The organism is Isoptericola sp. NPDC019571, from assembly GCF_044389385.1.
In the GTDB taxonomy this organism is placed as follows: domain Bacteria; phylum Actinomycetota; class Actinomycetes; order Actinomycetales; family Cellulomonadaceae; genus Isoptericola; species Isoptericola nanjingensis.
Map to the genome: position 1 here is coordinate 75933 of NZ_JBIRXZ010000010.1, position 115343 is coordinate 191275.

A 115343-nucleotide genomic window follows, 5' to 3' on the forward strand; every position below is an offset into this window, starting at 1 on the left:
GGTTCCAACCGCCCAACGCCGTCGCGGAGGTGCTGTCCTCGGTCGGGATCGTCGGCCTCGCCGGGTTCGCGGTCCTCATGCTGGGCACGCTGGTGGTCGCGTGGCGGATGGACCGCCGGTTCGGGACGCTCGCCGTCGCCCTGCTCGCGTCGCGCCTCGTGGCGAGCCAGTTCGACCAGTTCTGGGTCGCGATCATCGTGTCCCTGCCCTTCCTGCTCGTGGGGGTCTGCCTCGGCGCCGAAGGGTTCGCGAAGGCGCCTGGCGCGCCCCTCCTCGACGACCGGCCGGCGCGCGTCCGTCGGCGCGCGGCGCGAGCCGCCCTGACCCCGGTGGAGCCACCGGTCCCGGCGCAGGGCGAGGAGCTCCTGCTCCCCGGTGGCCGCTCATGAGGATCACCCACGTCGTCGTGACGGACGCGTACGCCGGGGTCGAGGCCCACGTCGCGCGCCTCGCCCGAGAGCAGGCGCGGGCAGGCCATGACGTCGCGGTGGTGGGCGGTGCGGAGGAGCCGATGCGCGCCGTCGTCGGCGACGACGTCGAGCTCAGGCCGGGTTCGACGGTCGCGCGGGCGCGCCGCTCGCTCGTGCGTGGGCCGCAGCCGGACGTCGTCCACGCCCACATGACGGCGGGCGAGATCGCGGCGTGCCTCGTCCCCCGGGTGCTCCTGCACCGCGTGCCGCTGGTCGTGACGCGGCACTTCGCCCTGGTCCGGGGGCGCAGCGCCGCCGGCCGCGTCGCCGCGCCGGTGATCCGTCGCACCGTCGCCGCCCAGATCGCGATCAGCGCCTTCGTGCAGGACCGCATCGACGGCCCGAGCCGGGTGGTGGTCGCAGGCCTCGAGGAGCGGCCGCACTCGCGCGGCGCCGCGCTCCGGTCGCCCGTGGTGCTGATCGCGTCCCGGCTCGAGCCGGAGAAACGGGTCGACTCCGGTGTCCGGGCGTTCGCGGCGTCGGGGCTCGCCGACCGCGGCTGGCGCTTGCGGGTCGCCGGCTCGGGCTCGCTCGAGGTGGTGACCAAGGAGCTCGTGAGCGAGCTCGGGCTTGACGGGGCCGTCGATCTCCTCGGCCACCGCGACGACGTGCCCGCGCTCCTGGCCGACGCGGGGCTCTTCCTCGCCCCGACCCCCGGCGACGGCTTCGGGCTGAGCGTGCTCGAGGCCATGGCGAGCGGCGTCCCGGTCGTGGCCGACGGCTCCGGCGGGCACGTCGAGTCTCTCGGCCCCGCCGGCGGCCCCGGCCTGTACGCCACCGGGGACGTCGACGACGCGGGGCGGCGGCTGCGCGCCCTCGCGGACGACCCCCGTCGGCGCGACCGCTACGGCGCCGCCCTGCAGACGCGGCAGCAGGCCGAGTTCTCCGTCGCACGCCAGGCGGCCGCCACCGAGCGCGTGTACCGGCAGGTGCTGTCGTGACGCCGGACCGCGAGACCGTCACCGGCCCCGACCTCGTCGTGATGTCGCTCGAGCCGTGGGACGACGTCTGGCGGCGCAACCAGTACCTCGTCGCCGGTCTCCTGCGCGAACGCCCGTCGGCCCGGGTGCTCTTCGTCGAGCCGGTCAGCGACCCTGTGCACGCCGTGACCCGTGGCGCCTGGCCGCGGCCCGGTCGAGGGCTGCGGCCCGCCCCGGACGTCGAGGGCGTCGGCCCGCGCCGCCTGTGGCTGCTCGAGCCGACCAAGCTGCTGCCGCGGCGGGTCGCGCCGCACGGCGACGAGCGTCGCGCGGCCGTCGTCCTGCGGGCCGCCCGGCGACTCGGGCTCGCGCGGCCGGTGCTGTGGGTCAACGACCCGTACGGCGCCACGCTCGCCCGCGTCAGCGGCTGGCCCACGCTGTACGACGTCACCGACGACTGGACGGCGGCCACGCGCGGCCCGGCCGAGTCCCGCCGCGTCGCCGAGTCGGACCGGTACCTGGTGGAGCACGCGGCGGCCGTCACCGTCTGCTCCCCCACCCTGGCGTCCCGCAAGGCCGACGCCCGGTCGGTCGTGCTGGTCACCAACGGCGTGGACGTCGAGCGGTACCGGCGCCCCGCGGCCCGGCCGGCGGACCTCCCGCACGGTGCGACGGCCGTCTACGTCGGTACTCTGCACTCCGACCGGCTCGATGTCGGGCTGTGCGAGGCCACCGCCCGCGCCCTGGCCGGCGTGGGCTCCCTGGTGCTGGTGGGCCCGGTCGCACTGGAGCGGCCCGACGTCGACCGGTTGCGCCGGGCGGGCGTGGTCGTGCTCGGTGCCCGACCGTTCGACGCGGTGCCGGCGTACCTCCAGCACGCCGACGCGCTCGTCGTCCCGCACGTCGTCGACGACTTCACGGACAGCCTCGACCCGCTCAAGCTCTACGAGTACCGGGCCGTGGGGCGCCCCGTCGTCTCGACGCCCGTCGCCGGCTTCCGGGACACCTCCGACCCGCGGGTCGCCGTCACCCCGCCGGACGGCTTCGCCGCTGCCGTCCGGGACGCGCTCGCGGAGCCGACGCGCGGGCCGGCGGGGCGACCCGGCACGGACCTCGAGCCCATCCCCACCTGGGCGCACCAGGTCGCCCTCATGTCCGACGTCGTCGACGCCGTCCGGCGACCCGCTCCCACACCCCGGTGACGGCGTCCGCGGTCCCGCGGGCGGGGAACCGCCGGGTCGCGTCGTCGTAGGCCGCCCGGGCGCGCCGGTCGGCCGCCCCCGGGTCGCCCAGCACCGCCAGGAGCCCCGCGGCGAGAGCATCCGGGTCTCCGGGCGGCACGAGCACGCCCAGCTCCTCCCCCGCCGGCCGGACGATCTCCGGCACGCCCCCGGCGTCCGTCGCGACCACGGGGACGCCGCGCACCATCGCCTCCACGACCACCTGACCGAACGGCTCCGGCACCGGCGAGGCGTGCACGCACACCGACAGCCGGTCCAGCTCGCCGGCAGGGTCGTCGCTGAACCCGACCACGTCCACCGCGCCGCGCAGCCCGAGCCGGTCGATCTCCGCGTCGACGGCGTCCGCGTAGGCCTCCGCGCCGAACAGCGCCCCTCCGACCAGGCGGAACCGCACGTCGGGGTGGTCGTCGAGCACGGTCCGCGCGGCGCGCACGAGCTCCAGCTGGCCCTTCGTCGGGCTGAGGCGGCCGACCAGGCCCACCACCGGGCGCTCCGGCGGCACCCGCGCGTCATAGGCCGGCACCGCCTGGTCGGGCGCGTAGCCCGGGTGGACGACGGTGAGGTCGTGCACCCCGGGGAGCGTCCGGGCCGTCGCCTCCGAGTTCGCGACGACCGCGCGCGGGCCCCGGCGGGCCAGCGCGCGCAGGAGCCGGACCGCCAGCGTCGGGAGGTAGTCGTCGGCGATCCGGTCGTGGACGTGCCACACCGCCGGAACCCGGCACCACCGGGCCGCGAGGAGCCCCACGACGTCGGCGCGCAGCGAGTTGGTGTGCACGACGTCGGCGTCCGCCCGCCGGAGCACGCCGGCCACCCTGACCCCGAGCCGGAGGGTCTCGCCCAGCGCGAGCACCGCGCGCCAGGATCCGCCGAGCGCGTGCCGGTCCATGCCTCGCGACCGCGCCCCGGCGCGGACCACCACCGTCCGCACTCCGGCTGCCCGCAGCCGCTCCACGAGCGGGCCCTCGTCCAGCACGATCGCGCGGAGCTCGACACGGCTCGGGTCGAGCTCCGCGGCCAGCCGGAGCAGCGCCAGCTCCCCGCCGCCCAGCGCCGCCGTGTGGTCGACGGCCACGACCCGGAGCGGCCGCTCGGCCCCGCCCGAGGGCACGGTCACGACGAGCGCGCGGTCCGCAGCAGCCGACCGATCGTGGGCGCGACCTGCGCCGGCGTCGGCGGCTCCTGCTCCGCGGCCGGCGGGGCGGCCACGGTCGCGACCCGGACCCCCGTGGGCGGGAACGCCGGGGGACGGACCGGCGTCGGCGGCGTGACGGCCCCCGCCGGGCTCGCCTCGTCGCGCGCCGGGGCCGGGGCCGCGTCGTCGCCCGAGCTGGTGGGCGCACCGTGGTCCGGCGTGCCCTGCGGACCGCTCGGGGTGCGGTCCGCCGTCTCGTCGGCCGGGTCGGGCACCGCAGCGGACGGAGCGTCGGACGGGTCCGACTCGACGGGCTCGCCGTAGGTCGACGCGTAGACCATCCGGCTGTCGCCCTTCACCCCGGCCAGCGCGACACCGGTGAGCGGTACGCCGTTGATGCGCAGCCGCTCGGCCGCCTCGGCGAGGACGCTCCGCGCGGTCCGGCCGGCGGTGGCGACGAGGACGACGCAGTCCGCGTAGGCGCCGAGGATCGTGGCGTCCGCCGCCGCCAGCACGGGTGGGGCGTCGATGACGAGCACCTCGCCGGCGTCCCGTGCCGCCTCCACGGTCGCACGGACCCGGTCCGTCGCGAGGTAGTCCGCGGGGTCCATCGTCGGGTCGTGGAGGGCGAGGAAGCGGAGGTTGGGCACCTGGGTGGGACGCAGCCCGTCCGGATCGGTGCCCGGACCGTTCGGGCGAGGCAGCAGGTCCTCCAGGTCCGGACGACGCAGGTCGCCCGACACCGCGACGGTGGCTCGGCCGCTCATGGCCCACGACGCCGCGAGGTTGGCGGCGATGAACGGCCGCGGCGCGTGCGGGTCGGTGGCCGTCACGACGACCACGGCGTGCTCGCGGTCCTGCATCGCCACGTGCAGGGCGGTGCGCAGCTCCCGGATCGACTCGGTGAACGGGGAGGCGACCCGGCTCGAGATCGGCAGCACCGGGGTGCGGCGGTACGACTTGGCGGCCCGGGTCACCCCGTAGAGCTCTGCGAGGACCGGTACGCCGGCCGCGGCCGCGGCGTCGGCACGGCCACGCAGCCGGGAGTCGAGGGCCCGTCGGGCGAGGGCGAGGCCGACCCCGATCGCGAGCCCGGCGAGCGCGCCGAGGAGGACGATGCTGGCCCGCGGCAGCCCCACCACCACGGCGGACGAGCCGGTGGCGGGAGTGAGGATCTGGGCGGGCGTCACGATCGACTCGAGCGTGCTCCTGCTGGCCGACAGGGTCTGGTACTGGTCGATGATGGTGGAGCGCTCCGCGCCCGCCAGGGGGTCCTTGGGCTTGTCCTTCACCTGCTTGTCGACCGCGTCGAGCTGGCCGCGCAGCGCGTCGCGGCGGGCGTCGATCTCGGCGATCTGGTCGTCGATGACCCCGGGCATGCTGTCGACGTAGGCGGACGCCACCGCGTTCGCCAGCCCGACCGCGTCGCCCGGGGCGCCCGCCGTGGTGGTGACCGCCATGACCTGCGTGGAGGCGTCGAACGCTCCCGAGACCTGGGCGGCGAGCGCCTTCGGGTCCGTTCCCGCGGCCACACCCTCGGCGACCACCTGGAGCACACCGGGCGCCTCGACGAGCCCAGGGTCGGTGTCGACGCTCGTGGTGGTGGCCGCCGGCGACGTGCTGTCGCCCAGCTCGACGGCGTTGATCTGGACCGTCGCGGTCGCCTCGAACACCTCGGGCTTGCGGTCGGCGTACACCCACGCGGCGGCCAGCGCGAGCACGACCGACCCGATCAGGAGGTACTTGCCCTCCCACATCACCCGCAGGAACTCCCGGACGGTCATCGGCCCCCTACCTCCCCCTGTGCCCCCGGCACCCCGGCCGCCACGGCCTCCTGCGCCACCACGGCCTGCAGCCGGGCGACGAACGCGTCCTTGGAGAACCCCTTCACGTGCACGCCGATGGCCTCCTGGTCCCAGGACCGGGCGAGCGCGGCCTCGATCCCCTCGGCGACCGGCGCCGCGTCCGGGCTGTCCACGTACAGCCCGGTCACGCCGTCGACCACGGTGTCCAGGTACCCGCCCGTGCCGAGCGTCACCGCCGGGACGCCGAACGCGGCCGCCTCCAGCGGCGTGAGCCCGTAGTCCTCGTACGACGTGGCCACCAGCAACGACGCGTGGCCGTACAGCCAGCGCAGCTGGGCGTCGTCGACCTTCCCGACGAACCGCACCCGCTCGTCCGCGAGACGCTCGAGCCGCTCGCGGTCGGGGCCGTCCCCGACGACGACGAGGGGCAGGCGGAGCCGCCGCGCGGCCGCGACGACGACGTCGACGTTCTTGTACGGCAGCAGCCGGGCCACGCAGAGCAGGTAGCCGGGGGCGATCCCCGGAATCGGGGTCACGGGGCCCTCCGGCTCCATCGCGGGCGGGGGCGCCACGACCTCGGCGTCGATGCCGTAGGCCTCGCGCACGGCGCGCCGGGCGACGGTCGAGACGGCCAGGTAGACGTCGGCGCGGGCGGCGGCCGCGGCGTCGGACTCGCGCAGCCCGGGGCCGAGCAGGTCGAGCGCGGCGCCGGCGAGGCCGGTGCGCCACCGCTCCTTCCAGGCCCGGCCCGAGGCCCCGGAGAGGTACCGGTCGCGCTGGTAGAGCCAGCGGGCGGGCGCGTAGCAGTACACGACGGTGCGCCGCGCGCCGCGATAGCGGTGCGCCCACCCGCTGGAGCTGGCGAGCAGCACGTCGGCCTCGACGGGCTCGCTCTCGACCGCACCGCGGAGCAGCGGCAGCGCCAGGCGGTGGTGGCGCCGCAGCGCGCCGACACGGTCCAGGCGCGACGGGCGCACGTCCACGTCCGCGAACTCGGGGAACGTCCCGTCGGGGTGGTACAGCGTCGTGTAGAGCGGCGCCGACGGGAAGGCCCGGGCCATCGTCAGCGCCACCCGCTCGGCGCCCCCGCGCTGCGTCAGGTAGTCGTGCGCCAGTGCCACCGTCGGGCCCATGGTTCCTCCTCGTGCGGACGGTCGAGACCGCCCGTCGAGCGTAAGGAGACCGGGGCATGGAAAGGACCCCGTGGCGGCCTTTCCACCCGGGTGAAGAGCCCGGTCAGGCCGGGATCCGCACGGCGTCAGACCCTCGTGTGGAACTTCCCCTGCGCGGCGAGGAGCCCCTCGGCGAGGACCATCTCCACGGCGTCGGCGGCGTCGTCGACGAGGATCGGCAGGTCCTTGCGCTCGGTGGCGGAGAAGTCCTTGAGCACGTGGTCGGCAGTGTCCATGCGCCCCGGGGGGCGGCCGACGCCGACGCGGACGCGGACGTAGTCCTTGGTGCCGAGGGCCTTGGTGATGTCGCGCAGGCCGTTGTGCCCGCCCTCGCCGCCGCCGGACTTGAGCTTGATGGTGTCGAACGGGATGTCGACCTCGTCGTGCACGACGACGACCTGGGCCGGGTCGACGCCGTAGTACTTCACGAGCCCGGCGACGGGCCCGCCGGACGTGTTCATGTACGTGGTGGGCTTGGCCAGCACCACGCGGGGGCCGGGGCGCCCGCCGGGCAGGACGCCGAGCCGCGTCTCGGCGACGGCCGCCTGGGTGCGGGCGTGCCGCGAGAAGCGCGCGCCGGTGCGCTCGGCGAGCAGGTCGAGCACCATCTGCCCGACGTTGTGCCGGTTGCCCGCGTACTTCGGGCCGGGGTTGCCCAGCCCGACCACCAGCCAGGGGGTCTCGGTCATCGGCGTTCTCTCTCCAGGGTTCGGCGGCGGGTGCGCACGTCACAGGGCGCGGACGCGCGAAGGGCGCCCGGAACCGAACGGTACCGGGCGCCCTGGGCGTGAGGTGGTGTCAGCCCTCGGTGGACTCGGCGGCCTCGGTGGTCTCCTCGGCGGCCTCGCCCTCCTCGGCCTCCTCGTCCTCGGCGGCGGCCTCGGCGCGCGGCTCGGCGATCTGGACGACGGCGGCCTCGGGGTCGGTGAGCAGCGTGGCGCCCTTCGGCAGCTCGACCTCGCCGGCGGTGACGTGCTGGCCGGCCTCGAGGCCCTCGATGGAGACCTCGACCGACTCGGGCAGGTGGGTGGCCTCGGCCTCGACCGACAGGGTCTGGGCCTCGACGAAGTGGATGGTGCCCGGGGCCGACTCGCCCACGACGTTCACGGTGACGTCGACGGCGATCTTCTCGCCGCGGCGCACGATCAGGAAGTCGATGTGCTCGATGGTGCTGTTCACCGGCGTGCGCTGCACGTCCTTGGCGACGGCGAGCTCGGTCTTGCCGTCCAGCTCGATCGAGAACAGGGCGTTGCTGTGACGCATCGCCAGCATCGTCTGGTGGCCCGGGAGGGTGATGTGCAGCGGGTCCGCGCCGTGCCCGTACAGGACGGCGGGGATCTTGTTCTCGCGACGGATGCGGCGGGCGGCGCCCTTGCCGAACTCGGTGCGGGCCTCGGCGGCGAGCTTGATGTCGGACACGTGGATCACTCCTGGGATGTCTGTGCGTGCCGACGGCCAGAGGGAGCCGTCGGCTGTCCACGAGGGTGTGGTCCCCGCGAACTGCGGTTGCGTCGGCGTGGGACACGTGACGGACGCGATCGAGAGCGCGCCGTGGGAGCACCCGCAGAACGCGGTGCACCGACAGCCGCCCAGTCGATCACGGAAATCCGACGGATCCTGCGCTGAGGGTGGCGGCCGGGTCGCAGGTGCGTGACCTGTACGACCTGGGTGACCGGCGCCCGTCAGACGTCCCTCGCCGAGGCAACCGGACGAGTATAGCCCCCTCGGGGCAGGGCGTGTCAGGCCCGGGCTCAGGGTTGGGCGTGCTCGCCCGTGCGCGCCCGGGCCCGCGACGCGCCGCGGGGGCGGTAGACCACCTGCGCCTGGAAGACGAACCGCACGACGAACGCGACGAGGATGAGCACCGCCTGCACCAGCTCGGGGTGCGGCACGGCGCGCTCGACGATCCACCACAGCAGCAGCGTGCGGACCGCGGCCTCCGTCCCGTTGAAGGCGAAGGACCGCACGAAACGGCCCCAGAAGCCGTGCGCGCCGTCGCGCAGGTCGGCGAAGACGAACCGCTCCTGCAGCAGGAAGTTGATGACGATCGTCACGGCGTTGGCCCAGACGACGGCCGGCAGGTAGTGCACCCCGAGCCCCTGGAGCCCTGCGAGGATCGCGAGGTTGAGCACCGCGCCGAGCGCACCGATCAGCGCGAACGGGGACAGCCGCCCGAACCGCAGGAGGGTGAGCTGCTGCACGTACCGCAGCCCGTTGGCGACGGTGGCCTTGGACCGGCCCGCGAACCGCTCCCCGAAGACGAACGGCTCCTCGACCACGACGAGCCGCTGCCGGGCGAGGATCTCGAGCAGGATCTTGAAGCCGCGCGGGCGCAGCCCGGTCAGGTCGACGGCACCGGGGCGGACGACGAAGAACCCGGTCATCGGGTCGGAGACGTCGCGCAGCTTGACGGGGAACATGGACCGGGCCAGCAGCCCGGACGCCTTGGAGACCCAGCGGCGGTACCGCCCGTCGAGGCCGCCGGCGTCGCCGCGGCCGGTGTACCGGGAGGCGACGACGACGTCGGCGCCGGTCTCGCGCGCGGTGGTGAGCAGCACGGGCACCATCTCGGGCGGGTGCTGCAGGTCGCCGTCCATCACGACGACGCGCTCGCCGGTCGCGGCGCGCAGGCCGGCGACGACGGCGCCCGAGAGCCCGCCGTCGGGCACCTCGCGGTGGATCATGCGCACGGGCAGCGCGGCGGTGGCGGCGACCCGCTCGATGACGGCGGGGGTGTCGTCCTTCGAGTCGTCGACGAACAGGATCTCGACGCCGCCGGGCGCGACGCGGCGCCCTTCGCCGTCGGGGCCGAGCACGGCGGCGAGACGACGGACCAGCTCGGCGACGTTCGGTCCCTCGTTGTAGGTGGGGACCACCACGGTCACGTCCACCGTCATGTCACCGTGCCTCCCTCGGGGACGCCGCGGCCCGGGACGGCGCGCGTCCCGGGCCTCCGGCGTCGCTCAGGCGTTGCCGTCGAACAGGCTCGTCACCGAGCCGTCGTCGAAGACCTCACGGATGGCGCGGGCCACGAGCGGGGCGACGGACAGCACGGTGAGCTTCTCGAACCGCTTGTCGGCCGTGATCGGCAGCGTGTCGGTGACGACGACCTCGGCGGCGCCGCACTCCTGCAGGCGCTGCGCGGCGGGGTCGGACAGCACGCCGTGCGTGGCGGCCACGGTGACGGAGCGGGCGCCCGCGTCCATGACCACCTTGACGGCCTCGGCGATCGTGCCGCCGGTGTCGATGAGGTCGTCGACGAGCACGCAGTCGCGCCCCTCGACCTCGCCGACCACGCGGTTGGCGACGGCCTGGTTGGGGCGGGTGACGTCGCGCGTCTTGTGGACGAAGGCCAGCGGGCAGCCGCCCAGCTTGGCGGCCCACTGCTCGGCGACGCGGATGCGGCCGGCGTCGGGCGAGACGACGGCGGCGTTGGACACGTCCACGCGGGTGCGGACGTAGTCGACCAGGACGGGCATGGCCCACAGGTGGTCGACCGGGCCGTCGAAGAAGCCCTGGATCTGCGGCGTGTGCAGGTCGATGCTGAGGATGCGGTCCGCGCCCGCCGTCCTGAGCATGTCGGCGACGAGGCGGGCCGAGATGGGCTCGCGGCCGCGGCTCTTCTTGTCCTGGCGCGCGTACGCGTAGAACGGCGCCACGGCGGTGATCGAGCGTGCGGAGCCGCGCTTGGCCGCGTCGACCATGAGCAGCTGCTCCATGAGCCACTGGTTCACCGGGGCGGTGTGGCTCTGCAGCAGGAATATGTCCGAGCCGCGCACCGACTCGCTGAACCGCACGTAGGTCTCGCTGTTCGCGAAGTCGTACGCGGACACGGGCAGCAGCTCGATGCCGAGCTCCTTCGCCACGGCCTCCGCGAGCTCCGGGTGCGCCCGACCGGTGGCGAGGACGAGCGTGCGCTCACCGGTGCCGGGGATGAAGTTGTTCATCGCTGCGTGCTTCCTTCGGTCGGGTCGGAACTGTCGGCGGGGGGCACCACCGGGATGGCGCCGGTGAGGGCATTGTGCGCGGCGAGCTGACGCTGCGCCTGGGCACCGAGCTGCCCGCCCGAGCCCTCGGCGCGGGCCCGGGCGGCCGCCTCGGCGGCCGGCGAGCCCGACCAGCGGCGCTCCACCCAGTCGTCGACGTTGCGCTGCTGGGCGCGGGCGACGCCGAGCGCGCCCGCCGGCACGTCCTTGACGATGACGGAGCCCGCGGCCGTGTACGCGCCGTCGCCCACGGTCACCGGCGCGACGAACATATTGTCGGCGCCCGTCTTCGCGTAGGAGCCGATCACGGTGCGGTGCTTCTTCTGGCCGTCGTAGTTCACCGTGACCGACGCGGCGCCGATGTTGGTGTGCTCGCCGATCGTCGCGTCGCCGACGTACGACAGGTGCGGCACCTTCGAGCCCTCGCCGATCTGCGCGTTCTTCGTCTCGACGAAGGTGCCGATCTTGCCCTTCGTGCCCAGCTCGGTGCCGGGGCGCAGGTAGGCGAACGGGCCGACGGACGCGTCCTCCCCGATGACGGACAGCGAGCCGTGCGTGCGCACGACGGTCGCGCCGGGGCCGACCTCGACGTCGGTCAGCGTGGTGTCCGGGCCGATCGTCGCGCCGGACTCCACCTTGGTGGCGCCGTGCAGCTGCGTGCCGGGCAGGAGCGTGACGTCGGGGGCGAGCTCGACGTCGACGTCCACCCAGGTGGTCGCCGGGTCGACGACGGTGACGCCGGCCTGCATCCACTCCGTGAGCACGCGGCGGTTGAGCTCGGCGCCCAGGGTCGCGAGCGCCACGCGGTCGTTGACGCCCTCGACGAGCATCGGGTCGTCGCTGAGCACGGCGCGCACGGCACCGCCCTCGGCCCGCGCGGAGGCGACGACGTCGGTGAGGTAGACCTCTCCCTGCGCGTTGTCGCGGTCCAGGCCGCCGAGCCCGCGGCGCAGCACCGCGGCGTCGAAGACGTAGACGGAGCTGTTGATCTCGCGAATCTCGCGCTGCTCGGGCGTCGCGTCCTTGTGCTCGACGATCGCCAGCACGTCGCCCGTGCCCGCCTCGCGCACGATGCGGCCGTAGCCGGTGGCGTCCGCGACCTCGGTCGTGAGGATCGTGACGGCGTTGCCGTCCTCGTGGTGCGCGGCGAGCAGCTGGCCCAGCGTGGCGCCGTCGAGGAGGGGGATGTCCCCGGCGAGGACGACGACGGCGCCGTCCAGCCCGTCGCCCAGCGGGTGGTCGCCGCCGTTGGCGTGGTCGGCGTGCAGCTCGTCGTCGACGGCGTCGTCGTGCACGAGCTGCGCGGCACGCCCGGCGTGCGCGCGGGCGTCGAGCGCGTCGAGCGCGCACTGCACGGCGCGGCCGGTGCCGGGGATCTCGTCCTGGTCGACGACGAGGGCCGCGGCGTCGATCTGCGCCGCGGCGGCGGCCACGAGGTCGCGCTCGTGGCGGACGACGACCGCCACCTGCTGCGGGTCGAGCTCGCGGGCCGCGGTTATCGCGTGGCCGAGCATGGTCCGCCCGCCCAGGGCGTGCAGCACCTTCGGCGTCGCGGACCTCATCCGCGTCCCCTGCCCCGCGGCGAGGACGACGACGGCCGCCGGACTGGGGTGGGAGGGTGCTGCGCCGGTCGAACCTGCGGCGTCCGGTCCTGTCGAGACCACGAGTGCTCCGTCTCTTCTCGGGTGTGCTCTGTCGATGGTGCCGAGCTCCGCCCCCAGGACTCGAACCTGGACCAAAGGCACCAAAAACCTCTGTGCTGCCGATTACACCAAGGCGGATCGGGCCCCCGGGCCGGGTTCACGCCCCAGCAGGCGCGGCACCGTCGGGCGTCCGTCCTCAGTCTGCCAGGTCCGCACCACCGCCCCGGCACGCGTCCCGCCCCTCGGCGTCCCCGGGCGCCGTGGCACGCGCCACACCCGGCACGCGCCGGAGCTCAGGCGCGGGCCCCGGCGGGGGCCTCGCCGCGCGGCAGCGTCACGGCGAGCTCGAAGCCGTCGGGCACGTGCGCCGCGGTGACCGACCCGCCGTGCGCCTCGACGATGCCGCGCACGATCGCGAGGCCGAGACCGGCGCCGTGGCCGCCGACCTGCCCGTCGACGGCTCCGCCCTCGGGGGCGTCGGCGGTCCGGGCGTCGTTCGCCCGCCAGCCGACGTCGAACAGGTGGCCCAGGTCCGCGACGTCCACGCCGCTGCCGTGGTCGAGCACGCTGACCACCAGGTGGTCGTCGTCCCTCGTGTGCGCGGAGACGAGGATCTCGGTGCCCGCGGGGGCGTGCCGGACGGCGTTGGCGAGCAGGTTCCCGATCGCGCGCGTCAGCTCGCGCGGGTCGGCCCACAGGAGGTGTCCCTCGATCCCGGACTGCGCGATGCGCACGCCGCGACCCGCGGCGGCGGCCTGCACGTCGACGACGGCGTCGGAGACGAGGTCGAGCAGGACGACGAGCTCGCGCTGCAGTCGCAGCGTGCCGCTCTGCAGGGTCGACAGCTCGAAGAGGTCGTCGACCATCGCGGTGACGGTGTCGACCTTGCCGCGGATGGACCGGACGTACGCGTCCCGGTCGGGCGCGACGTCGTCGTCGAGCGCCTCGGTCATGGCGCGGATCCCCGCGAGCGGGGTGCGCAGGTCGTGGGAGATCCAGGCGAAGAACTGGCGGCGGGCGACGTCGAGCCGGTCGATCTCGGCGCGCGCCTGGGCCAGCCGCTCGGAGGTGTCGACGAGCTGGGCGTGCAGGTCGTCGAACTCCTTCCAGCCGGCCGCGGCGGGCGCGACGACGTCGCCGTCCGCGATCCGCCGCGCCGACCGCGTGAGCGTCCCCACCGACCGGCGCACGGCCCGGCTCGTGGTCAGCCACGCCGCGGCAAGGCTCAGGACGGTGGCCACGACGATCACCGCCGTCAGCACGACCAGGTCGTGCGCCGAGATGAACATCTCCACCATGACCGCCACGACCGACGCGACGATCGAGGCGACCGCCGCGCCCGCGACGACGGCCATCTGGGACGCGACCGGCCCGCGCCGGTTCCAGCGCAGCACGACCAGGGCGAGGGCGGTCACCAGGGCCGTGCACACCACCGTGGTCAGGACGATCAGCCCGACGTCGGCGAGCCCGAGCATGCCGTCGAACATCAGCGCTCCCCTGGCCCGGCGGTCATCGGGCGTCCCCTCGCGGCGTGAACCGGTACCCCGCGCCCCACTCGGTGCGCAGGTACACGGGGTAGCGGGGCTCGGGCTCGATCTTCTCCCGCAGCCGCCGCACGTGCACCGTGACCGTGGACGCGTCGCCGAAGCTCCACCCCCACACCTCGCCCAGGACGTCGTCGCGCGCGAGCACCTGGTCGGGGCGCTGCACGCAGTACAGCAGGAGCTCGTACTCGCGGGTCGTGAGCGCGATCTCCTCGCCGCCCCGCCACGCCCGGCGGTGGCCGGGATCGATGCGGAAGTCCCCGACGGTGAACGCGTCCGCCGGGGCGGCCGGCGCCCGGCGCCGCAGCTGCGCGTCGACACGCAGCCGCAGCTCCTTGAGCGCGAACGGCTTGGTGACGTAGTCGTCCGCCCCGCGCTCCAGCCCGGCGATCCGCTGCTCGACGGCGCCGAGCGCGGTGAGCATGATCACCGGCAGGTCCGAGGTGCGGCGCACCTCGCGGCACAGGTCGTCGCCGGTGACCCCGGGCAGCATGCGGTCCACGACCAGCACGTCCGGGAGGTCGGCCCGCAGCGCCTCGCGCGCGCTCTCGCCCTCGCTGTACAGGTCGACGTCGTACCCACCGGCCCGCAGGTAGTCACCGACGACGGTCCGCACGGCCGCGTCGTCCTCCACGACCATCACCCGCGCCCTGCCGCTGCTCATGGACCGACCCTACGCACGGCACCGCACCGCGCGGGCTGTCCTTACACCTCTGAAAGAAACGGCCCGCGGCCGGGGTCGCGGTGCTTGTCTCGGGGTGTTCCATCCCCGAGACGACAGGACACCCTCATGCGTGCGAAGGCACTCGCGACCACCGGGCTCGTCGCCCTGGCCCTCACCCTCACCGCGTGCGGCGCCGACGACGGCGCCGGCTCCGGCGACGACATGACGCCCGCCGCCACCGACTCCATGCAGTCCGACGACATGCAGTCCGACGACATGCAGTCCGACGGCGCCATGGCGCAGCACGGGACGTTCGCCGGGATGAACGACAAGAGCGTCGAGGGCACGGTCACGGTCGAGGGCGACACGGTCACCCTCTCCGGCTTCTCCTCCGACGAGGGCCCCGACCTGCACCTCTACCTCGCGAAGGGCACGGACGAGGCGGCCGTCGAGGCCGGCACGGAGCTGGGAGAGGTCGCGTTCGACGAGGCCGACCAGACGTTCACGATCGACGGCATGGACGGCGGGGACGGCATGGACGGCTACACCGACGTCGTCGTGCACTGCGACAAGGCCAAGGCCGTGTTCGGTGCGGCGACGTTGATGTGACGGCCGCCGTGCCCCGCGAGGCGACCACCACCTCGGCGCGCGTCGCCCCGGCCCTCGGCGGGGCGGCCCGCGTGGCCCTCGGCCTGCTGTGGCTGCACGAGGGGTTCGTCAAGTACCGGGCCGGGTTCGGCGCGGCCGACATCGGGTTCGTCGTCGACGGCGCCGCGAGCAACCCCCGGGTGCCCGGCTTCTTCCAGGCCTTCACGGACCTGGTCCTGGGTGCGGCTCCCGGGCTGTTCGGGGTGGTGATGCCGCTGCTGGAGTCGCTCCTGGGCGTCGCGCTGGTCCTCGGCGTGCTCACGGTCCCTGCCGCCTGGGCGTCGGTCGTCGCGCTGGCGACGTACTGGCTCGCCGACCTGCTGGTCTGGCAGTACCCGGTGATGGTGCTGCTGTCCGCCGTCGTGCTGGCGTTCCCGGCGGCCGCCGCCGCGTGGTCGGTGCCGGCGGTGCGCGCCGTCCTCGCGTCCCGGCGGCACGCCCAGGCACAATGACCCCATGCCCACCGACTCCCGCGCGTCCAAGCGTCCGCCGCGCGCCCGGATGACGGCGAGCCAGCGGCGCGAGCAGCTGCTCGCGGTCAGCCGCGGCCTGTTCGCCGAGAAGGGCTTCGACGGCACCAGCGTCGAGGAGATCGCGGCGCGCGCGGAGGTCTCCAAGCCGGTGGTCTACGAGCACTTCGGCGGCAAGGAGGGCGTCTACGCCGTCGTCGTCGACCGCGAGGTGCGCGCCCTGACGTCCGCGCTGACCGGCGCGCTCGAGGAGGGCGGCCACCCGAAGGTCCTGGTGGAGCGCACGGCGCTGGCCCTGCTCGGCTACATCGAGGCGTCGGAGGACGGCTTCCGCATCCTGGTGCGCGACTCCCCCGTCGCCCAGGCCACCGGCACGTTCTCCAGCCTCATCGGCGACGTCGCCACCCTGGTGGAGCACATCCTCGGCGACCAGTTCAAGGCGAACGGCCTCGACCGCAAGGCCGCGCCGCTCTACGCGCAGATGCTCGTCGGCATGGTCGCCCTCACCGGGCAGTACTGGCTCGACGCACGCAGCCCCGACAAGGCCGAGGTCGCCGCACACCTGACCAACCTCGCCTGGAACGGGCTGTCCGGGATGGTGAAGAAGCCGGAGCTGACGAAGTCCCGCTGACCCCGGCCCCGCGCCGTCACCCCGTTCACGCAACAGCGCCGCGACGAGGTCGACGAGCGCCCGCGGGGCGCCACGCAGCTCCTCCGCTGGTCGACGGCTTCCTACGCGCCCACGACGACGCCTGACCGACGAGCTGTCAGGACCAGAGCCCTGGAGACGTGGCTCTGGCCCTGACAGGTCACTTGCCGTCGAGGTAGCCGTTCGCGTTGATGACGTACTTCGTCGCGGCGCCGGCGTCGAACTCGGCGTACCCCTGCGGGGCCTGGTCGAGGGTGATCGCCTTCGCGTTGACGTTCTTCGCGATCTGCACCCGGTCGTGCAGGATCGCCTGCATCAGCCCGCGGTGGTACTTCATCACCGGGCACTGGCCGGTGGTGAACGCGAGCGACTTCGCCCATCCCGTGCCCAGGCTGAGCGAGAGCGAGCCCTTCTGCGCGGCCTCGTCGATGCCCCCCGGGTCGCCGGTCACGTACAGGCCGGGGATGCCCAGCGCCCCGCCCGCGGCTGTGAGGTCCATGAGCGAGTTGAGCACGGTGGCCGGGGCCTCGTGGTCCGAGTCCGCCCCGTGCCCCTTGGCCTCGAAGCCGACGGCGTCGATGCCGCAGTCCACCTCGGGCACGCCGAGGAGCTGCTCGATCTGCTCGACCGGCCCGCCCTTCGTGAGGTCCACGGTCTCGCAGCCGAACGAGCGCGCCTGGGCCAGCCGGTCGGCGTTCATGTCGCCGACGATCACGACGGCGGCGCCCAGCAGCAGCGCCCCCGTGGCGGCGGCGAGCCCCACCGGCCCGGCCCCCGCGACGTACACGGTGGAGCCGACCTCCACGCCCGCGGTCACCGCCCCGTGGAACCCCGTCGGGAAGATGTCGGACAGCATCGTCAGGTCCATGATCTTCTCGAGCGCCTGGTCCTTGTCCGGGAACCTCAGGACGTTCCAGTCGGCGTACGGCACCAGCACGTAGTTGGCCTGCCCGCCGACCCAGCCGCCCATGTCGACGTACCCGTACGCGCTGCCCGGGCGGTCGGGGTTCACGTTGAGACAGATGCCGGTCTTGCGCTCCTTGCAGTTCTTGCAGCGTCCGCACGCGATGTTGAACGGCACGGAGACCAGGTCGCCCACCTGGACGAACTCGACGTCCCGGCCCACCTCGACGACCTCGCCGGTGATCTCGTGGCCCAGCACGAGGTCCTTCGGCGCCGTCGTGCGCCCGCGGACCATGTGCTGGTCCGAGCCGCAGATGTTCGTCGCGACGGTCTTCAGGATCACGCCGTGCGGCACCTGCCGGCCGACGTTGGCCGGGTTCACCCCGGGGCCGTCCTTGAGCTCGAACGTCGGGTAGTCGATGTCGATGACGTCGACCTCGCCGGGCCCCTTGTACGCGACCGCGCGATTCGTGTCTGCCATGGTGCTCCTCCTTGAACACGGCCGGCCCGGTCTGAGCCGGTCCCCCGACCGTAGGCGCGTCGCGCGTCCCCGGCAGGTCGAGCGCGGGCCGCGTCGCCCGGCTGCCGTTGTGCCCGGCGCGGGGGTCTGCTAGGCCTGCGGGTATGACCCGCGTCACCGTCCGACGCCGCGTCAGGCGCGTCACCATCGGCGGCCGCGCCGCGCGCCGCGAGGACCTGCTCGCCGGCGAGGAGCCGCTGGAGATCCGTGTGGGAGGGCGCTCGTACGCGGTGACGATGCGCACCCCGGGGCACGACGTCGAGCTCGCGACCGGCTTCCTCGTCTCGGAGGGTGTCGTGACCGACGGCGCGCAGGTCGCCGGCGCGCGCTACTGCGCGCCCGGCCCGGCGGCCCCGGTCGAGAACCCGTACAACGTGCTCGACGTCGCGCTGGCCGCGGGCGTCGCCCCGCCCGACCCGGCGCTCGCCCGGGAGTTCTTCACCTCCAGCGCCTGCGGCCTGTGCGGCAAGGCGTCGATCGACGCGGTGTTCACCCGCAGCGCGTTCGGCGTCGCCGACGACCCGGTCCGAGTGGACGCGGCCCTGCTGGCCGCCCTGCCCGACCGGCTGCGCGCCGCGCAGGACGTCTTCGCCCGGACGGGCGGGCTGCACGCGGCGGGGCTGTTCGACGCCGCGACCGGAGAGGCCCTGGTCGTGCGCGAGGACATCGGCCGGCACAACGCCGTCGACAAGGTGGTCGGCTGGGCCGCCGCGGCCGAGATGCTGCCGCTGCGCGGCACGGTGCTCGTGGTGTCCGGGCGGGCGAGCTTCGAGCTCACGCAGAAGGCCATCATGGCCGGGGTGCCGGTGCTCGCCGCCGTCTCGGCGCCGTCGTCGCTCGCCGCGGAGCTCGCGGACTCCGCGGGGCTGACGCTCGTCGGCTTCGTGCGCGACCCGACGCTCGTGGTCTACGCCGGCGAGCACCGCGTGGTCGAGCAGGACAGGGCCGAGCAGGACGGGGACGCAGGGAGGGCAGGGCCCGGCGACGGGCACGACGAGGCTCGCGCGCGCCGCGACCGGAGAGGGGACGCCGCATGACCACACCGCAGCCGGAGGACGTCCGGGACGGGGGCGAGCCACGGGAGCCCCAGCCCGAGGAGGTCCGCCCGCCGAAGACCTGGGCGGCCGGGGTGCCCGGCATCGTGCACGCGCTGGTCCCGGCGCTGCGCGACATGGGGCCCACGCGGACGGCGCGCCTGCTGCTGTCGATGAACCACCGCGAGGGCTTCGACTGCATGAGCTGCGCCTGGCCGGACCCGGACCGGCGCAAGCCCGCCGAGTTCTGCGAGAACGGCGCGAAGGCGGTCACGTGGGAGGCGACGCCGCTCGTCGTCGAGCCGTCGTTCTGGGCCGAGCACCCGGTCTCCGACCTGCTCACCCGCACCGAGCACTGGTTGGGCCAGCAGGGGCGGCTGGTCGAGCCGGTGCACAAGGCCGCCGGGTCCGACCACTACGTGCCCGTCTCCTGGGACGAGGCGTTCGCGATCGTCGCGGACCGGCTGAACGCCCTCGACTCCCCCGACCAGGCGTCGTTCTACACCAGCGGGCGCACGTCCAACGAGGCCGCGTTCGTCTACCAGCTGTTCGTACGCGCCTTCGGGACCAACAACCTGCCCGACTGCTCCAACATGTGCCACGAGTCCACGGGCGCCGCGCTGGGCGAGACGATCGGCGTCGGGAAGGCGACGATCACCTACGACGACTTCGCCCAGGCCGACCTCATCGTGATCATGGGGCAGAACCCCGGCACGAACCACCCGCGCATGCTCACCGCGCTGGAGGAGGCCAAGGAGAACGGCGCCGCCATCGTCGCCGTGAACCCGCTGCCCGAGGCGGGGCTCAAGCGGTACAAGAACCCGCAGACCGTGCGCGGGCTGGCGGGCCGGGGCACCGGGCTGGCCGACCAGTTCCTCCAGATCCGGCTCGGCGGCGACATGGCCCTGCTCCAGGCGGTGTCGAAGCGGGTGCTCGACGCCGAGGCCGCCGCCCCCGGCACGGTCCTGGACCACGAGTTCCTCGCCGAGCACACCTCGGGCCTCGAGGCGCTCACCGCGCACCTGGCCGACCTCGACGAGGACGCCGTGCTGGCGGCGACCGGCCTCACCGGCGCCGAGATCGACGAGCTCGCCGAGCGGTACCTCCGCGCCGAGCGCGTCATCGTCACCTGGGCGATGGGCCTGACCCAGCACACCAAGGCCGTCCCCACCATCAAGGAGATCGTCAACCTGCTGCTCCTGCGCGGGAACATCGGCCGCCCCGGCGCGGGCGCCTCCCCCATCCGCGGCCACTCCAACGTGCAGGGCGACCGCACGATGGGCATCTGGGAGCAGATGCCGGACACCTTCCTCGACTCGCTCGACTCCGAGTTCGGCATCTCGTCTCCCCGTGAGCACGGCCTCGACGCCGTCGGCACGGTGGAGGCGATGGCGGCCGGGCGTGTGAAGGCGCTCGTCGCCCTCGGCGGCAACCTGGTCGGGGCGATCTCCGACACCGGCGCCGCGGAGGCGGCGGTCCGCAGAGCCGACCTCACCGTCCAGATCTCGACGAAGCTCAACCGGTCCCACGCCGTCGTCGGCCGGGAGGCGCTCATCCTCCCCACCCTGGGGCGCACCGACGTCGACCGGCAGGCGTCGGGGGAACAGTTCGTGTCGGTGGAGGACACGGTCTGCGCGGTGCACGCGTCGCGCGGCAAGGTCGAGCCGGTCGCGCCGGGACTGCTGTCGGAGGTCTCGATCGTCACGCGGCTGGCGCGCGCCGTCCTCGGCGCCCGCCCCGGCGGGCAGGGCTCGCCGGACCGCCCCGTGGACTGGGCGGCGATGGAGCGCGACTACGACGTGATCCGCGAGCACATCGCCCACGTCGTCCCGGGCTGCGAGAACTACAACGCCCAGCTGCGGCGGCCGAACGGCTTCCGCCTGCCGCACGGCCCGCGCGACTCGCGCACCTTCCCCACCGACGACGGCCGCGCCCACCTCACCGTCAACGAGCTCGCGCCCGTCGAGTGCCCGCCCGGGCGCCTGCTGCTGCAGACCATCCGCTCGCACGACCAGTTCAACACCACGATCTACCGCCGCGACGACCGCTACCGGGGCATCAAGGGCGGGCGCTCCGTCGTGCTGGTCAACCCCGACGACCTCGCGGCGCTCGGGATCGCGGACGGCACCACCGTCGACGTGCACGGCGAGTACCACGACGGCGTCGACCGCGTGCTGCGCGGGCAACGCGTCGTCGCCTACCCGACGGCGCGCGGGTGCGCCGCGGCCTACTTCCCGGAGGCGAACGTCCTCGTCCCGCTGGGCGCGACGGCCGAGACGAGCCGGACGCCCGTGTCCAAGGCCGTCGTCGTCCGGCTCGAGCCCGCCTGAGGCCGAGGTGGTACGAACCGTGCCGAGGTAGTACCGGCTGTGCCGAGGTAGTACCAGCCCTGCCGAGGTAGTTCAGGCTTCCTGCGCGCGAGGCTCGACGAGGGCCTCGGCGAGCGCGCCGAGGGCCGGCAACGCGCGGAGAGCGGCGTCACGGACGTCGTCCGGCACGGCTCCGAGTCGGCGGGCCCAGAACGCGTTGATGCGGGCGAGGTGCTCGTCGGCCAGCGGGGTCGCGACCAGCCGGACCGTGCGCCCGTCGCCCTCGGTGTGCTCGCGCAGCACGAGCCCGCGCGCCTCGAGCGTGCGCAGGGCGGCGCTGACGTTGCTGCGGGCGAGCCCGGTCGCGAGGGCGATGCGCGACGGCGTCGGACGCGGCGTGCGGTGGACCTCGCGGATCACGGCCACCTCCGTCCCGGTGAGCGGCACGATGTCGCGCAGCTCCGGGGCACGGACGTCCAGGTGGCGGGCCAGCTCGACGAGGACGTCGGCGAGGTCGGCGAGGTCGGGCGTGACGATCGTCTCGTCGGGCATGGTCCGATCCTAGGCTGGCGACATAGTTATAGTTTCATAATCACTTGTCGCCCGGGCCGCGCCCCGGGCGTTCCTCTGCCCGCGCCGTCCGGCCCCCGACCGCGCACGCACCCACCCCAAGGAGCTCCCGTGAGCAGCGCCCCCGCCCTCGCCCCCGACGCCACCGCGTCCCCGCCCGAGCGACGAGCGCTGCGCGGACGCCCCGCGCTGACGCTCGTCGGCGTCGCCTTCGGGCTGTTCCTGGTCGGCCTGGACGCGACCGTCGTCTCGATCGTCAACCCCGCGATCGCCGCCGACGTCGGCACCACGTTCGTCCAGCTGCAGTGGGTGACGCACAGCTACCTCCTCGGGCTGGCCGTCACCCTGATCCTGGCTGGCAAGCTCGGCGACAGGTACGGCCACCGCACGCTGTACCTGAGCGGCCTCGTGCTCTTCACGCTGACCTCGGTCGCCATCGGCCTCTCGACCACCGCGGCGGGGCTCATCACGTTCCGCGTCGTGCAGGGCGTCGCGGCCGGCATCCTCATGCCGCAGACCCTCGCGATGCTGCGCGCCACCTTCCCGCGCGAGAGGTTCGGCATGGCCGTGGGGATCTGGGGCGGCGTCTCCTCGATCGCGATCGCCGTGGGCCCGACGCTCGCCGGCGCGCTCGAGGCGTCGCTCGGCTGGCAGTCGGTGTTCTTCGTCAACGTTCCCGTCGCCGTCATCGGCCTGGGGTACGGGCTGTGCCTGCTCCCGCGCACGAGCTTCCCCGTCACGGGCCGCTTCGACCTGCGCGGCGTCGTCGTGCTGGCGCTCGGGCTGGTCGCCACGGTCTTCGCCATCGTGCAGTCCGAGACCTGGGGGTGGGGCGACGCGCGCACCCTCGGCCTGCTCGCGCTCGGCGTCCTCGTCATCGTCGGGTTCGTCGCCCTGGAGGCCCGCACCGAGGCGCGCACCGGCGACGCCCTGCTGCCGCTGTCGCTCTTCCGCGGGACGACGGTCGGCACCGGCGGGCTGATGATCGCCGCGAACTTCTTCGTGCTGATGGGCTCGACGTTCATCCTGCCGATGTTCTTCATCAACCTGCGCGGGGCCACCGCGCTGGACGCCGGACTGATGCTGCTGCCGATGTCCGCCGTCTCGATCGTGTCCGCCCCGGCCGGCGCCCTGCTCGTCGCACGGATCGGCACGCGCGCGACCGGCACGCTGAGCCTCGGACTCACCGCCGTGGGCCTGCTGGTGCTGCTGACCTCGTCGGCCGGCTCGCCGTACGGCGTCATGGCGGTCGCGTTCGTCGTCCTCGCGATGGGCACCGGGATGACGATCACCGCCGGAGCGGAGGCGATCGTCGGGTCCGCGCCCGTGCACCTGGCGGGGGTCGCGGGTGGCTTCCAGTCCACGTGCATCCAGATCGGCGGCGCGCTCGGCACCGCCGTGATGTCCGCGGTCGTCGCCGCGAACGTCCACGCCGGCACCGCCGGGCTCGGTCTCGACGACCGTGCGCTCCAGGGCCTGGCGCAGGGTTCCGTGCCCACGGGCCTGGACGCCGTCGCGGTCCGCGCCGCGGAGGGCGCCTACGTCTCGGGCGTGCACACCGCGTTCCTGGTCGCCGCCGCCGTCGCCGTCGTCGTCGCCGTCGTCGCGGCCCTCACCCTGCGCCCGAAGCCCGGGCCGAGGTAGTTCGATCCTCGGCACGAGATCACACCCATCAAGATTCTTGACGTCGAGAGACCGGGAGTAGTCTCGGCGCATGGATGTGGAGGCACGGTCCGACGAGGTCGACCGGATCGTCGACGCGTGGCGCCGCGAGCGCCCGGACCTGGACGTCGAGCCGCTGACCGTGTTCTCGCGGGTCAGCCGGCTCGCGCGGCACCTGGACCGCGCGCGGCGCGGGGCGTTCGCCCGGCACGACCTGGAGACGTGGGAGTTCGACGTGCTGTCCGCGCTGCGCCGCGCCGGCGAGCCGTACCGCCTGTCCCCCGGCGTCCTCGTCGCCCAGACCCTCGTGACGAGCGGCACCATGACCAACCGCATCGACCGGCTCGAGGAGCGCGGGCTGGTGGAGCGCCACCGCGCGCCGTCCGACCGCCGCGGCGTGCTCGTGCAGCTCACCGCCGCGGGCCGGCAGCGGGTCGACGCGGCGATGAGCGACCTGCTCGACGTCGAGGCGCGCGTGCTCGACGCGCTGCCCGCCGCCGTGCGCCCCCAGCTCGCCGCGCTGCTGCGCACCGTCGTCGCGCAGTTCGACGAATGATCCCGGAGATGCCCGCCGCGTGACGTCCTACCCCTCCCCCTCCGCCCGCGACGACGGCGCCCGCGCCGGCCTGCTGCTGGCGGCGCTGCTGCTCGTCGCGCTCAACCTGCGCGCCCCCATCACGTCGCTGCCCCCCGTGGTCGACGACGTCGCGGCGTCGCTCGGCCTCACGTCCGCGGGCGCGGGCCTGCTCACCTCGGTCCCGGTGCTCTGCTTCGCGCTGTGCACGCCGCTGGCGTCGGTGCTGGTCGCGCGCGCGGGCCCGGAGCTGTCGCTCGGCGTCTCGATGGCGGGGATCCTCGCCGGGACGCTGCTGCGCTCGGGGGGCTCCGTGCCGGCGGCCCTCGCCGGCAGCGCGGTGCTGGGCGTCGCGATCACGATCGGCAACGTCGCGGTGCCGGTGGTCATCACCCGCGACTTCCGCCGCCGTGCTGCCGCGGTCACGGGCGCGTACAGCGCGACGATGAACCTCGGGTCGACGTTCACCACCATGCTCACCGTGCCCCTCGCGACGGCGTTCGGCTGGCAGTGGGCGCTCGCGGGGTGGGGAGTGCTCGCCGTGGTCGCGATCGCGGCCTGGGTGCCCGCCGGGCGGCGGCTCGCCGCCCGGGGCCGGGCCGCGGCACCGCGCGGGGAGGGCGGTGTCCGCGTCCGGCCCCCGTCGGCGCGCGCGGAGCTCGACGCCCTCGACCCGAAGGCCAGGTCCGCCGTCCGGCGCCTCGTCGTGCTGCTGTCGGTGGCGTTCGCGGGGCAGGCCTTCGGCTACTACGCGGTGACGGCGTGGCTGCCCGAGATCCTCCACGACCGGCTCGGCATGAGCGCCGCCGGCGCGGGCAGCGCGGCGGCCCCGTTCCAGCTGTGCGCGGTGCTGGGGTCGTTCCTCGTGCCGGCGGCGTTCTCGCGCGGGCTGTCGGCCCGCTCGGTCGCGGTCGCGATGGCGGCGATGTGGATCTCGCTGCCGCTCGGGCTGCTGCTGGCGCCCGGCCTGTGGTGGCTGTGGGTGGGGCTGGCGGGCGCCGCCCAGGGCGGCAACTTCACCGTGATCTTCACGCTCGTGGCGCAGCGCAGCCCCGGCGTCGCGGTCGCGCGACGGTCGTCGGCGGTGGTGCAGACGGCGGGCTACGGGTGCGCGGTGCTCGCCCCGACCGTGATGGGCGCCGTGCACGAGGCGTCCCTCGGGTGGACGGTGCCGCTGGCCCTCGTCGCGGGCGTGCTCGCCACGATGGCCGCGGCGATGTGGGTGGCGTCGGCCCGGCCCGCCGCCGACGGCGCCTAGCGGTCCTCCGCCAGGGTGATCGCGAGGGAGCCCAGCGCCCGCAGCGCCTCCTCCGCATGCGCCTCGTCGTAGCCGCGGGTGCACACGGCGATCACCAGGGCGCCCGGCCCGGGCGTGCCGACGAACGCGACGTCGTGCCGGATGCCGTCCACCCAGCCCGACTTGGATCCGTACGGCACGCCCTCGGGCACGGCGGCCGTGAGCTGCCGGTCGGTCTGGCGCGCGAGCAGGTCGATCATCCAGAGGGTGCGCTCCGGCCCGGCGAGCTCCCCGGTGACGACGCCGGACATCAGCGCCGCCAGGTCGGCGGGCGTCGTGCGGTGCGAGTCGCCGCGGGCCTCGGCCGCCAGGTCGCTGTACTTGCGCCCGACGACGCTGCCGGCGGCGCCGACGTCGGCCAGGGCGCGGTTGCACGCGTCGAGGCCGACGAGGTCGATCACCATGTTGGTGGCCTCGTTGGACGACACGACGATCATCCGCTCGACCACCAGCCCCACGGGCATGAAGGTGCCCGGCGGCGGCATGCCCGGGTCGAGGTCGTCGGGCTCGATGCGGTAGTCGGGCTCGCCCGGCACCTGGGAGCGGAACGTGTCGGTGCTGGCCACCTCCTCGTCGAGCGTGAGCTCCCCGGCGTCCAGCGCGCGGGCCGCCGCGACCAGCACGGCCAGCTTGACGGTCGACGCGGCGTAGAACGGCGCGTCCGCGTCGCGCTCGGCGAGCACCTCGCCGCCCGCCCGCCGCACCTGGTACGCGACGACCGGGACGCCGTCCGAGTGCGTGCCCGTGCTCACCATCACCGCACCCCCGCATCGTTGTGGGCGCGATCTCGGGGACTATCGCTCGGCGAACGGTCCCCGAGATCGCGCTCACAGCGGGCGTGGACGACGGCGGCGAACGCGGACGCGAGGGCGCGGGCCTGCTTCTCGTTCTCAGGTGCCCGCTCGAGGGCGGCGGCGAGCAGTGCGTCGCGGTCGAAGCCGAGCTCGGCGAGCTCGTCCGCGTCCCAGGTGCCGATGCGCTCCGGCGCCGCCTCGGGGTGGAACTGCAGCCCCCACGCGACGTCGCCCACGCGGAAGGCCTGGACGCCGCACGCATCGCTCGTCGCGAGGTGCACGGCCTCCGGCGGCAGCCCCGTGATCGAGTCGACGTGGCTCTCGACCATGCGGACCTCGCCGCCCTCGGCGAGCGCCCCGAGCGGGCCGAGCAGGGCGTCGTCGGCCGCGTCGTCGAGCAGGCGCACGGGGCAGAGCCCCTTCTCCGTCTCGCCCGACCGGCCCGTCACCGTGCCGCCCGTGACGTGCGCGAGCACCTGCCCGCCCAGGCAGATGCCCAGCACCGGGACGCCGGCGTCGAGCGCCTCCGCGACGAGCGCGCGCTCGTGCGGCAGCCAGGGCGCCCGCTCGTCCTCGTCGGGCAGCAGGCCGCCGCCCAGCAGCACGAGGCCGGCCACGCCGTCGGGCGCCGCGGCCCCGCCGGCGGCGAGCGACGGGACCTGCTCCACGAGGTCCGCGCCCTGCACGACGGCGGCGGCCGCGCCGTCCGCCTCCAGCCAGCCGGGCAGCCGGCCCGGGCCGCTGTGCGGGGAGTTCTGGACGAGGACGACGGTCGGTCGGCGGTCGGTCACGGTCAGCGCTCCCTGCTCTCGAGGACGGGGCGGTCGAGGACGGTCTCGGGCACAGTGCCGCCGCCGCCGTCCCCCGGGTGGTGGTCGTCGGCGTCCGGTGCGGCGTCGTGCTGGGCGTCGTGCTCGACGACCGCGGCCGGGCCGTCGGTCGCCGCGGTGGAGCCCGCCGCCGGGTGCCCGCCGAACGCGGCGGCCTCCCGGGCGAAGTGGCACGCGGCGGCGTGCGGCACGGTCGCCGCGCCCCCGCGAGCGCCGTCGGCCCGGCCGAGCGGCACGAGCACCGGGTCCTCGGTGCGGCACCGGGCGGGCACGGCGCCGTCGCCAGCGAGCCCTTCCTCCGCCGCGAGCCGGTGGGCGAGCCAGCAGCGGGTGTGGAAGCGGCAGCCGGACGGCGGGTCGGCGGGCGACGGCGGGTCGCCCTCGAGCATCAGCTCGTCGTCGCGGTGGGCGGTGGGGTCGGGCACGGGCACGGCGGACAGCAGCGCCTTGGTGTACGGGTGGTGCGCGTCGTCGTACACCGCGGGCCGGTCGCCCTCCTCGACGACGCGGCCCAGGTACATGACGGCGACCTCGTCGGCGATGTGCTGGACCACGGCGAGGTCGTGCGCGATGAAGAGGTACGCCAGGCCCAGCTCGTCCTGCAGGTCCTCCAGCAGGTTGATGACCTGGCCCTGCACGGACACGTCGAGGGCGGAGACGGGCTCGTCGCACACCAGCACCCGGGGCTTGACCGCGAGCGCCCGGGCGATCCCGACGCGCTGCCGCTGCCCGCCGGAGAACTGGTGCGGGTAGCGGTGCGCGTGGTCGGGGTCGAGGCCGACCAGCTCGAGCAGCTCGGCCACGGCTCGTCGCCGGCCGCCGGCGGGGACCGCGTCGCGGTGGATGCGGAACGGCTCCGCGACGATCTCCCCCACCGACATGCGCGGGTTGAGCGACGTGTACGGGTCCTGGAACACCATCTGCACGTTCCGGCGCAGCTCGCGGCGGGCGCCACGCGACATCGTGGACACGTCCTCGCCGTCGACGAGCACCTGCCCGCGCGTCGGCTTCTCGATCCCGACCAGCACGCGCGCGAGCGTGGACTTGCCGGACCCGGACTCCCCCACGAGGCCGAGCGTGCGCCCGCGGCGCAGCGCCAGCGAGACGCCGTCGACGGCCTGCACCTGCCCCACCGTGCGCTTGAGGACGACGCCTTGGCGCACCGGGTAGGACTTGGCCAGGTCGCGCACCTCGAGGACGACGTCGTCGGACGACGTGGGTGCGAGGGCGGGGCCGGTGGCGGTCTCAGGCACGGGCGCCTCCCAGCAGCTCGGCGGCGAAGTGGCAGGCCGACGACCGGCCCGGGGCGACGTCGTCGAGCGGCGGCTCGACGGTGCGGCACAGGTCCTGGGCCATGTCGCAGCGCGGATGGAACGAACAGCCCGACGGGACGCGGCCGGGCGCCGGGGGCCGGCCGGGCACGACGGGCAGCCGACCGCCGGCCACCTCTGCGCCGGAGTCGAGCCGCGGCACCGAGCGCAGCAGGGCCCTGGTGTAAGGGTGCGCGGGCGCGGCGTACAGGTCGCGCACGGGAGCGTGCTCCACGGCGCGGCCGGCGTACATCACGGTGACGTCGTCGGCGACGCCCGCGACGACCCCGAGGTCGTGGGTGATCAGCACGAGCCCCATCTGCCGCTCCGCCTGGATCTCGGCGAGCAGCCGCAGCACCTGCGCCTGCACGGTGACGTCGAGCGCCGTCGTCGGCTCGTCCGCTATGAGCACGTCCGGGTCGAGGGCCAGGGCGGACGCGATCATCACCCGCTGCCGCATGCCGCCGGAGAACTGGTGCGGGTACTCGTCCACCCGCTGCGCCGCGTTCGGCACCTTCACCAGGTCGAGCAGCTCGACGGCGCGTCGTCGCGCCTCGCGCCGCGACGTCCCGGTGCGCGACCGCAGGGACTCGGTGAGCTGGTAGCCCACGGTGTGCACCGGGTTGAGCGCGGCGAGCGCGTCCTGGAAGACCATCGCGACGTGGGTGCCGCAGTGCGCGCGGTGCCGGGTCGGCGACAGTGCGAGCAGTTCGGTGCCGCGGTAGCGCGCGGCGCCTCGCACGACGCGCGCCGTCGGGGGCAGCAGCCCCATCACGGCCAGCGAGCTCACCGACTTGCCGCAGCCGGACTCGCCGACCAGGGCCAGGGTGCGGCCCGCCTCCACGCGGTAGCTCAGGCCGTCGACGGCGCGCACCGCGCCGTCGTCGGACCGGAACTCGACCGCCAGGTCCTCCACCTCGAGCAGGACGTCGCCGGCGGAGCGTTCGGCGTCGGCCGGGGGGATCAGGGTCTCGGTCACGGGGATCACCGGAGCCTCGGGTCGAGGGCGTCGCGCAGGGCGTCGCCGAGGGCGACGAGCGCCAGGACCGTGAGGACCAGGCACCCGAGCGGGTACAGGAGCAGGTACGCGTACCCGCCGGTCACCCAGTCCGCACCGTTCGTGATCATGATGCCCCAGCTGATCGCGGGCGGCCGGACGCCGATGCCGAGGAACGCCAGCACCGCCTCCGTGCTGATCACGCCGGCGATCGCCGTCGGCACGAGCGCCGTGACCGGGCCGATCGCGTTGGGCAGCACGTGCCGCACCATGACGCGCAGGTCGGACGCGCCGAGCGCGCGGGCCGCCGTCACGTAGTCGAGGTTCTTGGCCTCGAGCGTGGCCGCGCGGACGTACCGCGCGTACGCCATCCAGCCGAACATGGTGAGCACCACCGCCGGCAGCAGGATGACGTCGAACGTGCCGCCGCCCACGCTCACCTTGCGGAACAGCGTGAGGAGCAGCAGCGCGGCGAGCAGCAGCGGGATGACGAGGAAGACCTCGATGGTGCGGGACACCACCGAGTCCACCCACCCGAGGTAGTACCCGGCCAGCAGGCCCAGCGTGACCCCGATGAGCAGGGACGCGCCCACCACCACGAACGCCAGCGTCAGCGACGGGCGGGCGCCGTGCACGAGCTGGGCGAGCAGGTCGCACCCGTGCACGTCCGTGCCGAGCGGGTGCTCGCCCCCCAGGCCCTGCGGCCGGATCTTCGAGTCCCCGATGACGCAGCTCTGCGGGTTCGTGCTGGTGAACAGCCGCGGGAAGGCCGCCATCACGGCGAAGAAGACCACGACGACGGCCGCCGCGATCACGTCGGGCCGGCGGCGCAGCCGGCGCCAGGCGTCGCCGCCGAGCGACGTCGACGCGTCGACCGCCGGCGCGTCCGGGGTGGCGGTGGCCGCCGTGGGTCCGGGAGCGGCGCGTTCAGGCATAGCGGATCCTCGGGTCGAGGGCGGCGTAGGCGATGTCGACGACCAGCATCACGACCACCGTCACGGCGGCGAGGATCGTCACGATGCCGAGGATGAGCGCGACGTCCGCGGCGCGGACCGCCTCCCAGAGCACCCCGCCCATCCCGTAGATGTTCATCATCCCCTCGGTGACGACGGCGCCCGCGAGCGCCTCGGTGAAGGTCAGTCCGACGGCGGTCACCACGGGCACCGCGGAGTTGCGGATCACGTGGTGCGTCACGACGTGCCGCTCGTTGAGCCCCCGCGATCGCGCGGTGCGCACGTGGTCGCCCGCGTACGACTCCAGCTGGCTCGCGCGGACGAGGCGGATGAACGCCGCGGACCCGGCGAGGCCCAGCAGGATGCCGGGCACGAGGAGCGTCGCCCACGGGTGGTCGTCGTCGAACGACGGTCTGAACCACAGGGCGGGCAGGCTTCCCGCCCCGAACGTGTCCTCGGCCCAGCCGTTCAGCGGCACGGCGAACACGTACCGGTACACGAGCAGCAGCACGAAGATCGGGAACGCGTCGATGAGCACCGACGTCAGCCGGATGCCGTGGTCGGCGGACCGGTCGCGTCGGCGGGCGGCGGCGGTGCCGAGGCCCATGCCGAGCACGAACCACACGATCGTCACGACGAGGAACAGCTTCAGGGTGTTCGGGGCGGCGGTCGCGACGATGTCCGTGACCTCGCGCCCCCGCAGGTTGGTGCCGAAGTCGCCCTGCGCGTACTGCCCGAGGCGCTCCACGAACGGGCCCAGGCACGGGTTGCCGGTCTGGTCGTAGCAGGGGTCGTCCAGGCCGAAGCGTGTCTCCACGGCGGCGAGCTGCGACTCCGTGGGCACCTTGTCGCCGAAGAACGCCAGGGCGGGGTTGCCGTTGAGCTGGATCGCGAACGTCGTGAGCAGGTGCAGCACGAACATCACGAGCAGCAGGGTGGCCACCCCCAGGAGGGAGCGGCGCAGGATGTAGCGGCCCATTCACGGAACTTTCTGGTGGTGCGGGGAGGGACGCTGGTTGAGCTTGTCGCGACCCGTGCGACAGCGGTCTCGACAAGCTCAACCAGCGAACTAACTAGCCGTTCGTGACCTCGAGGAGGCGCAGCTTCGGCTCACCGCTGAACGGGTCGAGCACGACGTTCGACACGTTCTCGCTGTAGTAGTCGGTGTTCTGGGCCACGAACAGCGGGATGGTCGGGAAGTCGGTCGCCAGGATCTTCTCCGCCTCCTGGTACTGCGTGACCGCCTCGTCGAGGGTCGCGGCCTCGTCGCCGGCCTTGACGGCCGCCTCGAAGTCCGCGCTGTAGTAGCCGAACTCCACGTTGCCGTTCTTCTCGTCGCCGCTGGCGTACACCGGGGCGAGGTAGTTCTCGTTGAGCGGGTAGTCCGGGAACCAGTTCGCGCGGAACGGGCCGGAGAAGTCGCGGGCCGCGCGCCGGGCGAAGTAGTCCGGCGTCGCGTCGAGCTCGTACGGGATGCCGAGCGTCTCCTGGATGGAGTCGCCGACCGCCTTGAACAGCTCCTGCTCGGTGGCGTCCTGGCCGAGATGGATGGTCAGCTTCTCGCCCTCGGGCCAGCCGCCGGCCTTCTCCAGCGCCGCCTTGGCCGCCTCCGGGTCGAAGGTGCACCACTCGCAGGTGCCGCCGGTGCCGCCTGGCACGACGTCGGGCACCACCCAGCTGTCCGCGGGAACCCGCTGGCCGGGCAGCAGGGCGTCGATGATGCCCTGCCGGTCGACGGCGAGCGAGATCGCCTTGCGGAACTCGACGTCCGTCCACGGGCCGTCCTTGTACAGCGGGAAGGCGAGGTAGGTCAGCGCGGCGCCCGGGCCCTCGACGTACCTCTCCTGCAGGTCGGGGTCGTTGGCCGCGGCCTGCTGCTCGGCCGGCGGCGGCACCGCGAAGTCGAGGTTGCCGGCCTGGAAGTCCGGCCAGTTGTCCTCGCCCGTGTACTCGGTCCACTCGATGGCGCCGTACTCCGGCGTCTCCTCGAGCGTGTAGTCCTCCCACCGCTGGGCGGTGAGGTTCACGCCCTGGTCCCACTTCTCGACCTGGAACGGGCCGTTGCCGATCGGCTGCACGGCGCACGCCTCGATGTCGTCGAGGCACGCCTGCGCGATCGGGAAGAAGCCGGTGTAGCCGAGCATCGTGGCGAAGCCCGCGAACGGCCCGGTGAGGGTGACCTCGAGCGTCTGCGGGTCGACGACCTTCAGGCCCGACAGCGTCTCGGCCTCGGGCTCCTTGATGACGTTGCCGTCGTCGTCGGTCTCGCCCTGCATCTCGTCGTAGCCGGCGATGCGCTCGAAGAAGTAGTTGTTCGCCATGGCGTTCGGGCCGTACGCGGCGTAGTTCCAGGCCCGGGCGAACGCGTCGGCGTCCACCGGCTCGCCGTTCTGGAACGTCAGGTCCGGCTTGATCTTGATCGTCCAGACCGTGTTGTCCTCGGTCTCGACGCTCTCGGCCACGTAGTTGTACGGCTCGGTCGTCTTCGGGTCGTACCGGACCAGCCCGTCGTAGACGACGTCGAGCACGGAGATGTTGTCCCCGACGTTCGAGTCCATCGGCAGCAGCGTCTCGACGTCCTGGGAGAGGGCCAGGTGCAGCGTGGCGTCCGGGTCGCTGCCGCCGCCTCCCCCGCCGCCGTCAGTGCCGTCGTCGTCCCCGCCGCCGCCCGAACAGCTCGCCAGCACCAGCGCCACCGCTGTCGCCGTGGCTGCCACTGCAGCCTTTCGCCCCATCGTCACCGGCTTCTCCCCACGTCCTGGTCGCTCAACGCGCCGTTGCCCTGCCGTGTTCACGTCGTCGTGCACGGTCGCCGCCCCGACTGAGCGGGCACGACGACGTTGCCGTGGAACATATCGCCATCATGGCCTCCCGTGGTGAAAATCACTGTTAAGGATCAGTAACGATCGACCGCGTGTCGCCGTCACCCGCCTGGGCGCACAGGTACTCGACCAGGGACCGGAGGCCGAGCTCCCACCGGGGGACCTCCTCCGTGGGCCGCACCACGTTGGCCAGCGTGCCGAGGTGCGGGCTGCTGATGGCCACCGTGTCGCCCGCGCGGTGGGTGAAGCCGCCGCCCGGCACCTCGCGGTCCCGCGTCGGGGCGAAGAGCGTCCCGGTGAACAGCACGAACCCGTCCGGGTACTGGTGGTGCTCGCCCCAGGCCGCGCCGACCAGCTCCTCGAACGTGCGGCTCAGGCGGCCGACGTCGTTCTCGTCAGCGAGCACGAAGCCGTCGCCGGCGCCGTCGACGCGCAGCGCGATCCGCTCCGACCGGAGGGCGTCGACGGTGAGGTGCTCGTCGAAGAGCCGCACGAACGGGCCGAGCGCGGTCGACGCCGTGTTGTCCTTCGCCATGCCGAGCAGCAGCGCGCTGCGTCCCTCGACGTCGCGAAGGTTCACGTCGTTGCCGAGGGTCGCGCCGCGCGGCCGGCCGCGGGAGTCCACGACGAGGACGAGCTCGGGCTCGGGGTTGCTCCAGCGGGAGAACCGCGGGACGCCCACGGACGCGCCCGGACCGACGGCGGAGAGCACCGGTCCCTTGGTGAAGACCTCGGGGTCCGGCCCGAGGCCGACCTCCAGGTACGGCGACCACAGCCCGCGGGACTTCAGGACCTCCTTGACCCGGGCCGCCTCCGCCGACCCCGGCACGACGGACCCGACGACCTCGCCGATAGCCGAGCCCACGGCCGCGCGGACCTCGGCGGCCCGCTCCGGGTCGCCGGCGCACCGCTCCTCGATGACCCGTTCGAGCATGCTGTCGACGAAGGTGACGCCGCACGCCTTGATCACCTGCAGGTCGACGGGAGCGAGCAGCCGGGGCGCGGCGGGGTCGCCGTCCTCGGACGCGTCGCGCAGCTCGTCGAGCCGCCATCGGCGGGCCGGCGTCGCCGCCCGGACCTGCTCGACGACGTCGTCCAGCTCGAGCAGCCCGGAGACGGTCGGTGCGACCTCGAAGAGGTCGACGACCTCCTCGCCGCGCACCACGACGGGGCGTGGGCCGCCTGTCGCCGGGTCCCAGACGCGTCCGAGCAGCGTCGCCCGCTCCGCGTCGGCCGGGAGCAGCTCCCGCACCGAGGTCGCGCGCGCCGCGGGCGCGCTCACGACCGCGCCGCCGTCCCGTGCACGGCGGCACGGTCGCCGACGCGGCGCCAACCCTCGCCCGCGGGGAACTCCCACGCATCCAGCGACCCGGGGTGCATCTGCGCCCCGATGCCCGGCAGGACCGGCGCCTCGTACCGGCCCCCGCGGACGCGGACCGGCTCGACGAAGTGCTCGTGCAGGTGGTCGACGTACTCGATCGCGCGGTCCGCCATCGTCCCGCTCACGGCGGCGTAGTCGAAGAACGAGAAGTGCTGCACGAGCTCGCAGAGCCCGACGCCGCCGGCGTGCGGGCACACCGGCGTGTCGAACCGCGCGGCCAGCAGCAGGTTCGCCACGTTCTCGTTGACGCCCGCGACCCGCGTCGAGTCGATCTGCATGACGTCGATGCCCTCGGCCTGCAGGAGCTGCTTGAAGACGATCCGGTTCGCGACCGCCTCGCCCGTCGCGACCTTGACCGGTGCGACGGCACGGCGGATCGCCGCGTGGCCGAGGATGTCGTCGGTGCTCGTGGGCTCCTCGATCCACCACGGTTGGAACTCGGCCAGCGCGTTGACCCACTCGATCGCCTCGTCCACCTCCCACCGCTGGTTCGCGTCGATGGCGATGCGCACGTCGGGCCCCACCGCCTCGCGGGCCAGCCGCAGGCGTCGGCGGTCGTCGTCCAGGCTGCCGCCGACCTTGAGCTTGATCAGGTCGAAGCCGTCGGCCACCGCCTGCCGGGAGAGCCGGACGAGCTTCTCGTCGCTGTACCCGAGCCAGCCGGGGGTCGTCGTGTACGCGGGGTAGCCGTGCGCCGTCAGCTCGGCGACGCGCTCGGACCGGCCCCTGGCGCCGGCGCGCAGGATCTCGAGCGCCTCGTCGGGGGCGAGGGCGGTGCGGATGTGGGTGAAGTCGACGACGCTCACGAGCTCCTCGGGCGTCATCTCGCTGAGCAGGCGCCACAGCGGCTTGCCCTCGCGGCGGGCCCGCAGGTCCCACAAGGCGTTGACGAGGGCGCCGCACACCATCTGGGACACGCCCTTCTCCGGGCCCAGCCAGCGCAGCTGGGAGTCGTGCACGAGGAGCTGCGAGGCGGCGCCCAGGTCGCCGACGAGGCCGTCCACGTCGCGGCCGTCGAGGAGGCGGCCGTAGCTCTGGATCGCCGCGACGACGACGTCGTTGCCCCGCCCGCACGTGAAGACGAAGGCATGGCCCTGCTCGCCGTCGGACGTCGTGAGCGTCACGTACGCCGCCGAGTAGTCCGGGTCGACGTTCACCGCGTCCGAGCCGTCGAGCTCGAGCGAGGTGGGAAAACGGATGTCACGTGCCTGGACGGACGTGATGCGGGACATCGAGGCTCCTTACGCGGACGAACGCGGGTCGTCCTGGGTGGATGGTTCCCGCGCGGCGAGCACCTCGCGCACGGGGGACGTGTGGAAGGCCGCCGCGAGCACGAGCGCGAACGGGGCCGGGACGAGGAGGAACAGGCCGTTCGACACGCCCGTCGACACCGCGACCCCGAGGCCGCCGACGACGCCGGCGGCGACGAAGGGCAGGGGGCGGCGGGCGACGAGGTGGAGCGCGAGCAGCCAGGCGCGGGCGCCCGAGGGCTCCGGGCAGCTCGCCCGCAGCGGCAGCAGCACGATCCACGCCACCGAGGCAAGGACGGTGGCCGTCGTGCCGACGCCGGCGGGGAGCAACGTCCACGCGCCGCCGCCCGCCGCGCGCGCGACCAGCGCGACGGCGGTGAGCGCACCCAGCGCCGCGGGGACGAGAGCGGCGCCGATCGCCCCCGCGGCCAGGCGCCGCAGCGCCGCCCCGTAGTCGCGCACCCCCACGTCCTCGCCCGTCACGACGCGGCAGCAGCACGCCACGAGCGCGGCCAGGGCCGGCGCCACGCCGACGACGGCGACCGCACCGCCGAGCACGGGCGAGGCGTGCCAGGCCACGACCGCGGCGGCCGCTGCCACCGTGACCGCCACGCTGCCCACGAGCAGGACGGGCAGGTGGGCCCAGGCGCCCCGGATCATGGCGCGCAGGAACGGGTCGCCCTCCGCCGCGTCCGGACCCGGCGCGGCCCGCGGCACCGTCACCCCCGGATCCCGGCGGTGGCGATGCTGGCCACGAAGTGCCGCTGGAAGACCAGGAACACGACGAGCACCGGCACCACCACGGCGGTGATCGCGGCGAACACGCTGGTCGGGGACACGCCGCCCTGGGCGGACTGCAGCGCGACCAGGCCCAGCGGCAGGGTCATGTTCTCCGGCGTGCTGATGAAGATCAGCGGCGCGAAGTAGGAGTTCCACGAGGCCTCGAAGACGAGGATCGCCACGGCGGAGATCGCCGGACCCGAGAGCGGGACGACCATCCGGAACAGGATCCATCCGTGACCGGCGCCGTCCAGCTTGGCCGCGTCGTCGAGCTCCCGCGGGATGCTGTTGAAGTACTGGCGCAGGAAGAAGATCGAGAACACCTGGATGAGCGCGGGCAGCCAGAGGGACGCGAGCGTGTCCACCAGGCCGAGCGCCCGCATGAGCATGAACACCGGGATGACGAGCAGCTGCGCCGGGACCATGAGCGCGGTCAGCATCACGAAGAAGATGCCGTCGCGCCCCCGGAAGCTGAACCGCGAGAACCCGTAGGCGGCCAGCGCGCTGACCACGAGCGACCCGAGCGTCGCGACCACCGCGACCACCACGCTGTTGACCGCCATCCGGCCGAACGGCAGGAGGTCGCCGACGGTCGCGAAGTTCTGCAGGGTCGGGTCGACGGGCAGCCAGTTCGGCGGGACCTGGAAGGCCTTGGCCGGGTCGGTGAGGCTGGTCGAGACCAGCCACACGAGCGGGGCCACCATCACGAGCCCGACCACGACGAGGACGACGTCGAGGACGACGGAGCCGGTGCTGGGCCGGCGCCGGCGGAGCACGGGGCCCGACGGGGTGGGACGGGGCGGGGCGACGGTCGTCATTGCTGGTACACCCACTTCCTGGACGCCCAGAACTGCAGCAGCGTCACGAGCATGATCACGACGAACACGACGATGGCGACGGTCGAGGCGTACCCGATCTGGAACGCCTGGAAGCCCTGCTCGTACAGGTACATGACGAGCGTGGTGGTGGCGTCGTCGGGCCCGCCGCCGGTGATGATCTGGATCGGGTCGAAGATCTGGAACGCCCCGATGAACGTGACGACGGTGGCGAAGAAGAGCGTCGGCGACATCATCGGGACGGTGACGTTCCAGAACACCTGGCGCCGGTTCGCGCCGTCGGTCCGGGCCGCCTCGACGAGCTGCTGCGGCACGGTCTGCAGACCGGCGAGCATGATGATGAAGGTGAACCCGAGCGTGTGCCAGAAGTCGATGCCGATGATGGCCGGCAGCGCCCAGGCCGGGTCGAGGAACCAGTCCGGCGGCGTGAGGCCGAGCCGCTCGATGTAGTGGTTGACCAGTCCGAACGCCGGGTCGAGCATGTACTGCCACAGCAGCGCGACGGCGGCCCACGAGATGATGAACGGGAAGAACACCGCGGTCCGGACGAAGTAGGAGACGGCCCGGCGGGCGACCCGGTTCACCGCGAGCGCCAGCAGCAGGGCACCCACGACGTGCGTCACGACGGAGGCGAACGCGAAGACGAACGTGTTCCCGAACGCCTGGAGCAGGGTCGGGTCCTCGAACAGGAGCCGGAAGTTGTCCGCCCCGACGAACTCCGGCGGGGTGAGCATGTCCCACCGGAAGAGGCTCAGCCCGATCGCGACGAGGAAGGGGCCGCCGATGAAGATGAGGAAGAGCACCAGCGCCGGGCTGATGAACAGGTAGCCGAGCCAGTTCCGGCCCAGGCCACCGGCACGCGGGCGACCCGGCGCCCCGGGGGCGACCCGCGCGGGAGGGTTCTGGGTGAGAGTCACAGCAACGGCCCGATCTTGTCGTAGGTCCGGTTGAGCTGGCTGCGCGCGTCGGAGTACCCGGAGACCACCTGCAGCCACCCTTCCTCGACGGCGTCCTGGATCTCGGGCCCTCGTTCGGGCGAGGGCACCGGGGTCGCGTACTCGAGCTCGAGCGCGTCGACGAGCCGCTCGCTCCCCCGCGGCGCACCGCCGAGGAAGGCGTCGCTGCGGGCGACGGAACGGCGGGCGGGCACGATCGTGCCGCCGGTCTGCGCGTAGAACTCACCGGCGTCGCGCGACATCAGGTACTTGATGAAGGTCCAGGCGTCCTCGCCGCGCTGGGACTCGGCCGTGATGTCCCACGCGTCCCAGCCCACGGGCGTGCCGTGCACCCCGTTGTTCGGGAAGTTGACCACCTGGATCTTGTCGGTCAGCCCGATCCGGTCGGCATTGACGATGCCGAAGGCCCCGTCGTGGAACGACGCGAGCCTGCCCTGCTGCATGAGGGTCGGCGGGTCGTAGCTGCCCCCGGGGTCGGGCGCGTACCCGGCCTTGACGAGGGCGCGCGCCATCTCGGCCGCCTCGACGGCTTCCGGGCTGTTGATCGTCGCCTCGCGCCAGTCCGCGTCGAGGCTCGACGTCCCGTTGTTGGTCAGCCAGGGCAGGACGTCGTGCCAGTAGCCGTTCTGGACCGTCATGAGGAAGGCGCCCTGCGCCTTGACCTTCCGGCCGGCCGCCATGAGGTCGTCCCAGTGCCAGCCGTCGTCGGGCACCTCGACGCCGGCCCGGTCGAGCAGCTCGGTGTGGCAGAACTGCACGATGGGGTTGTAGCCGCCCGGGACGTAGTACGTGTGCTCGTCGGGCGAGCCGTACCGCTGGGTCCAGGTCCGCAGCTTGTCGTGGATGTCGTCGTAGTACTCGTCGACCTCCGCCCGGTCGGCGGCGATGAGGTCGTCGAGCGGGGCGAGCACCCCCTTGGACGCGAAGAGCCGTTGCCCCTCCGTCGCGATCTGCACGATGTCCGGGGGCTGGCCGCCGGCGATCTGCGTGGCGACGGCGTAGACGAACTGGGCCCAGCTGCCGGACTTCCCGGATGCCGCGAGCGCGATCTCGGGGTGCTGCTCGTTGAACTCGGCGAACAGCGCCTCGAACTGTGCTCGTTGGTTGATGTCCCCGAGGTAGACGAAGTCGAGGTCCCCCGGCGCGTCCGGCCGGGACCGCGTGCTGCACCCGGCGAGCCCGCCCGCGAACGGGAGCAGCGCTGCGCTGCCCAGGACCCCGAGCATCCGTCGGCGGGTCAGGCCGGGTGCCGGCCGGCCCTCCCCCGCGTGTCGTGCGTTCATCGCTTGCTCCATCCGTCATCGCACAGAGTGGGAACTGCTCGCCTGTCAGCGGGCCACGGCTGCCCGTTCGGGCGTCGTGGTGGCGGTCTCGACGGACCGGACGCCCGGATCGCCGTGGACGGGGACGACCTCGACGGCGCCTCCGTCGGTGCGGTGGGCGTACCCCCAGCCGCTGCCGGTGAGCACGGGGAGCCGCTCCCCCGGGCGTGGGGTCCGGAGCGCGAGGCTGCCGGACACGGAGTCCCACGACCGCCCCGTGAGGGCGTGGAGCACGGTCCACCCGGACATGCCGCGGACGTAGTGGTCACCGCACTCGACGTGGTTGTACGGGTTGCGTCGGGAGCCGTCGTACCGCGCCCACAGCCCGCGCAGGATCGCCCAGCCCTCGTCGTCGAGCCCCTCGCGGAGGCAGTGCGCGGCCACCTGCTGCTCGGTACCGGTCCACACCTCGTCGGCGTAGCGGGTCGGGACGTCCGGCCGGCCCCCCGTGGGCCACGAGCAGACCAGGAGCCCGGTGTCGTCCCGGTCGGCGAACACGCGGTACGGGTGGTCGAACCCCTCGAACCCGGAGCGCAGGTTGTGGCGCAGGACCGCCCGCAGGGCCGACCGCACGTGAGCGGCGGGCAGCACGTACCCGAGGTCGAGCTCGTGCGCCCACCACTGGCCGATGAGCTGGTCGGAGAGACACCCCTGACCCCACTGGTACTCGTCCGGGTCGTCCGGGTCGAGGACCTGCACGTAGTACTCACCGTTGAAGAGCAGCTCGTCGTAGGCGGCGCTGCCGCGCTCGAACAGCGCGCGCAGCTCGTCCGCGAGCGCCGCCTCGTCCCGCAGCCTCGCCATCTCCTCGAACGCCCGCAGCGCGGCGAGCCACAACGTGCCCATGAAGCTGTTGACGCCGCGCAGGTCGATGTCGTGGGTGCTCGGCTGGATGCCCCGCAGCACGCCGGTCGCCTCCGGGTCCCACCTGCCGCGCACGTGGTCCAGGAGCAGGAGGAGCCGCGGCCACCGGGACTCGAGCCAGTCCAGGTCGACCGCCCCGCTGCGCAGCTCCCGGTAGCACTTGAGGACGACGCCGAGCATGCCGTCGAGCGCCGGCTCCTCGGGGCCGCCGATGGGCCTCCCCCACAGCTGCGGGAGGTAGGTCGGCGAGATCACCCGGTGCGGGACGGAGCCGTCGGGCGCCTGCAGGACGTCGAGCTCGGTGTCGCGCATCGAGCGCTCCAGCTCGGGGAAGAGGGCGGCGAGGGCGTGCTCGTAGTTCCACACGTGGGTGCAGTTCAGCGGGCACGAGCCGCCGGTGTCGCCGGCGTGGCCACGGGTCGAGGCGCCGTTGACCCCCTCGAACCCGAAGAACGCCCCGTCGGCCGTGCGGAAGCAGGTCGGGCTGCGCAGGGCGGCGGCCTGGGCGGCGAGGTGCTCGACCACCTCGTCGTCCCACCCGGACCCGGCCAGGAGCTCGGTCCAGGCGCGCGAGTCGCGCTCGAGGTCCGGCCATTCCTCCTGGACCCGCCTGGCCACGTCGAGGGCGTCGTCGTAGACCGTCGTGTAGTGGTTGCCGAGCCAGAACCGCGTCGGCCCCCACTGCGGGTTCGCCTCCCCGAACTGGTTGAAGTTCACGTACCGGTTCGGGAAGTGCCAGGTGATGGCGTACCGCACGACGACCGTCTGCCCGGGCTCGAGGTGCATCGGCGCGGCGAGGCCGCCGTTCCACGTGCTGCCGGCCGGGCTCGGCCCGACGGCCCCGGCGGGGGCCCCGGGCTGGTGGTCGGCCAGGTGCCCCGCGGCGTCGAGACGGGTGCGCTCGGCGAACGGGGACCGCGCGTCGAGGAAGCCGATGAACTCCGCGGGGTCGGTCCACTGCGGCATCGCCGCCGTGTAGGGGGTGTCGCACGTGAGGACGGCCTGCCCGGCCCCCGCCGCCAGCGGGTCGAGCCCGGCGTTCTCCATGACCAGCGAGGTCCAGCCGCGCGACCGGCGCACCCGGTTCGTGTTGCCGCCGTACCCGGCGGCGCGCACGCCGTCCGCCGGCGACGCGCCGTCGCGCCCGACCGGGTTCTGCATCGCGGCGCCGAGCCACGCGCCCACCGGGAGGTCGGAGGTGTTCGTCAGGGTGAAGGTGAACATCGCCGCCGGTATCGAGCTGCGGTCGACGTCGAGCGGCACCATCGGCGTGAACGCCTGCATGCCGACGCGCACCGGTCCGTCGAGGTCGTAGTCGAGCTCGGCGAACGGGTAGGCACCGCGGAAGGTGGTGCCGCGGACCCCGCCGAAGCGGGCGACGAGGTCGCGCTGCCAGGCGGGCACCTCGTGGTCGGTGACCAGGGGTGCCGGCGCGGCGGGCTCCGCCGGCGGCGCCTGGAGGACGCGCGTCTCGCTCAGGGGCGGTTCGCCGCGCTGCACCCGGAGCGCGAAGAACGTGTGCGGCAGGTCGCCGCCGTGGTTGCCGATGTGGTGGAGCTGCCACTGTCGCAGGGCACCGTCCGCGCAGACGGCCACGTTTCCGGTCCCGATGCCGCCGAGCGGGAGCGCGAGGCTCGCCCCGGCACCGTTGTCGATGTTCCTCATGGAGCGTCCGCCAATCCGAGCTGGTCTCGTTCGGGCCATTCGAGCTCTGAGCAGGGCGATGGGGTCACTTGAAGCCGGCGTTCTTGATGGATTCCACGATCTGCCGCTGGAAGAAGAAGAAGATCAGCAGCGTGGGCAGGGCCGCGACGGTGGCCGCGGCGAGCACGTAGTTCCAGTCCCCCACGTACTGCTGCTGGAACGTCGCGATGCCCAGCTGCACGACGCGGAGGTCAGGGTCCGACGTGATGGTCAGCGGCCAGACGAACGCGTTCCAGTTCGCCAGGAAGAAGAACACCGCGAGGGCCGAGAGGATCGGCTTCGACAGCGGCAGGATCACGCTCCGATAGATGCGCCAGTAGCTCGCCCCGTCGACCAGGGCCGCCTCCTCCAGCTCGGCCGGCAGCGACACGTAGAACTGCCGCAGCAGGAAGATCCCGAACGCGTTGAAGATCGCCGGGACGATGAGCCCCGCATAGCTGTCCACGAGCCCCAGTGCGCGCACGACGACGAACGTCGGGATGAGGATCACCGGCAGGCTCACGAGCAGCGTCGAGAAGATCAGCAGGAAGATCGTGTCGCGGCCCCTGAACTTCAGCCGCGCCAGCGCGTACGCCGCCATCGAGTGGAACCACAGCGCCAGAACGGTGATCGTCGCCGAGATGAAGAAGCTGTTCAGCATGTACCGCAGGAACGGCACCTCGGTGAAGACGTACCGGTAGTTGTCGAGCGTGGGGGCGCTCGGCAGCAGGGTGGCGCTGTTCACCTCGGCCGCCGTCTTGAACGACCCGGAGACCATCCACACCAGCGGGAAGATCGTCAGCAGCCCCAGCACGATCCCCAGCACCAGGAGCGCCACCTTCGACCGCGTCCACCGCCTGTCGGTGCGGCGGGTGCGTACGGGGCGCGGCGGCGCGGCGGCCGCGGCGTCGTCGCGGGGCGGGGTGCCCGTCAAGGTGTCAGTCATTGTCGAAACGACCTCCTCGGGTCACCGCGAACATGAGGGCCGACCACGCGAGCATCACGAGGACCAGGACGGACCCGATCGCGGCGGCGTAGCCCAGCTCGCCGAACAGGAAGGCCTGCTCGTAGATGTAGAAGATGAGCAGCGTCGTCGAACCGGCCGGTCCGCCGCCGGTGAGGACGAACACGAGGTCCAGGCCGCCGGTGATGACGCTGACGGTGGCGGTGATGATCACGAAGAAGCTGGTGGGCCGCAGCAGCGGCAGCGTGATGGCGCGGAACCGTTGCCAGGCCCCCGCCCCGTCGATGCGCGCGGCCTCGTAGTACTCGCCTGGGATGTCCTGCAGGCCGGCCAGGAAGATCACCATGTAGTAGCCCATCTGGAACCACACGGTGACGACCACGACGGTGCCGAGCGCCAGGCTGGGCTCCCCCAGGAACGAGACGTTCTCGAACCCGAGGGACGCGGCCACCCGGCTGAGCACGCCGGTCCGGTCGCCCAGCATGAACTCCCAGACCATCGCCACGACGACGAGGCTGATGACGTACGGCACGAAGAGCATGCTGCGGATGGCGCCGACGAAGGGGATCTTCTGCTGCACCAACAGCGCCAGGCCCAGGCCGACGACGAAGATCGCCGGGACCACGCCGACCAGGTAGAGGAGGGTGATCCGCACGCTGCTCCAGAACTGCGGGTCGCCCGCCATGCGGACGTAGTTGCCGACCCCGATGAACTGGAACGACCCGAACCCGTCGATGCGGAAGAAGCCGAGCACCACCGCGAGGACCATCGGGACGGCGACGAAGACGAGCAGACCCAGCGAGTCGGGCAGCAGGAACCAGAACGCGGCGCGGCGCTGCCGCCGCTCCTGGGCGGCCTTGCCGACGCTGGCGTTGCCGCCGGCGGTGCCCGCCCGCGCCCGTCCGGCGGTGCGTGAGACGGTGACGGCGCTCATACCAGCGGCCCTCCCTCGTAGGTCTCCATGTAGCTCTCGATCGCCGACTGCGCCGCCTCGGCCTCGACCCGCGCGTCGGCGCCCGCGAGCATCACGTTCTGGATGGCGTTGGAGACGGCCTTGTAGATGACCGGCGGGTAGCGGGGCTCGCCCCGGCCGGTGGGCAGGATCTCGTCCCGGAACCGCTGCATCACCGGGTTCTCGAAGGCTCCGGAGTTGCCGATGGCCTCGGTCACCGAGCGTCGCGCGGGCATGTTGCCCTTCGCGACGCCGTTCCACCGCGCCGCGGCGTCGACCGACTCCTTCGAGGTCGACCCCATGACCTCCACGGCGAACCGGGCGGCGGACTCCGGGTCGCGGCCGCGGCTGTTCACCACCCAGGCCCAGCCGCCGAGCGCCGTCACCGGCTCCCCGCCCGGGGGCGCCGGGAGCCGGAAGACACCGTAGGGGTGGTCGGGCGCGTTCTGGCGCATGGCCTCGACCTGCCAGACGCCGGTCTGCCACATGGCCGCGTACCCGTTGGTGAACGCGCCGACCAGGTCGCCGCCCGCGGGGAGGGTCCGCGCGGCGGCGCCGCTGCCCACCGCGTCCCCGTACATGGCCAACGCCTGGACCGCCGCGTCCGAGTCGAACGCCGGTCGCTGCGTGCGCGGGTCGACGACGTCGCCGCCGCCCTGCCAGACCCACGGATAGAAGGTGAAGTTCTGGTAGTAGCTGGGCGTCGTGTCGAGCACGAGACCCGTCCGCGGGCCGCCGGTGAGGCGCCGGCCGAGCTCGAGCATCTCCTCCCACGTCGTCGGGAGGTCGCCCTCGGCGAGGCCCGCCTCCTCGAACGCGGGGATGTCGTAGAAGATCGCCAGCGGTTCCTGCTCCATCGGCAGCCCGTAGATCCTGCCGTCGACGGTCCGGGTCGCGAGGGCGTCCGGGTAGAAGTCGTCGATCGCCTCCTGCGACATGTAGGGGGTGAGGTCGGTGAGGACCCCGCCGTTGTAGTAGCGCAGGAAGTCCCCCGGCGAGATGAGGAAGATGTCCGGCCCGTCCCCGGAGGCGAACGCCGTGGCGAGCCGCGTGTTCGTGGGGTCGGTGTAGGCGGGGATGTAGACCATGTCCACCGGCCGCTCGCCGGCGGCGGCCCAGCGCCGGGTCCCGTCGAGGAACCACTGGCTCTGCGCCACGATGTTCGGGTCCTGCTGCGGCGCGGGGGCGTACATCTGCCAGAACTGCATCGCGTCGGCCGGGGCGCCGACGGCGCGCGTGCAGCCCGCCGTCGCCCAGGCCGCGGCGAGCGTTCCCGCGCCGGCCACGCCGAGTCGCAGCACGTCCCGGCGGCTGACCTGCCGCCGGTTCAGGTGTCGACCGTTCATGACGACCTCCTGGTCAGAGCACCTCGAGGGCGTCGACGTCCGGGGTCTCCGGACGCCGGGCGGTCGGGCGGTCGAGGTAGAAGAAGGCGGTCGAGGCGATGTCGTCGTGCAGCGGCAGGTACCGGTGCCCCGAGCGCCAGCCCAGGGCCTGGATGTCGACCGTGAGGTCGGCGGCGAAGTGGATCGGGTCGGCCACGTGCCAGCGGTACATGCCGAACCGCTGCTGCGACCGGTAGAGGCCGTCCGGCCGCAGGATCTGGTGCAGGCCGAGGTACGGCGTCGTGAACGCCGTGTACCCCTGCCCGGGGACGTCGAAGTTCCAGGCACCGCCGAAGTAGTCCTCGGTCCCCGTGCCGCAGATCGTGGGGTACCCGCCGCCGTCGCCGTCGAGGTCGCCGTCGAGGTAGAACTTGATCTCGCCCTCGCCCCACCATCCGGAGCTGTTCACCCCCCAGGCGAGGTACGTGCCGACGTAGTGCCCCTGCCCCTCGATGCCGGTGAGGATCGGGTGGGTGGTGCGGTCGGGCAGGGGGTTGCTGCGCCGCCACTGGGCGTGCAGGTAGCCGGCGCCGTCCTCGGCCGCCTGCTCCCCGACCTCGTACGTGACCTGGTAGTACACGACGGCCGTCTCGGACCCGAGGTTCTCGATCGTCAGGTGCGCGGCCTCGCGGAACGGCATCGGCCAGTAGCTGTTGAAGCCGCCCTGCGGGTTGACGGCCACCGTCGCCGAGCTGAGCTGGGCGAACTCGCCCCACCCCTGGCCGAAGAAGTCCCCCACGGGGACCTCGACCGCGGGCTCCGCCGCGCCGTCCCAGTACGCGCGCAGCAGCAGCGAGCGCCAATGGTCGGTGTGGGTGGTGAGCCACACGTGGGTGATGCGCCCCGGCCCGACGATGCGGGCCATGTCGAACGTCTCGCCCGGGCCGATCTCGACGCTGGGCGAGACCTTCCACCCCGTCCCGAGGTCCCGGGCGGGGCCCGCTCCGGTCCCTTCGACCGCCCGGCCCCCGCCCCCCTTCTCGCCGGTGAAGTTCTCCGGGCTGATGGAACGTGTGGCGACGGGCCGCAGCGCGGCGATGTCGCTTCGGAACATGTCCTGTCTCCTTCGACGAGAACCGGTGTGACGTGCTGTAATCGATTTCACGGATGCTAGGAGCCGATGGGCGCAGGTGTCAACCACCTGCACGCCAACACAGGACCGGGCTGCCATAGGGTGGGCCCACGTTCCCCCGGGAGGGCGAGATGACGAGGATCAAGGACGTCGCGGCACGGGCGGGCGTGTCGACCGCGACGGTGTCACGCGTGCTCAACGGCGCGTCGGTCACCCCGGACCTCGCCGCCGCGGTGCGTCAGGCCGTCGCCGACCTGGGATACACCCCCGACCGCACCGCCCGATCCCTGCGCCGGCGGCACTCCGAGCTCATCGCGCTCGTCGTGCCGGACATCGAGAACCCCTTCTTCACCTCGCTCGCCCGCGGCGTCGAGGACGTGGCGCGCGAGGCCGGGCTGTCCGTCGTGCTCTGCAACACCGACGAGGAGACCGAGGCGCAGGAGCACTACCTGCGCATCGCGGCCGACGAGAACATGGCGGGTGTGGTCGTCGCCCCGGCCGGCCCCTCCCCGTGGCTCGCCAAGCTCGCGGAGCGCGACCGCGCCGTCGTGGTCGTCGACCGCGCCGTGCCGGACGACGTGGACCAGGTCGTCTTCGACAACGTCGACCTGGGCCGGCGCGCCACCAGGGCGCTCGTCGCCCAGGGGCACCGCCGGATCGCCTGCGTCACCGGGCCCCATGCCACGCCGACGGCGTCGGACCGCGCCCAGGGATGGCGCGAGGCGCTCGCCGAGGCCGGGCTCCCCGCACCGGACGACCTCCTGGTGCACGCGAGCTTCCGCGTCGAGGGCGGCGAGAGCGCGGGCCGGCAGCTGCTCGACCTGCCCGAGCGGCCCGACGCGGTGCTCGCGACGAACAACCTCGTCGGCGTCGGCGTGCTCCGGGTGCTGTCCGCCGCCCACCACCCCGAGGTGGGCCTCGGGATCATCGGCGACCTCCCGTTCGTCACGTCCCGCATGGACAGCACGGTGCTGTTGCCGCTGCGCCCCCGTGAGATGGGGCTGACGGCCGCCCGCATGCTCGTGGCGCGGATCCAGGGGGAGCCCGGACCCGCCCGGCGGGTGGTGCAGCCCACCCGGCCGATCGCCATGGACGGCACCTCGCTCTGACCCCCGCCGCACCCCTCCTCGCGTCTCGTCGTTGCACCTGTAATCGATTTCTGTCACAGTATCCGCCATGCCCACCGGAGCCTTCCTCGGCGTCGACGTCGGTACCTCGAGCAGCAAGGGCGTGCTCGTCGGCCCGACGGGCGAGATCCTGCGCACCGCCACGCGGGCGCACGACGTCGACCGCCCCGCCCCGGGCCACGTCGAGATGGACGCCGAGACCTGGTGGTCCGAGCTCCGGGGCCTCGCGCACGAGCTCACGGCGGATCTGGCCCCCGGCGCGCACCGCCGTGCCGACGTGCCCGGCGACCTCGAGGTCGCCGCCGTCGGCGTCTCCGGCATGGGCCCGTGCGTGCTGCTGACCGACGAGGCGGGCATCCCGCTGCGCCCGGCGATCCTCTACGGCGTCGACACCCGCGCCACCGCCCAGGTCGCGCGCCTCGACGCCGAGCTCGGCCGGGACGCGATCCTCGAGTCCTGCGGCTCCGCGCTGTCCTCGCAGGCCGCCGGCCCCAAGATCGCGTGGGTCCGCGAGCACGAGCCCGACGTCTACGCACGCGCCCGGCGCCTCTTCATGCCCGCCTCGTACCTGGCGTTCCGGCTCACCGGCGAGTACGTCCTCGACCACCACTCCGCCTCGCAGTGCACGCCGCTGTACGACCCCGTCGCCCTCGGCTGGCACCCCGAGCGGGCCGAGCACGTCGCGCCCGGTCTCGCGCTGCCCCCGCTGCGCTGGCCGGGGGACGCCGCGGGGCGGACGCGCGAGCCGCTCGCGGGCGTGCCGGCCGGCACCCCCGTCATCACCGGCACGATCGACGCCTGGTCGGAGGCCGTGAGCGTCGACGCCCGGCACCCGGGCGACCTGATGCTGATGTACGGCACGACGATGTTCCTCGTCGCGACCGTCCCCGCCCCGCTCCGGAGCCCGACCCTGTGGGGCACCGTCGGCGCGTTCCCCGGCACGCACAACCTCGCCGGCGGGATGGCGACCTCCGGCGCCGTCACCGCGTGGCTGCGCGACCTCACGGGCGCCGACTACCCCGAGCTCCTCGCGGAGGCCGCCGACTCCGGGCCGGGCGCGCGGGGGCTGCTGATGCTCCCGTACTTCGCCGGCGAACGGACCCCCGTCCAGGACCCCGACGCCCGGGGCGCCGTCGTCGGCCTCACCCTCGCCCACACCCGCGGCGACCTGTACCGCGCGGCGCTCGAGGCCACCGCCTTCGGGGTGCGCCACAACATCGAGACGATGCGCGACGCCGGCGCGACGATCGACCGGGTGATCGCCGTGGGGGGCGGGACGCAGGGCGGCCTGTGGACGCAGATCGTCTCCGACGTGACGGGCCTGCCCCAGGTCGTCCCGACCCGCACGGTCGGCGCCAGCTACGGCGCGGCGGCCCTCGCCGCCGGCCTGGCGAGCCCCGACGGGCGCCCTGTCGACGTGGCCGCCTGGAACCCGCCCGCCGCGGTCCGCGAGCCGGACCCCTCCCTCCGTGCGCTCTACGACGAGCGCTACCGCCTCTACCGCGACCTGTACCCGGCGAGCCTCGACGTCGTGCACGCCCTGGCCCGCCACCGACGCCCCGAAGGAGCAGCATCGTGACCACGTACGACGTCCCGACCATCGCCGAGCCGCCGGCCGCCCCGCCGCAGACCGTCTACCTCGTCGCGTCGGGCGACCTGCGCGAGTCCGCCAACGTCGCGGGCTGGCCCACCCAGGTCGGCCTGGAACGCCTCCTGGGCGATGCCTTCGCCGGCCACGGCTGGAAGGTCGTCCGCGCCCACGAGGTCGACCCGGAGACCGGCCACGGCTTCATCAGCAGCCAGCGCATGGGCCTGGAGGTCTTCCGCGACGTCCCGCCCGACGCCCCGCTGGTGGTCGCCGAGGCCGTCTGGCAGTACAGCCACCACGTGCTGGCGGGGCTGCGGACCCACCGCGGCCCGATCCTCACGGCGGCCAACTTCGTGGGCGACTGGCCGGGCCTGGTGGGACTGCTCGGCCTCAACGCCGGACTCACCAAGATGGGCCGCGAGTACTCGACGGTCTGGACGGTGGACGGTTCGGACCCGTGGTTCCACGACGCGATCGGCGAGTGGGTCGCCACCGGCCGCATCACGCACGACGCGTCCCACGTGCACCCGCTCCCCCCGCTGCCCGAGACGGCCGAGACGGAGCTCGGCCGGGCCCTCGGCACGCAGCTGCTCCACGACAAGGCGATCGCCGGCGTCTTCGACGAGGGCTGCATGGGCATGTACAACGCGATCTTCGACGACGAGCTGCTCAACGGGATCGGCATCTACAAGGAGCGCCTGTCCCAGTCGGCGCTGTGGGCCGAAATGCAGCGGGTCCCCGACGCCGAGGCGGACGAGGTGCACGCGTGGCTCGAGGACGCGGGCATGACGTTCCGGCTGGGCACGGACGAGGCCACCGAGCTGACCCGCGCGCAGCTGCAGTGGCAGTACAAGATGTACGTCGCGGCGCTGCGGATCGCGGACGACTTCGGGCTCGACGCGGTCGGCATCCAGTACCAGCAGGGCCTCAAGGACCTCTCCCCCGCGTCCGACCTCGCGGAGGGCCTGCTCAACAACGTGCAGCGCCCGCCGGTGCGCTCGCGCGACGGCGGCCGGGTGCTGTGGGAGGGCCAGGCGTTCCCGCACTTCAACGAGGCCGACGAGGGCGTCGCCGTCGACGCCCTGGTCACGAACCGGATCTGGCGGGCGATGGGCCTTGACCCCGCGACGACGCTGCACGACGTGCGGTGGGGCGAGGAGTACGACGGGCGCTTCGTGTGGGTCTTCGAGATCTCGGGGTCGGTGCCCGCCTCGCACCTCGAGGGCGGATACGCGGGCGCCGAGGGCTGGCGCCAGGACCCGGTGTTCTTCCCGGCCGGCGGCGCCACCATCAACGGGGTGTCCCGCCCGGGCGAGATCGTCTGGTCCCGCGTGTACATCGCCGACGGCCACCTGCAGGTGGACCTCGGCCGCGGCTCCGCCGTCCGCCTCCCCGAGGAGGAGACCCGGCGCCGCAAGGAGGCCACCAACCCCGAGTGGCCGATCATGCACGCGGTCCTGCACGGGGTGTCGCGCGACCAGTTCATGGCCCGGCACAAGGCGAACCACCTCAACGTCGCGTACGCCCCCGACGCCGAGACGGCGGACCGGGCGCTCGAGGCGAAGGCGGCGTTCTTCGACGCCCTCGGGATGCCCGTCCACCTGTGCGGGGACACCGCCCTGAGCCGCTGACGACCCTGACCGCGCCGGCCCGCTCCAGACTGCGGTCCGGCCGGTCAGCGGGTGGAGACAGCTCCGGCCAGGTCGACGACGGCGGCGGTCACGGCGTCCAGCGTCGCCGCCGTCCGGCCGAGGTCGCCGTCGACCTCGAGGGAGTGGTCGCCGCCGTCCACCTCGAGCACCCGCGCCCCGGACGCCCCCGCGAGAGCAGAGTCCCACAGCGCGTCGGCGGTGCCGCCCGCCAGCAGCGCCGGTACGCCCGACGCGCCCAGCCCGGCGGCGGCGTGGCGCACCTCCGGCGCCCGGTCGGTCGTGAGCAGCGGCGTCAGCCACGCCCCGGCCAGCCCCAGCTCGACGGCGAGGGGCAGCGCCAGCGTGCCGAGCGACTTCGCCAGCACCAGGTGCACCGCGTCCGGCGCGGCGGCGACCCCTTCCCGCAGCACGTCGGCGTACACCCGCCGCGCCACGTCGAAGTCCGGCCGCCCGTCCCACACGACGGTCCGCACCGTCCAGCCGACTGCACGCAGCTCCACGGAGGGTCGCGCCAGCACCGGCCCCTCCGCCGTGTACCCGACGCCGGGCAGCACGGTCAGCACGAGCCCGGCCTCACCGTCGTCCGCCAGCACGCGAAAGTCAGCCACGACCTCAGCCTGCCACCACGGCGAGACGACAGGAGGCAGGTCGGGGAATCGCGCGCACGGTAGTCACACCCGAAGTGGAGGGCGCCCTGGCGCCCGTGAACGCTACCGTGCGCGCGATTCCTCGACGTGCCGTCGACCGTCAGGGGGCGACTCGACCGACAACCCGGTCGAGCGCCGCGACCGCATCGTCCAGCACGGACTCGTCCACCGTCAGCGCCGGTCGGAACCGCACGGACCGCTCCCCGCACCCGAGGATGAGGAAGCCCTCCGCGTGCAGCCCGGCGAGGACGGCGTCGCGCACGTCCCGCGACGGGAGGGACACGGCGCACATGAGCCCTCGGCCACGGGGGTCGGAGACGACGCCGGGGTGCGCGACGGCGAGCGTCTCGAGCCTCGACAGCAGGCCCGCGCCCACACGCGCGGCACGCTCGATCAGCCCCTCGGCCTCGATCACCTCGAGGATGCGGCGCGAGCGGACCATGTCGGCGAGGTTGCCGCCCCAGGTGGAGTTGATGCGGGAGGAGACGCGGAAGACGTTGTCGTCGATCTCGTCGACACGCCCGCCGGCCATGACGCCGCACACCTGGGCCTTCTTGCCGAAGGCGACGACGTCGGGCTGCACGCCGAGCTGCTGGTACGCCCACGCCGTCCCGGTCATGCCGACGCCGGTCTGCACCTCGTCCAGGACGAACAGGGCGTCGTGCTCGTGGCACAGCGCCTGCATGGCCTGGAGGAACTCGCCGCGCAGGTGGTGGTCGCCGCCCTCCCCCTGGATCGGTTCGGCGACGAAGCAGGCGATGTCGTGCGGGTGCGCCTCGAACGCGGCGCGGGCCTCGGCGAGCGCCCGGGCCTCGAGCGCCTGGACGTCGCGGAGCCCGCCGTCGGCGTCGTGACCGGGGTAGGGCGAGCTGATGCGCGGCCAGTCGAACTTGGGGAACCGGGCGACCTTGCCCGGCTCGGTGTTGGTGAGGGACATGGTGTAGCCGGAGCGGCCGTGGAACGCGTGCTGCAGGTGCAGCACCTTCGTGCCCAGCTCGGGCGAGCGGCCGTGCGCCTCGTTGTGCCGCGACTTCCAGTCGAACGCGACCTTGAGCGCGTTCTCGACGGCGAGGGCGCCGCCGTCGACGAAGAAGAGGTGCGGCAGGGCGTGGTCGCCGAGCACGCGGGCGAAGGTGTCGACGAAGCGGGCGAGCTCGACGGTGTAGACGTCGGAGTTGGACGGCTTGTTGATCGCGGCGCGGGTGAGCTCCTCCCGGAACAGCGGGTCGCGGAACAGGGCCGGGTGGTTCATGCCCAGGGGGTTGGACGCGAAGAAGGTGAACAGGTCGGTCCACTCCCGTCCGTCGCGGGCGTCGACGAGGGTCGAGCCGTGCGAGCGGTCGAGGTCGAGCACGAGGTCGAAGCCGTCGACGAGCAGGTGCTCGCGCAGCGACTCGAGGACGGCGGTGGCCTCGATCGAGCCGCCGACGCTGGGGGCTGTGCGCTGAGAGATTGTCTCGGTCATACCCCGACGGTAGAGGAGAACTTCCTGCCGAACCAGAGCGATGCCGAAAGAATTCTTGTCAGTGCGCCAGCGGGCGCCCTTCGAAGTACGTCCGGAGCACCACGGTGGAGCGCGTCGACACGCTCGCCTCGCGGCGGATGACGCCGAGCAGGTCCTCCAGCGCCGACGGCGAGGGCACCCGCACCAGCAGCAGGTAGTTCGCGTTGCCCGCGACGGACCAGCACGCCTCGATGCCAGGCACGTCGCGCAGCCGGTCGGGGGCGTCGTCGGCCTGCGACTGGTCCAGCGGCGTGATCTCCACGTACGCCGCGATGGGCAACCCCACGGCGTCGGGGTCGACGACGGCGCGGTAGCCGGTGATCACGCGCCGCGCCTCCAGCTTGCGCACCCGTGCCTGCACGGCGGACTGCGACAGCCCTGTCACGCCCGCGAGCGCCGCCAGGGTCGCGCGCCCGTCCTCGCGCAGCGCGCGCACGAGCGCCCGGTCGACGTCGTCCAGCGTGCCCTCGCTCATCCCGCCACCTCGGCGGACTCCAACCAGGCCATCTCGAGCTCCTCCTTCTCGGCGCCGAGCTCCCGGAGGCGCTCGTCGAGGGCCGCCACCGCGGTGTAGTCCGTCGGGTCGGCGGCGATCTGCTCGTGCAGAGTGTTCTCCTCGTCCGCGATCCGAGCCAACCTCCGCTCAATCCGTGAGATTTCCTTCTTGGCGGCCCGCACCTCCGCCGTGGAGGCCCTCGACGACGTCGTCGCAGGTCGCGATGCGGAAGCGGCGGCACCTGCGGCGGCCGGCGGGGCGTCCGCGGGCGCGGCGGCCGGGGACGTGCCCGAGGCACCCGCCCGCCGCAGCTCGAGGTACTGCTCCACCCCGCCCGGCAGGTCCCGCAGCGCGCCGTCGCCCAGCAGCGCCCACTGCCGGTCGCACACGCGCTCCAGCAGGTACCGGTCGTGCGAGACGACGATCAGTGTGCCGGGCCAGCCGTCCAGCAGGTCCTCGACGGCGGCGAGGGTGTCGGTGTCCAGGTCGTTGGTGGGCTCGTCGAGCAGCAGGACGTTCGGCTCCGAGACGAGCAGCCGCAGCAGCTGGAGACGCCGCCGCTCGCCGCCGGACAGGTCGCGCACGATCGTGTGCGCCCGCTCGCGGGTGAAGCCGAGGCGCTCGGTGAGCTGCCCGGCGGTGAGCTCCTTGCCGTCGACGACGACGGTGCGCTTCTCGCGGTCGACGACCTGCACGGCGGTGAGGTGGCCGACGTCGTCGAGCTCGCCGACGTCCTGCGTCAGCTCCGCGACGTGCACCGTCTTGCCGCGCCGCACGCGCCCGGAGTCGGGCTCGCGGCGCCCGGCCAGCAGGGACAGCAGCGTCGTCTTGCCCGCGCCGTTGACGCCGACCACGCCGTAGCGGTCGCCGGGGCCGAGGCGCCACGTGACGTCGTCGAGCAGCACGCGCCGGCCCGCCGCGTCGCGCGGCCCGGCCTCGTGACCCTCCCGCGCGGGGACGGTGACGGTGACGTCCTCGAGGTCGAGCACGTCCTTGCCGAGGCGGCGGGTGGCCATCTGCGTGAGCTCGAGGGTGTCGCGCGGCGGCGGCTCGTCGTCGATCAGGGCGGCCGCGGCGTCGAGCCGGAACTTGGGCTTGGACGTGCGGGCGGGCGCGCCGCGCTTGAGCCACGCGAGCTCCTTGCGCAGCAGGTTGTTGCGTTTCTCGGCCGCCGTGGCGGCCTGCCGCGCACGCTCGGCGCGCGCCAGGATGTACGCCGCGTACCCGCCGTCGTACCCGTCGACGCCGCCGGACCCGTCGCCGCGCACCTCCCACGTCCGGGAGCAGACCGCGTCGAGGAACCAGCGGTCGTGCGTGACGACGACCAGCGCCCCGGTGGCACCCGGGCGGCCGTAGCGGGCGGACAGGTGCTCGGCCAGCCAGGCGACGCCCTCGACGTCGAGGTGGTTGGTGGGCTCGTCAAGCAGCAGCACGTCCGGGTCCTCGACGAGCAGCGCCGCGAGCGCCACGCGGCGGCGCTGCCCGCCCGACAGGGTCGACGCCGGCTGGTCCAGGTCGAGGTCCGCCAGCAGGCCGGCGTGCACGTTGCGGATGCGGGCGTCGGACGCCCACTCGTGCGTCGCGTCGTCGCCGTGCACCAGGTCGCGGATCGTCGCCGCGTCGTCGTCGACGTCGCGCTGCACGAGCATGCCGAGCCGCGAGCCGCCCACCCGGGTGACACGGCCGGTGTCGGGCGCCTGCGTGCCCGCGAGCAGGCGCAGCAGGGTCGACTTGCCCGCCCCGTTGGGGCCGACGACGCCGATGCGGTCGCCGTCGTCGAGCCCGAGCGAGACGTCGCGGAGAAGGGTGCGGGTGCCGATGGTCAGCGCGATGCCGTCCGCGCCGAGGAGATGTGCCACCCGACGAGGGTAGTCGCCCCTTCGAGCACGCGATCCGTCGCCTGCTCGAAGGGGCGGGGGCTCAGTACAGGATCGACGCCTTGCCGCGCGGCCACGCGAGGGTGGCGTAGATCTGCACCATGGCCGCCTGCTCGAGCAGCTCGGTGTGCTCGTCACCGGCGTCGAACAGCCCGGTCCCGGAGTCCCGCGCCTCGCTCCACTGCGTGTCCGCGTAGTCCGCCATCGCGTCGCGGTAGGTGTGCCCGCCCGTCACCGACTCCAGGAGCAGCAGGTTCTTGAACCAGATCGAGTTGAAGAACATGGGCTGGCCGGCCAGACGCCCCTCGGTCACGTAGAACCGGTACGAGGCCGCCGCGATCGCCTCCGCCTTCTCCAGGTAGCGCTCCTCGCCCGTCGCCTCGTACAGCAGCGTGTACGTGCCCACCGGGACGCCCTGGTTGTACGACCACTGCGTCCGGTCGATCGACCCGTCGAGCTTGACGTTGTCCCAGTACAGGCCGTTCGGCGCGAGCAGGTGCTCGTCTGTCCAGCCGACCATCCGCTCGGCCCAGTCGAGGTAGCGACCCTCGCCGGTGAGCATGTACAGGCGGGTGGCGAGCTGCGCGCCGGGCATGGTGGACACGGTGTTGCGGTCGGTGCTCCACGGCGCCTGCGTCCAGAAGACGCCGCCCGGCGCCGGGTGGTCCGGGTCGGTGTCCCAGCCGGAGACGACCAGCTCGAAGATCTCCTCGGCCCGCTCGAGGGCCGCCCGGTCGCCCGTGGCCAGGTGCTGCTGCACCTTGGCCAGCGCGACCCACTCGTTGTCGTCGTAGAAGATGTCGCCTCCGTCGCCGTACGGGGCGCGGGCGTAGGAGTCGTACGCCGGCAGCCCGGTCGTGCCGCCGTCCGCGTTCCAGAACCGCTCCTGGCCCACCGACCGGTCCGCGAGGTCGTCGGTGAACGACCGGCCCGCCCGCCCGGGCATCCCCGTGAGGTCGAGCGTCGCGACGTGCGCCTGGGAGAACGGCCACTCGTACGAGTACGGGCGGTCCTCGGCGCCGGACGGGTAGCGCTCCCGGTAGAGCCCCGACCCGTCGTCCACGTACAGGTGCTCCTGCATCGCCTCGTAGCTGGCCACGGCTCGGGCCTGCTGCGTGCGCGGCGACGTGCCGCTCCCGTCCTCCGACGCGGACGCGGGCACCGCCGCGGCCAGGACGCACGCCAGCGCGGCGACCGTCCCGACCGATCTCGCCCCGGCTGCTCTGGTGAACCTCATCGTTCGCTCCTCTGCTCGGTGGTGCTCGGCTCGGTGGTGCCCGGTCCCCGCGTGGCGGTGCATGACGTCAGCGGCGCACGCGCAGCGTGACCACCTGGAACGGCGTCAGCTCGAGGAGCACGTCGTCGCCGTCGCGGTGCGCGGCGTCCAGCGGCCGCTCCAGCAGGTCCGTCACGACCACGCCGGTGTGCTCGAACGCCGGCGTGACACGGGCCCGGGCGCGGCCGCCGCGGCTCTCGTAGAGGCGCACGACGACATCGCCGCTGCCGTCCTCGGCGAGCTTGACGGCCTCGACGACGACGGCGTCGTCGTCCACCGAGAGCAGCGGCTCGACGCCGTGGTCCCCCGCGACGACGCGCTCGGGCAGGTTGAGCGCGTAGCCGTGGCGGACGGCGTCGTCGATGCCGGCGCCGACGACGAGCTCGCAGGTCAGCTCGTGCTCGCCCTGGTCCGCGTCGGGGTCGGGGAACTTCGGCGCGCGCAGCAGCGAGAGCCGGACGGTGGTGCCGCGGGCGCCCTGGGCGTCGGTCGCGTCGGCGGTGCGGGTCCGGGTGATGTCGTGCCCGTACGTCGAGTCGTTCGCGACGGCCACGCCGAAGCCCGGCTCCCCCACGTGGACCCACCGGTGCGCGACGGTCTCGAACCGGGCGTGGTCCCACGACGTGTTGACGTGCGTGGGCCGGTGCACGTGCCCGAACTGGATCTCCGACGTCGCGCGCTCGGCGCGCACGTCGAGCGGGAACGCGAGCTTGAGCAGCTTCTGCCGTTCGTGCCAGTCGACGCGGGTCGTGATGCGCAGGCCGCGCCCGGCGACGGGGAGCGCGAGGTCCTGCTCGACGCGCGACGACCCGACCTCGCGCAGCACGCGCACCACCGGCCCGGACGCGCCGTCGGTGACCTCGATCTTCGCCGCGTCGACGAGGTCGGTCGTGCTGCGGCGGTAGTGCTCGTCGATGTCCCACGCCTCCCACTCGTTGGGGACGTCGCGGTGCAGCTGGAGCAGGTTCGCCCTCGCGCCGGGCAGCACGGCCTCGCGCCCGCTCGACCGGTCGACGGCGGACACGACGTGCCCGTTGCCGTCGACGACGACGCGCACGAGGTCGTTCTCCAGCACCCAGCCGTCACCCTCGGCCACGGGCGTCACGGTGCCCGCGCCGCGCGCCGCGTCGAGGGCCGTGCCGCCGAGCGCCCCGACGCCGTCGCGCGCGAACGGCCCGGCGTTCACGGCCACCGGCCGATCGCCCTCCCCGACCAGCGCCCGCAGCGCGTCGTCGACGATCTCCTCGAGCTCACGGGCCACCTCGGCGTAGTTGCGCTCGGCCTCGCGGTGCACCCAGGCGATGGACGACCCGGGCAGGATGTCGTGGAACTGCTGCAGCAGGACGGTGCGCCACAGCCGCTGTAGCCGCTCGGCCGGGTAGTCCGCGCCGACGCGCACGGCCGCCGTCGCCGCCCACAGCTCGGCCTCGCGCAGCAGGTGCTCGCTGCGGCGGTTGCCGCGCTTGGTGCGCGCCTGCGACGTGTAGGTGCCGCGGTGGTACTCGAGGTACATCTCCCCCGTCCACGTGGCCGGGTTCGCGTACTCGGCCCGGGCGGCGTCGAAGAAGGACTGCGAGTCGGACAGCTCCACCTTCGGCGACCCCTCGAGGTCGCGCGTGCGCCGGGCCGCGGCCACCATCTCCCGGGTGGGGCCGCCGCCCCCGTCGCCGAAGCCGAACGGGACCAGCGACGTGTTGGCGCGGCCCTTCTCGGCGTACTGCCGCTCGGCCCGCGCGAGCTCCTCGGCGGTCAGCTCCGAGTTGTACGTGTCCACGGGTGGGAAGTGCGTGAACACCCGCGACCCGTCGATGCCCTCCCACCAGAACGTGTGGTGCGGCATGGTGTTGGTGTCGTTCCACGAGATCTTCTGCGTGAGGAAGTTGTCGCTGCCCGCCAGGCGGGCGAGCTGCGGCAGGGCCGCCGTGTACCCGAAGGAGTCCGGCAGCCACACCTCCTTCGGCTCCACGCCCAGCTCCTCGATGAAGTACCGCTTGCCGGCCATGAGCTGGCGGGCCAGCGCCTCGCCGCCCGGCATGTTGGTGTCCGACTCGACCCACATGCCGCCCACGGGCACGAACCGGCCCTCGCGCACACGCTCGCGGATCCGCTCGAACAGCTCCGGGTAGTGCTCCTGCACCCACGAGTACTGCTGCGCGGACGAGCAGGCGAACTTCACGTCCGGGTCCTCGTCCATGAGCGCGAGCACGTTGGAGAACGTGCGCGCGCACTTGCGCACGGTCTCGCGCGTGGGCCACAGCCACGCGGAGTCGATGTGCGCATGGCCGACGGCGTGCACCCGGTGGGCGGACGCCGCGGCCGGTGCGGCGAGCGCGTCCACGAGCGCCGCGCGGCCCGCGGCCGCGGTGCCGGCGACGTCGTCGGGGTCGACGGCGTCGAGCATGTCCTCGAGCGCGCGCAGCACCTCGGCCGCGCGCGGGCTCGTGGCGGGCAGCACCCGCACCAGGCCGTGCAGGGCGCGCACGTCCTGGAGCAGCTCCCACACCGTCTCGTCGACGAGGGCCACGTGCATGGTGCGCAGCGCGTAGATCGGGTCCGGCCCGGAGGTCTCCCAGGCGCCCATCGGCGTGGGCCGCGTCCACGCGCCGCCCGGCACGTCGGGGTTGGCGGCGGCCTCGACGTACACGTCGACGCGGCCGTCGGCGTCGAGCGCCTGGCCGGCGACGAGCGGCACGTGCTGGTTGCGCGGCTCGACGGCCTTGACGATGCGGCCGTCGGGGGTCCAGGCGGTGCCCTCGGCCTGGAAGCCCGGGCCCGCGCCGGTGAACCCGAGGTCGACGACGAGCTCCACGCGCGTCCCGGCGGGCGCCGCGTCCCCCGACCACTCCGCCGGCACGGCGCCCGTCACGTGGAACCACGTCGTGTCCCACGGCCGCCCCCAGGGAGAGCCGATCGCGAACGGGGCGTACGTGGCACGCGCCGCCTCGGCGAAGGGCACCGGCTCCCCGCCGACGGTCCACGCCTCGACGTCGAGCGGCCGGGTCTCGCGCAGGACGGCGGGCTCCAGCCAGTCGCGGGTGAACCGCTCGAGGCGCGCGGTGGTGCGGGCGGTGGTGTCGTGCATGGATCAGGCTCCTGATGACGGGGCGGGCGGTGGGACGGGCGCGGTCAGCCCTTGACGGCGCCGGCGAGCGCGAACGAGCCGCCGGACAGCCGCGAGACGAGCACGTACAGGCCGACGGCCGGCAGGGCGTAGAGCATCGAGTACGCCGCGAGCTGGCCGTAGGCGACCGAGCCGTACTGGCCGAAGAACGCGAAGATGCTCACGGCCGCCGGCTGCTTCTCCGGCGTCAGCAGCAGCACGAAGGGGACGAAGAAGTTCCCCCACGCCTGGATGAACACGAAGATGAAGACGACGGCGATGCCGGGCCGCATGAGCGGCAGCACGATGGTGCGCAGGGTGGTCATGGCCGACGCACCGTCGGTCCAGGCCGCCTCCTCGAGGGAGATCGGCACGGAGTCCATGAAGTTCTTGGTCATCCAGATCGCCATGGGCAACGACGTCGCGGCCATGAAGAACGTGGTGCCGGCCAGGGAGTCGAGCAGGTTGAGCCGCACGAACAGCGAGTAGACCGGCACCATCATGGCCGTGATCGGCAGGCAGGTGCCGAACAGCACGGCGTACAGGAACGGCTTGTTGAAGCGCATCCGGTAGCGCGACAACGGGTACGCGGCGAGCACCGACGCGACCACGGTGATGAGGCCCGTGCCCGCGGACAGCACGAAGGCGTTCGCCAGCGGCACCCACGTCTGCTCGGGCGTCATGACGGCCGTGAAGTTCTCGAGCGTGAACGTCTCCGGCAGCCCGACGGCGAGGGTGGCGCTCGGGTCCAGCGACGCCAGCACGATCCAGCCGAGGGGCAGCAGGAAGCACAGCCCGACGACGACGAGCACGACGTTCGACAGGATGCGCGCCGTGCGCGGCCCGGGGGCGGCGACCGACCGCGTCGACCGCCGTCGCGCGGGGCGCGCGCCGGCGACGTCGGGCACGGGCGAGGGGACGGACGCCGGGGCGGCGGTCTGGGCCATCAGTCGACCTCCGGCTTCAGGCTGCGGATGTACACGACGGAGAACACGGCGCCGATCACGAGCATCACTGTGGCGATCGCCGTGCCGTAGCCGACCTGGGCGAACTTGAACGCCTCCTGGTAGGCGAGGATCGGCAGGGTGGAGCTGTCGGTGCCGGGGCCGCCGCCGGTCATCACGTAGATGAGCGTGAACACGGACAGCGTCTGCAGCGTGGTGAGCATGAGGTTGGTCGAGATGCTGCGGCGGATGGTCGGGAGCGTGACCCACACGAGGCGCTGCACCCCGTTGGCCCCGTCGACCGTCGCGGCCTCCGTGATCTCGGGCGGCACCTCCGCGATCGCGGCGGAGTAGACCATCATCGAGAACGCCGTGCCGCGCCAGACGTTGGCGAGGATGACGGCGAGCATCGGGTACTGGAAGAGCCAGTCCGGGCCGGTGATCCCCACGCCCGCGAGCAGCGAGTTGAGCGTGCCGTCGGCGTGGAAGAACGCGTAGGCGGCGAAGGCGGCCACGATCTCGGGCAGCACCCAGGCCGTGACGACGAGCGTCGAGACGACGGCGCGCACGGGCTTCAGCGCGGAGCGCATGAGCATCGCCAGCCCGAGGCCGGCCACGTTCTGCCCGATCACCGCGGACGCGAAGACGAACAGCACCGTGAGCCACAGGGCCTTCGGGAAGTCGGGGTCGCCGAGCAGCGCGACGTAGTTGTCCAGGCCGACCCACTCGGGGTTCGCCGCGTTCGGGCCGGTGAGGGCCGCGTTGGTGAACGAGCCGTAGAACGACCACACGACCGGGCCGAGCATGAACAGCGCGAGCAGGGCGACGGCGGGCAGCATCGGGACGAGGCGGCCGGCGGTGCGGCGCGCGTGCGCGCGCCGCACCGGCGACGGCCCCGCCCCCGGCCCGCCGACGGGGGCGGGGGCGAGGGTGGTGGTCACGTCGTCAGCCGTTCGTCGTGTTCTCTTCGCCGACCTGGGCGATCACGGCCTCGTCGTACACGGCGGCGGCCTCCTCGGGCGTCTGCTGCCCGGTCATCACCGACTCCATGGCGACCTGGATCGCGTTGGAGATCTGCGCGTAGTCGGAGGTGGCGGGGCGGAAGTTCGTCACCTCGACGAGGTCGGAGAAGAACGGCACCGTCGGGTTCGCCTCGGAGTACGACGGCTCCTCGGCGACGTCGGTGCGCACCGCGATCTGGCTGTTGTCGATCGCGAACCGCAGCGAGTGCTCCTTGTCGAGCGCGTGGGTCAGCACGTCGAACGCGACGTCGGGGTTCTTCGACCCGGAGCCGATCGCCATCGTCCAGCCGCCCGACATGCTCACCGCGCCGGGGGCCTGGCCGTCCTGGGTGGGCATCGCGGCGGTGCCCATGACGTCGGTCCACTCGGGCCAGGGCGCCGTGCCCTCCTCGAGCCACGTGCCGGGCATCCACGAGCCGTCCAGCGAGATGCCGAGCTTGCCCTTCGGCAGCCACTCGGCCGAGACCGTGTTGCCGACGTTCGGGTCGAGCGCCTGCTGCGGCGTCGGGGCGAGGCCCTCCGTGTAGATCGTCCTGATGAAGTCGAGCGAGTCGACGAACTCCTGCGACCCGACGATCCACTTCGAGGTGTCGGTGTCGTAGAGCGTGCCGCCCGTGCCGTACAGCAGCATCTCGAAGCCCTGCATCGTGGCGCCCTCGCCCATCGGCTTGCCCGAGTAGACGTTGAGCGGGATGACGTCGGGGTCCGCCTTCTTGATCGCCCGGGCGGCCTCGAGCAGCTCGTCCCAGGTCTTCGGGGCCCAGTCCTCGGGGAGCCCCGCCTTGGCGAGCACCTCCTTGTTGAACCACAGCCCGCGGGTGTCCGTGCCCATCGGGACGCCGTAGGTCTTGCCGTCGTCGCCCAGCCCGGCCTGCTTGGCCTGGTCGACGAACTGGCCCCAGTCCTCCCAGTCGGCGAGGTAGTCGTCCATCGGCAGCAGGTAGCCGGCCTCGACGTCCGACTTGATCATGAACGTGTCCTCGTACATGAGGTCGGGCGCCGTCCCGGGCGCGCGGTTCATGAGCGCGAGCTTCGTGAAGTAGTCGTTCTGGCTGGCCTCGATCGGCACGAGCTCGATCGTGACGTCCGGGTTCTCCTTCTCGTACTCGGCCTTGACGTCCTTGAACAGCTCGTCGGCCTGCGTGAAGTTCCCGAACTTCTGGTACGCGATCTTGATCGTCGCGTCCCCGCTGCTGCCCTCGCCGCCCCCCGAGCCGCAGGCTCCGAGGGTGAGGACGAGCGCCGTGACCGCGGATCCCGCGGCAAGGGTTCGTGCCAGTCGCATGCTGCTCCTTTGCCCACATGAGTGGCCCGACGACGCCGGGCCGGCTGACGTGAATAACTCAAGCGAATTGAGTTAATGCTGTCAAGCGCTCACGAGGCCGGAGGGTCGCGGGGTGAAGAGCCCGTCGAGCACGAGGCTCGCCGCACCCACCGCCCCGACGTGGTCGCCGACGGCGGAGCCCAGCACCTCGACGGCGTGCACCTCGCGCAGCGTCGCCTGCAGGGTGAGCTCCCGCCGCACGACGGGCAGGTAGTGCGGGGCCAGCCGCGCCCACGCCGGGCCACCGAAGACGACGACCCCCGCGTCGACGAGGTCGGCCACCACGGTGATCCCGCGCGCGACCCGTCGCGCGCTCGCCACGAGGATCCCCGCGGCGGCCGCGTCGCCCTCGGCCGCGGCCCGGCACAGCGTCGTGAGGGCCGCGTCGAGCTCCGCCGGCGTCGACGCCGGGGTGCCCGCCGGCAGCACGCCCCCCGCGACGGCCTCGGCGACGAGCGTCGCGGGGGCGGCAGAGACGCCGATGCACCCCCGCTGGCCGCAGTCGCACCGCGGGCCGTCGTTGTCGACCATCAGGTGGCCGACCTCGCCGGCGTTGCGCGACGATCCCGCGAGGAGCTCGCCGTCGTGCGCCACCGCCACGGCGACGCCGAAGCCGGTGTAGAAGAAGAGGGACGTGCCGCGCAGCATCCGGTTGCCGCGCCACAGCTCGGCCACCATCGCCGCCGACACGTCCTTGTCCAGCACGACGTCGAAGCCCGTCGCGGCGGCCAGCAGGTCGCGCACCGGCACCTCTTCCCAGCCGTCCAGGAGCGGCGGGCGGATCACCGTGCCGGCTGCGAGGTCCACCGGCCCCGGCGCCGCCACCCCCAACCCCAGGACGGCGGAGCGCTCGATACCGGCCCGGTCGAGCATCCCGGCGGCCGCCGCGGCGACGGCCCCGGCCACGGCCTCGGGGCCGGCCGGCGTCGGCTCGACGACCTTCTCCACCGTGCGGCCGTCGAGGTCCACGAGCACCGACGTCACCACCACCGGGTCGATGTGCACGCCCAGCGCGTAGGCCCCCTGCGGCTCGAGGTAGAGCATCGTGCGGGGCTTGCCGCGGCCCTCGGCCCGGCGCTCCCCCTCGACGACGTAGCCCAGCGCGATGAGCCGCGCCACGATGTTCGACACCGCCTGGAGGGACAGCCCGGTGCTCGCCGCGAGCTCGCTGCGGCTCGTGCCGTCGGGCGCGCGCCGCACCTGGTCGAGCACGACCATCTGGTTGAAGTCGCCCACCCGCGGCAGGTTGGTCCCGCGTCGCACCGTGTCCTCACCTCGCCCGTCCGACTGGTCGCAGCGTAGACGTCCGGCGCGGGGAAACGTTCTCCAAGGCCGCCTGCCGGCCCGCTACAGTGCAGCCCGACACCGCACCGCTGCGGTGGCCCCGCAGGAAGTCCCCGGAGGAACCCGATGGCCCAGTTCGACCTGCCCGTCGCCGAGCTCGAGGCGTACGTGCCCGAGATCGACGAGCCCGCCGACTTCGACGCGTTCTGGGAGCAGACCCTCGTCGAGTCGCGCGCGCACGACGACGCCCCGACGCTGGAGCGCGCGGACACCGGCCTCACGGAGCTCGTCGTGGACGACGTGACCTTCCCGGGCTTCGACGGGCAGCCGGTCAAGGCGTGGCTGACGCGGCCCGCGCGCCACGACGCCGCTGCCGACGGCCCGCTGCCGGCGGTCGTCGAGTTCGTCGGCTACGGCGGCGGGCGGGGGCTGGCGCACGACCACCTGGGCCTCGCCGCCGCGGGCTACGCGCACCTCGTCATGGACACCCGCGGTCAGGGCTCGGGCTGGGGCCACGGTGGCGACACCCCCGACCCGGTGGGCAGCGGCCCCGCCTCTCCCGGCTTCATGACGCGCGGCGTCCTCGACCCGCACGAGCACTACTACCGGCGCGTCTTCACCGACGGCGTGCGCGCCGTGGACGCCGTGCGCCGCGTCGAGGGGATCGACCCCGCGCGCGTCGCCGTCGCCGGCACGAGCCAGGGCGGTGGCATCGCGATCGCCGTCGCCGGCCTGGTGCCCGACGTCGCCGCCGCCGTGCCGAACGTGCCGTTCCTGTGCCACTACCGCCGCGCCGTGCAGATCTCCGACGCGTTCCCGTACGGCGAGATCACGCAGTACCTGTCCGTGCACCGCGAGCACGAGGACGCCGTCTGGCGCACGTTCTCCTACCTCGACGGCGTCTCGTTCGCCCGCCGCGCCCGCGCGGCGGCGCTGTTCTCGACCGCCCTGCGCGACGACGTCTGCCCGCCGTCCACGGTCTACGCCGCGTACAACCAGTGGGGCGCGCTGGGCGGGACCGCACCGGACACGGCGATCGACGTCTACCCCCACAACCGCCACGAGGGTGGCCAGGGCTACCGCTTCGCCCCGACCCTCGCCTGGCTGGCCAAGCACCTCTGACCAAGCACCTCTGACCGCCGAGGTAGTACCAGGCCAGCCGAGGTAGTACGAATCTCGCCGAGGTAGTACGGGCACCTAAGACATACCTCGCATACCACCTGCGCTCGGGCACTACCTCGACGGGAGGGGCACTACCTCGGCAGGTTTCGCACTACCTCGCGGGGAGGGGTACTACCTCGGCGAGATGGGTACTACCTCGCCAGGTTCGGTACCACCTCGCGGTCAGGGCAGCAGGCGGGCGCCGTGCGCGGGGCCGGAGGTGCACCACACGGAGTCGGCGACGCCCTCGGCGGTCCAGGACGCGGCGACGGCCAGCGCGTGCTGGCGCGACCGGGCGAGCGCCGCGACGGTCGGGCCGGAACCGGAGACGAACGCCCCCAGGGCGCCGGCCTCCCGCGCGACGGCGATGGTGCGCTCCAGCTCGGGGCGCAGGGCGAGCGCGGCAGCCTCGAGGTCGTTGTGCAGGGCGTACCCGAGGGCGTGCGCGTCGCCGGCGCGCAGCGCCTGCATCAGCCCGGTGTCCTCGTCGAGCCCCGGCTCGTCGACGGCGTCGTCCGGGCCGGTCAGCTCGTCGAACCGGTCGTAGACGGCCGGCGTCGACAGGCCCTCGGCCTGGGCGGCGAACACCCAGTGGAACTCGCCGCGGGTCATGGCCGGCGTCAGCAGGTGGCCGCGCCCGGTCCCGACGGCGGTGTGCCCCAGCAGGGCGAACGGGACGTCCGAGCCGAGGCCCGCGGCGAGCGTCGCCAGGTCGTCGCGGCTCAGACCGGTCTGCCACAGCGCGTCGCAGGCCACCAGGGTGGCCGCGGCGTCCGCGGAGCCGCCCGCCATGCCCCCGGCGACGGGCACGCCCTTGGCCAGGTGCAGCGCGACGTCCGGCGCCACGCCGACCTGGGTCGCCAGGGCCTCGGCGGCACGCCAGGCGAGGTTCGACCCGTCGACGGGCACGAGCTCGGCCTGCGGGCCGTCCACGGTGATCGTCACGCCGGCGCCCTCCGGCACCTGCGTGGCCGTCACCTCCTCGTAGAGCGCCACGGCCTGGAAGATCGTCGACAGCGGGTGGTAGCCGTCGGCCTGCCGCGCGCCGACGCGCAGCGACAGGTTGACCTTGCCGGGCGCGCGGACCCGGACGGACGGCGACGGGGCGGCGGCGAGATGCGTCACGCGTCCACCGTGCCCGCCGCGACGGGAAGCTGCTCGGCGATGCGCGCGAAGTCCGTGACCTCGAGCCGCTCGCCCCGCAGCCCGGGGTCGACGCCCGCGGCGCGCAGCGCCTCCTCGGCGGCGGCGCCGGAGCCGAACGTGCCGGACAGGGCGGCGCGCAGCGTCTTGCGGCGCTGGGCGAACGCGGCGTCGACGACGGCGAAGACCTGCTCGCGCGTCGCGGTCGTGACGGGGGGCTCGCGCTTCTCCAGCGCCACGAGGGCGGAGTCCACGTTGGGCTCCGGCCAGAACACGTGCCGGCTGACGTTCAACGACCGGCGCGCGTCGGCGTACCAGGCGGCCTTCACCGACGGCACGCCGTACGTGCGCGACCCGGGGCCGGCGGCGAGCCGGTCGGCCACCTCGGCCTGCACCATGACGAGCACGCGCTCCAGGCTCGGGAACCGCTGCAGGAAGGTCAGCAGCACCGGAACGGCCACGTTGTAGGGCAGGTTCGCGACGAGCGCCGTCGGCGCCTCGCCCGGCAGCTCGGTGACCTCGAGGGCGTCGGCGGGCACCACCTCGAAGTCGGCGTCGGGGGCGTGCTTGCGCACCGTCTCGGCGATCTGACCCGCCAGCACCGGGTCGATCTCGACCGCGACGACCGAGGCCCCGGCTTCCAGCAGGCCGAGGGTCAGCGACCCCAGCCCAGGGCCGATCTCCACGACCCGCTCCCCCGGTCGCAGCCCGGCCGCGCGGACGATCTTGCGCACCGTGCCGCCGTCGTGCACGAAGTTCTGCCCGAGCTGCTTGGTGGGGCGGACGCCGAGGCGCCCTGCCAGCTCGCGGATCTCCGCAGGGCCGAGCAGGGCGCCAGGGGTGTTCGTCATGGGGGCGAGTCTATTCGTCGGCCCGCGGCCGACGACTCAGGACGGGCGACTCAGGACGGGCGGCTCAGTACCAGCCCACCGACTGCGAGTGGCCCCACGCGCCGCACGGCGTGCCGTACACGTCCGCGATGTAGCCGAGGCCCCACTCGATCTGGGTGGCGGGGTTGCTCTGCCAGTCGGAGCCGGCCGAGGCCATCTTCGAGCCGGGCAGCGACTGCGGGATGCCGTAGGCGCCGGACGACGGGTTGGCCGCCGAGGCGTTCCAGCCCGACTCCTTGGTCCAGAGCGACTCCAGGCAGGTCCACTGCGAGCCGGTCCAGCCGCGGGCGGCGGCCATCTGCTTGCCGATCGAGCGGGTGGAGCCGGAGTACGTCGGCGCCGCCGGCTCGGGCTCCGGGCGCTCCTTGGTGCCCTTCACCAGCACGCGGGTCACGGGCTTGGTGGTGACCTCGTCCGAGACCTTGGTCTTCTTCACGACCTTGCCGTCGATCGTGGTGACCTGGTGGACGATCGTGCGCTCGCCGTCCTTGCCCTTCTTCACGACCTTCGCGTCGACGTCGGAGTACCGGTCGGCGGACTTCTTGGTCGTGGTCTTGTGGTCGACGGCCTTGGTGGTCGTGACCTTCGTGGTCTCGACGCGCTGCACGACGACGGCCACCTGCGGCGTGGCGACCTCGGTCGCGGCCGCGGGGGTCCCGGCGGCGGGGGTCTCGGCGGCGGCGACCTGCTCGGTCTGCGCACCGTCCTTCTCGGCCTGCTTCTCGGCCTGCTTCTTCTCGTCCGCGACGGCGGCGGCGACGTGCTTCTTCACCTCGCCGTTGGCGGCGTCGGTGACGTGCACGCGGTCGCGCTTCCCGAGCTCCACGTCCGCCTCGGCCAGCACGGCCTCGACGTCCTCCGCGTCCTCGACCACGTCGGTCGTGCCGTCGTGCACCACGGCCACCGGGCCGTCGGTGTCGACGTCCACCGGCAGCGAGGCCCGCTCGCCGTCACGGGAGGCGACGATGCGCACGTCGCCGCCACGGGCGGTGAGGGTGTCGAGCGCCTCGTCGGCATCGAGGGCGGTGACCCACGCGTCGGTGTCCTTGCCGTCCACCTGCAGGCTGAGCTCCTTGCCGGAGCGCACGACGACGTCGGAACCGTCCTCGAGCGCGGCGTCGGCCGACGGGGTCACGAGGTCGCGGTCGCCGACGACGACGCCCTGCGAGGTGAGCAGGTCGTCGACGGAGCCGGAGTAGGACGTCACGGTCTTGACGTCGCCGTCCACGTCGAGCGTGACGGTCTTGCGGGCGTCCGCGTACGCGACGGCGCCACCGGCGACAGCGACCGCGGCGGCGGTCGCCGCGGCCAGGAACGGCCAGCGGCGGCGGCTGCGGGTCGTGGCGGGAGCGACGGTGTCGGCGTCCGGCACGGCGGGCACGGGAGAGGTCTGGGGGGAGCGTGTCACGAGAGTCCAGTCGTCGTGCTGTCCGGGCACGGTGGTCAGGGGCGGGCCGGCGGCCCGTCACGCACCGGGGCGGCGCGCTGGCGCCTCGCTCCCGGCCCGGCGCCCGAAGGCGCCGAGTTCCGACCCACCGATCCGGCGGTTCAGGGGCCCGCGTCACATACACCTGTCGAGCACGGCTCGCACGCGGGACACTCGACCGTAACCGATTCGTTATCGGAGACCTAATCCGTCGGCGGCGTCGTGACGAGACCCACATCCCACCCGGCGCGCGGAGGGCCCCGACGCACGACCGCCCGGGACGGCGGTGCCGTCCCGGGCGGTCGGTGGCGGGCGCGAGGCCCGTCGGGCGTCAGGTCAGAGCAGACCGAGCTTCGCCGCGCACCCGGGCCACTGGCCCCAGCCGGACTGCGCCTGCAGCTTCTTGGCGATGCGGGTCTGCTCGGCTGCCGAGTTCTCCGACGGGAGGCCGGAGCCGCCCATCGCCTGCCAGGTCTGCGCGGAGAACTGGTACAGGCCGTAGTAGCCGTTCCCGGTGTTCGTCGCCGGGTTGCCGCCCGACTCGCACTGGGCGAGGTCGGCCCACACGCCCGCGGGCGCGGAGCCGGTGGCCTTCGACGTCGAGCCGGACGACGAGGACGAGGAGCTCGACGACGAGGAGGACGAGGTCTCCTTCGGCGCGGGCTCGGGCTCCGGCTCGGGGCGCTCCTTGGTGCCCTCGACGACGACCTCCGTGACCGGCTTGGTCGTCACCTTGTCCGAGAGCTTCTTCTTGGCGACGACGTCGCCGTCGACCGTGGTCACGCGGTACGTGAGCGTGCGCTCGCCGTCCTTGCCCTCCTGGGCGACCGTGCTGCCCTGGTCGGCGTAGCGGTCGGCGTCCTTCTCGGTGCGCGACTTGTGGTCCACCGCGACCTTCTTGGTGACCTTCTTCGTCTCGACGCGCTCGATGACGATGCGCACCGCCGGGTCGCCCTCGGTCTTGGCGGTCTGACGCTCCACGAAGACGTGGTCGTCGTCGTCGACCTTGAGGCCGAGGCCCTGGAGGATCGCCTCCAGGCCGACGGAGCCGTCGTCGACCACCGTGGTGGTGCCGTCCGCGACGACCGCGACCGGCTGGTCGGCGTCGAGCTGCAGCGGCAGCGAGGCGCGGTCGCCGGAGCGGGAGGCGACGAGGGAGACGTCGGAGCCGCGGGCGTCGAGGCCGCGCAGCGCCTCCTCGGCGTCGAGCGCCGTGACCCACACGTCGTCCTGCTCGCCGTCGACGTCCACGGTGAGCTCGTGCCCGGAGCGGACCACGACCTGCGAGCCGTCGCGCAGGGCGGCGTCCGCGTCGGGGGTGACGGCGTCGCGCTCGCCCACCTCGACGCCCTGGGCGTCCAGCAGGCCGGCGACGGAGCCGGAGAAGGTCTCGACGGTGCGCGTCTCGCCGTCGATGTCGAGCGTCACGCTCTTGCGTGCGCTCTCGTAGGCGGTGGCCGCACCTCCCGCGACGACGAGCGCGCCGGCGGCGAGACCCGCGATGAGCGGGAGCCGGCGGCGACGGCGCGTGGCGGTCGTCGTGGGGGCGGCTGCTGCGTCGGGCCCAGCCTCGGGCATCGACTCGGCCGAGGAGTGGGGAGTCTCGTTCGAGGGGTTCACACAGGTCCAGTCGTCGTGCGGTCCGGTCACGACGGCGGGGTCCCGGCTGGCTGTCGGGGCGTGGTCGATCCGGTGGCTCCGAAGACCGTAACCGGATCGTGATCATCGGCCAAGCCTGGCTATGGTAAAGATGCCCGGTTCCGTCCCGTCGTGCCCGGAAAGTCCGGACGAACGGCGTGAGCCGTCTCACAGGGGTCGCCGCGCGTCCTCAATTTCGCGTCGGCGAGCGGGGATCAGTACCAGCCGACCGACATGGAGTGGCTCCACGCCCCGCACGGCGTGCCGTACCGGCCGGAGATGTAGCCCAGGCCCCACTCGATCTGCGTCGACGGGTTCGTGCGCCAGTCCGAGCCGGCGGTCGCCATCTTGGTGCCGGGCAGCGCCTGCGGGATGCCGTACGCCCCGCTGGACGGGTTCTCGGCGTTCCAGCGCCAGCCGGACTCCTTGTCCCACAGCTTCTCGAGGCAGGCGTACTGGTCGTCGCCCCAGCCGCGCTCGGCGGCCATCGCCTTGCCGATCGCCTTCGCGGAGCCCGGGTCCGGGTTCGCCGTCGAGACCTCGAGCGTGCCCACCACGACGACCTCGTCCACCGGCTCGCGCGTCACCTCGCGGTCGACCACGGTGCGCTGCACCTCGGCGCCGTCCAGGGTGCGCACCTCATAGGTCGTGACGCGCTCCCCCGGCACGCCGGCCGTGCGCACCACCTCGTACCCCTTCGGCAGCTCGTCCGACTCGACCTTCTCCGTCTCGAACGGGATGACCTCGGTCTTCCGGTCGGCGTCGGTGTCCCCGCGGCTCACCATGACGAGCATCCCGTCGACCGCGGCCCCGCCGAGCGGCACCGACGTGCGGTCGTGCTCACCGAGGGTGATGCCGGCGGTCGCCAGGACGTCGCGCACCGTGGACTGCGCCGTGCGGATGGGCAGCACCAGGCCGTCCACGGCCACCTGCACGGTCTTCGTGGTCGACACCCGCACGGGGGTCCGGTCCAGCGCCGCGGTGCGCGACGCCGACGTCACGGCGTCCGTCCCCCGGGGCCCGAGCGCCGCGAGCAGCTCGCCCACCGTGTGCGCCGTCGTCGGGAAGGTCGTGACCTCGCCGTCGATCTCGACCGTCACCTCGCGGCTCGAGCGGACCACGACCTGGCCGCCGTCCGCGGCCGCGGACGACGCGGCCGGCTGCACGAGGTCGTCCGGGCCGAGCGGGATGTGGTGGTAGCGCAGCACGTCGGCCACCGACGCGCCGTACGAGTCGACGGTCGCGACGTGGCCGTCGTAGTCGATCGTCACCGTCTTGTGCACCTGCGTGACGGCGGCCGTGCCGCCCACCAGCGCGAGGACCACGGTGCCGTGCACGACGTGGCGCGCGGGCCCGGTGAGGGCGCCCCGGCGAGGGGTCGCCGCCGGAGCCGTCGCCCTGTCCGACGCCACCTTCGCCCTCGACCTCCGCACGAGCACCAGACCGTAACGGAACCGTGACCAGGGGGGAAGCCCTCGACCGCTCACCGGTCCCTCACCACGTGCCGTACACGCGCTCGGACGTCGCGGAGAGCGCCCGGCACACCTCGTCCAGCGGCCGCTCGAGGACGTCCGCCATCGCGCGCACGGTGTGCGCCGCGACGTACGGGGCGTTCGGCTGGCCGCGGTACGGGTGCGGCGGCAGGTAGGGCGCGTCGGTCTCGACCAGCACCAGCTCGAGGGGGACGGCGCGCAGCGCGCCGCGCAGGTGGTCGTTCCTCGGGTAGGTCACGGGGCCAGCGAACGAGAGGAACCAGCCGTGCTCGGCCGCCAGGGCGGCCATCTCCTCGTCGCCCGAGTAGCAGTGGAAGACGGTGCGCTCGGGGGCGCCGTCGGCGAGCAGGACGTCGATCACCTGCGCGTGCGCGTCCCGGTCGTGGATCTGCAGCGCCAGGCCCAGCTCCTTGGCCAGCGCGACGTGCGCCCGGAACGCCTCGCGCTGCACCGCCTCCCCCCGCGGGCCGGTGCGGAACAGGTCCATGCCCGTCTCGCCGATCGCGCGCACGCGGTCGTGCGCCCGCGCGACCTCCGCGACGCGGGCCAGCGCGTCGTCGAGCGCGACGGCGTGGTGCGGCGCCGGGTCCGGCTCCAGCCCGTCCGGGCCCACCTCGCGGACGCCCGCGTGCAGCACGGCCTCGTTCGGGTGGATCGCGACGGCGGCGAGCACGCCCGGGTGCCCCGCGGCCAGCAGGTCGACCGTCCAGTCGATGCCGGGCAGGTCGCAGCCCACCTGCACGACGCGGTCCACGCCCGCCGCCGCGGCGCGGGCGAGGTGCTCGCCGACGCCGGGTGCGGGGACGTCGTCCGGCAGCACGCCCGCGATCGCGTCGAGGTGCGTGTGGTTGTCGGCGACCGCGACGGGCAGGGGCGCGGGCTCCGCCGGGAACCCGCGCTCGCGCTTGCGCGCCACCCTCAGGCCTTCTCGCGCAGCCGCTCGAGCTCCTCCTCGACGATCGAGTCGTCGAGCTTGGTGAACACGGGCGTGGGCTTCGCGATCTCGGTGCCCGGGGTCACGGGTCGCGACTCCCAGGAGGGGAAGTCGTAGTCGCCCGTGATGACCGGGTACTGCCGGGAGTCGTCGTCGAGGTCGGTGACCTCGTCGATGCGCGGCTGGGGCGCGAACGTGCCGGTGCCGCCCATGGTCTCGTGCACCTGCTGCGCCGAGTGCGGCAGGAACGGGCTGAGCAGCGTGTTGCAGTCGCTCACGGCCTGCGTGACCGTGTGCAGCACGGTCGCGAGCCGGTCCGGGTCCGTCTTGAGCTTCCAGGGCTCCGTCTCGGAGACGTACCGGTTGACGTCGCCGACGACGCGCATCGCCTCCGCGATCGCCGCGCGCTGCCGGTTGGACCCGATGAGCCCGCCGACCGTGCCGAACGCCTCGGACGTCGCCTTGAGGACGCCGCGGTCGACGTCGGCCAGCTCGCCCGGCGTCGGGACCTGCCCGAAGTTCTTGTGCACCATGCTCGCGGTGCGGTTCACGAGGTTGCCCCAGCCCGCCACGAGCTCGTCGTTGGTGCGGCGCAGGAAGCTGTCCCACGTGAAGTCGACGTCCTGGCTCTCCGGGCCGGCCGCCGCCACGTAGTAACGGAACGCGTCCGGCTGGTAGCGCGCCAGCATGTCGCGCACGTAGATGACCACGCCGCGCGAGCTCGAGAACTTCTGCCCCTCGACGTTGAGGAACTCGGAGCTGACCACCTCGGTGGGCAGCTGCAGCGTCCCGTACGGGCCCGGCGCGCCGCCGCGCGAGCCCTTCCCGTCGTAGGCCAGCAGCTCGGCCGGCCAGATCTGGGAGTGGAACGTGATGTTGTCCTTGCCCATGAAGTAGAAGGAGCGGGCGGTCTCCTCGTTCCAGAACGCGCGCCACGCCTCCGGGTCGCCCGTGCGCCGCGCCCACTCGATCGACGCCGAGAGGTACCCGATGACGGCGTCGAACCACACGTACAGCCGCTTGGTCGGGTTCTCCTCCCAGCCCTCGAGCGGCACCGGGATGCCCCAGTCGATGTCGCGCGTCATGGCGCGCGGCCGGATGTCGTCGAGCAGGTTGAGGCTGAAGTTCAGCACGTTCGGGCGCCAGCCGGTGCGGGTGCGCAGCCAGTCGCCCAGCGCGTCCGCGAGCGCCGGCAGGTCGAGGAAGAAGTGGTTCGACTCGACGAACTTGGGCGTCTCGCCGTTGATGCGGCTGCGCGGGTTGATCAGGTCGATCGGGTCGAGCTGGTTGCCGCAGTTGTCGCACTGGTCGCCGCGCGCGCCGTCGTACCCGCAGATGGGGCACGTGCCCTCGATGAACCGGTCGGGCAGCGTGCGGCCGGTGGACGGGGAGATCGCGCCCATCGTGGTCTTCTCGACCATGTAGCCGTTCTTGTGCACCGTGCGGAACATCTCCTGCACGACCGCGTAGTGGTTGCGCGTCGTCGTGCGGGTGAACAGGTCGTAGGACAGCCCGAGCGACGTGAGGTCCTCGACGATGACCCGGTTGTAGCGGTCCGCGAGCTGCTGCGGCGTCACGCCCTCCTGCTCCGCCTGCACGAGGATCGGCGTCCCGTGCTCGTCCGTGCCGGAGACCATCAGCACGTCGTGACCCGCCATCCGCATGTGCCGGCTGAAGACGTCGGAGGGAACGCCGAAGCCGGCGACGTGGCCGATGTGCCGCGGGCCGTTGGCGTAGGGCCACGCCACGGCCGAGAGGATGTGGGTCATGCGGGCGATTCTAAGGGCCCGGACGACGACGCGTCCGAGCGGTCCGCGGCCCGGCCGGGCCCGCCGCGTCAGCCGAACGTGACCCGGACCAGGCGGTCGTCGCCGTCGCGCGGCGAGCCGCGGCCGTCGGTGTTGTTGGTCAGCACCCACAGGCCGTCCGCGTCGCCACCGCCCGGCTCGACGGGGGCGACGTTGCGCAGCCGGCCCAGCTCGCCCGCGAGCAGCGCCTGCGGCTCACCGAGCGGCCGGACGCTCCCGTCCGCGTCCACGGCGTCCTTGCTCGGGCCCGGCCCTGCCCCGTCGCCGCCCTCGTCCGCGCCGGACGCGGTGCCGCCGAAGGGCACCCGCCACAGCCGCTCCCCCCGCAGCCCGGCGAGGTACACGGCGTCGTCGGTCACCGCCAGGCCGGACGGCGACGCGTCGGACGTGGGCCACCACGCGACCGGGGCGACGGTGCCGTCGCCCGCCTGGGGCTGCCCCTCGAGGCCCGGCCCCTCGACGTCGGGCCAGCCGTAGTCGCCGCCCGGCTCGATCTCGTTGAGCTCGTCCCACGTGTTCTGCCCGAACTCGCTCGCGAACATCCGCCCCGACGCGTCCCAGGCGAGGCCCTGCACGTTGCGGTGGCCGAAGGTCCAGACCGGCGAGCCGGCGTCGGGGTTGCCGGGCGCCGGGTCACCGTCGGTCGTGACGCGCAGGATCTTGCCGGCGAGCGACGCCCGGTCCTGCGAGGCCTCCCCGTCCCCCGCGTCGCCGGTGCCGACGTAGAGGAACCCGTCGGGGCCGAAGGCCAGGCCGCCGCCGTCGTGGTGGCCGGCGCGCGGGATGCCGTCGAGGACGGTCGTGAGCCCGCCGAGCACCGTCCCGTCCAGCGCGCCGCGCAGCACGGCGTTGTCGTCGGCGCCGGTGCGGTAGACGAACACGTCGCCCGAGCCCGGGTCGCGCGCGACGCCGAGCAGCCCGCCCTCGCCGTCGGGGGTGGTCTGCGCGGCGAGCGCGTCCGCGCCGGGACCGGTGACGTCCGTCGTCGTGCCGGCGTCGGGGTCGACGACCACGAGCCGCGCCTCGTCGCGCAGGCTGATCAGCAGCGCGCCGCCCGGCAGCGGGGCGAGGCCCCACGGCACGTCGAGGCCTTCGACGACCGTCTCGACCGAGACCTCGGGCATGGAGGTCGCCGTGGGTCTCGCCGAGGCGCCGGGCGCAGGAGAGGCGTCGGCCGGGCCGAGCGACGTCGACGTCCTCGACACCTGGGGCGGGCCGTCGTCGCCCACGGAGCCGCACCCGGTGAGCGTCAGGAGCGCGACGACGGTCGCCGCGCCCCAGCGGGCGGTGGAGGTCCGCTGCCGTGAGTCCATGGCCCCATCCTCCCGCCCAGAGCCCTCGCGCGTCGGTCGACCCGTGGTCGACCGTCGGTCGAAGTTCTGGCACCCTGAGGTCAAGGCAGCACCAAGCCCGGAGAGACGCCGAGCCCGGAGGTCGTGATGAGCATCGTCAGCACCGTGTCGAGCTGGTTCCGCAGCACGGAGCGCGAGGCGGAGGCCGAACGCCCCCGCGACCTCGCACACCTCCCGGTCGCGCCCGACGGCGCCCTCGACGCCCGACCGAAGTCCGGGACGATGTGCGTCGAGCCGCTGCGCCCCTCGGGCACCACCTTCTTCCCCTACTGACCTTCCTCTGCTGAGACCGTCCGGGCGGGCCTTAGCGGGCCGGGCGCAGGTGGGCGTCGGAGGGCAGGGGCAGGCCGAAGCCGGGAGAGTCGTCGAGGTGCAGCACGCCGTCGCGCGGCAGCAGCAGGGCCGCGTCGACCCCCGCCACGCGGCCCGGCACGCCCTCGACGACCTCGACGTTGCCGAGCCCGGCGGCGAGGTGCGCGGCGTACCGCGTCTTGAGGGGGCGGCCCCAGGCGTGCGGGGAGGCCTCCACGCCCGTGCCCGCCAGGTGCGGCATGAGCTCCCGCCACGCGGTGAGGCCGAACGACATCACGTCCATGAGCAGCACGTCGATCGCGCCGCTCGTCGCCACCGGCAGCAGGGCGTCGACGTCGGGGCTGGTCTCGCCCTCGGCGATGCGCGTGGCCGGCGAGCGGTCGTCGAGCCAGGACCGCAGGGCCTTGAGGTCGCCCGGGTCGTCGAGGAACGGCTCCTCGACCCAGAACAGGTCGGCGTCCGCGACGGCGTCGAGGTAGGAGAGGAAGCCCTCCAGGTCGTAGCCGTCGTTGGCGTCGACGAGGATCCGCGCGTCGGGGAACGCCTCGCGGACGGCGCGCGTGACGGCGACGTCGCGCGCGTCCCCCGCGGCCCGGTCCATCCAGCGGTTCCCACGGCCGATCTTCAGCTTGAAGTCGCGGAACCCGAGGGCCGCGTCGGCCCGGCACTCGTCGAGCAGCACGTCGACCCCGCGCGGCGACTCCTGCGGGTCGAGGTCGTCGAAGTAGATGGCGCCGTCGTAGACCGCGACGTCGGTGCTTCCGCGCCCTCCGAGCAGGGCGTGGACGGGAGCGTCGTGCACGACGCCGAGCAGGTCGTGCAGGGCGATGTCCAGCCAGCGGTCGGTGGGGTCGAGCACGCCCACCGCGGGGTCCGCCAGCTCGGAGAGCCTCCGGCCCTCGACCCGAGCGACGTCGCCCGGCGGGCCCTCCACCAGGCCCCAGCCGGTGCGCCCGTCGTCGGCGACGAGCACCGCGACGTCGGAGTCGGGTCCGTCGCCGTGGCTGCCGAGCCGGGCGTTGCGCCCCACGGTGCGGGGGTAGCGCGTCTCGAGGCGGGCGAGGCGGACGGAGGCGATGCGGGGGTCGGCGGAGGTCATGGGTCCCTTCACGGGGTCGGGAGCGGTGCGGGCGACGTCGGCGCGGCACGCTCGCGGCCGCCGCGTCCACCATGATGGCCGGGAAGCCCGGGGCGTACGCACCGCGCGGCGCCCGCCGACCCGGGCGACCTCCGTCGACACCTGGCCGGATGGACGGCGGTGGATTCTTCGACGGCGGCGGCGGCGACGGCCCCTGAGTCTCCGGGCGCCGTGGCAGGCTGGCGGCATGAGTGACGCCGCACCCGCAACCGTCCGCGCCCTGATCATCGTCGACGTCCAGCCCACGTTCTGCGAGGGCGGGGAGCTCGCCGTCGACGGCGGGAACCAGGTCGCCGAGGACGTCGCGGCGTACGCCGCCGCGCACCGCGACCGGTACGAGATCGTCGTGACCACGCAGGACTGGCACATCGACCCCGGCGAGCACTTCAGCGACCACCCCGACTACGTCGACTCGTGGCCTCCGCACGGCATCGCCGGCACGCCGAACGCCGAGCTGCACCCCGCGCTCGCCGACCTGAGCCCCGACGTGTCCGTGAAGAAGGGGCAGTACGCCCACGGCTACTCCGGCTTCGAGGGCACCGACGCCGACGGGCGCACGCTGGAGCAGGCCCTGCGCGACGCCCGCGTCGAGGCGGTCGACGTCGTCGGCCTCGTCGAGTCGCACTGCGTGAAGCGCACCGCCCTCGACGCGGTCGGCCTGGGCCTCGCGACGCGCGTGCTGACCGACCTCACGATCCCCGTCAGCCCCGAGCAGGGGGAACAGGCCCGCGTCGAGCTCGCCGCCGCCGGCGTCGAGCTCGCCGACTCCGCCGCGAGATAGAGAACCAACCCCGCGAGATAGAGAGGCCCTCTCTATCTCGCGCTCGGGGTTCTCTATCTCGAGGTGGGGGGTTCTCTATCTCGAGGCGAGGGCGGCGGCGTACAGGTCGCGCTTGGGCACCCCCGCGGCGGTGGCGACATCGGCGACGGCGGCCTTGAGCCGCTCCCCCGCCCGGACGCGGGCCAGCACCTCGGGCACGAGGTCCTCGACGCTCGGCGCGGCGCCCACGGGCGCGCCACCGACGACGACGCAGATCTCGCCGCGCAGGCCGTCGCCGGCGGCGGCGCGGGCGTCGGCCTCGGCGACGACGTCCGCGAGCGGCCCGCGGAGCACCTCCTCGTACGTCTTGGTCAGCTCGCGGCAGACGGCGGCGGGCCGGTCGGCGCCGAAGGCGTCGGCCATGGCGTGCAGCGTGTCGGTGATCCGGTGCGGCGCCTCGAAGAAGACCATCGTGCGCGGCTCCGCGGCGAGCGCGCCGAGCCACCGCGACCGCTCCCCCGCCTTGCGCGGCACGAACCCCTCGAAGGTGAACCGGTCGGTGGGCAGCCCCGACAGGGCCAGCGCGGTGAGCACCGCCGACGGCCCGGGCGCCGCCGTCACGCGCAGGTCCCGCTCCACGGCGCGGGCCACGACGCGGTAGCCCGGGTCGGACACCGCGGGCATGCCGGCGTCGGACACGACGAGCACGGTGCCGCCGTCCGCGACGACGTCGAGCAGCTCGTCGGCGCGCGCCTCCTCGTTGTGCTCGTGGTACGACGTCACGCGCCCGGCCACGGTCACGCCCAGACGTGCGGCCAGGGCGTGCAGGCGGCGCGTGTCCTCGGCCGCGACGACGTCGGCCTCCGCGAGCAGCCGCCGCAGCCGCGGCGACGCGTCCTCCGCGTTCCCGATGGGTGTCGCCGCGAGGACGACCGCGCCGGCCTCGGCGCGCGGGGCGGGACGGCGTGCGTCAGCGGGTACGGCGGAAGGCTCGGAGGTCATGGTGACCAGCGTCGCACGGCCCCTACGATGACCCGGTGACCGCCCCCGACGCCGACGCCACCACCACCGGCGATCCCGCGCACGCGGGCACGCCGACGAACCACGCGCGCCACCGCGCGGCCGACGCCCCCGACGGGGCACCCGAGGCCGGCGGCGCGCCGGTGCCGCCGTCGCACCAGCCCCCGCCGCCGTTCCCCGGCGTGCCGGCACCCTCGCCGTCCCCGACGCCCGCCGACGGCGACGGCCGCACGACCCAGGCGAAGCTGCTGGAGCGGCTTCTCGGCGCCCGGCGCATGCGCCTCGACCTCCGCCGTCGCGACCGGTTCTGGGGCTGGGTCGGCACGATCGTCGTCACGCTGCTGGCGGCGGTCGCCCGGCTGTGGCAGCTCGGCCAGCCGCACCAGCTCGTGTTCGACGAGACCTACTACGTCAAGGACGCGTTCACGCTCGGCCGCCTCGGCTTCGAGGCGCAGTGGCCCGACGAGCCGAACCCGGCGTTCGAGGCGGGCGACGTCCTCACCTATCTCGACAAGGCCGCCTACGTCGTCCACCCGCCGATCGGCAAGTGGATGATCTGGCTCGGCATGGAGGCGGGCGGCGGCGCCACCAGCTCGTTCGCGTGGCGGCTCTCCAGCGCGATCGTCGGCATCCTCGCCGTCCTCCTGCTGGTGCGGATCGCCCGGCGGCTGTTCGCGTCGACCACGATGGGGGTGGTCGCGGGCCTGCTGCTCGCCGTCGACGGCGAGGCGATCGTGCATTCCCGCACGGCCCTGCTCGACCAGTTCCTCATGTTCTGGGTGCTGGTCGCGTTCGGCTGCCTGCTGATGGACCGCGAGCAGGCCCGGCGCCGGCTCGCGGGCCGGGTCGCGGAGATCCTCGACGCCGGCGGCACCGTGGCCAGGTACGGCCCCCGCCTCGGCTTCCGCTGGTGGCGCCTCGCCGCGGGCGTCAGCCTCGGCCTGGCGTGCGGCACCAAGTGGTCGGGCCTGTGGTTCGTCGCCGTCTTCGGCATCCTCACCGTGCTGTGGGACCTCGCGGCCCGCCGCGCCGCCGGCGTCGGCCGCTGGTGGGAGGACTCCCTCGTCGTCGACGCCGTGCCCGCCTTCCTCACCATCGTGCCCACCGCGTTCGTCGTCTACCTCGCGTCGTGGTGGTCGTGGTTCGTGAACCAGGGCGCCTACCTGCGCCAGTGGGCGGCCGAGCATCCTGGCGAGGGCGTCACCTGGCTGCCGGACCCGCTGCGCAGCCTGCTCCACTACCACCAGCAGATGTGGGACTTCCACACCGGGCTCTCCTCGGACCACCCGTACGCGTCGCACCCGCTGGGCTGGATCGTGCAGTGGCGGCCCACGTCGTTCTTCTGGGAGAAGGAGTCGCCCGGCCAGGGCTCCTGCCCCGCCGACGCCGCGGAGGCGTGCGCCCGTGCGGTCACGTCGCTCGGCAACCCGCTGCTGTGGCTCCTCGGCGCGATCGCGATCGTCGCGACGATCTGGCTGGGCATCCGGCTGCGCGACTGGCGCGCCCTCGCCGTCCTGAGCGGCACCGCCGCCGGCTGGCTGCCCTGGTTCGCCTACGCGCCGCCGTTCAGCGACCGGACGATCTTCACCTTCTACTCGATCGTCTTCACCCCGTTCGTGGTGCTGACGCTCGTCTATCCGATGCTCGTGGCGCTGGAGCGCACGGAGGGACGACGCCGCGAGCGCTCGCTCGCCGTCGCGGTGATCGTCGCCGTCCTCGTCGTGGTCCTCGCCGTGTCGGCGGTCTTCTACCCGCTGTGGACGGGCATGCAGGTGCCGTACTCGTACTGGCAGAACGTCATGCGGCTGGAGTCCTGGATCTAGCCCCAGGTGTTGTGAGCGGGCGTCTGGCCCTGCTTCGGACCCGAGACAGGGCCAGACGCCCGCTCACAGCGTTCAGGGGGTGGGCCAGTCGACCTGCGGGGTCTGGTGGAAGGCCCAGCCACCGGCGCGCCAGGCGGGCGCCTGGGCGGCGGTGCGGGCGCGGAAGGCCTCCCAGTCCTTGCGCTCGGGCGCGGTCCAGGCCACCTCGGCGACGGCGCCGAGGCGCGGCAGCAGCATGGAGAACAGCTCGTCGCGGGTGGTGATCGTCTCGGTCCAGACGGCGGCCTCGACGCCCTCCACGGAGTCGGCGGGCAGGCCGTCGATGACGGCGGTGGGCTCCCACTCGTAGGAGTCGCGCAGCTCGACGTAGCCCGCCCAGTGCAGGCCGAGCTCGTGCTCGGGCGTGTACTTCATGTCGAGGTAGGCGTGGTTGCCGGGCGACATGATGAACCGCGCGCCGGCGTGCGCCGCCGCGACGAAGCGCGCGAACTCCTCGCCCTTGGGCTCCCAGTACTGCAGCAGCGTGCCGGGCTCGACGGGGCCCCGGGCGCCCTCCTGCCAGAAGATCGGCGTCTTGCCGTGCTCGCGCACGATCCGCGCGGCGAGCTCGACGAACTTCGCGAACTCCTCGACCTCCATCGTGTGCACCTCGTCGCCGCCGACATGCACCCAGTCGCCCCGCGTCATGGCGGCGACGTCGCCGATCACGTCGCGCAGGAACGGCTCGGTGGCCGGGTTGTCGAACCAGAGACGCGAGAAGCCCACCTCGATGCCCTCGTACGGATCGGTGGGCAGGCCGTCCTTGGTGAGCGCCCCGTAGACCTGCGTGGCCGCGTTGATGTGCCCGGGCATGTCGAACTCGGGGACGATCGTCACGAACCGCGCCGCCGCGTACTCCTGCAGCTCGCGGAAGTCGTCGACCGTGAGGAAGCCGGCCGTGCCGCCGCCGACCTGGCTGTCGGACGCCTTCTCCAGCTCGGGGCGCGACGGCGTCTCGATCCGCCAGCCCTGGTCGTCGGTGAGGTGCAGGTGCAGCACCCGCAGCTTGAACGCACCGACCAGGTCGACGACGGCGCGGATGTCCTCGGGGCCGAACCAGTGCCGCACGACGTCGAACGACAGCCCGCGCCAGCCGTACCGCGGCGCGTCGTGCACGACGACGGCGGGCACCTCGCGCGCGCTGCCTGCCGCGGCAGCGGGGACGAGCTGGCGCAGCGTGCGCACCGCGTGCAGCAGGCCGACCGGCTCCGGAGCGGTGGCCTCCACGCCCGCCGTCGTCACGCGCAGCGTGTACCGCTCGGGGCTGGCGGAGCCCTCGGGTCCGGCGGCGTCGTCGAGGCGCAGCACCACCGGCGTGGCACCCTCCGCCGCGGACCCCGCGTCGACGACGCGCACGCCCACCGCCTCGAGCTGTTCGGCCGCGACGACGGCGAGGGCGTCGTCGGGCGCGACGAGGCGGGCGGCGTCCAGGGCGAGCGGGGCGACGTCCTGCCCGTCGACGACGGTGGGCCACGGGATCAGGGACAGCACGATGATCGGTCTCCAGGGGCGCGGGTCGACGGCACCCGGTCGGCGCCGACGGAGGATCGAAACGTTACGTTAGTGATCCTGCCGAATCGATCGAACCCCTGTCAACGACGCCGTCCGGCGGCGCCGGAGAGCACAGCGACGGTCAGGAGGTGGCGATCAGCACCGGCGCCGGGTCGGTCGGGACGACCGCTCCCGCCGCCGGACCCGACCACCCCAGGTGCACGCCGTCGGGCAGGTCGGCGCTCACCTGGTTCCACACCCACTCGCCGGTCGTGGCGCCGCCGGTCAGGTCGGCGAGGACCAGCGTCTCCACCTGGGGCACCGAGCGCAGCAGGGACCGGTCGGGCACCGACTCGGGTCGCGTCTGGTGCACGACCAGCAGCGCCGGCGGAAGCCCCTCCCGCGACACCAGGTCGGCCAGGAACGTGGTCACGTCGTCGAGCTCGTCCGCCGACATCTGGTGGGACGTCGTCGCGGCACCGTCCCCGACCCGGGACTCGGGGTGCAGGGCGACCCCCACCCCGGGCGTCCGCAGCAGCGGCTCGGCCGCGCGCACCTGCTCGACCACCGGCGCCGGGCCGGCCCCGACGTCGAGCAGCACGTACACCCCGGCGTCCCGCGCCGCGTCGACCAGCGGGCGCAGCGCGTCCACGTCCTCCTGCGTCACCCAGTCGCCGTCCTCGCCCGGGGCGCTCGCGGTGGCGCTGACCGGCAGCACCAGCGTCGGCACCACGGGGGCGTCGGCACCGTCGTGCGGCGCGTCGTCGCCCGGCACGGAGGCGGCGGCCGCGGCCTGCGCCCGCGCGACGGCGGATGCGGGCTCGTCCCAGACCGACCCGTCGACCGCGACGTAGCGCGCCGGCAGCAGGTGCTGCGACCCGGTGGGCAGCAGCGCCGCCCGCTCCGCGGCCGCGACGCGCCAGGCGAAGGTCCCGGCATCGCCGAACGACCGCCCCACCCCCACGACGGTGAGCGCCTGCGCGCGGTCCACCGTCTCGACGACGCGCGCGGACGCGAGGTCGCCGCCGGGCACCTCGGTCGTCACTGCCCCGGCCGCGCGCAACGACGCGATCGCGGCCTCCTGACCCTCCTGCGGGTCGACCAGCGCGAGCACCTCGCGCAGCAGGCGGGGCGCCCCCTCCGTCCCCCCCGACGCGGAGGGGGACGCCCCCGGGCCCTCGCCCAGCAGGGAGTCGAGGCTGTCGACGAGATCCTCCAGGTCGTCGTCCTCGAGCGTCGGGCCCGCACCGTCGCCCGCGCCGCCCTCCCCGCCGACGACGTCGGGGCTGACGGTGATCGCCTGGACGCCGGCGGCGTCCGCGACCTGGCGCGCCGCCGCGCCCGGGTCCGCCCCGGCGCCCTCGTCGGCAGCGCCCGAGGCGTCGGCGCCGTCCGCGGCACCCGTGGCGGCGCCCTCCGCCCGCGCGTCGCCCGTGACGACGACCGCCGCGCGCGCGCCGAGCCGCTCGAGCTCCTCGGCGACCCCCGTCCCGGCGTCGTCCGCCAGGAGCGCCGGGGCGTGCACGGCCTCCGCCGTGGCAGCGAGGGCCTCCCGCGCTCCCGCGTCGTCCGCGTCCGCGAGGACCACGACCTCCGAGCGCGCGAAGACCGTCTGGCTCGTCGTGAGGGCGAGCTCGGCCGGGTCGGCCGCGTCGAGGAGCACCGTGTGCGTGGACAGGTCGCGCACCGCGACCGCCGGGGCGCCCGTCGACGGGCTCGCCGACTCGCTGGGCGACGAGGCCGCGCAGCCGGTGAGGGCGAGTGCACCGGTCAGGAAGACGGGCAGGACGAATCGGACGTTCCGGAGGGGCACGCCCCTCATCTTTGCGCATCCACCGACCGCTGGTCGACGGCTTCCACGACCTCGTCACATGCGCGCGGCGCGACGCGGCCCGGCCTCGGGCGCCACTGCGGGTCAGGCGTCGGCGAGCAGCGCCATGATCTCCGCGTACTGCCGGCGCTGCGCGGCGGAGAGGGGTGCGAGGAGCGCCTCCTGCACCCCGTCGAGAACCTCGTCGAGCCTCCGGAGCTCGGCGAGGCCGGACGGCGTGACCGACACGATCTTGCGGCGACGGTTCGCGGGGTCCTCCTCCCGCTCCACGAGGCCGCGCTCCTCGAGCTCCTGGAGGGCGCCGGTGACGTCGCTCCGGTCGATACCCGTGTCCCGACCGAGGTCGGCCTGGCTCTCCGGGCCCCACTGCTCGAGCGCGGCCAGGAGCCGGTAGTGGTAGCCGCGCAGGCCGTCGCCCTGCTCGGCGAACGCGCCGGCGAGCAGCGCCGACGACCGCACCGCGGCGCGCCCCAGCAGCCACGTCGGCCGGTCCTTCTGCCGGTCGGGCGTGCGGCGGGGAGGTTGGGGCTCGCGCATGCCCCGAGCCTAGCGGGGTGTTGGCGCGACCCACATTCGATGTATGTTGGTCGTGCCAATCTTGGTTTCACCAACAAAGGAGCGGACGATGACCGACAGGACGACGCGGGTCCTCGTGGTGGGCCGCAGCGCGCGGGCCCTCACCGAGACGGTCTCGATGCTGCGGGCCCGCGGCATCGCGGCGAACGCGACCAACCAGTTCGACCGGGTGCTCGAGGACTACGACGCCCGCGACCTCGACCTCGTGCTCTTCGGCGGCCAGGTGCCGCCGCCGCTGCGCGAGCACCTGGAGGCGGAGATGCTCCGTCGCCACCCCGACGTCCAGCTCCGCAGCGGGCTGGGCGGCATGGCGCCGCTGCTCACCGCCCAGGTGGAGGAGCTCGTCGGCGGCCCGGCGCCCGGCGTCGAGCACGACGCCGAGTCCCGCGAGCTGCGCGTGACGCTCACCGCACCCGCGCACGTCACGGCGACAGCGCTCTGGGCCGTGCCCGTGCCACCCGACCCGGTCCCCCACACCGTCGCGCTCCTCGACACGACCCTGCCGGCCGGACGGCACGCGATCCCGGTGCCGCGCGACGTGCCCGCGCAGGGCGCCTTCGCCGCCGTCCGCGTCGACGACCGCACGTCCGTCGTGCGGCTCGGCGCCGCACCGGGACCGGCCGCTCGCGGCACCGCCGGCGGGGCGCTGCCCGCGCCCGAGCCGGTCACCACGCGGCTCCCCTGGGAGGCGCCCGGGTCCCGGGCGTCGTGAGCAGGGGATGTCGCACGCGCCCGGCACCATCGGGGGATGCCGAGCGACCTCCTCCTGCGCATCCACGGCCCCGAGTTCCGGGCGATGTCCGAGCGGGTGCTCCGCGCCACCGAGCTCACCTCCCGCCTCAACGTGCTGCCGTTCGACGACGAGGCGGGCAAGGCGGAGCTCTTCGAGCAGATCCTCGGGCGCGCCCTCCCGCCGAGGACGACGATCTCCCCGCCCTTCTACACGGACCACGGCCTCAACCTCGACCTCGCCGACCGGGTGTTCGTCAACCAGAACTGCACCTTCCTCGACTACGCCGGGATCCGGCTGGCCGAGCGCGTCATGGTGGCGCCGCGGGTCACGTTCATCACCACCGTGGGCCACCCGGTCGACACCGACGACCGGAGGGTGTGGCTCACCGGCGGCCCGATCGACGTCGAGGAGAACGTGTGGATCGGCGCGGGCGCCACCGTCCTGCCGGGCGTCACCATCGGGCGGGACTCGGTGATCGCCGCCGGGTCCGTCGTCGCCGACGACGTGCCCCCGCGCAGCCTCGTCACCGGCGGCAAGGCGACGGTGCGCCGCAGCTGGTGAGGCCTGGTCAGGGTGAAAAGGGGCCCGACGGTTGAGGCCCTCCGCCGCCCGTTCCTACGCTGCAGAGGTGTCCGCGGCAGGTCGGGACGTCGCCAGCACCTCGCGACGCCGCCTGCGTCGCGAGGCGTGGGGCTTCGCCGTCGGGTCGCTGTGCTTCCTCGTCGGGGCGCTCCCGCCCTACGCCGACGCCGTGGGCGCGGTCGGGGCGGGCGTCACGTTCGTCGTCGGGTCCGTGTTCTTCACCGCGGCGGCGTTCGTCCAGCTGAGCCTCAGCGGCCGCCGCCCGCCGCGCGCGGGCACGCACCCCGCCGACCTGTGGGACTGGTGGGCCGCCGCGGTCCAGCTCGCCGGCACCGTGTGCTTCAACGTGAGCGCGGTCGCCGCCCTGGTGGCCGCGGTCGACGACCCGGGGCGGCTCGGGGCGGGCTGGAAGCCCGACGCGTACGGCTCCGTCGCGTTCCTCGTCTCGTCCGCGTTCGCGATCGTCGCGACCCGCGACCGCGGGCACCTGTGGGACCTCGACGCGCGCACCTGGCACGGCACCTGGCTCAACGCCGTCGGCTCCGTGGCGTTCGCCGCCTCCGCCGTCGGGGCGTACGTGGAACCGTCCACGGGCACCTACCTCAGCGCGTGGTGGGACCAGGCCGGGACGCTCGTCGGGGCGCTCTGCTTCCTCGTCGCGGCACTCCTGTCGCGCCGCACGGCCTGACCCGGGACACGTCCGCAAGCGCCCGGGAACGACGAAGGCCGCCGCACCAGGTGCGGCGGCCTTCGGCCTTCGGTGGAGCTAGGGGGATTCGAACCCCCGACCTTCTCATTGCGAACGAGACGCGCTACCAACTGCGCCATAGCCCCGAGAGCGGTGCCAACATTAGCACCCCGTGACGGCAGGTCGCCAAATCGGCTCAGCCCGCCGCGCGACGGCGGGCGAGGATCTCGTCGAGGGGCAGTCCGAGGGTCTCGGTGCGCGGCCGCGGCTCGTCGACGGCCGTCAGGTCCGCCGTCGCGTCGGCGGTCGACGACGTGGCGTCCAGGGTGCCGGCCCGCTCCGCGACCGGTGCCCCGGCGGGCGTCGCGGTCGGTCCGAGCGTCGCACGGACGGTCGCGGCCAGCGCCGCACCGCGTGCGGCCTCGCCTGCCGGGATCGCACGGCCCGCGGCCACGGTCGGGAGCGGCCGCGGCTCGCGTCGAGGCGCCGCCGGCTTCGTGACGTAGGTCGGCAGGGGGACGGGTACGGGCTCCCACGGCTCGCTGCCCACGGGCGGCGGCCCGGCGGGTACGGCGTCGCCACCCTCCCCCGGGTCCACGACGACGACCGGCTCCGGCGCCGGCGGCCGCTCGTCGGCGCGGACGTCGAAGACCAGGCGCTCCGACGACGCGGTGGCGCGACGGCGCGTGGCCGGCTCGGGTTCCGCGCTCTCCTCGCCGCGCGCGCCGTCGGCGGGGACGGTCACGCGGGCGCTCGGGGAGGCGGGCTCGGTGCGCCGCGTCGTGCGCGGGACGGCGCGGGCCGAGGTCAGGTCGGCAGGTGCCGACACGCGCGGGATGAGCTGGGTGTGCGTCGCCGACGGGCGCACCGCGTGGCCGGTCACCCGGGGGCGGTTGCGCGGCGCGTGCGGTCCGCCGTTGGCGAGGGCCCTCGCCTCGGTCGCCTGCCGCTGCGCCGCCTTGCGATCCGCGACCCAGCGCGCGTCGGCGCGCCGGGCCTGCAGTACCGCGACGCGGCCCAGCACCAGCACGACGAGCAGGAGCGCGGTGGGCGCGGCCGCGGCGTACCAGCCGACCAGGCCGAGCCCGACGACGACCCAGCCGCCGATCGTGAGGAGCAGCAGGAGGACGGTCAGCAGGAGCCGGCGGCGTGCCCTCGCGGCGCGCTGCTCGAACAGGGCGAGGCGGGACTCGCGGGGCCGTTCGCCCTGCCCCGTGGCGCGCGGGGCCGTCAGGGCGCGCGACGCGCCCCCGTCGTCGTCCAGACCCATCGGTCGCTCCCCTCGTCCGCCCTCCGACGACGTGCCGGGCACCAGCAGCGGCGTCGCGCCGCCGGTCGGGGTCGTCACCCCGCGCGTGCCGCCCGCACCCGCCACCGCCAGCACCCGGAGCCCGCCGGAGAACCTGTCGTCCACCCGCGCGTCCTGCAGCTGCTGGCGGTGCCGCAGCCGGTGCGGCACCCAGAAGCCCAGCCACAGGACGAACAGCGCGAGCACCGCGAGTCCTGCCGCCGACGTTTCCACGTCACGACGGTAGGGGACGGGACGACGCCGCCGACGCACGCCGTCGCGGCGTGTCCGTGGTCGGGTCGCGGGTCCGGGGACCGCGGGACGGCGTCAGCCGCCGTCGCGCACCCGCTGCCAGCGGGCCAGGAGGCCCTCCGGCACGTCCTCGGTGGTGAGGGCGAACGTGCGGTGGTCGCTCCACCGGCCCTGGATGTGCAGGTAGCGCTCGCGCACGCCCTCGTCGCGGAACCCGAGCTTCTCCACCACCCGCAGGCTCGGGGCGTTCTCGGGGCGGATGTTGATCTCGATGCGGTGCAGCCCGAGCACGGCGAGGCAGTAGTCGCCCGCCATGGCGACCGACGTCGGGATGACGCCACGACCCGCGACCTCGCGCGACACCCAGTACCCGATGCTCGCGGAGCACAGGGAGCCGTAGACGATCTGGGACACGGTGAGCTGCCCCACCAGGGCGCCGTCGAGCTCGACGGCGAACGGCAGCGTCGTGCCCGCGCGCGCCTGGGTGGTCAGCGCACGCAGGTAGTCGCCGAACGTCGACACGGCGGGCCGCTCCCCCGGCGACGTCGCCTCCCACGGCTCGAGCCAGCTCGCGTTCGCCGACCGCAGGCGCAACCACTCGGGGCCGTCCTTGCGGCGCAGCGGGCGCAGCACGACGGTGCCCGAGGGTCCGTCCTCGCGCAGCGTCACCGGCCACGGCCGGGACACGACCCATCCGCGGGCGAGCTTGTGCGTCATGCCACCTCGTTCCGTCCCGACGCTCCCACCCCTGCCCGCGGGCCGGAGCCGTTCTCGGCGTCTCCGGCGCGCGCCGGGAACTCCCCGGACGGGACCCTGCCACAATGGCCCCATGCACGGCGACCGCAACGGATCGAGAGCACACCAGCCGTACCCCGTCGTCGCCGGGATGGAGGCCGCGGACGCCAAGGAAGAGCTCCGCCGGGCCATCCGCGCGCACCGCGCCGAGCGCTCCCCGCGCCTGCGGGCCGAGGCCGCGCACGCCTTCGCCGAGGTCCTCGCCACGGTGCCCGCCGTCCGCGACGCCGCGGTCGTCGCCACGTACGTCTCGCGCCCCACCGAGCCGGGCACGCACGTCTTCCTGGAGCACCTCGCCGCGCGCGGCGCCCGGGTGCTCCTGCCCGTGCTGGGCGCGGGCCTGGCCCGCGACTGGGCCGAGTACGCCGGGCCCGACGACCTGCTCGAGCGCGCCCCGGGCCGGCCGCCCGAGCCGAGCGGCCCCGCACTCGGGGCCGAGGCCATCACCCAGGCCGACGTCGTCGTGGCGCCCGCCCTCGCCGTCGACGACCGGGGCGTCCGCCTCGGCCAGGGCGGCGGCTGGTACGACCGGCTGCTGAAGATCCGCCGCCCGGGCGTGCCCGTCGTCGCCCTCGTGTTCCCCGAGGAGCTCTACGACTCCGCCACCCACCCGCTGCCCGCCGAGGAGCACGACGTGCCCGTGCACGCCGTCGTCACGCCGGACGGCTGGCGGGAGCTCCCCGCCGCCGGGGCCTGACGGTTCAGGCGTCCGCGCCCGCGCGCTGCCGCGCGCGGTAGGCAGCCGCCTTCATCCGGCTGCCGCAGGTGGCCATCGAGCACCACTCGCGGCGCCGACCGCGGGAATGGTCGAGGTAGACCTGCGTGCACTCCGGCCGCCCGCACTCGCGCAGCAGCGCGGCGGCGTCCCCGCCGACGATCTCGACGGCCTCGCGCGCGAGCTGGGAGAGCACCTGCCCGGGGCCACCGACCCGTGACCACCCCGCATCGGTCAGCACCGGGACCAGCGGGGCGTCCGCGGCGTAGCGGTTGACCGTCTCGACCGCCCCGGCGGGCAGCGGCCGGTCGTGCAGCCGCGCCCAGATCAGCGCGTAGACCGCCTCCCGCAGCTCGACGGCGCGCTCGACGTCGGACGCGCCCGAGGACGGGGCGGCGGACAGCAGTCCCGACTCCACGCACCACGCGTCGAGGTCCGCGGCGGACGCCAGCTTCTCGGTGGGCTCGTCGTTGCGGCGCGCGCGGAGCGTGCCGACGAAGTCGAGCGCGAGGGTGCCGCAGGGAAAGGCATGGATCACGTCACCACTCTGGCAGGTGACGTTCGGCCGCGCAAGACGGGGCCGCGTGACCATCACCACTTTGACAGGTGACGACGATCGGGGCAGATTCGTCACCAGTCAGACCGGTGACGCCGGTCTCCGAGAACACGGAGGAACACCATGGAGCTCGCCCTCGAGATCGTCGTCCTTCCCGTCTCCGACGTGGACCGCGCGAAGGACTTCTACACGGCGCTCGGCTTCCGCCTCGACGCCGACTTCCGCAGCGAGCGGGGCCTGCGCGTCGTCCAGGTCACTCCCCCCGGATCCGGGGCGTCCGTCATCTTCGGCGAGCACCTCACCGACGCCGCCCCCGGCTCGCTCCAAGGGCTGCACCTCGTCACGACCGACATCGCCGCGGCCCGCGAAGAGCTCCGGGACCGCGGGGCGGACGTGAGCGAGCTCTGGCACGACGCCGACGGCGTCTTCCACTGGGCCGGGGACGCCCACCGCGTGCCCGGCCCCCACCCGGCCGCCGACAGCTACGCCACCTACGCGTCGTTCGCCGACCCGGACGGCAACGGCTGGGTGGTCCAGCAGGTCGTCACGCGCGCGCCGGGCCGCTGACAACCCACCTCGACGAGAGCTCGGAGACCACACCATGACCACCGCACCCCGCCTCGACCGCGCCGACCAGGAAGCGCTCGACCGCTTCCGGGAGGCCGACCGCCGGGCCGGCCGGAGCCTGTCGCCCGCCGTCGTCGAGGCGTTCGAGCGGCTGACGCCCCGCCAGCTCGACGCCCTCCTCGCCGCCACCGTCGACGACGGCGCGGGTGACGCCCCGTCGTCGGCCCGGGCCGACGACCCGGCCGAGCCGCACGGCGTCGTGCGCCGCTGGTGGCGCGGCCCGGGCCGCACGGTCGTGGCGCTCGGGGTCGCGTTCGTCGCGGCGACCGCCACCGCCGTCACCGGCATCGCGCTGCTCGAGGACTCCACGACCCCGCCCGCCGCCGGATCGGACCAGGTCGTCGACGCGGACGACCTGGCGCAGCGGCTCGCCTGGGCCGACGCCTACGGCGAGGCCTTCGCGGACGACTTCTGAGCGAAGAGGCGGACGAGCCCCGGACGTCGGGACGTCCGGGGCTCGTCGGGTGCTCGTCGGGTGCTCGTCGGCCGCCCAGCCGGTCAGGGCACGAGCGTGGCGCGCGTCTCCGCCGACTCCTCGACCGCCTCGCGGGTGAACGGCCACGCGAAGGTCTTCCCCGCGGCCCACTCGTCGAGCTGGTCGTCGTAGTGCGACGACGCCGGGTGGCCGGACACCCCGGTGACGGTCACCCACGTCGACGCGTCCAGGTCGGCCATGTCGACCACCATCCGCATGGACGGGCCGGTCGTCACGGCGAAGCTGCCGGTGCCGGCGTCCCACCCGGTCGCGTTGACGATGGACGAGCCGCCGGGCATCCTCACCGGGTCCGGGTTGACGAGGTCGCGCACCAGGCCGGGCACCGCCTCGCCGCCGATCACCGGGTGCTCGAGCTGCAGCGTGTGCAGCGTGCCCCAGTCCCAGTCGGTCGGCTCCTTGGACAGCTCGACCGTGAGGTCGCGACGCGCGCTGGACAGGGCCCGCGTGAGGATCTCGTCGCGCGACTCGACGACGTTCGCCGTCGTGCGGTCGTCCCAGAACGCGTCCTCGGACCGGTCCAGCATCGACTTCACCACCAGGAGCCACTGCGACCCGCCGTCGGGGCGCATGCTCGGGGGCAGGTCGTCCCAGAACGCCTCCTGCAGGAGATTGCGCCACACGGCGGCGAAGTAGGCGGCCGCCGGGGAGTCGGCGTCCATCCGGTAGTCCCAGTCCGCGAGCAGGTCCTGCCCGGCGGCGACGTAGGAGTCGTCGAGGTCGATGTCGAGCAGGGTGGGCACGAGGGCCTCCGCGAACGCCGACCAGTCGTCGTTCTGGATGCGGTTCATGTCCTCTGCCGTGAACGGCCGGCCGGACGCGATCTGCTGGGCGAGCAGGGTGCGGATGCGCTCCGAGCGGTACCCGTAGTCCCAGTCGTCCGCGAGATAAGGACGCGCCCCGTCGCGCAGCACGGCCTGGTTGGCCGCGACGACGAAGCCCTCCTCCGGGTCGAGCGCGCGCGGCATGTCGTCGGCGTCCACCCACCCCTGCCAGTCGTAGCGCGGGTCCCAGCCGGGGCGGGGCCAGGTGCCGTCGGACGGCACGGGCCCCTTCACCTCGGAGCGGACCGGGATGCGGCCCGGCGCCTGGTACCCGATGTGCCCGTCCGTGGTGGCGAACACGATGCTCTGGGCCGGCACCTCGAACAGCGCGGCCGCCGCGCGCACGTCGTCGGCGTCCTTCGCCGTGTCGAACGCGAAGACGGCGTCGGCCGTGCGGCCGGGCTGCAGCGCCGTCCACTGCAGGGCGACGGCGTACTCGCCGAACTCCGTGCCCTCCGAGGTGGGCGAGCCCACGACGTCCCCGACCTCGAGCACGTCCGAGACGATCGGGCCGTGCTCGGTGCTGCGGACCGTGATGTCGACCGGCGTGCCACCCGCGACCCGGATGGTCTCCTTGCGGGTGTCGAGCTGCTCCCACTGCTCCGCGCCGGCGTCCTTCAGCCACGTGTCGCCGCGCACGCGCTCGATGAAGAAGTCGGTGACGTCGGCGCCCATGTTGGTCATGCCCCACGCGAGGTCGCCGTTGTGCCCGATGACGACGCCGGGGAAGCCGGCGAACGAGAACCCGGCGACGTCGAACGGGCACTCGGCGGAGACCTCGTTGCAGTGCAGGCCCACCTGCGACCAGATCCCGGGGGCGGACAGCGCGAGGTGCGGATCGTTCGCGAGCATCGGCTCGCCCGACTCCGTGTGCTCCCCGGACACGACCCACGAGTTGGAGCCCGCCGCGTCACCGCGGCCCACCAGCACCGGCACCGCGTCCAGCGCGCTGCGCGTGGACTCGACGGCGGCGCCCAGCGCGGCGGTCGCCTCGCCGGCCCCGCCCGTCGCGCGACCCGTGAGGGCCGACGTCAGCTCGGCGTCGGTCCCCGTGTCGGCACCGGCGTCGTCGCCGTCCGTCGCGTCGCCCGACGCCTGCGCGGGCCGCTCGTTGTCGAGGTCGCGGTTGCGCAGCACCGGCCGGTTGCCGCTCTCGCCGTACGCCGGGAACAGCTCGTCGACCAGGTCCGTCTCGCCGAGGGTGCTGTACGCCAGGGCCCGGTCGAGCTCGCTGTCGTAGTTGCCGCGCAGGTCCCACGCCATCGCCTTGAGCCAGGCGAGCGAGTCGACCGGGTCCCACGGCTCGGGCTCGGCGACGTCCACGCGCGCCCCGAGCACCGTGTACTCGACGCCGAGCTCCTCCGGGTCGCGGCTCTCGAGGTACGCGTTGACGCCCTGCGCATACGCCTGCAGGTAGTCGCGCGACTCGTCCGAGATGAGGTTCCACTCCTGCTCGGCCACGCGACGCCACCCGAAGGTGCGCGTCACCTTGTCGGCCTCGATCGCCTCCGGGACGTCGCCGACGAGCTCAGCGAGGCGGCCCGACGTCACGTGACGGCGGTAGTCCATCTCGAAGAAGCGGTCCTGCGCCTGCAGGTAGCCCTGGGCGCGGAACAGGTCCTCGGGGGTGTCCGCGTAGACCTGGGGCACGTCCTGCGCGTCGCGTCGCACCTCGACGGCGGAGCTGAGACCCGGCACCTGCTGCGAGCCCTCGTGGTCCGGCAGCGGACGGCGCAGCGTGACGACGGTGAAGACCGTGCCGGCCACGAGGGCCAGCACCACGACGACGGCGACACCGACGACGGCGCTGCGGAGCCGCGAGCGCCGGCGGGGTGCCTCCTCGGTCTCCGTCACGTCCTGGGAGAGGTCGGGCTCGGACGGGTTTCCGGGTTCTGCAGGGGTGACGGTCGCTGACACGCAGGCGAGACTACCGTCCGGCGTATGATTGGCACTCGCATCACCTGAGTGCCAGCATCGCGCCCCTCCCGGCGGGTGCCGGCGTCCGCCACGAGGAGATCACGTGCCCACCTACGCATACCGGTGTGCCGACTGCGGCCACGCCTTCGACGTCCACCAGTCGTTCACGGACGACTCGCTGACCGTCTGCCCCGAGTGCGGCGGGACGCTGCGCAAGCAGTACGGCTCCGTGGGCGTGACGTTCAAGGGATCGGGCTTCTACCGCACCGACTCGCGGTCCGGGTCCGGCAAGGGCTCCGGCTCGTCCTCGAGCTCCTCGTCGTCGAGCGGCTCCTCCAGCAGCTCCGGCAGCTCCGGCAAGGACTCGTCCTCGAGCGGCTCGTCCTCGACCGGCTCGTCGAGCACCTCGTCGTCCGGGTCGTCCAGCACGTCCAAGGCCGCCTCCTCCTGATCGTCCGGCGGCACCCGGTCGACGACGCCGCCGCGGCGGTACCGACCCGGACGCTGCCCCCAGGCCGGCGCCGTCCACAGGTTGTCGCACCACACCGACGTCCGGGGACCGGGCGACCTAGCGTCGCCCGCATGCCGCTGCTCGACACGCTCCCCCGACCCGACACCCGCCGCGCCCAGGAACCACGGGCCGGGTCGGCGCGTCCGCCCGGCCCCGGCGGACCGGCCGGACGGCGCCGGGTCGCGCGCCGGCTGCGTTCCCTCCTCTGGCGGGTGCGCTTCGTGCTCGCCGCCGTCTGCTGCGGCCTCGCGGCCGCAGCCGTCGTGCAGGCGGTGCGACCGGCCCCGGCGCCCACGGTCGACGTCGTCGTCCCCGCCCGGGCGCTCCCGGCGGGCGAGCCCGTGGCCGCCGCGGACCTCACCACCGTCCCGGTGGACGTGGGCCTCGCCCCCGACGGCGTCGCCACGGACCCGGTCGAGCTCGTCGGGCGCACACCGGTGACCACGCTGCCCGCCGGGCTCCCCCTTCACCCGGGGCTGCTGCCCGGCGGCGGCGTGGTCGCGCAGGCCCCACGGGGGACCGTCGTGGTGCCCGTGCGCCTGGAGGACACCGCGGCGGGCTGGCTGCGGCCGGGCGACCGCGTCGACCTGGTCCTTACCGGCGAGGCCGCGCGGGCCGCCGGCACCGACCGTGCGGACGAGGGTGACGCCGAGCGGGACGACGCCTACCTCGCGCGGCGGGCGCTCGTCCTGCCGCGGCCGGACGCCGTCGAGCCGGTCGACGGCGGCCTGCTGGCGGGCGCGACCCCGACGTCCCAGGAGGCCGACGTCACCCTCGTGGCGGTGAGCAAGGACGAGGCGCCGGGCCTGTCCGCCGCGTCCGGGTGGGGCACCGTCGGCGCGGTGCTCGTGCGATGACCGACCGCGGTCGCCGTTGCAGCCCGCCGCGTCCCCCGCGAGAATCGGCGACCGTCAGCCCACGCCCGGCTCGCCCGGGCCTGCCGCACCACAGGGGGAATCACGTGAAGAGCATGTTCACAGGCTTCAAGGAATTCATCATGCGAGGGAGCGTCGTCGATCTCGCCGTCGGCATCATCATCGGCAGCGCGTTCACCGCCGTCGTGACGGCGATGGTCGACAACATTCTCAACCCGATCATCGGCGCGATCTTCGGCAAGCCCGACCTGACCAACCTCTGGGACATCACGCTGCGCGGCGCGCACGACGGCGTCGGCCCCTCGGTGCTGTCGATCGGCGGCTTCCTCGACGCCGTCCTCAGCTTCCTCATCATCGCGGCCGCGCTGTACTTCGCCATCGTGATGCCGCTGAACAAGCTCGCCGAGCGCCGCGCCCGTGGCCAGGAGGAGGAGCCGGCGCCGCTGGCGCAGGACACGGTCCTGCTGCAGGAGATCCGCGACCTGCTCGCCGCGCAGTCCGGCCGCTCGCAGTACTGACCGCGGTACCGACGCCGCCGGCCGAGCCCGTCGAGACCTGGTCCCCGGGGGCCGGCCGGCGGCGTCGTCAGCGTCGGCCCCAGTGCGGCGGCACGTCGCGCAGCAGGCGGTCGTCGTTGTCGTCGTGGCCGCCGCGGTCGTCGGCGGTCTCGCCCGGCACCGTCTCCCGCTCCGTGCCCGGCCGAACCGCACGGCGCCGCGCCCGCTTGCGCGGGGTCGGGTCACCCGTCGGAGTGCCGGACGCCGGGCCGGCCGGTGCGGTGGAGTCGCTCACCCGACCATTGTCGGGCATCGCCCGCGGGTCCGGTCAGGCCTCGGGCCGTGCCTCGCCCTCGTCCCCCGCGGGGGTCCGGGCGTCCGCCTCGTCCGCGGGCGCGGCGCCGGCGGCCTCCTCGACGGCCGGGTCGGCAGCGGCGTCCTCGGCAGGGTCGGCGCTCGCGTCGTCGCCGTCCGTGGCGGCAGCCTCCGGCGCGCCTCCGTTCGCGGTCACGTCGTCCTGAACCGCCGCGCCGTCCGCCGGGGCGGCATCGCGGTCCAGGACGGTCGCGGCGTCCATCGCGGCGGTCTCGAGATCGTCGTTCCGCACGGCCGCAGCCATGTCCTCGGCGGCGACCTCGACGACGTCGGGCGCGACGCCGAGGTCGACGGGCGGCTCGTCCTCGTCCGGGAGCACCGGAACGACGACCTCGCGCGGGGGCACGACGCCGCCGGCGGTGCCGATCCGCTCGTCGCGCACGCGCTGCACGAGCCGGCGCACCCGGTCGGCCTCGCCGTCGGGGTCGAGGAACGCGGCGGCGGACCAGACCTGTGTCACGACCCACCCCAGGCGCTCCAGCCGCTCGGCGAGCTGCCGGTCGCGCACACGCACGGACGGCTCCGCGACGTAGGCGGCGTCGTCGGTCAGCACGGCGACGAGCAGCTCGCCCGGCAGGTCGGGGTGGCCCACGACCAGCGGGATGCGGTCGCCGTCCGTGGCGCCGTAGTCGGTCTCGACGAGGTAGCCGAGCTTCCACAGCCGCTCGCCGAGGTCGACGAGCAGGCGGTCCGGCGCGCGACCCACGTCGACGCCGTTGCCGAGTCGCACCTGGTCGGCGACACCGGACCGGCGCTCGGCCAGCTCCAGCGTCTCGACGAGCAGACGGGGGCCGGCGCTGCGCAGGCGCTCGGGGTCGAGCGCGTCGGCGGTGAAGCAGGACACGACGTGCAGCCGCTTGCGGGTGGCGCCCAGCGCGCCGACCAGCATGGCCTCTCCCCCGGCCTCGCCGAGCACGCCGAAGCGGTGCAGCACCCGTCCGTGCGGTGTCCGACCGAAGCCGACGGACAGGAGCACCGTGTCCCGCGACAGCCCGGCCACACCGGTGATGTCCGCGACGACGACCGGCTCGGGTCGCGAGCCCGAGAAGAACGGCGCCAGCGCGGGGTTGGCCCGGACCTCCGCGAGCAGCGCCTCGCGCACCCGGTCCGCATGCGCGGCCGTCACCGTGACGATCGCGAACGTCTCCTCCGGGCGGGTCAGGGCGTGCTCGATCGACACCTCGACCACGCGGTCCACCTCGGCCTGCGTGCTCTCCACGCTGCCCGAGACCGGGTCCGGCATGCCGGTGCCCTCCACGACGTCGAGGTGCACCAGCGGCTCGGCGCGCGGCAGGGGCGCCGGGCGCAGCAGCCCCTCGTACCCGTGCGCGGCGAGCAGGCGGGTCAGCTCCGGGTCGCGGCTGTGCTCGTGCGGCTGCAGCGTCACCGTGGGCAGCAGCGCGGACAGCTCGTGCACGCTGGTGCCGGACGCCGACCGCGGGTCGCCCACCACGACGACCTGCCGTCCGCGCGCGAGGGCGGGCACCACGACCTCCGTGGGCACGTGCTGCACCGCGTCGAGGATCACGACGTCGGCCGTGCGGTGCTCGGGGAGCAGGTGCGGCACCAGGGTGGGCGTCGCGACCAGCGCGGGGCGCAGGCGCCGCAGGACGTCGCCGTGCCGCTCCGCGAGGTCGCGCAGCGTCGTCAGCCGGCCCTCGATGAGCTCCGTGAAGAGGGCCTCCGCGGAGTCCCGGTCCTCGCGCATCGCGGTCCCGAGGTGCGCCCGTGCCGCCACGCGCACCGGCTGGGACAGCGCGGCGAGGTGCTCGCGGTCGAGGTCGCGGAAGCGTCGGGCGAGCGCGTCGAGCCCGACGCCGTCCTGCCCGGCGAGCACCGGGTCGCCGGCGAGCAGCTGCTCGAAGACGGACGACCACCAGGCGAGCTCCAGCTCCGCGGCGACGAGGTCGCCCGGCACGCGCCGGTCGGTGAGGTCGTCCACGAGGTCGCCCACGCCGGCGGTCCGCGCGGCGCGCAGCAGGCTGGTGCGCTCGGGCAGCACGGCCAGCGAGTCGGCGTGGCCCGCCAGCCGCTGCAGCCGCTCCGCGAGGCCGTCCAGGTCGAGGTCCAGGAGGTGGCCGCCCAGGGTGGTCGGCGCCAGCACGGGCTCGAGCGCCTCGAGGTCGATGCGCACGGCCTCGTACGTGTCCTCGATGGACGCGAGCCCCTCGGGGAGGGTCGGCCAGCCGCCGCGCTGCGCGTGCTCGGCCCAGACGTCGCGCTGCTCCTGCACCTGCACCAGCGCCTCGTGCAGGTTCGGGACCCGCACGCCGGGGCGCACCATGTCCTTGGCGCGCTTGTGCAGCCGGCGGCGCGCGAACCAGCCCATCTCGATGCCGTGCTCGGCCCGCCAGCGCCGCGACGCGGTCGCCTGCACGAGGTCGGCCGCCGTCCGCTCGAAGACCATCGGGTGGAACAGGTCGAGCGTGCTGCGCATCCCGCCGAGCATCGCGAGCTGCTCGCCCCAGCCGCGCACCGTCGTCGGTGTCGTCAGGCCCGTGACCTCGCCCGTGTACGCGAGCTGGCGGCGCAGCTGCGGCAGGGTGACGTCGCGCAGCCGCTCCACGCGCACCAGCGACTGGCGGGCGTCGTCGTCGGTCAGCAGGTGCGCCCCGTACCAGGGCGTCGACGCCGGTCGCAGGGTGAACGCGCCCAGGGCGGCGGCCCGCTCCAGCCCGGTGGCGACCTCGCGGCGGCGCTCCGGCGTCAGCGCGAGCACCGACTCCGAGGCGAGCCGCACGGTGGTCGACGGCGCGGGCCGCTCGGCGGTCAGGCGCGCGAGCGCCTGCAGCGCGTCGTACGCGGACACCTGCCACGGCGAGCGCGGCTGGTGCAGCGCCTCGATGTAGCCGGTGAGCTGGGAGCGCGTGCCGATCAGGGCGTCGCGCACGCGCGCGGTGCCGTCGACGTCGACCTGCTCCGGCTCGCTCGCCATCGCGGACAGCAGCCGGCGCGTCACGTCCTCGCGCCACGTCGGGTGCGGCGGCACGTCGAGCAGCAGGCTCTCCAGGCCGAGGGACTCCAGCCGCAGCGCGAGCCGGTCGGCGGCGCGCCGGTGGCCGGTCACGTAGAGCACGGAGCGGCCCGCGGCGGTCGCCTCGCCGACGACGGCGGCGAGGGTGCCCGCGACGTCCGAGCCGACGGGGGCGTCGACGAACAGGTGCCCGCCCGTGGCCAGCGCGTCCAGGACGGACCGCTGCTGCGGGTCGAGGTCGCCCACGCCCCGCTCGCGCGTCGGGTCCGCGTCGCCCCGGCGCAGGGCCGGCAGCTCCAGCGCGGCCAGCCGCTGCGCCGCGTCGTCCACCCCGGCGAGCGCCGCCACCACCTCGTGCCGGTGCAGCGACGGCGCGAGCTGGTCGAGGTCGTCGACCAGCGCCTGCCCGGGGTGCACGAACGTGCCGACGAGCACGCGGCGGTCGAGCTGGAAGTCGTCCAGGACGGCCTCGCCCAGCGCCGCCACCCGCGCCAGCACGTCCGTCGGGTCGAAGCCGGCGAGCGTGAACGTCGCCTTGGCGAGCGCCGCCGGGTCGAGCAGCGCCCCGTGCGCGCGCAGCGTGCGCGCCACCACGGGGTTGATCTCGACCGTCGGCTCCAGCGTGAGGTCGTAGTCGGCGCCGCCGTCCCCGCGCGGGGTGAGCGTCACCGGCCGCAGCACGACCGGCGCGTGCACCACGCGGCCGGCGGGCGTCGCGGCGTCGGGGTCCGACGGCGTCGCGCGCGGCGCGGCAGCCGGCTCGCGGGCCGCCATCGACACGACGGGGATCGACGTCGTCAGCGCGGGTCCCTCGGCGTCCTGGTCCTCCGGCGCCGCGGGGCCCTCGGCGGGGCCGGTCGCCGGGGCGCCGTCCTGGTCGCTCGCGGGTGCTGCGCCCGGCTCCGCCCCGTCTCCGTCGCCGGGGTCGGCGTCGTCGGCCGGGTCGCCGTCCGCAGGGGCGGCCGCCGTCGTGCCCGACGACGCGACCCGCGCGAGCGCCGCGACGTCGTGCCGCTGCGGCCCGCCACCTCCGAACGGGACCTCGGGCCCGTCGTCGTGCTCGGTCCAGGTGGCGACGCCGATCGCGAGGTAGGTGGGCGCGACGCCGTACCGGGACGCGTGCTCGGCCGCGCGGGCCGCCACGGCCCGCGCCCGACGCCGCGCGGCGGGCAGCGCCTCGCCCTCGCGCACCAGGTTCGACAGGCGGGTCGGGCGCCCCGCGAACAGCCCGGCGACCCCGTTCGGGTGCGCCTTCGAGAGGTCGACGATCGCCTCGCCGAGGAGGCCGACGTCGGACAGGGACGAGCCGCCCACCATCTCCACCAGGGAGGCGCGCCAGCGGCGCGTCGCGGCCTCGACGGAGGCCGCCGCTGCGGACGACGCGCTCTCGCGGCGGCCGTCGGCGCCGGACGCCCCCGGCGGTCGCGGGGACCGACGGTCGCCGGCCTCGCGCGCGGAGGTGTCGTCGGGATGGTCGGGTCCCGCCGCCGGGCCGCCGTCCGCGCCCGTCCGCAGGGACGGGTCCGGCGCGGCGGGTGCCCCGGCTGAGGGGTCGACCGCGGTCGTGGCGGTGGATCGTCGGGCGGCTCTCACGCCAGCACGGTAGAACGGCCTGCCGCCGCGCCGGTGTCGGCGCGCCGAGGAACCGCCGGAGCACGCGCTTCAGGGGGACCCCGCGCGGGGCGCGAGGGACGGGAGCGTGTTGACGCCCCCTCGGCGGGGGGTCCGAAGGGGCGTCGGGCCGGGCTCGGCCCGGCAAGGGACAGCGCGCACCGCGCAGGGGGCGGGCGATGCGCGCTGTCACCGAGAGTGTGCCGCCAAGCAGGGGCGACGTCAATAAGGGACGAGGGCGAACCCTGCAACCCGTCTGAGGAAAATCAGAGGAGAGGCGCCTGCCCCGGGCACCTAGGCTGGGCGCCCGTGAGAAGAATGGTCGAGGCGGTAGCTCCCGCGCGCATGGGCACCGGGTTCCGGTGGCTGATGTCGGCGTCGTGGGTGAGCAACATCGGCGACGGCGTCGCCCTTGCCGCGGGACCGCTCCTCGTCGCCTCCCAGACGAGCTCCGCCATGCTCGTCGCGCTCGCCGCGATGCTGCAGCGCCTGCCCTGGCTCGTGTTCGGCCTGTGGGCCGGCGTGCTCGCCGACCGCCTCGACCGGCGCCGCCTCGTCATCGTCGCCAACCTGCTGCGCGCCGTCGTCGTCGCCGCGCTCTGCGTGGTGATCGTGACCGGGCACGTCAACATCGGCGTCGTCCTGGCGGCCATGCTGCTCATGGGCGTGGCCGAGGTCTTCGCCGACACCACGTCCCAGACCCTCCTGCCCATGCTGGTGCGGCCCGCCGACCTCGGCACCGGCAACGCGCGCCTGCAGGCCGGGTTCCTCACCGCGAACCAGCTCGTCGGGCCGCCGCTCGGCGCCGCGCTCTTCGCGGCCGGCGCCGCGTGGCCGTTCGCCACGCAGGTGCTGACCGTGCTGCTCGCCGTGCTGCTCGTGAGCAAGGTCGTCCTCACGCCCGTACCCCCGGCCGTCGGCGCCGACCCGGCCACGCCCCGCAAGGTGCGGCACGACATCGCCGAGGGGCTGCGCTGGATCTGGACCAACCCGCCCGTGCGCACGCTCGCGCTGGTGATCCTCGTCTTCAACGCCACGTGGGCGGCGCCGTGGGGCATCCTCGTGAAGTACTCGCTGGACTACCTGCACATGGGCCCCGTCGGGTACGGACTGCTCACCACGGCCGCCGCCGTCGGCGGGCTGATCGGCACGTTCTCGTACGGCTCGCTCGAGCGGCGGTGGTCGCTGTCCGCCCTGATGAAGGTGTGCCTGACGCTCGAGGTGCTGTTCCACCTCGCCCTCGCCCTCGCGACGACCGGCTGGGCCGCGATGACGATCCTGTTCGTCTTCGGCGCCTACTCCTTCGTGTGGGGCACCGTGTCCAACACGGTGCGCCAGCGCGCCACGCCCACCCGCTTCCAGGGCCGCGTCGGCTCGGTCTACATGATGTGCGTGTTCGGCGGCATCGTCGTGGGCAACGCGATCGGCGGCGTGCTCGCCGAGCACTGGGGCCTCACCGCGCCCATGTGGTTCGGCTTCGTCGGCGCCGGCGTCACCCTCGTGCTCGTGTGGCGGCAGCTCGCGCACATCGCGCACGCCCAGGCGGACTGACCGCGAGGTAGTACCGCGCCCCGCGAGGTAGTACGTGCCCCCGCGAAGTAGCACCGCACCCCGCGAGGTAGTACGTGCCCCCGCGAGGTAGTAGGTGCTACTCCCCCGTCGAGCCGTCCGCCAGCTCCCGCACGACGTCGAGGTGCCCGGCGTGCCGGGCGTACTCCTGCAGCACGTGGAAACAGGTCCACAGGAGCGTCGGCACCTCGTCGTCCACGGTGAATCGCCCGCCGACGGCCGCCCGCTCTGCGAGGTCGTGGCTCTCCAGGACGTCGCGTGTCCGCGCGCCGCCCGCGTGCAGAGCGGCGACCAGCTCGTCGCGGCTCACGTCGTCGGGCACGTGCCAGGGGCTCTCCGGGGCGTCGTCGACGTTGTCGCCCCACGGGTGCGCGACCTGCTCGCCCAGGAACCCCCAGACGAACCAGCGCCGCTCCATGTGCACCAGGTGCGTCAGCAGCTCCAGCGGGGTCCAGCCCGACGGCAGCCGGCTCTCGCGCAGCTGGGCCTCGGTCAAGCCGTCGAGCTTATGGACCACCACCGCGCGGTAGTGGTCGAGGTAGGCGGCGAACTGCTCCGCCGGGTCGGCGGAGTCCAGGCGCGGTTCGACGTCAGGGGAGGTCACGACGTCAGCGTACGACCGCCCCAAGAACTCCGGCATCACTTCTGACGAAGGGTTCGACCTGGCCATATGAACATCTCTTTACCAAAGTGCGCCTGAGAGGATTCGAACCTCCGACCTACCCTTTAGGAGAGGGTTGCTCTATCCACTGAGCTACAAGCGCATGCCGCTTCGACGAAGAAGGCGACCCACAGCCTAGCGCCCGCGCCCCGAACCACCGGCATCGGTACGCGCCGACGACGCGACGGCCGCGTCAGCCGCTCGCGTCGGCAGTTCGGGTCCGGGTCGGCAGTTCGAACTGCCGACCCGGACCCGAACTGCCGCCCTGACGGAACCCTCGGGGCGACACGATCCGCCCGACGTCAGACCCAGCGCGCCGGGTCCGCGACCACCGACCGCAGCACCTCGCGCGCTCCGCCGGTGAGGGCGGCGTGCGGGCCGGCGGCGGCGGGGCGCACGTCGACGGGTGCGAAGGGCGCAGCGAGAGCACGTTCCTCGACCACCCCTCCGACGACGTGCCCCACCCAGCCGAACAGCTCGGCGTAAGCGCCGCCGAGCACGATGGTGGAGACGTCGACGAGGTTGACGAACGTGGCCAGCGCGGCGCCCAGGGCACGCCCGGCGCGGCGCACGGTGTCGAGGGCGGCGTCGTCGCCGGCGCGCAGCAGGTCGACGATCGCGTGGACCGGCGCCGACGACGGCAGGCCGGAGCCCCGCAGCAGCACCTCCTTGCCGGCGTACTGCTCGAGGCAGCCGGTGGCGCCGCACGAGCAGCGCGGGCCGGCGGGGTCGACGACGACGTGCCCGATCTCGCCGCTCCAGCCCCGCTCCCCCAGGAACAGGTGCCGGTCGACGACGATCCCCGCGCCGACGCCGACGTCGCCGGAGACATAGAGGAAGGACGGCGGCACGTCCCCCGCCAGCTCGGCCAGGGCGGCGAGCTTGGCCTCGTTCGCCACCTCGACGTCGAGCGGGTCGCCGTCACCGGTCCGCAGGTCGAGCTCCGGCACGGGCTCCACGGACGACCAGCCCAGGTTGGGCGCCACCTCCAGCCGCCCCCCGCGCACGTCGACGAGCCCGGGCAGCGCGAGCCGCGCCCCGGCGACGCGCATGCCGGCGGCCTCGACCTCCGCGACCACCTCGGCGGCAAGGGTCCGCAGCCGGGCGAGCACCTCGCGCGGGTCGGAGTCGTGCAGCGAGCCGGTGACGACGCGCTCGGCGACGACGTCCCCGACGAGGTCGAGGGCGCGCGCGCCGAGGTAGTCGACGTTCACCTCGAGCCCGAGCCCGACGACGGACCGTCCGGCGGGCACGAGCGGGACGGCGGGGCGCCCGGCCTTCTGCGCCGCGACCGGCGGCAGCTCGGCGACGAGCCCGCCGGCGACGAGCCGGTCGACGAGGGTCGAGACGGTGGCGCGGGTGAGACCAGTGGCGGCGGCGACGTCGGCGCGCGACGGTGGTGCGGAGGCCTCGAACACGGCCGCGGCGACGAGTCGCAGGTTCCGCTCGCGGAGGGTGTGCTGGCGCGACGCGGCCGCGCCGTCGGGCACGCGAGGAGCAGCTGCGGGCGTCGTCGTCGAGGTGGCTGGCACGTGTTGACTCTAGCCCAGCGACGCGCAATAGTTCAGCCGTACAACAAAACTCGACGAGGAGAGATCCGTGAGCGACATCAAGTACTCGTTCGGCCTGTGGACCGTCGGCTGGCCGGCCGCCGACCCGTTCGGCACCGCGACCCGCCCCGACCTGGACCCGGCGGACTCCATCCGCAAGCTGGCCGACCTCGGCGCGTGGGGCTTCACCTTCCACGACAACGACGTCTTCCCGTTCGGCTCCGAGGGCGCGGAGCGCCAGAAGCACATCGACGCGGTGAAGAAGGCCTCCGAGGAGACCGGTCTCGTCTGCGAGATGGTCACCACCAACACCTTCACGCACCCGATCTTCAAGGACGGCGCGTTCACCTCGAACAACCGCGAGGTGCGCCGCTACGGCCTGCGCAAGGTGCTCCGCAACGCCGACCTGGCCGCCGAGATGGGCGCCTCGACGTTCGTCATGTGGGGCGGCCGCGAGGGCACGGAGTACGACAACTCCAAGGACCTGCACGCCGCGCACGCCCGCTACGCCGAGGGCATCGACACCGTCGCCGCGTACATCAAGGAGAAGGGCTACGACCTGCGCATCGCGCTGGAGCCCAAGCCCAACGAGCCGCGCGGCGACATCTTCCTGCCGAGCATCGGCCACGCCATCGCCCTCATCGACACGCTCGACAACGGCGACATCGTGGGCCTCAACCCGGAGACGGGCCACGAGCAGATGGCCGGCCTCAACTACACGCACGGCCTCGCGCTGGCGCTGTACGCGGGCAAGCTGTTCCACATCGACCTCAACGGCCAGCACGGGCCGAAGTACGACCAGGACCTCGTCTTCGGTCACGGCGACCTGCTGAGCGCGTTCTTCACGGTGGACATGCTCGAGAACGGCTTCCCCAACGGCGGCCCGCGCTACGAGGGCCCGCGCCACTTCGACTACAAGCCCAGCCGCACCGAGTTCCTCGACGGCGTCTGGGAGTCGGCGAAGGCGAACATGGAGACCTACGACATGCTCGCCGCCAAGTCGAAGGCGTACCGCGAGGACGCCGAGGTGCAGAAGGCGTTCGAGCACGCCGGCATCTTCGAGCTGGGCGAGCCGACGCTGGCCGAGGGCGAGTCGTTCGACGCCTTCCTCGCCGACCGCTCCGCCTACGAGGACCTCGACGTCGACGCGGTCGCCGAGCGCGACTACGGTCTGGTGCGGCTGCACCAGCTCGCGCTGCGCCACCTCATCGGCTGACCAACCCACCCCGCCCGAGTGTTGTGGGCGCTCGTCTGGCGCAGTTCGCCCCGCGAACGACGCCAGACGAGCGCCCACAACGCTCTCCGGTACCCGACCCGCCTGAAAGAGACGCAACGATGCCCCTCGTCGCCGGCGTGGACTCGTCCACGCAGTCCTGCAAGATCGTCGTCCGCGACGCCGAGACCGGCGCCCTGGTGCGCTCCGGCACCGCGAAGCACCCCGACGGCACGTCGATCGACCCGCAGCACTGGTGGGACGCGTTCCGGTCCGCGGCGCAGGAGGCCGGCGGCCTCGACGACGTCGCCGCGATCGCCGTCGGCGGCCAGCAGCACGGCCTCGTCGCGCTCGACGCCGAGGGCCGCGTGGTCCGCGACGCCATCCTCTGGAACGACACCCGCTCCGCCGCCGCGGCCGAGGACCTGATCGCCGAGCTCGGCGACGGCGACCGCGAGGCCGGCGCGCAGGCCTGGGCCGACGCCGTCGGGTCCGTGCTCGTCGCGTCCCTCACCGTCACCAAGCTGCGCTGGCTGCGCGACGCCGAGCCCGAGAACGCGGCGCGCGTCGCCGCCGTCGCGCTCCCCCACGACTGGCTGACCTGGCGCATCGCCGGCTACGGCCCCGAGGGCGAGTCGCCGCTCGGGCCGCGGCTCGACGCGCTCGTCACGGACCGCTCCGACGCGTCCGGCACCGGCTACTACGACGCCGAGGCAGAGAACGGCGCGGGCGCGTACCGCCCCGACCTGCTGACGCTCGCCCTGGGGCGCGACGACGTCACGCTCCCCCGCGTGCTCGGCCCGGCAGAGGCGGGCGGCGTGGCGCACGCGTCGGTCGCCGGCGCGGACGTCGAGGGCGGCGCCCTCATCGGGCCCGGCGCCGGCGACAACGCGGCCGCGGCCCTCGCGCTCGGCATGACCCCCGGCGACATCGCGATCTCGATCGGCACGTCGGGCGTCGTGTCCGCGGTGGCGCCGACGCGCACCGCCGACGGCTCCGGCGCCATCAACGGCTTCGCCGACGCCACCGGCAACGCGCTCATGCTCGCGGTCACCCTCAACGCCGCCCGCGTGCTCGACGCCGCCCGCGCGGTGCTCGACGTCGACGTGCACGAGCTCGCCGACCTCGCGCTCGCCGCCCCGCCCGGCGCCGACGGCCTCGTCCTCGTGCCCTACCTCGAGGGCGAGCGCACCCCCAACCGCCCCGACGCCACCGGCACGCTGCACGGCGTCCGCCTCGCGACGTCCACCCGCGAGCACCTCGCGCGCGCCTACGTGGAGGGCATGCTCTGCGGCCTGGCCGACGGCCTCGACGCGCTGCGCGCCCAGGGCGTGCCCATCGAGCGCGTCATGCTCATCGGCGGCGCCGCCCAGTCCCCCGCGGTGCAGCAGGTCGCGACGCAGGTCTTCGGCCTCGCGATCGGCGTGCCCGAGCCGGGCGAGTACGTGGCCGACGGGGCCGCGCGCCAGGCCGCGTGGGTGCTCGCGGCCGCGGCCGACCCGGACGTCGCCGCGCCCGCCTGGTCGACGACGGTCGCCACCACGCTGGACGCCGACCCGCGCCCGGTGGTCCGCGAGCAGTACGCCGCCGTCCGCGACCTGGTCTGAGCCTGGTCCTCGCCGCGCCCCCGACGGGCGCGACGAGGACCCTGGCACGGCGGGAAAGCGATTACTAGGCTGGCGCCATGATCGACCTGCACCCGCTCGTCGAGCGCGCCGTCGCGCACGACATCGCCCTGCACACCCTCGACGTGCGCGTGGGCGACGACCGACGTGTCGCCGCCGTCGCACCCACCCGCGGCCACGACGTCCCGCAGCGGATGTTCTCGGTGTCCAAGACGGTCACCGGCCTGGCCGTCGGGCTGCTCGCCGCCGAGGGGCGGCTGTCCCTCGACGACCCGGTCGTGCGGCACTTCCCCGACCTCGTCGCGGGCCACCCGCCGCACCCGTGGCTCGAGGCCACGACGCTGCGGCACATGCTCGCGATGGTCGGCCCGCACCGCTCGACGACGTACAAGGTGCGCGGCGGAGGCTGGCTGGAGTCGTACTTCCGCGTGGAGCCCACGCACCCGCCGGGCACCCTGTTCACGTACGACACCAGCGCGTCGTACACGCTGGCCGCGCTCGTGGAGCGGACCACGGGCGGCACGCTCGCCGACTACCTGCGCCCGCGGGTGCTCGACCCGCTCGGCATCTCCCCCGGCCTACGTTTCCTGCCCGGCCCGGACGGCTTCAGCCACGGCGGCTCCGGCCTGATCGGCACGCCCGACGACCTGACCCGCCTGGCCCGGCTGCTCAACGACGGCGGCGTGCACGACGGCGCGCGGCTGCTCCCGGCGGAATACCTCGCGGCCGCGACGTCGCCGCAGTCGGACCCCGCCATGCAGACCTGGGGCGGGCCGTTCCGCGCGGCGTACGGGTTCCAGCTGTGGCTGCCGCCCGCCGGCGGCTGGCTGATGTTCGGGATGGGCGGGCAGATCGTCTACGGCGACCCCGAGCCGGGGGTCACCGTGGTCGTCACCGCCGACTCGCAGGCCGCGGCGAGCGGCGACCAGAAGCTGCTGGACCTCGTCCTCGACCACCTCGTCGGGCCCGCGCGCGAGCTGGTGCGGGCGGGCGGGGAGGCCGCCGCGCCCCCGGCGGGAGCCGCCGTCACGACGCTCACCTGGCCCACCCCGAGGCACGACGCCGCGCACGCGCGTCCGCTGGCCGGCACCTGGGCCGGCCGCACCCCGGGCTCTGGCCCGGCGGACCTGACGCTCGATGTCGACGCCGCCGGGGGCACGATCGCGTCGTCCGACGGCTGGTCCATCGCGCTCGACACGACCGGCCCGCTGACGACCCGGATCGGCGAGGAGCCGGCGGTCGTCACGGCGGGCTGGTCCGCCCCCGGCACCCTCGACGTGCGCGCGGGGACCCACGGCGACGAGCTGGCCACGCTCCGGCTCCGCCTGGCCCTGGCCGACGACGGCGCCCTCGCCGTCCAGTCGCAGGGCTTCGGCGAGACGCTCGACCCGCGGTGGACGTTCCACGCGGCCTACTCCCGCTGACACCACCCGATCGTCGTGGGCGCTCGTTCGGCGCTATTCGTCTCGCGAACAGCGCCGAACAAGCGCCCACCACGATCCCCGGGTCAGCCCTTGACCGAGCCGATCAGCGCGCCCTTGACGAAGAACCGCTGGATGAACGGGTACACCAGCAGCATCGGCAGCGTCGCCACGAAGATCACGGCCATCTTCACCGACTGCGCGGGCGGGACGACGTCGACGGCGCTCTCGTCGGCGTTCATGCCGGACGCGACGATGACGATCTGACGCAGCAGCACCTGGATGGGCCACTTCTCCGAGTCGTTGATGTAGAGGATGGCCGCCTGGTACGTGTTCCAGTAGTACACGGCGTAGAAGAGGCCGATGGTCGCGATCGACGCCAGGGACAGCGGCAGCACGATCCGCAGGAACACCCCGAGGTCCGAGCAGCCGTCGATGCGCGCGGCCTCCTCCAGGCTGTCCGGGATGCCCTGGAAGAAGCTGCGCATGATGACGAAGTTGAACGCGTTGATCAGCACCGGGAGGATCAGCGACCACAGCGAGTCGATGAGCCCCAGCTTCTGCACCACGATGAACGTGGGGATCATGCCGCCGCTGAACAGCATCGTGAACACGACGAGGAAGTTGATCACCCGCCGGCCCTTGAGGTAGCGCTTGGACAGCGCGTACGCCATGAGCGCCGTGACCAGCAGGCTGAGGAAGGTCCCGCCCACGGTGACGATGACGGAGACGCCCATCGCCTGGAAGATCGTCGACGTCGACAGGATGTACCGGTACGCGTCGAGCGTGAACGTGTGCGGGATCAGGATGAACGGCCGGGTCGCGATCTCGCCCGGGGTGGCGAGCGAGCTGCCCAGCACGTTGAGGAACGGGATCAGGCACAGCAGCGCGAAGCCCGTGAGGACGACCACGTTGACGACCTGGAAGACGCGCACCCCGACCGAGGGCTTGCGGGTCCGGCCCGTGGGGCGGAGGGGCCGTGCGGCGGGCGCTGCCGCGGCGATCTTGCTCATCTGGAACTCCCGGTTCGGGGCTGGTCGGAATGCTGGTCGGTCGTGCGCAGGGCGAAGAGCCCTGCGGTGACGAAGAACCCGAAGGCGATCGGGTACAGCAGGAGCTGGCTGCCGAGGAGGCAGGCGAGCCCGGCGGCGAGGAACCACCACCCGGTCGTGCGTCGGGCGGGGCGGCGGCGCGCGAGCGCGAAGCCGACGACGGTGAGCCCGAGCACCACCGGCACGGTGAGGCTGAACCACGCCGCGAGCGTGCGCGTGGCCTCGTACGCGGCGTCGACCGGGACGCCCGCCGCGCCGGCGACCCCGCCGTCGGCGAGCAACGGGTAGAGCGTGTCGGCGAACGTCGCCTCGTCGACGCCGTTCACCACGAGGGTGAACGCGCCGAGGGAGAGCGTCGTCAAGGCCGCCGCCACCCCGGCCACCCAGAGCTCGACGGTGCGCCGGACGACGACCGCCGGACCGGCGGGCTCGGGCGCGGCGTCGCCGGCGGCGCGGCGGGCGGGCGTGTCGGTCATGGCCATGTCAGCCGTTCACCTCGGCGTAGGCGGCCGTGAGCTCCTGCTCGATGTCGCCCAGACCCTGCCCGCGGAGCTTCTCGATGGCGGCCTCGTAGTCCGCCATCTCGATCTGGCCCACGACGTACTTGTTGTAGGCGTCCTTGGCCGCGTCGTGGACCGTGGTCCACTGCCGGTCGTAGGCCTCGGAGGACAGCGACTGCGTCGGGTTGACGACGGCGTACTGCTCGTTCTCGAGCATCTTCTCGTTGCCCTCGTCGACGTACGGCTCGGTGCTCTTGTAGGTCACGACCTTCTCGGACAGCCGCGACGACGAGTAGGGCTGGACCTCCTGCTCCCAGGCGGTCTGGTCCTCGATCGTCACCACGCCGTCGGCGTCCTGCGAGTAGTGCGTGCCCTCGACGCCGTTGGTCATGAGGCCGAACGCCTCTTCGTCCAGCAGCTTGTCGGCGAACCCGAGCACCCGCTGGAGCTCGGCCTCGTCCTTCACCTCCGACTTCGGGAAGGACAGCCAGCCGCCGAGCCCGCCGGCCGTGTCGGTGAGGATCCTGCGTGGCACGTCGCCCGAGGTCATGTCGTTGACCAGCGCCCACGTCATGGGCGTCTCGGGGTCCGCGTCCTGCGCGAGCGCGAGGTAGCCCTTGGCCTCGAACAGGCCCGTGACCACGATGCCGCCCTTGCCGCGCGCGATGGCGTCCTGCTGGTTCGTCTTCTGCATCGTCACGAACTCCTGGTTGACCGCGCCCTGCTCGTACACGCCGCGGTACCACTCCATCGCCTGCTTGAAGGCGTCGCCGTCGAGCGTCGAGCGCACCTGGCCGGCGTCGTCCACCTCGAAGTCGTCGCCGGCGCCGAAGTACCCCGACAGGGACCGGAAGCCCAGGTCGAAGCTCTCCTCGCGGTCGATGAACCCGGTGGTGTCGTCCTTGCCGTTGCCGTCCGGGTCGTCCTTCGTGAACGCGACGGCGACCTTCTCCAGGTCCTCGATCGTGTGCGGCACCTCCAGGCCCAGGTGGTCCAGCCAGTCCTGGCGGACCACCACGCCGTAGCGCGCCTTGATCTTCTGGAACGGCACCCCGTAGAGCTTGCCGTCCAGGCGGGCCGCGTCCAGCGTCTGCGGGTCGATCTCGGCGAGGTTCGGGAAGTCCTTCAGGTAGGGCTCCACGTCCCAGAACATCCCCGACGTCAGCGACTGCCGCACGGTCGAGCTGTCGACCGGCGCCATCGACACCATGTCGGCGAGCGCGCCCGACGAGAGCGCCGCGTTGAGCTTCTCGGCCGACGACGCCGCCGGCACCCACTGGACCTTGAAGTCCTCGCCGGTGTGCTTCTCCAGCGCGGTCTGGATCGGGCCGTCCTCGTCCGGCGTCACGGGCGTGTGCAGCGTCGCCATCCACGTGATGGGGCCGCCCGCCGCACCGTCGTCGTCGCCGGACCCGTCGCTGCCGCACGCGGTCAGGGCGAGCGCGGCCACCGCGGCCGCGGCCGCACCCTTGGCGAACAGGTTCTTCCTCATGCGAGGTGCTCCTCTCGTGTCGCCTGCTCCGTCGCAGGCGTGCTCGACGCGCGGGAGACGCCGGTGTCGTCCCGCTCGATCCGGCCGGTCACGTCGGTGAGCCGCAGCGTGGGGCTCGCCTCGGCCGTCACCTCGGGGCCGACCGCCCCGACCACCCGCACCCGGGTGAAGGCGGAGTCGGCCACGTACCCGACGCGGATGCCCGCGCGCGCCACCGCCTCGACCCCCGCCGCCATCGCGGGGACGCCCGGCACCGCGTCCTCGGCGAACGAGATCGCCACGTCGTCGAGGGTGATCTCGCTGAGCGGCGCCTCGGGCAGGCCGTACAGGTGCGCCGCCGCGGCATGCACCCCGCGGGCGGTCACGTGGGCCAGGTGGATCCGCCGGAACGCGGGCGTCCGGTCGTCCACCGGGTGCGGCGACCGGTCGCCGACCCACGGCTCCTTGCCGTCGGGTCCGCAGAAGTAGAAGGGGTTGATCACGAACGGGCACAGCACCCCGTCCATGATCACGTTCGCCACGCGCACGTCCTCGACGACGCCGCCACGCCCGCGGCGCGACTTCAGCCGGATCCCGCGGTCGGTGCCGGAGAACACGCAGCCGGTGATGACGACGTTGCGGATGCCGCCGCTCATCTCGCTGCCGAGCACCACGCCGCCGTGGCCGTGCACCATCGTGCAGCCGGTGATCGTGATGTTCTCGCACGGCACGCGCTCGGCGGTGCGCTCGGTGCCCGCCTTGATCGCGATGCAGTCGTCGCCGACGTCGATGTGGCAGTCGCTGATCCGCACGTTCCGGCACGACTCCGGGTTGATGCCGTCCGTGTTGGGCGAGTCGGCGGGGTTGTGGATCCGCACGCCGGACACGCTCACGTCCTCGCACAGCAGCGGGTGGACGGTCCAGGCGGGAGAGTTCGTGAGGGTGACGTCGCGGATCGTCACCCGGGTGCACTCGTGGATCCCGACGAGCGTGGGCCGGGGGTGCACGAGGGACTCCCGGTCGTGGCGGAACGTGTCCCACCAGGCCGCGCCGCCGCCGTCGATCGTGCCGCGGCCGGTGATCGCGACGTCGGTCTCGCCGTGCGCGTAGACGCACGGCTGGTGGATGGTGGAGCTGGCGCCCTCCCAGCGGGCCTCGACCGGCGGGTAGAGCGCGGGATCGGGCACGAACTCGAGCCGCGCGCCCGCCTCGAGGTGCAGCTCGACGTGCGAGCGCAGGCGCAGGGCTCCCGTGCGGTGGGTTCCGGCGGGCACCACCACGGTGCCGCCGCCCGACGCCGCGGCGTCGTCGATCGCGGCCTGCAGGGTCGTCGTCGCGAGGGTCTCGTCGAGGGTGTGCACGTGTGGCCTCTCGGTGGTGCCTGGTGCGGCGGGCGGGCGTCCGGCCTTCTCGGGGCCGGACGCCCGCTCACCGACTCGGGAAGGTCAGCCGTTCACCTTGGCGTAGGCCGCGGTGAACTCCGCCTCGATGTCGTCCAGGCCCTGGCCGCGCAGGTCCTCGACGACCGCCTCGTAGTCGGCCATCTCGATCTGGCCCGTGAGGTAGCGGTTGTAGGCGTCCATCGCCTTGTCCTCGATCGTCGACCACTGCCGGTCGAAGGTCTCCGAGCTCAGCGACTGCGTCGGGTTGATGACGGCGTCCGGCTCCTGCGCGGCCATCTTCTCGTTGGCCTCGTCCACGTAGGGCTTCGTGCTCTTGTAGGTGACGATCTTCTCCGAGGGGCGCGACGACGAGTACGGCTGCACCTCCTGCTCCCAGGCGGTCTGGTCCTCGATCGTCACCACGCCGTCGGCGTCCTGCGAGTAGTGCGTGCCCTCGACACCGTTGGTCATGAGGCCGAACGGCTCCTCGTCCATGAGCTTGTCGAGGAAGCCCAGCACCTTCTTGACCTCGGCCTCGTCCTTCACCTCGGACTTCGGCAGGGCGAGCCAGCCGCCCATGCCGCCGCCGGTGTCGGTGATGATGTGGTGCGGCTGGCCGTCGAGCGTCATGTCGTTGACGAGCGCCCACTTCATGGGCGTCTTCGGGTCGGCGCTCTGCGCGAGGTCCACGTAGTTCTTCGCCTCGAACAGACCCGTGACCACGATGCCACCCTTGCCGCGGGCGATCGCGTCCTGCTGGTTCTGCTTCTGGACCGTGACGAACTCCTGGTTCACCGCGCCCTGCTCGTACACGCCGCGGTACCACTCCATCGCCTGCTTGAACTCGTCGCTGGCGAACGCGGCGTGCACCTGGCCCGAGTCGTCGACGGAGAACTTGTCGCCCGCGCCGAAGTACCCGGTCAGCGAGCGGAAGCCGACGAGGAAGCTCTCCTCGCGGTCGATGAACCCGGTGGTGTCGTCCTTGCCGTTGCCGTCCGGGTCGTCCTTGGTGAACGCGACGGCGACCTTCTCCAGGTCCTCGATCGTGTGCGGCGTCTCCAGGCCCAGGTGGTCCAGCCAGTCCTGGCGGACGACGACCCCGTAGCGCGTCTTGATCTTCTGGAACGGGACCCCGTAGAGCTTGCCGTCCAGTTTGGCGGCCTCGAGGGTGTCGGGGTCGATCTTCGCCAGGTTCGGGAAGTCCTTCAGGAAGGGCTCCACGTCCCAGAACTGCCCGGCCTTGAGCGCCTGACGCACGGTCGTGCTGTCGGTGACCGTCAGCGACACGATGTCGGCGAGCTGGCCGGACGCGAGGGCGGAGTTGATCTTCTCCTCCTTCGACGCGTCCGGGACCCACTGCATCTTGAACTCCTGGCCGGTGTACTCCTCCAGGGCCGTCTGGATCGGGCCGTCCGCGTCCGGCGTCACGGGGGTGTGCAGCATCGACATCCAGGTGATCGGGCTGTCGTCGGCCTTGCCGTCGTCGTCGCCCGAACCGTTGCTGCCGCAAGCGGTGAGCGCGAGCGCGGCCACCGCGGCCGCGGCC

At 73.9% G+C, this 115343-nt stretch carries 97 protein-coding genes, 3 tRNA genes and 1 pseudogene (2 of these 101 cut by a window edge); 31 read left to right on the forward strand and 70 right to left on the reverse strand.

Translation table 11 applies throughout. The features are described from left to right. The 3 genes in view from ACH443_RS16955 to ACH443_RS16965 are tightly spaced (each overlapping or abutting the next) and all read left to right on the forward strand, a layout consistent with a single transcriptional unit that may run on beyond the window. Positions 1-389: the 3' portion of an O-antigen ligase family protein gene (locus tag ACH443_RS16955; protein WP_430590972.1), read on the forward strand. 1081 nt of this gene lie to the left of the window's left edge; only the last 389 of its 1470 coding nucleotides appear in the window; the start codon falls outside the window, past its left edge; it ends in the stop codon at positions 387-389. Next, positions 386-1411, forward strand: coding sequence for a glycosyltransferase family 4 protein (locus tag ACH443_RS16960; RefSeq protein WP_430556523.1), 1026 nt, complete (start codon positions 386-388; stop codon positions 1409-1411). The genes ACH443_RS16955 and ACH443_RS16960 overlap by 4 nt, the downstream gene beginning before the upstream one ends. After that, the gene (locus tag ACH443_RS16965) at positions 1408-2592 is read left to right on the forward strand and encodes a glycosyltransferase (RefSeq protein WP_429764467.1); all 1185 of its coding nucleotides are present in this window, start codon (positions 1408-1410) and stop codon (positions 2590-2592) included. The genes ACH443_RS16960 and ACH443_RS16965 overlap by 4 nt, the downstream gene beginning before the upstream one ends. Here ACH443_RS16965 and ACH443_RS16970 read toward each other — a convergent pair. The 11 genes from ACH443_RS16970 to ACH443_RS17020 form a co-directional block, all read right to left on the reverse strand. Then, complete coding sequence (locus ACH443_RS16970) at positions 2540-3745, reverse strand: glycosyltransferase (protein ID WP_430590973.1); 1206 nt, start codon at positions 3743-3745, stop codon at positions 2540-2542. The two genes, ACH443_RS16965 and ACH443_RS16970, sit on opposite strands and share 53 nt — an antisense overlap. Then, positions 3742-5547, reverse strand: coding sequence for a hypothetical protein (locus ACH443_RS16975; protein WP_430590974.1), 1806 nt, complete (start codon positions 5545-5547; stop codon positions 3742-3744). The genes ACH443_RS16970 and ACH443_RS16975 overlap by 4 nt, the downstream gene beginning before the upstream one ends. Beyond that, on the reverse strand, positions 5544-6701 hold the full coding sequence (locus ACH443_RS16980) for a glycosyltransferase (protein WP_430590975.1): 1158 nt from the start codon (positions 6699-6701) through the stop codon (positions 5544-5546). The genes ACH443_RS16975 and ACH443_RS16980 overlap by 4 nt, the downstream gene beginning before the upstream one ends. Before the next feature lie 125 nt (positions 6702-6826). Next, the gene (gene pth / locus ACH443_RS16985; protein ID WP_429764463.1) at positions 6827-7429 is read right to left on the reverse strand and encodes an aminoacyl-tRNA hydrolase; all 603 of its coding nucleotides are present in this window, start codon (positions 7427-7429) and stop codon (positions 6827-6829) included. Positions 7430-7538: 109 nt separating this feature from the next. Then, entirely contained in the window at positions 7539-8159 is a 621-nt protein-coding gene (locus ACH443_RS16990; RefSeq protein WP_429764462.1) for a 50S ribosomal protein L25/general stress protein Ctc, read from the reverse strand. A gap of 332 nt (positions 8160-8491) precedes the next feature. Continuing rightward, on the reverse strand, positions 8492-9631 hold the full coding sequence (locus tag ACH443_RS16995; RefSeq protein WP_430591044.1) for a glycosyltransferase: 1140 nt from the start codon (positions 9629-9631) through the stop codon (positions 8492-8494). Positions 9632-9703: 72 nt separating this feature from the next. Then, positions 9704-10687, reverse strand: coding sequence for a ribose-phosphate diphosphokinase (locus ACH443_RS17000; protein WP_429764461.1), 984 nt, complete (start codon positions 10685-10687; stop codon positions 9704-9706). Continuing rightward, on the reverse strand, positions 10684-12288 hold the full coding sequence (glmU, locus tag ACH443_RS17005) for a bifunctional UDP-N-acetylglucosamine diphosphorylase/glucosamine-1-phosphate N-acetyltransferase GlmU (protein ID WP_430590976.1): 1605 nt from the start codon (positions 12286-12288) through the stop codon (positions 10684-10686). Before glmU ends, ACH443_RS17000 begins: the two co-directional genes overlap by 4 nt. A 147-nt stretch (positions 12289-12435) precedes the next feature. Continuing rightward, positions 12436-12507, reverse strand: a tRNA-Gln gene (locus tag ACH443_RS17010). 155 nt (positions 12508-12662) lie between these two features. Further along, positions 12663-13856, reverse strand: coding sequence for a sensor histidine kinase (locus tag ACH443_RS17015; protein WP_430590977.1), 1194 nt, complete (start codon positions 13854-13856; stop codon positions 12663-12665). Between the two features lie 22 nt (positions 13857-13878). Beyond that, positions 13879-14577 carry a response regulator transcription factor gene (locus ACH443_RS17020; protein WP_429764458.1) on the reverse strand — a complete coding sequence of 233 codons (699 nt, stop codon included), beginning with the start codon at positions 14575-14577 and terminating at the stop codon, positions 13879-13881. A 126-nt stretch (positions 14578-14703) separates the two neighbouring features. Here ACH443_RS17020 and ACH443_RS17025 point away from each other — a divergent pair, with 126 nt between their 5' ends. From ACH443_RS17025 to ACH443_RS17035, 3 genes are read left to right on the forward strand one after another with little or no spacing between them, the layout of a single operon-like run. Next, complete coding sequence (locus ACH443_RS17025; RefSeq protein WP_430590978.1) at positions 14704-15186, forward strand: DM13 domain-containing protein; 483 nt, start codon at positions 14704-14706, stop codon at positions 15184-15186. Next, on the forward strand, positions 15183-15677 hold the full coding sequence (locus ACH443_RS17030; RefSeq protein WP_430590979.1) for a hypothetical protein: 495 nt from the start codon (positions 15183-15185) through the stop codon (positions 15675-15677). Before ACH443_RS17025 ends, ACH443_RS17030 begins: the two co-directional genes overlap by 4 nt. Positions 15678-15726: 49 nt before the next feature. Then, on the forward strand, positions 15727-16326 hold the full coding sequence (locus tag ACH443_RS17035) for a TetR/AcrR family transcriptional regulator (RefSeq protein WP_429764647.1): 600 nt from the start codon (positions 15727-15729) through the stop codon (positions 16324-16326). A gap of 178 nt (positions 16327-16504) precedes the next feature. Here ACH443_RS17035 and fdhA read toward each other — a convergent pair whose 3' ends face one another. Next, positions 16505-17728 (reverse strand): formaldehyde dehydrogenase, glutathione-independent, encoded by a 1224-nt coding sequence (gene fdhA, locus ACH443_RS17040; protein WP_429764455.1) that lies wholly within the window; start codon positions 17726-17728, stop codon positions 16505-16507. Between the two features lie 143 nt (positions 17729-17871). Here fdhA and fdhD point away from each other — a divergent pair, with 143 nt between their 5' ends. Further along, positions 17872-18804: a formate dehydrogenase accessory sulfurtransferase FdhD gene (gene fdhD / locus ACH443_RS17045; RefSeq protein WP_430590980.1), complete on the forward strand. Its 933-nt coding sequence runs from the start codon at positions 17872-17874 to the stop codon at positions 18802-18804. Continuing rightward, complete coding sequence (locus ACH443_RS17050) at positions 18801-21131, forward strand: FdhF/YdeP family oxidoreductase (protein WP_430590981.1); 2331 nt, start codon at positions 18801-18803, stop codon at positions 21129-21131. The genes fdhD and ACH443_RS17050 overlap by 4 nt, the downstream gene beginning before the upstream one ends. A gap of 72 nt (positions 21132-21203) precedes the next feature. Here ACH443_RS17050 and ACH443_RS17055 read toward each other — a convergent pair whose 3' ends face one another. Next, complete coding sequence (locus tag ACH443_RS17055; RefSeq protein ID WP_429764452.1) at positions 21204-21662, reverse strand: MarR family winged helix-turn-helix transcriptional regulator; 459 nt, start codon at positions 21660-21662, stop codon at positions 21204-21206. Between the two features lie 129 nt (positions 21663-21791). Between ACH443_RS17055 and ACH443_RS17060 the strand changes: the two genes are divergently transcribed. The 3 genes from ACH443_RS17060 (at position 21792) to ACH443_RS17070 (ending at position 25174) form a co-directional block, all read left to right on the forward strand. After that, the gene (locus ACH443_RS17060) at positions 21792-23324 is read left to right on the forward strand and encodes an MFS transporter (RefSeq protein ID WP_430590982.1); all 1533 of its coding nucleotides are present in this window, start codon (positions 21792-21794) and stop codon (positions 23322-23324) included. Between the two features lie 70 nt (positions 23325-23394). After that, positions 23395-23898: a MarR family winged helix-turn-helix transcriptional regulator gene (locus tag ACH443_RS17065; RefSeq protein ID WP_429764450.1), complete on the forward strand. Its 504-nt coding sequence runs from the start codon at positions 23395-23397 to the stop codon at positions 23896-23898. 19 nt (positions 23899-23917) lie between these two features. Continuing rightward, on the forward strand, positions 23918-25174 hold the full coding sequence (locus ACH443_RS17070) for a CynX/NimT family MFS transporter (RefSeq protein WP_429764449.1): 1257 nt from the start codon (positions 23918-23920) through the stop codon (positions 25172-25174). Here the strand turns inward: ACH443_RS17070 and ACH443_RS17075 are convergent. The 18 genes from ACH443_RS17075 to ACH443_RS17160 all read right to left on the reverse strand — a co-directional run bounded on the left by ACH443_RS17075 (position 25171) and on the right by ACH443_RS17160 (position 46346). Further along, the gene (locus ACH443_RS17075; protein WP_429764646.1) at positions 25171-25968 is read right to left on the reverse strand and encodes a serine hydrolase; all 798 of its coding nucleotides are present in this window, start codon (positions 25966-25968) and stop codon (positions 25171-25173) included. The two genes, ACH443_RS17070 and ACH443_RS17075, sit on opposite strands and share 4 nt — an antisense overlap. After that, positions 25968-26798, reverse strand: coding sequence for a type 1 glutamine amidotransferase (locus tag ACH443_RS17080; RefSeq protein ID WP_430590983.1), 831 nt, complete (start codon positions 26796-26798; stop codon positions 25968-25970). Before ACH443_RS17080 ends, ACH443_RS17075 begins: the two co-directional genes overlap by 1 nt. A gap of 2 nt (positions 26799-26800) precedes the next feature. Then, positions 26801-28090, reverse strand: coding sequence for an ABC transporter ATP-binding protein (locus tag ACH443_RS17085; RefSeq protein WP_430590984.1), 1290 nt, complete (start codon positions 28088-28090; stop codon positions 26801-26803). Then, the gene (locus tag ACH443_RS17090) at positions 28083-29126 is read right to left on the reverse strand and encodes an ABC transporter ATP-binding protein (protein ID WP_430590985.1); all 1044 of its coding nucleotides are present in this window, start codon (positions 29124-29126) and stop codon (positions 28083-28085) included. The genes ACH443_RS17085 and ACH443_RS17090 overlap by 8 nt, the downstream gene beginning before the upstream one ends. A gap of 5 nt (positions 29127-29131) precedes the next feature. Beyond that, positions 29132-30079 (reverse strand): ABC transporter permease, encoded by a 948-nt coding sequence (locus tag ACH443_RS17095; protein ID WP_430556538.1) that lies wholly within the window; start codon positions 30077-30079, stop codon positions 29132-29134. Then, on the reverse strand, positions 30072-31076 hold the full coding sequence (locus ACH443_RS17100) for an ABC transporter permease (RefSeq protein WP_429764444.1): 1005 nt from the start codon (positions 31074-31076) through the stop codon (positions 30072-30074). Before ACH443_RS17100 ends, ACH443_RS17095 begins: the two co-directional genes overlap by 8 nt. Positions 31077-31170: 94 nt before the next feature. Next, positions 31171-32814, reverse strand: coding sequence for an ABC transporter substrate-binding protein (locus ACH443_RS17105; RefSeq protein WP_430590986.1), 1644 nt, complete (start codon positions 32812-32814; stop codon positions 31171-31173). Positions 32815-32986: 172 nt separating this feature from the next. Next, positions 32987-34201, reverse strand: a complete 1215-nt coding sequence (locus tag ACH443_RS17110; protein WP_430590987.1) for a fumarylacetoacetate hydrolase family protein — start codon at positions 34199-34201, stop codon at positions 32987-32989. Continuing rightward, complete coding sequence (locus ACH443_RS17115; protein ID WP_430590988.1) at positions 34198-35532, reverse strand: enolase C-terminal domain-like protein; 1335 nt, start codon at positions 35530-35532, stop codon at positions 34198-34200. Before ACH443_RS17115 ends, ACH443_RS17110 begins: the two co-directional genes overlap by 4 nt. A gap of 9 nt (positions 35533-35541) precedes the next feature. After that, positions 35542-36273, reverse strand: coding sequence for a hypothetical protein (locus ACH443_RS17120; protein ID WP_430590989.1), 732 nt, complete (start codon positions 36271-36273; stop codon positions 35542-35544). Then, on the reverse strand, positions 36270-37148 hold the full coding sequence (locus ACH443_RS17125) for a carbohydrate ABC transporter permease (protein WP_430590990.1): 879 nt from the start codon (positions 37146-37148) through the stop codon (positions 36270-36272). The genes ACH443_RS17120 and ACH443_RS17125 overlap by 4 nt, the downstream gene beginning before the upstream one ends. Continuing rightward, a complete protein-coding gene (locus ACH443_RS17130) occupies positions 37145-38083 on the reverse strand; it encodes a carbohydrate ABC transporter permease (RefSeq protein WP_430590991.1) in 939 nt (312 codons plus the stop codon). The genes ACH443_RS17125 and ACH443_RS17130 overlap by 4 nt, the downstream gene beginning before the upstream one ends. Further along, positions 38080-39405 (reverse strand): ABC transporter substrate-binding protein, encoded by a 1326-nt coding sequence (locus ACH443_RS17135; RefSeq protein ID WP_430590992.1) that lies wholly within the window; start codon positions 39403-39405, stop codon positions 38080-38082. The genes ACH443_RS17130 and ACH443_RS17135 overlap by 4 nt, the downstream gene beginning before the upstream one ends. Before the next feature lie 45 nt (positions 39406-39450). Continuing rightward, positions 39451-41973 (reverse strand): GH116 family glycosyl-hydrolase, encoded by a 2523-nt coding sequence (locus ACH443_RS17140; protein ID WP_430590993.1) that lies wholly within the window; start codon positions 41971-41973, stop codon positions 39451-39453. A gap of 64 nt (positions 41974-42037) precedes the next feature. Further along, positions 42038-42937, reverse strand: coding sequence for a carbohydrate ABC transporter permease (locus ACH443_RS17145; protein WP_430590994.1), 900 nt, complete (start codon positions 42935-42937; stop codon positions 42038-42040). Beyond that, on the reverse strand, positions 42930-43889 hold the full coding sequence (locus ACH443_RS17150) for a carbohydrate ABC transporter permease (protein ID WP_430590995.1): 960 nt from the start codon (positions 43887-43889) through the stop codon (positions 42930-42932). The genes ACH443_RS17145 and ACH443_RS17150 overlap by 8 nt, the downstream gene beginning before the upstream one ends. Further along, positions 43886-45253 carry an ABC transporter substrate-binding protein gene (locus ACH443_RS17155; RefSeq protein ID WP_430590996.1) on the reverse strand — a complete coding sequence of 456 codons (1368 nt, stop codon included), beginning with the start codon at positions 45251-45253 and terminating at the stop codon, positions 43886-43888. The genes ACH443_RS17150 and ACH443_RS17155 overlap by 4 nt, the downstream gene beginning before the upstream one ends. A gap of 13 nt (positions 45254-45266) precedes the next feature. Next, positions 45267-46346 (reverse strand): glycoside hydrolase family 172 protein, encoded by a 1080-nt coding sequence (locus ACH443_RS17160; RefSeq protein ID WP_430590997.1) that lies wholly within the window; start codon positions 46344-46346, stop codon positions 45267-45269. Between the two features lie 149 nt (positions 46347-46495). Here ACH443_RS17160 and ACH443_RS17165 point away from each other — a divergent pair, with 149 nt between their 5' ends. From ACH443_RS17165 to ACH443_RS17175, 3 genes are all read left to right on the forward strand, one after another. Beyond that, complete coding sequence (locus tag ACH443_RS17165; protein ID WP_430590998.1) at positions 46496-47473, forward strand: LacI family DNA-binding transcriptional regulator; 978 nt, start codon at positions 46496-46498, stop codon at positions 47471-47473. A 67-nt stretch (positions 47474-47540) separates the two neighbouring features. Beyond that, positions 47541-49070 carry an FGGY-family carbohydrate kinase gene (locus tag ACH443_RS17170; RefSeq protein ID WP_430590999.1) on the forward strand — a complete coding sequence of 510 codons (1530 nt, stop codon included), beginning with the start codon at positions 47541-47543 and terminating at the stop codon, positions 49068-49070. After that, a complete protein-coding gene (locus ACH443_RS17175) occupies positions 49067-50710 on the forward strand; it encodes a fucose isomerase (protein ID WP_430591000.1) in 1644 nt (547 codons plus the stop codon). The genes ACH443_RS17170 and ACH443_RS17175 overlap by 4 nt, the downstream gene beginning before the upstream one ends. 44 nt (positions 50711-50754) lie before the next feature. Here ACH443_RS17175 and ACH443_RS17180 read toward each other — a convergent pair whose 3' ends face one another. The 10 genes from ACH443_RS17180 to ACH443_RS17225 all read right to left on the reverse strand — a co-directional run bounded on the left by ACH443_RS17180 (position 50755) and on the right by ACH443_RS17225 (position 64184). Then, positions 50755-51339, reverse strand: a complete 585-nt coding sequence (locus tag ACH443_RS17180; RefSeq protein WP_430591001.1) for a hypothetical protein — start codon at positions 51337-51339, stop codon at positions 50755-50757. A gap of 139 nt (positions 51340-51478) precedes the next feature. Next, entirely contained in the window at positions 51479-52843 is a 1365-nt protein-coding gene (lat, locus tag ACH443_RS17185) for an L-lysine 6-transaminase (protein ID WP_430591002.1), read from the reverse strand. Positions 52844-52901: 58 nt separating this feature from the next. Then, the gene (locus ACH443_RS17190) at positions 52902-53357 is read right to left on the reverse strand and encodes an Lrp/AsnC family transcriptional regulator (protein ID WP_430555171.1); all 456 of its coding nucleotides are present in this window, start codon (positions 53355-53357) and stop codon (positions 52902-52904) included. Then, the gene (locus ACH443_RS17195) at positions 53354-55237 is read right to left on the reverse strand and encodes an ABC-F family ATP-binding cassette domain-containing protein (protein WP_429764438.1); all 1884 of its coding nucleotides are present in this window, start codon (positions 55235-55237) and stop codon (positions 53354-53356) included. The genes ACH443_RS17190 and ACH443_RS17195 overlap by 4 nt, the downstream gene beginning before the upstream one ends. 61 nt (positions 55238-55298) lie before the next feature. Continuing rightward, positions 55299-56492: a glycoside hydrolase family 76 protein gene (locus ACH443_RS17200; protein WP_430591003.1), complete on the reverse strand. Its 1194-nt coding sequence runs from the start codon at positions 56490-56492 to the stop codon at positions 55299-55301. A 67-nt stretch (positions 56493-56559) separates the two neighbouring features. Next, on the reverse strand, positions 56560-59613 hold the full coding sequence (locus tag ACH443_RS17205) for an alpha-mannosidase (RefSeq protein ID WP_430591004.1): 3054 nt from the start codon (positions 59611-59613) through the stop codon (positions 56560-56562). A 44-nt stretch (positions 59614-59657) separates the two neighbouring features. Beyond that, positions 59658-60578 carry a carbohydrate ABC transporter permease gene (locus ACH443_RS17210; protein WP_430591005.1) on the reverse strand — a complete coding sequence of 307 codons (921 nt, stop codon included), beginning with the start codon at positions 60576-60578 and terminating at the stop codon, positions 59658-59660. Further along, on the reverse strand, positions 60578-61516 hold the full coding sequence (locus ACH443_RS17215; protein ID WP_430591006.1) for a carbohydrate ABC transporter permease: 939 nt from the start codon (positions 61514-61516) through the stop codon (positions 60578-60580). Before ACH443_RS17215 ends, ACH443_RS17210 begins: the two co-directional genes overlap by 1 nt. Positions 61517-61520: 4 nt before the next feature. Continuing rightward, positions 61521-62882: an ABC transporter substrate-binding protein gene (locus ACH443_RS17220; protein ID WP_429764434.1), complete on the reverse strand. Its 1362-nt coding sequence runs from the start codon at positions 62880-62882 to the stop codon at positions 61521-61523. Between the two features lie 81 nt (positions 62883-62963). Continuing rightward, positions 62964-64184, reverse strand: a complete 1221-nt coding sequence (locus tag ACH443_RS17225; protein WP_429764433.1) for an ROK family transcriptional regulator — start codon at positions 64182-64184, stop codon at positions 62964-62966. Between the two features lie 147 nt (positions 64185-64331). On the opposite strand from ACH443_RS17225, the gene ACH443_RS17230 reads away from it, so the two are divergent. Continuing rightward, positions 64332-65327: an acetylxylan esterase gene (locus ACH443_RS17230; RefSeq protein ID WP_430591007.1), complete on the forward strand. Its 996-nt coding sequence runs from the start codon at positions 64332-64334 to the stop codon at positions 65325-65327. A 222-nt stretch (positions 65328-65549) separates the two neighbouring features. Here the strand turns inward: ACH443_RS17230 and ACH443_RS17235 are convergent, their stop codons facing one another. The 8 genes from ACH443_RS17235 to ACH443_RS17270 all read right to left on the reverse strand — a co-directional run bounded on the left by ACH443_RS17235 (position 65550) and on the right by ACH443_RS17270 (position 76011). Beyond that, positions 65550-66491, reverse strand: coding sequence for a 4-(cytidine 5'-diphospho)-2-C-methyl-D-erythritol kinase (locus ACH443_RS17235; protein WP_430591008.1), 942 nt, complete (start codon positions 66489-66491; stop codon positions 65550-65552). After that, positions 66488-67360: a 16S rRNA (adenine(1518)-N(6)/adenine(1519)-N(6))-dimethyltransferase RsmA gene (gene rsmA, locus ACH443_RS17240; RefSeq protein ID WP_430556551.1), complete on the reverse strand. Its 873-nt coding sequence runs from the start codon at positions 67358-67360 to the stop codon at positions 66488-66490. The genes ACH443_RS17235 and rsmA overlap by 4 nt, the downstream gene beginning before the upstream one ends. A 64-nt stretch (positions 67361-67424) precedes the next feature. Next, positions 67425-68780: a G5 domain-containing protein gene (locus ACH443_RS17245; RefSeq protein ID WP_430591009.1), complete on the reverse strand. Its 1356-nt coding sequence runs from the start codon at positions 68778-68780 to the stop codon at positions 67425-67427. Between the two features lie 381 nt (positions 68781-69161). After that, positions 69162-70403: a transglycosylase family protein gene (locus ACH443_RS17250; protein WP_430591010.1), complete on the reverse strand. Its 1242-nt coding sequence runs from the start codon at positions 70401-70403 to the stop codon at positions 69162-69164. Between the two features lie 275 nt (positions 70404-70678). Then, positions 70679-71875 carry a ubiquitin-like domain-containing protein gene (locus ACH443_RS17255; RefSeq protein ID WP_430591011.1) on the reverse strand — a complete coding sequence of 399 codons (1197 nt, stop codon included), beginning with the start codon at positions 71873-71875 and terminating at the stop codon, positions 70679-70681. An 82-nt stretch (positions 71876-71957) separates the two neighbouring features. After that, on the reverse strand, positions 71958-72872 hold the full coding sequence (locus tag ACH443_RS17260) for a TatD family hydrolase (RefSeq protein ID WP_430591012.1): 915 nt from the start codon (positions 72870-72872) through the stop codon (positions 71958-71960). 2 nt (positions 72873-72874) lie between these two features. After that, on the reverse strand, positions 72875-74659 hold the full coding sequence (gene metG, locus ACH443_RS17265; RefSeq protein ID WP_429764425.1) for a methionine--tRNA ligase: 1785 nt from the start codon (positions 74657-74659) through the stop codon (positions 72875-72877). A gap of 68 nt (positions 74660-74727) precedes the next feature. Then, a complete protein-coding gene (locus ACH443_RS17270) occupies positions 74728-76011 on the reverse strand; it encodes a PQQ-dependent sugar dehydrogenase (RefSeq protein WP_430591013.1) in 1284 nt (427 codons plus the stop codon). 126 nt (positions 76012-76137) lie between these two features. On the opposite strand from ACH443_RS17270, the gene ACH443_RS17275 reads away from it, so the two are divergent. After that, positions 76138-76323 (forward strand): hypothetical protein, encoded by a 186-nt coding sequence (locus ACH443_RS17275; RefSeq protein ID WP_429764423.1) that lies wholly within the window; start codon positions 76138-76140, stop codon positions 76321-76323. Positions 76324-76354: 31 nt separating this feature from the next. Here ACH443_RS17275 and ACH443_RS17280 read toward each other — a convergent pair whose 3' ends face one another. After that, entirely contained in the window at positions 76355-77461 is a 1107-nt protein-coding gene (locus ACH443_RS17280) for an enolase C-terminal domain-like protein (RefSeq protein WP_430591014.1), read from the reverse strand. Between the two features lie 226 nt (positions 77462-77687). Between ACH443_RS17280 and ACH443_RS17285 the strand changes: the two genes are divergently transcribed. After that, complete coding sequence (locus ACH443_RS17285) at positions 77688-78281, forward strand: isochorismatase family protein (protein ID WP_430591015.1); 594 nt, start codon at positions 77688-77690, stop codon at positions 78279-78281. Between the two features lie 75 nt (positions 78282-78356). On the opposite strand, the gene rsmI is transcribed toward ACH443_RS17285, so the two are convergent. Next, the gene (gene rsmI, locus ACH443_RS17290; protein WP_430591016.1) at positions 78357-79262 is read right to left on the reverse strand and encodes a 16S rRNA (cytidine(1402)-2'-O)-methyltransferase; all 906 of its coding nucleotides are present in this window, start codon (positions 79260-79262) and stop codon (positions 78357-78359) included. 35 nt (positions 79263-79297) lie between these two features. On the opposite strand from rsmI, the gene ACH443_RS17295 reads away from it, so the two are divergent. Beyond that, the gene (locus tag ACH443_RS17295) at positions 79298-81103 is read left to right on the forward strand and encodes a dolichyl-phosphate-mannose--protein mannosyltransferase (protein ID WP_430591017.1); all 1806 of its coding nucleotides are present in this window, start codon (positions 79298-79300) and stop codon (positions 81101-81103) included. A gap of 72 nt (positions 81104-81175) precedes the next feature. On the opposite strand, the gene ACH443_RS17300 is transcribed toward ACH443_RS17295, so the two are convergent. From ACH443_RS17300 to ACH443_RS17310, 3 genes are all read right to left on the reverse strand, one after another. Next, positions 81176-82633 (reverse strand): family 20 glycosylhydrolase, encoded by a 1458-nt coding sequence (locus ACH443_RS17300; RefSeq protein ID WP_429764417.1) that lies wholly within the window; start codon positions 82631-82633, stop codon positions 81176-81178. Positions 82634-82775: 142 nt separating this feature from the next. Then, a complete protein-coding gene (locus ACH443_RS17305; protein ID WP_430591018.1) occupies positions 82776-84446 on the reverse strand; it encodes a hypothetical protein in 1671 nt (556 codons plus the stop codon). 102 nt (positions 84447-84548) lie between these two features. Further along, positions 84549-85001 carry a MarR family winged helix-turn-helix transcriptional regulator gene (locus tag ACH443_RS17310; protein WP_430556560.1) on the reverse strand — a complete coding sequence of 151 codons (453 nt, stop codon included), beginning with the start codon at positions 84999-85001 and terminating at the stop codon, positions 84549-84551. A gap of 88 nt (positions 85002-85089) precedes the next feature. Here ACH443_RS17310 and ACH443_RS17315 point away from each other — a divergent pair, with 88 nt between their 5' ends. The 3 genes from ACH443_RS17315 (at position 85090) to ACH443_RS17325 (ending at position 87043) form a co-directional block, all read left to right on the forward strand. Further along, a complete protein-coding gene (locus ACH443_RS17315) occupies positions 85090-85752 on the forward strand; it encodes a hypothetical protein (protein WP_430591019.1) in 663 nt (220 codons plus the stop codon). Positions 85753-85788: 36 nt separating this feature from the next. Next, entirely contained in the window at positions 85789-86334 is a 546-nt protein-coding gene (locus ACH443_RS17320) for a sugar O-acetyltransferase (RefSeq protein ID WP_430591020.1), read from the forward strand. 67 nt (positions 86335-86401) lie between these two features. Beyond that, complete coding sequence (locus tag ACH443_RS17325) at positions 86402-87043, forward strand: hypothetical protein (RefSeq protein WP_430591021.1); 642 nt, start codon at positions 86402-86404, stop codon at positions 87041-87043. 73 nt (positions 87044-87116) lie between these two features. Here the strand turns inward: ACH443_RS17325 and ACH443_RS17330 are convergent. From ACH443_RS17330 to ACH443_RS17340, 3 genes are all read right to left on the reverse strand, one after another. Continuing rightward, positions 87117-87189, reverse strand: a tRNA-Ala gene (locus ACH443_RS17330). Positions 87190-87239: 50 nt separating this feature from the next. Further along, positions 87240-88565, reverse strand: coding sequence for a hypothetical protein (locus ACH443_RS17335; RefSeq protein ID WP_430591022.1), 1326 nt, complete (start codon positions 88563-88565; stop codon positions 87240-87242). A 93-nt stretch (positions 88566-88658) separates the two neighbouring features. Further along, complete coding sequence (locus tag ACH443_RS17340) at positions 88659-89300, reverse strand: GNAT family N-acetyltransferase (protein WP_430556566.1); 642 nt, start codon at positions 89298-89300, stop codon at positions 88659-88661. Positions 89301-89412: 112 nt separating this feature from the next. Here ACH443_RS17340 and ACH443_RS17345 point away from each other — a divergent pair, with 112 nt between their 5' ends. Beyond that, entirely contained in the window at positions 89413-90075 is a 663-nt protein-coding gene (locus ACH443_RS17345) for a 5-formyltetrahydrofolate cyclo-ligase (protein ID WP_429764397.1), read from the forward strand. A gap of 4 nt (positions 90076-90079) precedes the next feature. Here ACH443_RS17345 and ACH443_RS17350 read toward each other — a convergent pair whose 3' ends face one another. Then, positions 90080-90631 carry a CGNR zinc finger domain-containing protein gene (locus tag ACH443_RS17350; RefSeq protein WP_430556567.1) on the reverse strand — a complete coding sequence of 184 codons (552 nt, stop codon included), beginning with the start codon at positions 90629-90631 and terminating at the stop codon, positions 90080-90082. A 141-nt stretch (positions 90632-90772) separates the two neighbouring features. On the opposite strand from ACH443_RS17350, the gene ACH443_RS17355 reads away from it, so the two are divergent. Beyond that, positions 90773-91216 carry a VOC family protein gene (locus tag ACH443_RS17355; RefSeq protein WP_429764395.1) on the forward strand — a complete coding sequence of 148 codons (444 nt, stop codon included), beginning with the start codon at positions 90773-90775 and terminating at the stop codon, positions 91214-91216. Positions 91217-91250: 34 nt separating this feature from the next. Then, complete coding sequence (locus tag ACH443_RS17360; protein ID WP_430591023.1) at positions 91251-91691, forward strand: hypothetical protein; 441 nt, start codon at positions 91251-91253, stop codon at positions 91689-91691. Between the two features lie 83 nt (positions 91692-91774). On the opposite strand, the gene ACH443_RS17365 is transcribed toward ACH443_RS17360, so the two are convergent. Then, the gene (locus ACH443_RS17365; RefSeq protein ID WP_430591045.1) at positions 91775-94372 is read right to left on the reverse strand and encodes a penicillin acylase family protein; all 2598 of its coding nucleotides are present in this window, start codon (positions 94370-94372) and stop codon (positions 91775-91777) included. Between the two features lie 241 nt (positions 94373-94613). On the opposite strand from ACH443_RS17365, the pseudogene ACH443_RS17370 reads away from it, so the two are divergent. Next, a pseudogene (locus ACH443_RS17370) lies at positions 94614-94754 on the forward strand (FmdB family zinc ribbon protein); the annotation flags it as partial. 14 nt (positions 94755-94768) lie between these two features. Here ACH443_RS17370 and ACH443_RS17375 read toward each other — a convergent pair. Further along, positions 94769-94945 carry a hypothetical protein gene (locus ACH443_RS17375; protein ID WP_429764653.1) on the reverse strand — a complete coding sequence of 59 codons (177 nt, stop codon included), beginning with the start codon at positions 94943-94945 and terminating at the stop codon, positions 94769-94771. A 147-nt stretch (positions 94946-95092) separates the two neighbouring features. On the opposite strand from ACH443_RS17375, the gene ACH443_RS17380 reads away from it, so the two are divergent. Further along, positions 95093-95878: an SAF domain-containing protein gene (locus ACH443_RS17380; protein ID WP_430591024.1), complete on the forward strand. Its 786-nt coding sequence runs from the start codon at positions 95093-95095 to the stop codon at positions 95876-95878. A gap of 140 nt (positions 95879-96018) precedes the next feature. Continuing rightward, complete coding sequence (gene mscL / locus ACH443_RS17385; protein WP_429764391.1) at positions 96019-96414, forward strand: large conductance mechanosensitive channel protein MscL; 396 nt, start codon at positions 96019-96021, stop codon at positions 96412-96414. Between the two features lie 67 nt (positions 96415-96481). Here the strand turns inward: mscL and ACH443_RS17390 are convergent, their stop codons facing one another. Together ACH443_RS17390 and ACH443_RS17395 are read right to left on the reverse strand one after the other, a co-directional pair. Continuing rightward, positions 96482-96688: a hypothetical protein gene (locus tag ACH443_RS17390; RefSeq protein WP_430591025.1), complete on the reverse strand. Its 207-nt coding sequence runs from the start codon at positions 96686-96688 to the stop codon at positions 96482-96484. Positions 96689-96721: 33 nt separating this feature from the next. Beyond that, complete coding sequence (locus ACH443_RS17395; RefSeq protein ID WP_430591026.1) at positions 96722-101335, reverse strand: hypothetical protein; 4614 nt, start codon at positions 101333-101335, stop codon at positions 96722-96724. A 336-nt stretch (positions 101336-101671) separates the two neighbouring features. On the opposite strand from ACH443_RS17395, the gene ACH443_RS17400 reads away from it, so the two are divergent. Beyond that, on the forward strand, positions 101672-102904 hold the full coding sequence (locus tag ACH443_RS17400; protein ID WP_429764645.1) for an MFS transporter: 1233 nt from the start codon (positions 101672-101674) through the stop codon (positions 102902-102904). A 97-nt stretch (positions 102905-103001) separates the two neighbouring features. Here the strand turns inward: ACH443_RS17400 and ACH443_RS17405 are convergent, their stop codons facing one another. The 3 genes from ACH443_RS17405 to ACH443_RS17415 all read right to left on the reverse strand — a co-directional run bounded on the left by ACH443_RS17405 (position 103002) and on the right by ACH443_RS17415 (position 105115). Then, entirely contained in the window at positions 103002-103526 is a 525-nt protein-coding gene (locus ACH443_RS17405) for a DUF664 domain-containing protein (protein WP_430591027.1), read from the reverse strand. 87 nt (positions 103527-103613) lie between these two features. Then, positions 103614-103686, reverse strand: a tRNA-Arg gene (locus tag ACH443_RS17410). Between the two features lie 199 nt (positions 103687-103885). Next, complete coding sequence (locus ACH443_RS17415) at positions 103886-105115, reverse strand: ROK family protein (RefSeq protein ID WP_429764387.1); 1230 nt, start codon at positions 105113-105115, stop codon at positions 103886-103888. A gap of 67 nt (positions 105116-105182) precedes the next feature. Between ACH443_RS17415 and xylA the strand changes: the two genes are divergently transcribed. From xylA to ACH443_RS17430, 3 genes are all read left to right on the forward strand, one after another. Beyond that, on the forward strand, positions 105183-106349 hold the full coding sequence (gene xylA / locus ACH443_RS17420; RefSeq protein ID WP_430591028.1) for a xylose isomerase: 1167 nt from the start codon (positions 105183-105185) through the stop codon (positions 106347-106349). Between the two features lie 119 nt (positions 106350-106468). After that, positions 106469-107953, forward strand: coding sequence for a xylulokinase (gene xylB / locus ACH443_RS17425; RefSeq protein ID WP_429764385.1), 1485 nt, complete (start codon positions 106469-106471; stop codon positions 107951-107953). A 77-nt stretch (positions 107954-108030) separates the two neighbouring features. Next, a complete protein-coding gene (locus tag ACH443_RS17430; RefSeq protein ID WP_430591029.1) occupies positions 108031-109395 on the forward strand; it encodes a serine hydrolase domain-containing protein in 1365 nt (454 codons plus the stop codon). An 83-nt stretch (positions 109396-109478) separates the two neighbouring features. On the opposite strand, the gene ACH443_RS17435 is transcribed toward ACH443_RS17430, so the two are convergent. The 5 genes from ACH443_RS17435 to ACH443_RS17455 form a co-directional block, all read right to left on the reverse strand. Then, positions 109479-110405, reverse strand: a complete 927-nt coding sequence (locus tag ACH443_RS17435) for a carbohydrate ABC transporter permease (RefSeq protein WP_429764383.1) — start codon at positions 110403-110405, stop codon at positions 109479-109481. Beyond that, positions 110402-110920, reverse strand: coding sequence for a hypothetical protein (locus ACH443_RS17440; protein WP_429764382.1), 519 nt, complete (start codon positions 110918-110920; stop codon positions 110402-110404). The genes ACH443_RS17435 and ACH443_RS17440 overlap by 4 nt, the downstream gene beginning before the upstream one ends. A 7-nt stretch (positions 110921-110927) precedes the next feature. Beyond that, the gene (locus ACH443_RS17445; RefSeq protein ID WP_430591030.1) at positions 110928-112436 is read right to left on the reverse strand and encodes an extracellular solute-binding protein; all 1509 of its coding nucleotides are present in this window, start codon (positions 112434-112436) and stop codon (positions 110928-110930) included. Further along, entirely contained in the window at positions 112433-113776 is a 1344-nt protein-coding gene (locus ACH443_RS17450) for a glycoside hydrolase family 28 protein (RefSeq protein WP_429764380.1), read from the reverse strand. Before ACH443_RS17450 ends, ACH443_RS17445 begins: the two co-directional genes overlap by 4 nt. Positions 113777-113860: 84 nt before the next feature. Then, positions 113861-115343 carry the 3' portion of an extracellular solute-binding protein gene (locus tag ACH443_RS17455; RefSeq protein ID WP_429764379.1) on the reverse strand. Its footprint extends 29 nt past the window's final position, so the window shows 1483 of its 1512 coding nt (coding positions 30-1512); its start codon lies off the right edge, out of view; its stop codon occupies positions 113861-113863.

Bases quoted from the DNA above. Each gene is read 5' to 3' on its own strand.
- ACH443_RS17065 (WP_429764450.1), top strand. From the start codon at position 23,395: ATGGATGTGGAGGCACGGTCCGACGAGGTCGACCGGATCGTCGACGCG.
- ACH443_RS17035 (WP_429764647.1), top strand. From the start codon at position 15,727: ATGACGGCGAGCCAGCGGCGCGAGCAGCTGCTCGCGGTCAGCCGCGGC.
- fdhA (WP_429764455.1), bottom strand. From the start codon at position 17,728: ATGGCAGACACGAATCGCGCGGTCGCGTACAAGGGGCCCGGCGAGGTC.
- ACH443_RS17230 (WP_430591007.1), top strand. From the start codon at position 64,332: ATGGCCCAGTTCGACCTGCCCGTCGCCGAGCTCGAGGCGTACGTGCCC.
- ACH443_RS17435 (WP_429764383.1), bottom strand. From the start codon at position 110,405: ATGAGCAAGATCGCCGCGGCAGCGCCCGCCGCACGGCCCCTCCGCCCC.
- ACH443_RS17210 (WP_430591005.1), bottom strand. From the start codon at position 60,578: ATGGCCCAGACCGCCGCCCCGGCGTCCGTCCCCTCGCCCGTGCCCGAC.
- ACH443_RS17320 (WP_430591020.1), top strand. From the start codon at position 85,789: ATGCCGAGCGACCTCCTCCTGCGCATCCACGGCCCCGAGTTCCGGGCG.
- ACH443_RS17315 (WP_430591019.1), top strand. From the start codon at position 85,090: ATGACCGACAGGACGACGCGGGTCCTCGTGGTGGGCCGCAGCGCGCGG.
- ACH443_RS16960 (WP_430556523.1), top strand. From the start codon at position 386: ATGAGGATCACCCACGTCGTCGTGACGGACGCGTACGCCGGGGTCGAG.
- ACH443_RS17205 (WP_430591004.1), bottom strand. From the start codon at position 59,613: ATGCACGACACCACCGCCCGCACCACCGCGCGCCTCGAGCGGTTCACC.
- ACH443_RS16980 (WP_430590975.1), bottom strand. From the start codon at position 6,701: ATGGGCCCGACGGTGGCACTGGCGCACGACTACCTGACGCAGCGCGGG.
- ACH443_RS17050 (WP_430590981.1), top strand. From the start codon at position 18,801: ATGACCACACCGCAGCCGGAGGACGTCCGGGACGGGGGCGAGCCACGG.
- ACH443_RS17100 (WP_429764444.1), bottom strand. From the start codon at position 31,076: ATGGGCCGCTACATCCTGCGCCGCTCCCTCCTGGGGGTGGCCACCCTG.
- ACH443_RS17170 (WP_430590999.1), top strand. From the start codon at position 47,541: ATGCCCACCGGAGCCTTCCTCGGCGTCGACGTCGGTACCTCGAGCAGC.
- ACH443_RS17270 (WP_430591013.1), bottom strand. From the start codon at position 76,011: ATGGACTCACGGCAGCGGACCTCCACCGCCCGCTGGGGCGCGGCGACC.
- ACH443_RS17015 (WP_430590977.1), bottom strand. From the start codon at position 13,856: ATGTTCGACGGCATGCTCGGGCTCGCCGACGTCGGGCTGATCGTCCTG.
- ACH443_RS17355 (WP_429764395.1), top strand. From the start codon at position 90,773: ATGGAGCTCGCCCTCGAGATCGTCGTCCTTCCCGTCTCCGACGTGGAC.
- ACH443_RS17345 (WP_429764397.1), top strand. From the start codon at position 89,413: ATGCACGGCGACCGCAACGGATCGAGAGCACACCAGCCGTACCCCGTC.
- ACH443_RS17135 (WP_430590992.1), bottom strand. From the start codon at position 39,405: ATGAACGCACGACACGCGGGGGAGGGCCGGCCGGCACCCGGCCTGACC.
- ACH443_RS17125 (WP_430590990.1), bottom strand. From the start codon at position 37,148: ATGACGACCGTCGCCCCGCCCCGTCCCACCCCGTCGGGCCCCGTGCTC.
- ACH443_RS17155 (WP_430590996.1), bottom strand. From the start codon at position 45,253: ATGAACGGTCGACACCTGAACCGGCGGCAGGTCAGCCGCCGGGACGTG.
- ACH443_RS17400 (WP_429764645.1), top strand. From the start codon at position 101,672: ATGGTCGAGGCGGTAGCTCCCGCGCGCATGGGCACCGGGTTCCGGTGG.
- ACH443_RS17440 (WP_429764382.1), bottom strand. From the start codon at position 110,920: ATGACCGACACGCCCGCCCGCCGCGCCGCCGGCGACGCCGCGCCCGAG.
- ACH443_RS17140 (WP_430590993.1), bottom strand. From the start codon at position 41,973: ATGAGGAACATCGACAACGGTGCCGGGGCGAGCCTCGCGCTCCCGCTC.
- glmU (WP_430590976.1), bottom strand. From the start codon at position 12,288: ATGAGGTCCGCGACGCCGAAGGTGCTGCACGCCCTGGGCGGGCGGACC.
- fdhD (WP_430590980.1), top strand. From the start codon at position 17,872: ATGACCCGCGTCACCGTCCGACGCCGCGTCAGGCGCGTCACCATCGGC.
- ACH443_RS17360 (WP_430591023.1), top strand. From the start codon at position 91,251: ATGACCACCGCACCCCGCCTCGACCGCGCCGACCAGGAAGCGCTCGAC.
- ACH443_RS17285 (WP_430591015.1), top strand. From the start codon at position 77,688: ATGAGTGACGCCGCACCCGCAACCGTCCGCGCCCTGATCATCGTCGAC.
- ACH443_RS17430 (WP_430591029.1), top strand. From the start codon at position 108,031: ATGATCGACCTGCACCCGCTCGTCGAGCGCGCCGTCGCGCACGACATC.
- xylB (WP_429764385.1), top strand. From the start codon at position 106,469: ATGCCCCTCGTCGCCGGCGTGGACTCGTCCACGCAGTCCTGCAAGATC.
- ACH443_RS17115 (WP_430590988.1), bottom strand. From the start codon at position 35,532: ATGTCCCGCATCACGTCCGTCCAGGCACGTGACATCCGTTTTCCCACC.
- ACH443_RS17310 (WP_430556560.1), bottom strand. From the start codon at position 85,001: ATGCGCGAGCCCCAACCTCCCCGCCGCACGCCCGACCGGCAGAAGGAC.
- mscL (WP_429764391.1), top strand. From the start codon at position 96,019: ATGCGAGGGAGCGTCGTCGATCTCGCCGTCGGCATCATCATCGGCAGC.
- ACH443_RS17190 (WP_430555171.1), bottom strand. From the start codon at position 53,357: ATGAGCGAGGGCACGCTGGACGACGTCGACCGGGCGCTCGTGCGCGCG.
- ACH443_RS17145 (WP_430590994.1), bottom strand. From the start codon at position 42,937: ATGACTGACACCTTGACGGGCACCCCGCCCCGCGACGACGCCGCGGCC.
- ACH443_RS17150 (WP_430590995.1), bottom strand. From the start codon at position 43,889: ATGAGCGCCGTCACCGTCTCACGCACCGCCGGACGGGCGCGGGCGGGC.
- ACH443_RS17025 (WP_430590978.1), top strand. From the start codon at position 14,704: ATGCGTGCGAAGGCACTCGCGACCACCGGGCTCGTCGCCCTGGCCCTC.
- ACH443_RS17160 (WP_430590997.1), bottom strand. From the start codon at position 46,346: ATGTTCCGAAGCGACATCGCCGCGCTGCGGCCCGTCGCCACACGTTCC.
- rsmA (WP_430556551.1), bottom strand. From the start codon at position 67,360: ATGACGAACACCCCTGGCGCCCTGCTCGGCCCTGCGGAGATCCGCGAG.
- lat (WP_430591002.1), bottom strand. From the start codon at position 52,843: ATGACCGAGACAATCTCTCAGCGCACAGCCCCCAGCGTCGGCGGCTCG.
- ACH443_RS17280 (WP_430591014.1), bottom strand. From the start codon at position 77,461: ATGACCTCCGCCGACCCCCGCATCGCCTCCGTCCGCCTCGCCCGCCTC.
- metG (WP_429764425.1), bottom strand. From the start codon at position 74,659: ATGACCCACATCCTCTCGGCCGTGGCGTGGCCCTACGCCAACGGCCCG.
- ACH443_RS17220 (WP_429764434.1), bottom strand. From the start codon at position 62,882: ATGCGACTGGCACGAACCCTTGCCGCGGGATCCGCGGTCACGGCGCTC.
- ACH443_RS17250 (WP_430591010.1), bottom strand. From the start codon at position 70,403: ATGCCCGAGGCTGGGCCCGACGCAGCAGCCGCCCCCACGACGACCGCC.
- ACH443_RS17055 (WP_429764452.1), bottom strand. From the start codon at position 21,662: ATGCCCGACGAGACGATCGTCACGCCCGACCTCGCCGACCTCGCCGAC.
- ACH443_RS16975 (WP_430590974.1), bottom strand. From the start codon at position 5,547: ATGACCGTCCGGGAGTTCCTGCGGGTGATGTGGGAGGGCAAGTACCTC.
- ACH443_RS17200 (WP_430591003.1), bottom strand. From the start codon at position 56,492: ATGAGGTTCACCAGAGCAGCCGGGGCGAGATCGGTCGGGACGGTCGCC.
- ACH443_RS17095 (WP_430556538.1), bottom strand. From the start codon at position 30,079: ATGCCTGAACGCGCCGCTCCCGGACCCACGGCGGCCACCGCCACCCCG.
- ACH443_RS17340 (WP_430556566.1), bottom strand. From the start codon at position 89,300: ATGACGCACAAGCTCGCCCGCGGATGGGTCGTGTCCCGGCCGTGGCCG.
- ACH443_RS17165 (WP_430590998.1), top strand. From the start codon at position 46,496: ATGACGAGGATCAAGGACGTCGCGGCACGGGCGGGCGTGTCGACCGCG.
- ACH443_RS17445 (WP_430591030.1), bottom strand. From the start codon at position 112,436: ATGAGGAAGAACCTGTTCGCCAAGGGTGCGGCCGCGGCCGCGGTGGCC.
- ACH443_RS17020 (WP_429764458.1), bottom strand. From the start codon at position 14,577: ATGAGCAGCGGCAGGGCGCGGGTGATGGTCGTGGAGGACGACGCGGCC.
- pth (WP_429764463.1), bottom strand. From the start codon at position 7,429: ATGACCGAGACCCCCTGGCTGGTGGTCGGGCTGGGCAACCCCGGCCCG.
- ACH443_RS17075 (WP_429764646.1), bottom strand. From the start codon at position 25,968: ATGGTGAGCACGGGCACGCACTCGGACGGCGTCCCGGTCGTCGCGTAC.
- ACH443_RS17000 (WP_429764461.1), bottom strand. From the start codon at position 10,687: ATGAACAACTTCATCCCCGGCACCGGTGAGCGCACGCTCGTCCTCGCC.
- ACH443_RS17275 (WP_429764423.1), top strand. From the start codon at position 76,138: ATGAGCATCGTCAGCACCGTGTCGAGCTGGTTCCGCAGCACGGAGCGC.
- rsmI (WP_430591016.1), bottom strand. From the start codon at position 79,262: ATGACCTCCGAGCCTTCCGCCGTACCCGCTGACGCACGCCGTCCCGCC.
- ACH443_RS17380 (WP_430591024.1), top strand. From the start codon at position 95,093: ATGCCGCTGCTCGACACGCTCCCCCGACCCGACACCCGCCGCGCCCAG.